83 protein-coding genes and 4 pseudogenes are annotated in these 89401 nt (G+C 64.8%); 41 read left to right on the top strand and 46 right to left on the bottom strand.

Annotated features, from left to right (window positions below; all coding sequences use genetic code 11):
• Positions 1-292: pseudogene (locus AC1D3B_RS28420) on the bottom strand (GNAT family N-acetyltransferase); the annotation flags it as partial.
• 83 nt (positions 293-375) lie between these two features.
• Positions 376-624 (bottom strand): DUF1272 domain-containing protein, encoded by a 249-nt coding sequence (locus tag AC1D3B_RS28415; RefSeq protein ID WP_478194012.1) that lies wholly within the window; start codon positions 622-624, stop codon positions 376-378.
• Positions 625-819: 195 nt separating this feature from the next.
• On the opposite strand from AC1D3B_RS28415, the gene AC1D3B_RS28410 reads away from it, so the two are divergent.
• Positions 820-1329 carry a hypothetical protein gene (locus tag AC1D3B_RS28410; RefSeq protein ID WP_478194011.1) on the top strand — a complete coding sequence of 170 codons (510 nt, stop codon included), beginning with the start codon at positions 820-822 and terminating at the stop codon, positions 1327-1329.
• A 300-nt stretch (positions 1330-1629) separates the two neighbouring features.
• Here AC1D3B_RS28410 and AC1D3B_RS28405 read toward each other — a convergent pair whose 3' ends face one another.
• Both AC1D3B_RS28405 and AC1D3B_RS28400 read right to left on the bottom strand, forming a co-directional pair.
• The gene (locus AC1D3B_RS28405) at positions 1630-1785 is read right to left on the bottom strand and encodes a hypothetical protein (RefSeq protein WP_478194010.1); all 156 of its coding nucleotides are present in this window, start codon (positions 1783-1785) and stop codon (positions 1630-1632) included.
• A gap of 3 nt (positions 1786-1788) precedes the next feature.
• Positions 1789-2055 carry a DUF1488 family protein gene (locus AC1D3B_RS28400; protein ID WP_478194009.1) on the bottom strand — a complete coding sequence of 89 codons (267 nt, stop codon included), beginning with the start codon at positions 2053-2055 and terminating at the stop codon, positions 1789-1791.
• A 243-nt stretch (positions 2056-2298) separates the two neighbouring features.
• Between AC1D3B_RS28400 and AC1D3B_RS28395 the strand changes: the two genes are divergently transcribed.
• A complete protein-coding gene (locus tag AC1D3B_RS28395; protein WP_478194008.1) occupies positions 2299-2556 on the top strand; it encodes a hypothetical protein in 258 nt (85 codons plus the stop codon).
• 50 nt (positions 2557-2606) lie between these two features.
• On the opposite strand, the gene AC1D3B_RS28390 is transcribed toward AC1D3B_RS28395, so the two are convergent.
• Positions 2607-2852: a hypothetical protein gene (locus AC1D3B_RS28390; protein WP_478194007.1), complete on the bottom strand. Its 246-nt coding sequence runs from the start codon at positions 2850-2852 to the stop codon at positions 2607-2609.
• Between the two features lie 386 nt (positions 2853-3238).
• Here AC1D3B_RS28390 and AC1D3B_RS28385 point away from each other — a divergent pair, with 386 nt between their 5' ends.
• Positions 3239-3847: a DUF1214 domain-containing protein gene (locus AC1D3B_RS28385; RefSeq protein ID WP_478194006.1), complete on the top strand. Its 609-nt coding sequence runs from the start codon at positions 3239-3241 to the stop codon at positions 3845-3847.
• 184 nt (positions 3848-4031) lie between these two features.
• On the opposite strand, the gene AC1D3B_RS28380 is transcribed toward AC1D3B_RS28385, so the two are convergent.
• The 3 genes from AC1D3B_RS28380 to AC1D3B_RS28370 are packed head-to-tail and all read right to left on the bottom strand — an operon-like array spanning position 4032 to position 6792.
• The gene (locus AC1D3B_RS28380) at positions 4032-4562 is read right to left on the bottom strand and encodes a hypothetical protein (protein WP_478194005.1); all 531 of its coding nucleotides are present in this window, start codon (positions 4560-4562) and stop codon (positions 4032-4034) included.
• 43 nt (positions 4563-4605) lie between these two features.
• Positions 4606-5298, bottom strand: coding sequence for a c-type cytochrome (locus AC1D3B_RS28375; RefSeq protein ID WP_478194004.1), 693 nt, complete (start codon positions 5296-5298; stop codon positions 4606-4608).
• A 15-nt stretch (positions 5299-5313) separates the two neighbouring features.
• Positions 5314-6792, bottom strand: coding sequence for a flavin monoamine oxidase family protein (locus AC1D3B_RS28370; protein WP_478194003.1), 1479 nt, complete (start codon positions 6790-6792; stop codon positions 5314-5316).
• A gap of 136 nt (positions 6793-6928) precedes the next feature.
• Here AC1D3B_RS28370 and AC1D3B_RS28365 point away from each other — a divergent pair, with 136 nt between their 5' ends.
• A complete protein-coding gene (locus AC1D3B_RS28365; RefSeq protein ID WP_478194002.1) occupies positions 6929-7981 on the top strand; it encodes a HupE/UreJ family protein in 1053 nt (350 codons plus the stop codon).
• A gap of 12 nt (positions 7982-7993) precedes the next feature.
• Here the strand turns inward: AC1D3B_RS28365 and AC1D3B_RS28360 are convergent, their stop codons facing one another.
• The 13 genes from AC1D3B_RS28360 to AC1D3B_RS28300 all read right to left on the bottom strand — a co-directional run bounded on the left by AC1D3B_RS28360 (position 7994) and on the right by AC1D3B_RS28300 (position 18774).
• On the bottom strand, positions 7994-8623 hold the full coding sequence (locus AC1D3B_RS28360) for a hypothetical protein (RefSeq protein ID WP_478194001.1): 630 nt from the start codon (positions 8621-8623) through the stop codon (positions 7994-7996).
• A complete protein-coding gene (locus AC1D3B_RS28355) occupies positions 8620-10101 on the bottom strand; it encodes a GldG family protein (protein WP_478194000.1) in 1482 nt (493 codons plus the stop codon). Before AC1D3B_RS28355 ends, AC1D3B_RS28360 begins: the two co-directional genes overlap by 4 nt.
• 1 nt (position 10102) lies before the next feature.
• Positions 10103-10810, bottom strand: a complete 708-nt coding sequence (locus AC1D3B_RS28350) for an ABC transporter permease subunit (RefSeq protein ID WP_478193999.1) — start codon at positions 10808-10810, stop codon at positions 10103-10105.
• Positions 10807-11763, bottom strand: coding sequence for an ABC transporter ATP-binding protein (locus tag AC1D3B_RS28345; RefSeq protein ID WP_478193998.1), 957 nt, complete (start codon positions 11761-11763; stop codon positions 10807-10809). Before AC1D3B_RS28345 ends, AC1D3B_RS28350 begins: the two co-directional genes overlap by 4 nt.
• A gap of 23 nt (positions 11764-11786) precedes the next feature.
• Positions 11787-12272 (bottom strand): hypothetical protein, encoded by a 486-nt coding sequence (locus tag AC1D3B_RS28340; protein ID WP_478193997.1) that lies wholly within the window; start codon positions 12270-12272, stop codon positions 11787-11789.
• Between the two features lie 54 nt (positions 12273-12326).
• Entirely contained in the window at positions 12327-13205 is an 879-nt protein-coding gene (locus tag AC1D3B_RS28335; protein WP_478193996.1) for an N-acyl homoserine lactonase family protein, read from the bottom strand.
• A gap of 107 nt (positions 13206-13312) precedes the next feature.
• Positions 13313-14698: an arylsulfatase gene (locus AC1D3B_RS28330; protein WP_478194018.1), complete on the bottom strand. Its 1386-nt coding sequence runs from the start codon at positions 14696-14698 to the stop codon at positions 13313-13315.
• Positions 14699-14779: 81 nt separating this feature from the next.
• Positions 14780-16216: an amidohydrolase family protein gene (locus AC1D3B_RS28325; RefSeq protein ID WP_478193995.1), complete on the bottom strand. Its 1437-nt coding sequence runs from the start codon at positions 16214-16216 to the stop codon at positions 14780-14782.
• Positions 16213-16689: a hypothetical protein gene (locus AC1D3B_RS28320; protein ID WP_478193994.1), complete on the bottom strand. Its 477-nt coding sequence runs from the start codon at positions 16687-16689 to the stop codon at positions 16213-16215. Before AC1D3B_RS28320 ends, AC1D3B_RS28325 begins: the two co-directional genes overlap by 4 nt.
• Before the next feature lie 31 nt (positions 16690-16720).
• Positions 16721-16897, bottom strand: coding sequence for a hypothetical protein (locus tag AC1D3B_RS28315; RefSeq protein WP_478193993.1), 177 nt, complete (start codon positions 16895-16897; stop codon positions 16721-16723).
• 34 nt (positions 16898-16931) lie between these two features.
• On the bottom strand, positions 16932-17693 hold the full coding sequence (locus AC1D3B_RS28310) for a hypothetical protein (protein ID WP_478193992.1): 762 nt from the start codon (positions 17691-17693) through the stop codon (positions 16932-16934).
• A gap of 25 nt (positions 17694-17718) precedes the next feature.
• Positions 17719-18198 (bottom strand): 2,4'-dihydroxyacetophenone dioxygenase family protein, encoded by a 480-nt coding sequence (locus AC1D3B_RS28305; protein WP_478193991.1) that lies wholly within the window; start codon positions 18196-18198, stop codon positions 17719-17721.
• 99 nt (positions 18199-18297) lie between these two features.
• On the bottom strand, positions 18298-18774 hold the full coding sequence (locus AC1D3B_RS28300) for a 2,4'-dihydroxyacetophenone dioxygenase family protein (RefSeq protein ID WP_478193990.1): 477 nt from the start codon (positions 18772-18774) through the stop codon (positions 18298-18300).
• Positions 18775-18963: 189 nt separating this feature from the next.
• Between AC1D3B_RS28300 and AC1D3B_RS28295 the strand changes: the two genes are divergently transcribed.
• Positions 18964-21645: a helix-turn-helix transcriptional regulator gene (locus AC1D3B_RS28295; RefSeq protein WP_478193989.1), complete on the top strand. Its 2682-nt coding sequence runs from the start codon at positions 18964-18966 to the stop codon at positions 21643-21645.
• A gap of 32 nt (positions 21646-21677) precedes the next feature.
• Here the strand turns inward: AC1D3B_RS28295 and AC1D3B_RS28290 are convergent, their stop codons facing one another.
• The 6 genes from AC1D3B_RS28290 to AC1D3B_RS28265 are packed head-to-tail and all read right to left on the bottom strand — an operon-like array spanning position 21678 to position 30650.
• A complete protein-coding gene (locus tag AC1D3B_RS28290) occupies positions 21678-23315 on the bottom strand; it encodes a 3-(methylthio)propionyl-CoA ligase (protein WP_478193988.1) in 1638 nt (545 codons plus the stop codon).
• Positions 23316-23349: 34 nt separating this feature from the next.
• Entirely contained in the window at positions 23350-25812 is a 2463-nt protein-coding gene (locus tag AC1D3B_RS28285; protein WP_478193987.1) for an efflux RND transporter permease subunit, read from the bottom strand.
• Complete coding sequence (locus AC1D3B_RS28280) at positions 25813-26874, bottom strand: WD40/YVTN/BNR-like repeat-containing protein (protein ID WP_478193986.1); 1062 nt, start codon at positions 26872-26874, stop codon at positions 25813-25815.
• Between the two features lie 13 nt (positions 26875-26887).
• Positions 26888-28261: a DUF1329 domain-containing protein gene (locus AC1D3B_RS28275; protein WP_478193985.1), complete on the bottom strand. Its 1374-nt coding sequence runs from the start codon at positions 28259-28261 to the stop codon at positions 26888-26890.
• A 36-nt stretch (positions 28262-28297) separates the two neighbouring features.
• Positions 28298-30124: a DUF1302 domain-containing protein gene (locus AC1D3B_RS28270; protein ID WP_478193984.1), complete on the bottom strand. Its 1827-nt coding sequence runs from the start codon at positions 30122-30124 to the stop codon at positions 28298-28300.
• A 55-nt stretch (positions 30125-30179) separates the two neighbouring features.
• Positions 30180-30650 carry a 2,4'-dihydroxyacetophenone dioxygenase family protein gene (locus tag AC1D3B_RS28265; RefSeq protein ID WP_478194017.1) on the bottom strand — a complete coding sequence of 157 codons (471 nt, stop codon included), beginning with the start codon at positions 30648-30650 and terminating at the stop codon, positions 30180-30182.
• A gap of 249 nt (positions 30651-30899) precedes the next feature.
• Here AC1D3B_RS28265 and AC1D3B_RS28260 point away from each other — a divergent pair, with 249 nt between their 5' ends.
• Entirely contained in the window at positions 30900-31931 is a 1032-nt protein-coding gene (locus AC1D3B_RS28260) for a helix-turn-helix transcriptional regulator (RefSeq protein ID WP_478193983.1), read from the top strand.
• A 27-nt stretch (positions 31932-31958) separates the two neighbouring features.
• On the opposite strand, the gene AC1D3B_RS28255 is transcribed toward AC1D3B_RS28260, so the two are convergent.
• The gene (locus AC1D3B_RS28255) at positions 31959-32876 is read right to left on the bottom strand and encodes a LysR family transcriptional regulator (RefSeq protein ID WP_478193982.1); all 918 of its coding nucleotides are present in this window, start codon (positions 32874-32876) and stop codon (positions 31959-31961) included.
• A gap of 71 nt (positions 32877-32947) precedes the next feature.
• Here AC1D3B_RS28255 and AC1D3B_RS28250 point away from each other — a divergent pair, with 71 nt between their 5' ends.
• From AC1D3B_RS28250 to AC1D3B_RS28240, 3 genes are all read left to right on the top strand, one after another.
• Positions 32948-34366 (top strand): aminotransferase family protein, encoded by a 1419-nt coding sequence (locus AC1D3B_RS28250; protein ID WP_478193981.1) that lies wholly within the window; start codon positions 32948-32950, stop codon positions 34364-34366.
• Positions 34367-34467: 101 nt separating this feature from the next.
• The gene (locus AC1D3B_RS28245; protein WP_478193980.1) at positions 34468-35445 is read left to right on the top strand and encodes a Bug family tripartite tricarboxylate transporter substrate binding protein; all 978 of its coding nucleotides are present in this window, start codon (positions 34468-34470) and stop codon (positions 35443-35445) included.
• The gene (locus AC1D3B_RS28240; RefSeq protein ID WP_478193979.1) at positions 35442-37709 is read left to right on the top strand and encodes a N,N-dimethylformamidase beta subunit family domain-containing protein; all 2268 of its coding nucleotides are present in this window, start codon (positions 35442-35444) and stop codon (positions 37707-37709) included. The genes AC1D3B_RS28245 and AC1D3B_RS28240 overlap by 4 nt, the downstream gene beginning before the upstream one ends.
• 113 nt (positions 37710-37822) lie before the next feature.
• Here AC1D3B_RS28240 and AC1D3B_RS28235 read toward each other — a convergent pair whose 3' ends face one another.
• Entirely contained in the window at positions 37823-38707 is an 885-nt protein-coding gene (locus tag AC1D3B_RS28235; RefSeq protein ID WP_478193978.1) for a LysR substrate-binding domain-containing protein, read from the bottom strand.
• Positions 38708-38891: 184 nt separating this feature from the next.
• Here AC1D3B_RS28235 and AC1D3B_RS28230 point away from each other — a divergent pair, with 184 nt between their 5' ends.
• The 6 genes from AC1D3B_RS28230 to AC1D3B_RS28205 all read left to right on the top strand — a co-directional run bounded on the left by AC1D3B_RS28230 (position 38892) and on the right by AC1D3B_RS28205 (position 45935).
• Positions 38892-39641, top strand: a complete 750-nt coding sequence (locus tag AC1D3B_RS28230; RefSeq protein ID WP_478193977.1) for an SDR family NAD(P)-dependent oxidoreductase — start codon at positions 38892-38894, stop codon at positions 39639-39641.
• Between the two features lie 42 nt (positions 39642-39683).
• Positions 39684-40715, top strand: coding sequence for a TRAP transporter substrate-binding protein (locus AC1D3B_RS28225; RefSeq protein ID WP_478193976.1), 1032 nt, complete (start codon positions 39684-39686; stop codon positions 40713-40715).
• Between the two features lie 118 nt (positions 40716-40833).
• Entirely contained in the window at positions 40834-42714 is a 1881-nt protein-coding gene (locus AC1D3B_RS28220) for a TRAP transporter large permease (protein ID WP_478193975.1), read from the top strand.
• Between the two features lie 39 nt (positions 42715-42753).
• The gene (locus tag AC1D3B_RS28215) at positions 42754-43596 is read left to right on the top strand and encodes a transketolase (RefSeq protein ID WP_478193974.1); all 843 of its coding nucleotides are present in this window, start codon (positions 42754-42756) and stop codon (positions 43594-43596) included.
• Positions 43593-44591: a transketolase family protein gene (locus AC1D3B_RS28210; RefSeq protein WP_478193973.1), complete on the top strand. Its 999-nt coding sequence runs from the start codon at positions 43593-43595 to the stop codon at positions 44589-44591. The genes AC1D3B_RS28215 and AC1D3B_RS28210 overlap by 4 nt, the downstream gene beginning before the upstream one ends.
• Before the next feature lie 387 nt (positions 44592-44978).
• Positions 44979-45935 carry an AEC family transporter gene (locus AC1D3B_RS28205; RefSeq protein ID WP_478193972.1) on the top strand — a complete coding sequence of 319 codons (957 nt, stop codon included), beginning with the start codon at positions 44979-44981 and terminating at the stop codon, positions 45933-45935.
• A 124-nt stretch (positions 45936-46059) separates the two neighbouring features.
• On the opposite strand, the gene AC1D3B_RS28200 is transcribed toward AC1D3B_RS28205, so the two are convergent.
• Positions 46060-46329 (bottom strand): helix-turn-helix domain-containing protein, encoded by a 270-nt coding sequence (locus tag AC1D3B_RS28200; RefSeq protein ID WP_478193971.1) that lies wholly within the window; start codon positions 46327-46329, stop codon positions 46060-46062.
• A 28-nt stretch (positions 46330-46357) separates the two neighbouring features.
• On the opposite strand from AC1D3B_RS28200, the gene AC1D3B_RS28195 reads away from it, so the two are divergent.
• Together AC1D3B_RS28195 and AC1D3B_RS28190 are read left to right on the top strand one after the other, a co-directional pair.
• On the top strand, positions 46358-46630 hold the full coding sequence (locus AC1D3B_RS28195; protein WP_478193970.1) for a GIY-YIG nuclease family protein: 273 nt from the start codon (positions 46358-46360) through the stop codon (positions 46628-46630).
• A gap of 39 nt (positions 46631-46669) precedes the next feature.
• Complete coding sequence (locus AC1D3B_RS28190) at positions 46670-46936, top strand: phospholipase D-like domain-containing protein (protein WP_478194016.1); 267 nt, start codon at positions 46670-46672, stop codon at positions 46934-46936.
• Here the strand turns inward: AC1D3B_RS28190 and AC1D3B_RS28185 are convergent.
• Positions 46906-47529 carry a hypothetical protein gene (locus tag AC1D3B_RS28185; protein ID WP_478193969.1) on the bottom strand — a complete coding sequence of 208 codons (624 nt, stop codon included), beginning with the start codon at positions 47527-47529 and terminating at the stop codon, positions 46906-46908. The two genes, AC1D3B_RS28190 and AC1D3B_RS28185, sit on opposite strands and share 31 nt — an antisense overlap.
• Positions 47530-48022: 493 nt before the next feature.
• The gene (locus tag AC1D3B_RS28180; RefSeq protein WP_478194015.1) at positions 48023-48736 is read right to left on the bottom strand and encodes an autoinducer binding domain-containing protein; all 714 of its coding nucleotides are present in this window, start codon (positions 48734-48736) and stop codon (positions 48023-48025) included.
• 301 nt (positions 48737-49037) lie between these two features.
• Here AC1D3B_RS28180 and AC1D3B_RS28175 point away from each other — a divergent pair, with 301 nt between their 5' ends.
• Positions 49038-49430 (top strand): DUF4902 domain-containing protein, encoded by a 393-nt coding sequence (locus AC1D3B_RS28175; RefSeq protein WP_478193968.1) that lies wholly within the window; start codon positions 49038-49040, stop codon positions 49428-49430.
• 32 nt (positions 49431-49462) lie between these two features.
• The gene (locus AC1D3B_RS28170) at positions 49463-50098 is read left to right on the top strand and encodes an acyl-homoserine-lactone synthase (RefSeq protein ID WP_478193967.1); all 636 of its coding nucleotides are present in this window, start codon (positions 49463-49465) and stop codon (positions 50096-50098) included.
• 67 nt (positions 50099-50165) lie between these two features.
• Here AC1D3B_RS28170 and AC1D3B_RS28165 read toward each other — a convergent pair whose 3' ends face one another.
• Positions 50166-50537 carry an antibiotic biosynthesis monooxygenase family protein gene (locus tag AC1D3B_RS28165; protein ID WP_478193966.1) on the bottom strand — a complete coding sequence of 124 codons (372 nt, stop codon included), beginning with the start codon at positions 50535-50537 and terminating at the stop codon, positions 50166-50168.
• Positions 50538-50644: 107 nt separating this feature from the next.
• On the opposite strand from AC1D3B_RS28165, the gene AC1D3B_RS28160 reads away from it, so the two are divergent.
• The 3 genes from AC1D3B_RS28160 to AC1D3B_RS28150 all read left to right on the top strand — a co-directional run bounded on the left by AC1D3B_RS28160 (position 50645) and on the right by AC1D3B_RS28150 (position 53152).
• The gene (locus tag AC1D3B_RS28160; protein WP_478193965.1) at positions 50645-51046 is read left to right on the top strand and encodes a LysR substrate-binding domain-containing protein; all 402 of its coding nucleotides are present in this window, start codon (positions 50645-50647) and stop codon (positions 51044-51046) included.
• Positions 51047-51127: 81 nt separating this feature from the next.
• On the top strand, positions 51128-51472 hold the full coding sequence (locus AC1D3B_RS28155) for a hypothetical protein (RefSeq protein WP_478193964.1): 345 nt from the start codon (positions 51128-51130) through the stop codon (positions 51470-51472).
• Positions 51473-51658: 186 nt separating this feature from the next.
• On the top strand, positions 51659-53152 hold the full coding sequence (locus AC1D3B_RS28150) for a DUF1254 domain-containing protein (RefSeq protein WP_478193963.1): 1494 nt from the start codon (positions 51659-51661) through the stop codon (positions 53150-53152).
• A gap of 283 nt (positions 53153-53435) precedes the next feature.
• On the opposite strand, the gene AC1D3B_RS28145 is transcribed toward AC1D3B_RS28150, so the two are convergent.
• On the bottom strand, positions 53436-53780 hold the full coding sequence (locus tag AC1D3B_RS28145) for a hypothetical protein (protein ID WP_478193962.1): 345 nt from the start codon (positions 53778-53780) through the stop codon (positions 53436-53438).
• Between AC1D3B_RS28145 and AC1D3B_RS28140 the strand changes: the two genes are divergently transcribed.
• A complete protein-coding gene (locus AC1D3B_RS28140; RefSeq protein ID WP_478193961.1) occupies positions 53773-54051 on the top strand; it encodes an autotransporter domain-containing protein in 279 nt (92 codons plus the stop codon). The two genes, AC1D3B_RS28145 and AC1D3B_RS28140, sit on opposite strands and share 8 nt — an antisense overlap.
• A gap of 28 nt (positions 54052-54079) precedes the next feature.
• Here AC1D3B_RS28140 and AC1D3B_RS28135 read toward each other — a convergent pair.
• Both AC1D3B_RS28135 and AC1D3B_RS28130 read right to left on the bottom strand, forming a co-directional pair.
• Positions 54080-54399 (bottom strand): annotated as a pseudogene (locus AC1D3B_RS28135) (alpha/beta hydrolase); the annotation flags it as partial.
• Positions 54400-54603: 204 nt separating this feature from the next.
• Positions 54604-54987, bottom strand: coding sequence for a hypothetical protein (locus AC1D3B_RS28130; RefSeq protein WP_478193960.1), 384 nt, complete (start codon positions 54985-54987; stop codon positions 54604-54606).
• A 16-nt stretch (positions 54988-55003) separates the two neighbouring features.
• Between AC1D3B_RS28130 and AC1D3B_RS28125 the strand changes: the two are divergent.
• Positions 55004-55231: pseudogene (locus AC1D3B_RS28125) on the top strand (helix-turn-helix domain-containing protein); the annotation flags it as partial.
• A gap of 24 nt (positions 55232-55255) precedes the next feature.
• On the opposite strand, the gene AC1D3B_RS28120 reads toward AC1D3B_RS28125, so the two are convergent.
• Together AC1D3B_RS28120 and AC1D3B_RS28115 are read right to left on the bottom strand one after the other, a co-directional pair.
• Positions 55256-56263: a Dyp-type peroxidase gene (locus tag AC1D3B_RS28120; protein WP_478193959.1), complete on the bottom strand. Its 1008-nt coding sequence runs from the start codon at positions 56261-56263 to the stop codon at positions 55256-55258.
• The gene (locus AC1D3B_RS28115) at positions 56260-56424 is read right to left on the bottom strand and encodes a hypothetical protein (protein ID WP_478193958.1); all 165 of its coding nucleotides are present in this window, start codon (positions 56422-56424) and stop codon (positions 56260-56262) included. Before AC1D3B_RS28115 ends, AC1D3B_RS28120 begins: the two co-directional genes overlap by 4 nt.
• 249 nt (positions 56425-56673) lie before the next feature.
• Between AC1D3B_RS28115 and AC1D3B_RS28110 the strand changes: the two genes are divergently transcribed.
• On the top strand, positions 56674-62148 hold the full coding sequence (locus AC1D3B_RS28110) for a CHAT domain-containing protein (RefSeq protein ID WP_478193957.1): 5475 nt from the start codon (positions 56674-56676) through the stop codon (positions 62146-62148).
• Between the two features lie 283 nt (positions 62149-62431).
• On the opposite strand, the gene AC1D3B_RS28105 is transcribed toward AC1D3B_RS28110, so the two are convergent.
• Positions 62432-63034, bottom strand: coding sequence for a DNA-3-methyladenine glycosylase (locus AC1D3B_RS28105; RefSeq protein WP_478193956.1), 603 nt, complete (start codon positions 63032-63034; stop codon positions 62432-62434).
• Positions 63035-63268: 234 nt separating this feature from the next.
• On the opposite strand from AC1D3B_RS28105, the gene AC1D3B_RS28100 reads away from it, so the two are divergent.
• Together AC1D3B_RS28100 and AC1D3B_RS28095 are read left to right on the top strand one after the other, a co-directional pair.
• Positions 63269-63760: a (2Fe-2S)-binding protein gene (locus tag AC1D3B_RS28100; protein ID WP_478193955.1), complete on the top strand. Its 492-nt coding sequence runs from the start codon at positions 63269-63271 to the stop codon at positions 63758-63760.
• Between the two features lies 1 nt (position 63761).
• Positions 63762-65954, top strand: a complete 2193-nt coding sequence (locus AC1D3B_RS28095) for a xanthine dehydrogenase family protein molybdopterin-binding subunit (protein ID WP_478193954.1) — start codon at positions 63762-63764, stop codon at positions 65952-65954.
• A 44-nt stretch (positions 65955-65998) separates the two neighbouring features.
• Here the strand turns inward: AC1D3B_RS28095 and AC1D3B_RS28090 are convergent, their stop codons facing one another.
• Positions 65999-67336, bottom strand: coding sequence for a type II toxin-antitoxin system HipA family toxin (locus tag AC1D3B_RS28090; protein ID WP_478193953.1), 1338 nt, complete (start codon positions 67334-67336; stop codon positions 65999-66001).
• Between the two features lies 1 nt (position 67337).
• A complete protein-coding gene (locus AC1D3B_RS28085) occupies positions 67338-67619 on the bottom strand; it encodes a helix-turn-helix domain-containing protein (protein WP_478193952.1) in 282 nt (93 codons plus the stop codon).
• Between the two features lie 261 nt (positions 67620-67880).
• On the opposite strand from AC1D3B_RS28085, the gene AC1D3B_RS28080 reads away from it, so the two are divergent.
• From AC1D3B_RS28080 to AC1D3B_RS28040, 9 genes are all read left to right on the top strand, one after another.
• Positions 67881-69269 carry a Fic family protein gene (locus AC1D3B_RS28080; protein ID WP_478193951.1) on the top strand — a complete coding sequence of 463 codons (1389 nt, stop codon included), beginning with the start codon at positions 67881-67883 and terminating at the stop codon, positions 69267-69269.
• Positions 69270-69396: 127 nt separating this feature from the next.
• Positions 69397-70125 carry a DUF333 domain-containing protein gene (locus AC1D3B_RS28075; protein WP_478193950.1) on the top strand — a complete coding sequence of 243 codons (729 nt, stop codon included), beginning with the start codon at positions 69397-69399 and terminating at the stop codon, positions 70123-70125.
• A gap of 61 nt (positions 70126-70186) precedes the next feature.
• Positions 70187-72910, top strand: a complete 2724-nt coding sequence (locus AC1D3B_RS28070; RefSeq protein WP_478193949.1) for a TIR domain-containing protein — start codon at positions 70187-70189, stop codon at positions 72908-72910.
• A gap of 667 nt (positions 72911-73577) precedes the next feature.
• Complete coding sequence (locus AC1D3B_RS28065) at positions 73578-74186, top strand: c-type cytochrome (protein ID WP_478194014.1); 609 nt, start codon at positions 73578-73580, stop codon at positions 74184-74186.
• 5 nt (positions 74187-74191) lie between these two features.
• Positions 74192-75481 (top strand): cytochrome c, encoded by a 1290-nt coding sequence (locus tag AC1D3B_RS28060; RefSeq protein ID WP_478193948.1) that lies wholly within the window; start codon positions 74192-74194, stop codon positions 75479-75481.
• Between the two features lie 19 nt (positions 75482-75500).
• Complete coding sequence (locus AC1D3B_RS28055; protein WP_478193947.1) at positions 75501-75695, top strand: hypothetical protein; 195 nt, start codon at positions 75501-75503, stop codon at positions 75693-75695.
• A gap of 77 nt (positions 75696-75772) precedes the next feature.
• Positions 75773-76264 (top strand): cupredoxin domain-containing protein, encoded by a 492-nt coding sequence (locus AC1D3B_RS28050; RefSeq protein ID WP_478194013.1) that lies wholly within the window; start codon positions 75773-75775, stop codon positions 76262-76264.
• Entirely contained in the window at positions 76251-77870 is a 1620-nt protein-coding gene (locus tag AC1D3B_RS28045) for a cbb3-type cytochrome c oxidase subunit I (protein WP_478193946.1), read from the top strand. The genes AC1D3B_RS28050 and AC1D3B_RS28045 overlap by 14 nt, the downstream gene beginning before the upstream one ends.
• A gap of 248 nt (positions 77871-78118) precedes the next feature.
• The gene (locus AC1D3B_RS28040; RefSeq protein ID WP_478193945.1) at positions 78119-78685 is read left to right on the top strand and encodes a c-type cytochrome; all 567 of its coding nucleotides are present in this window, start codon (positions 78119-78121) and stop codon (positions 78683-78685) included.
• A gap of 37 nt (positions 78686-78722) precedes the next feature.
• Here AC1D3B_RS28040 and AC1D3B_RS28035 read toward each other — a convergent pair whose 3' ends face one another.
• The 4 genes from AC1D3B_RS28035 to AC1D3B_RS28020 form a co-directional block, all read right to left on the bottom strand.
• Entirely contained in the window at positions 78723-81494 is a 2772-nt protein-coding gene (locus tag AC1D3B_RS28035) for an Hsp70 family protein (RefSeq protein ID WP_478193944.1), read from the bottom strand.
• 19 nt (positions 81495-81513) lie between these two features.
• Entirely contained in the window at positions 81514-83385 is a 1872-nt protein-coding gene (locus tag AC1D3B_RS28030) for an Hsp70 family protein (protein WP_478193943.1), read from the bottom strand.
• On the bottom strand, positions 83382-83966 hold the full coding sequence (locus AC1D3B_RS28025) for a DUF2760 domain-containing protein (RefSeq protein ID WP_478193942.1): 585 nt from the start codon (positions 83964-83966) through the stop codon (positions 83382-83384). The genes AC1D3B_RS28030 and AC1D3B_RS28025 overlap by 4 nt, the downstream gene beginning before the upstream one ends.
• 214 nt (positions 83967-84180) lie before the next feature.
• On the bottom strand, positions 84181-84513 hold the full coding sequence (locus tag AC1D3B_RS28020) for a DUF1090 family protein (RefSeq protein WP_478193941.1): 333 nt from the start codon (positions 84511-84513) through the stop codon (positions 84181-84183).
• A gap of 341 nt (positions 84514-84854) precedes the next feature.
• Between AC1D3B_RS28020 and AC1D3B_RS28015 the strand changes: the two genes are divergently transcribed.
• Complete coding sequence (locus AC1D3B_RS28015; RefSeq protein ID WP_478193940.1) at positions 84855-85064, top strand: hypothetical protein; 210 nt, start codon at positions 84855-84857, stop codon at positions 85062-85064.
• On the opposite strand, the gene AC1D3B_RS28010 is transcribed toward AC1D3B_RS28015, so the two are convergent.
• Positions 85052-85642, bottom strand: a complete 591-nt coding sequence (locus AC1D3B_RS28010; RefSeq protein WP_478193939.1) for a YbhB/YbcL family Raf kinase inhibitor-like protein — start codon at positions 85640-85642, stop codon at positions 85052-85054. The genes AC1D3B_RS28015 and AC1D3B_RS28010 overlap by 13 nt on opposite strands.
• 102 nt (positions 85643-85744) lie before the next feature.
• On the opposite strand from AC1D3B_RS28010, the gene AC1D3B_RS28005 reads away from it, so the two are divergent.
• The 4 genes and pseudogenes from AC1D3B_RS28005 to AC1D3B_RS27990 all read left to right on the top strand — a co-directional run.
• Positions 85745-86974: an FAD-dependent oxidoreductase gene (locus AC1D3B_RS28005; RefSeq protein WP_478193938.1), complete on the top strand. Its 1230-nt coding sequence runs from the start codon at positions 85745-85747 to the stop codon at positions 86972-86974.
• Between the two features lie 53 nt (positions 86975-87027).
• Positions 87028-87573, top strand: coding sequence for a DUF4166 domain-containing protein (locus AC1D3B_RS28000; RefSeq protein WP_478193937.1), 546 nt, complete (start codon positions 87028-87030; stop codon positions 87571-87573).
• A gap of 209 nt (positions 87574-87782) precedes the next feature.
• On the top strand, positions 87783-88931 hold the full coding sequence (locus tag AC1D3B_RS27995; protein ID WP_478193936.1) for a DUF3616 domain-containing protein: 1149 nt from the start codon (positions 87783-87785) through the stop codon (positions 88929-88931).
• 44 nt (positions 88932-88975) lie between these two features.
• A pseudogene (locus tag AC1D3B_RS27990) lies at positions 88976-89401 on the top strand (tyrosine-type recombinase/integrase); the annotation flags it as partial.

Below are 89401 nucleotides of genomic sequence, written 5' to 3'. Positions count from 1 at the left end.
TCTTCGCCCATGCTCGGCGTACGGCTAGCTTGTGAACGAACGCCGAGGTGCCCGGCAGAACTTCGGGCCAAAAGAAGGTGTCCTCCAACTCGAACTTCATGACCCCAGCCAAGTGCTCGCCGTCACGGGCAACGTGGTAGAGCCCAGCGCTCGTGTCTTGAAGGACGCGTTCATGGCTAGTCTCGGCTGCCGACCACAGCGCTCTGCCACCGCTGACGAGCCACTGCGCCGCCTCTTGCAAAACGGAGGCAATCATTGGCGCATCGGAGGGGCGTGCTTCCTCGATTTTCATGGCTAGCGAGGACGGGTCGACGAGCGCTCGTACCGACGTTTCACCACAAGTCGGCCGGCGCGAACGAGCGCGCGAAGTGAAGGTCAAGGTGCTGCCGCGCAACCTTCGGGCTTGAACACGCGCGTGGTCGAACCCGGGTACTTCTCAAGCTTGACGGCGGGCCGGGATGGGCGCGGCAGCAATTCCCCGCCGCAGTTCGGGCACATGCCGGCGAGGCGCCGGTTTGAGCAGTCGCTGCAGAAGGTGCACTCGAAGGAATAGATGCGAGCATCGGCTGAATCCGGAGGCAAGTCTCGGTCGCAGCACTCACATCCGGGTCGCATTTGGAGCATGGCGAAGCCTCAAAAAACTTTGTCGATAGAGCTTAAACGAAGGCGGCTTGAGCGGTGACGGCGACCGTCGGCTCCTGGCCGACTGTAGCCTTGTCGGCTACCCGGCGCTTCGGGCCCGATGCGGCCATGCGGCATGCTCAGAACCGCCCTTCGCTGTGTAGCAGAATGGCCCATCCCACCGATTTGGGGACCCACATGGCAGGCAAGAAGAGAGACTTGGTGATTCACTATGACGAACAACTCGGCAAGGTCATCTTCTATTCAGCTGATGTAGAGAGCACTGCGGCGATTCGAGCGAAGGAGTTTGGCGGGGTATGTCCCGCGGTGGCGGTTCTCCGTGAAGGGTCTGCCGAAGAGGCTGAGATGAAGCTTGGTCGCTTGGTCTTCTCCTTTATCGACCTCTACAGCGTCGAGAAAATCGGCATTAGGGACTACGAAGCCGAGGCAGCCGAACTGCATGCGGCGGATATCGCGGAGTGTGAGAAGCAAGCGCAGTTCGGCGACTCAGATGCGCAGCACCAGCTTTTCATGGACCTTCACAGCAGAGCGATCAAGAACGGTTCGTTGGCGGACCTGACTCGCGCCGAAACACTGCTTCGCGCTTCTGCATCGCAGGGCCATCCTGGAGCGATTTTGAGTCTCGAAAGCTGGCCAGTCCTGAAAGCTGCCGCCGAGCGACGAATAGCTAGGCGTACAGCCGACTGAAGCGGGTACTCGAGCACGCACGCGCCAACGGTTGATCCCTATTTCCGATTTTTGGGACGCGAAAAAGCGCGCGACGGATCCCGTGCTCCCGTGTCCGCTTTTCGATAGGCGTGGGTGCTTGCGAGCTGGGAGAACCTTTCGCCCAAGAGATGTTTCAAGCGGACGCCGTGCGCCGGCACCTTGAAGGATGTCAGCGTGATCTCGAGGGCCGCTTCGTTGAAAAGCCGTGCCCTACCCTTGGTCGTCAGGCATTGCCGTCGTTGCGGCGTCGCCGTATCGTCCGCGCCGGGAGCGACGGTGTCAAACGGGGGACACGAGTCCCTGATCTTGAAGGATTTCCAGGCGCGCCTGCATCGTTGCGCTGGAGACCGAGCCGGCTTGGGCCAGCTCGGAGTCAAACTGCGGCGAGCGGTCACGAAGGAGGGAAAGAATGAGGGAGTTCTTGTCGAGCGTCATCGATTACGGCGCCGTCGGCAAGGCGCGCAAGTCCGCATCGCGAAGCATGACGGGCTCGACCGAGCCGCTGGCGACCCGGCGGCGCACCGCGGCATGGATTTCCTGAAGATGGTCGGCAAAGGTCGACAGGGGCGTGTCGTCACGCCCGGTCGGGTGATAGCGATAGTGGAGTGTCTCCTTGCCGACACTCGCACCGACGTGCTGCTCGCCTATCGGCACCCAGAAACGGACAGTGCCCGACGATTCATGAAATGTCGATTCATCGGTCAAGATCTAAGCTTTCGGGTGATGATGGAAATCATCGTTGCAGAGGACGGCTCGCGTTCGATCGAACGAGGCGCGTCACACAATTGAAGAACCGCTGGCGGCGCTGGCAGCAGAGATCAAGGTCGCTGCCATCGTAGTGCATTGGCCGTGTGATCAGGCGACGGGAAGCGAAATAAGGGCATTCAGGACAACGCGCGTTTGCGAATGCCGCACACTCTACGCTCCACATCGCCTGAAAGGCACCACATGTCCATGACCATTTCGCAGGCGATCGACCGTCTCAATCAGATTCCGAACGATCTCGATATTCGAGGTCGACTCGAGGCCTTCGAGTTGTGCGCGCCCAATCATAAAGGCCGACCCGGCGACATCAGCATGGTCAAGTCCGCGCTGTGGCAAGGGCAGCTGCGCATCGACGCCGACACCCTGAAAGTCATACAGGCCATCGCGGTCGAATCTGCAAAATCGCAGGAGGCGTTGACACTGGCAAGGGTCAGAGCTTGAGATCAACGCCTGCGCGCTCCGCGTTCCGCCCCTCTCGGCCGGAGGTTTTGCTACGAGATGTGGAAGCGGCCGATAGCGTCGCGCTGCGCATTCACGATCGCGGCAAAAGCATCGTCGATACTGCAGTCGCCCGTGTTGACGACCAGGGAGTCGGACCAGTTCTTTCCGGCGTGGTCGGACTTCGCCAGCTTGTACTGAACGCTCACCTTGAGGCCCGTGCAGCCGGAGGTCCTGCGAGCCTTGTCCGTGATCCATTCGCTCAATTCTTCGAGTGTGACCGGCTGAGTTTTTGCCATTGTGTCCTTGTGTGCAGGTGCATTGTTCTACACGGAAATTCTCGAAACACAATGATGTAAAGTGTTTTCGACCTCACCAGGGCCACCGCTTGGAGGGCAGTGCCCACCCATCAAAGCGGTGGAAGGCTGGCTTTGCAGCGTTTGCTTCCGCCGCCACCCGCCGAACCAACGCTGTGATTCCGATACCTGTCATTCCGGTGCCATGGAGATTTCAGCATCGACGACCGGTTCCGAAATGGGGTGCAGACGTAGGCCGTTCCGTCGCTTGAGGGCCTGGCCCGTCTCGGGGACCAAGCACATCGAGTGGCAACCATCAAACCAGCCGCATTGGGACTCTGGCCCCGAAAGCGTCGCATGGCTGCTCCGAAGGAACGTGCCCGAGGAATATGGCGGCGCAGGCCGGGACATCCTCGCCACGATGGCTTTGCCTTGGTGAGCCGGCGAAACGGGGCCTTGCCCGAGCGGTCGCGTCAGGCGAGCAGATCGTCGATGCGGCGTGGGCTTCGACGGGAGAGACGACGAACGGTTGGAAGTACACCTTTGCTGGCGGACGCGCCGGACATGACCTCGCCCTTCGGGCGGCGCTCGCCAAGTACGAACTCGGCGCGCAACTGTCGGACCAAGTCATCTATCCCAACTGCGCCGTCGATGCGCACGGTGACAAACTGGATGGAGCGACCCGGTATGTCTTGAGTTACGGCATGGGCGAGCAACCTCCGGTATCGGTCTTCTGGAACCTGGCGATGTACGGTGCCGACATGCTTTTCGTCGAGAACGATTTCGGGCGCTGCAGCATCGGCAGCACCACCGACGGGCTCAAGCCGGGCGCCGACGGTTCATTGAGCATCGTTATTCAGAGCACGAAGCCCGACGACACATCCAACTGGCTTCCCGCCCCAACGGGCCCTTTCAACGTGACCATGCGCCTCTACGGGCCCAGGACGTCGGTGCTGGATGGGTCCTATCGTCTTCCGCCTATCACCAAGCAAGCCTGATCATCTCGAAGCGCCCGAATCTTGTGGCGTTGAACGACTGCTTTGGGAGCGAGAAACTCGCTGCTGCCAGGGGCGGCTTCGCCAGAAGATCCGATTCGCGACATGAGGAAGCAGCCGTTCACCCGCGATGTCTCCCTGCGCCCGTTGCCATCCACACGCCGAATTCACGCGACGTCGGCGACCCTCAAAGATTCCCACAGAACACCTCTCGGTTCATGTCTGCGGGACTCGTCCGGACCACCAGGGCATGGGGCGAACTGGTCAGCTGAGTCAACGTTGCAGGCGCTGTATTGGTCAAGCGGAAAGGTCCGCTGCCCGACGACAGCGACGTAGGGTTGTTTGCATCGGTCACGAGGACGATCTTGTCGAGCCTGTACTTGGGACTTGGCGCAAGGGCCCCACATCGACCCTCGAACACAGCCATGTATAGCTGCAACGGTGATGTCGTCGCGACGCTGAGCCCCGACACTTCGATGGTCACTACGGTGGCATCAGAGTCCGGGCGCAGGAACGCCTTGCCGATCTGACCTGCGTTCATTCCCGTTGCCGAGAGCTGTACTGTCTTCGTGCTCGCCTCGGCGGCACGATTGCTCGTCGTACACCCCCCTATCAGATGAAGGGCGGCGATTGCCGCGACGAGGAGGATGGATCTGGGGTTTCGGCGCTGCATATGGTTGTCCTTCTGCGCGTGATGCGCTTTGATGTTTCGCTTCATCTACCACTCGCTGGGTCTTCATTCGTTCGAAAGAATCTGCTGGCTATTGAACGGCAGGCACACCGACCGTGGCAAGGTATTGCGCCAAGCTCTCGACATCGTCAGCCGGTAGCGTGCCGGCGATGCTGGCCATCACCCCTTGAGCGTCGCGGCGCGCGCCGCTCTTGAAATCGAGCAATTGCTTGGCAAGATAGGTGCTCCCCTGCCCGGCAAGGCGTGGATTCGTTCCCTGTCCCTGGAATTCAGCGCCATGACAAGCGGCGCAGGCGGCTGACTTGGCCAGCAACTCGCCCTTCCTGACCCGCGCGGCATCGACGACAAAGCGTGCATGGCCCTTCGGGGGCTGGGACGAGAAGAAGTCTGCGAGACCATTGATCTCCTCGGCGGTCAGATCGATCGCGAGCGGCGACATGACGGGATTCGCTCGTGCGCCGCTCGCGAAGGCGCTGAGTTGCTGAACCAGATAGTCCTTCGGCTGACCCGCGAGTCGCGCGTAGCCCGGTGAAGAAGGATTCCCGTTGACGCCGTGGCACGGCAGGCATGCATCGGAACGCCGAGGCCATTCGCCGCCTGCGGCGGTGCTCGCCTTGCTGGTCGCCTCTACGGATTCCGCAAAGCGGTAGTAGCCCAGCAACATGGGACCGAAGGCGATGCCCGCCAGCACCATGATGCCAAGGAGGCCCAGTGCGCCCCACTTGAGCGCACGACGTGCGCGCACATTCTTGAAAGGAGTCATTCTGTGCAACCCTGATCAGACTTCTCGCAAGGCTTGGAGCGCTCGCAGCGCTGCGGTATGGCCCGAGCGCACCGCACCGTCCATGTAGCCGGCCCAGATGTCGGAGGTTTCTGTTCCCGACCAGATCAACTTGCCGACGGGCGGACGAAGCGCCTCACCGTGGCGGGACCAGAACCCCGGCGGGATCGGAGAGACGCAGCTGATGGTCCACTGCTCGTGACCCCAGTCGAGATCGTGAAACTGCTGTGGCTTCAACGCCTCCTTGCCGAGGGCCTGGGCAAAGATCCCCGAGAGAATCGGCTCAGCCAGCTTCGGATCGTCCGGCAGCATCGACTGAACGACAAAGGCATTGATGACGCCCATGGATGCATCGGGCGGCGAGTTGTCGTAGGCCCATATCAGTGGCCCGTTGACCTGCAGGATGCCACCACTGAGCCCCTTGTCGCGCCAGAACGGCTTGGCGTAGACGTGCGCGGTCTTGCGTCCCGGGGCATGCGACGGCCAGCGTCGCTGCAATTCGGCACGTGGCGCGGGCAATGGCGGGTCGAACTTGACCTGGTTGCAGAGTGTGGGCGACAAGGCAAGGACCACGCGCCGCGCGCGCACGATGCCCTTGTCGGTCTTCAGGCTGACGATGTCCTGATTCCAGTTGCGGATCTGGCGGACCGGCGACGAGAGCCTCACCTTGTCCCCGAGCGCCTGCGCCATCTTGTCGCTCAAGACCTGCGATCCACCCACGAAGCGGGTCTCCTGAGCGCTGTCCTTGATCGAATCGAGCTGCTCGTACTTGCTATTGGCCGAATTGATCATCGACAGGAAATGCAGCAGGCCCATCTTGGCCGGCAGCGTGCCGCCGGACAGCAGGGACGTCATGTCCCAGCCGATCTGGTCTTCAGGCTTGAGCTGCTGCTTGGCCAGAAAGTCGCCGAGCGTCATCGCGTCCAGCTCAGCGCGCCGCGTCGATTTCCAAGGGGAACCCGACGGAACCGAGCGCGCCATTTCGTTCAACTGGGCGGCGATCCTGGGATCGGTGCCGAACGTGCCATGAAGATCCATGGCAACACGGCCGTTCCCTGCCAAAAGAACCGTTTCTCCCTCGTAGTACGTCGTGAACGTGTCGACCGCCAGTTCGCGCGCCAGGTCCGCGACTGCCGTCTGGCCGGGTCCGATCCACTGCCCCCCGGCTTCGGATATGTAGCCATTGCCGAGGTCGTGATTGAAGGTCCTGCCTCCCACACGATCGCGCGCTTCGAGAACCAGGAATGACTCACAACCGGCGCGCCGCAGATCGCGAGCGGCCGTGAGTCCGGCAAGCCCTGCGCCGACGATGACTACATCGATGACATCATCACGTTGCGATGCCTGCGCGGAAGTCACGCTGGGCACAGCGCTCATCACGACACCGCCGGCGGCCGTGCCCAGGAAGTGGCGCCGAGTCAGCACTCCTTCCTTCGCCGTCGCTTCGTCTGCCACTGGCGTCCGACTCTTTTCCATCTTCGTCTCCAACCACGTTCGTTCTCTGCAGCGCGAAACCCGCTGTGCATCGGCTGCGAAGGATAGGTCTGGCAGGAATCCGCGCCCCCCCACTGATGGGGGGGCTGAGCTTCCAGTCCAAAACTAGCATCGGGCGATGCATCGATTTCTTCGCTTCGCGGCCGCCCTCGCAACCACCCTGGCGGTGTCGAGCGCGCCGGCCCATACAGTGGACAAGGGACTGGCCGCGATCAGTGTCGAGGGGCAGTTGATCCACTATCGCCTGCAACTCTCGGTCTCGGCCATCGCCTCGCAAGGCGCCGTCGAGATAGTTCCGCAAGCCTCCGGCACACGCTTGGACTATTCCGCGCTCCTGTGGGCGGTTCCGGAAAAGATCACTATCAGTAGCAACGGCAAGGCGTGCGCGCCGGGTGACTCTTCATTGACGCCGCCGCCACAAGAGGGGGCGCTCGTCACGCTGGAGCTGCGCTTCACTTGCGCGGAGTCTCCTCGGACACTGGAGGTCCAGGACAACCTCCCCGACGTGCTGGGCACGCAATATCACACCATCGCGAACGTGCAGTGGCATGGCGGCAGCCAGCCCTTCGTCTTCATGACGCAGGCCCGCGACCTGCGCATCGAGGTGGCGGAAGCGAACTCGCCTCGGAGCGCAGGCAGCTTCTTCGTGCTTGGCATCGAGCACATCCTCACAGGCTACGACCATCTGCTTTTTCTGCTCGCGCTGATCTTGCGGGGCGGCAACCTGTGGTCGCTCCTCAAGATCGTCACTGCCTTCACCGTCGCGCACAGCATCACGCTTGCGTTGGCCGCGCTCGACATCGTGACGTTGCCGGAAGTCCTTGTCGAGGCCACGATCGCACTGTCGATCGCCTATGTGGCTGCGGAGAACCTGTTCATGCGAAAGGCCGTCTCGCATCGGTGGGCCGTGAGCTTCGTGTTCGGGCTTGTTCACGGCTTCGGCTTTTCCAATGTCTTGCGCGAAGTCGGGCTGCCGAGCGAGGGTCTCGTCTGGTCACTTCTCAGCTTCAATCTGGGCGTCGAAGCGGGACAGGCGATGGCCGTGCTGTTAGCCCTGCCGATCCTGCTGACGATGAGAAAACGCGAGTCGGAGCCACGCGCCGTCATGGCAACTTCTGTCGTTATCCTCACGGTCGGAATCGCGCTCTTTGTCGATCGCGCAGTGTCCTGAGCCGAAATCGCGCTACCTCCCGGCGCTCGCCACAGCCGCGATCAGGTCCAGCAGATTGCTGACCTGGTAGTTCGCGATCGTTGCGACCATCCGGCTTCCGACCGGAAGCACATAGCGGCTGTAGCCGTCCGGCGCCACATCGCCGATCGCATACTGCACCCAGGGCTGCAAGCCCCCCGATGCATACACCAGCACGAGGATCGAAGGGACAGTGACTCCGTAGTCGCGCACCTGCGTGTTCTGCAGTGGAATGACGCCGATCGCTGCTTCGATCGGGAAGGTCCGCTCAATTCGGGCGCGGCCGAACCCGGCCAGCGCCTTCTCGATCGTCTGGGCCGTTGTCGGATCCGCTCGATGATGGTGCACACCTTCCACCCCATGCGGCCGATGGTAGATCCATGCGCCCGCCGAATCGCGCTCGAAGCGATGGAGCACGCCTTGATGCACGATTTCGATGGCGCCGATCTGATCGATCGGAGCAGGCAGCAGCCAGCGAATTCCTTCGCTCACATGCGCATCGTCGTGATCGCTCGGCCGCGATCCGGCGTCTCCGGCGGTCTGGACGACCACGATCACCGCGATCATCACGGCCAGAAGCCCCCAGATCACAAGCAGGCGCGAACGGGTGCGGCCTGGATTCATCTGCGCCTCCACCACATGGCCATGCCAATCAATGCGAGCAGCGCCGGAACAAGGAAGACCGAAAGGAAGACCGTCGCGCGCATCTGCCGGTTCGTGAGGTTGACGCGCGGCACGTCGTAGGTTCGCGGCTCGAGCCCGATCAGGTTTTCCTGCGCGGCCAGGTAGTTCACGGCGTTAAGGAACAAGCTGCCGTTGCCCATGATGCTGAAGAACGAGTTGGTGGCGAAGTCCGAGTCGCCGACCACGACGATGCGGGACTGCTTCTGCACCGCGGCTTGCGGCCCGGATCCGATCGCATCAGCGCTTTCGGACGCCGGCTCGCCGCGAAGATCACGCAACAACAGCTCCGCAGGCGCAACGAGCTCGGGCCGCCGAAGCGCGGCCACCATGAGCGTGAGCGGACCTGATTGCCCGTCGCCGTCCTTGACTTCTATCCGCTCGGAGTTGACGCTGCCGTAGCTCGACTTGGAGGAGTTGGCCAGGGGCCTGACAGACGTTCCCGCAACGGGCGCGGGCGTTGACGACAACGAACGCACGCCCGGAAAGAAGGTCAACGCAAGCCGATCTGTGATGGCGTGCCGGTTGTAATCGGTGACAGCGGGAGCCGAGACGTCCGTCCAGAAGTGGCTTGCTTCGTCGATCACGAGGTCGTCGTCCAGCACAATGCCGAAGCTCCGGACCACCGGCTCCAGCCCCGTGCGGATGAAGGGGTCGAGCATGAACATGGCGTTGCCACCATCGGTCAGGTACCGTTGGATAGCAGCGATCTCCATCGGGAGCAGCGGCTGCTTGGGGCCGGCGACCACCAGCACCGCGCACCGGTCGAGCGAACTTCCGCCCTTCAGGAGAGCGACCTTGTCGACGGTGTAGTTCAGCGTCTCGAGCCCGTGGCGGGCCTTGGCGATGCCGTGGCGCTCGTGCACATCGACCCTCGCGCCCAGTCCGTGCACGTGGCCCGCCGTGCCTTCCATGTGATCGTGCGACTCGAGGCTGTACGGGTCAGGCTCTCCGTGGCCATCGAGGAAGCACACGCGTTGCTGGACACCTTGGGAGATTCGCAGGATGCCGTTGGCAATCTCAGTCTCGCCCGGACCGTTGACACGCAGCGTGCGGCCTTCGCTTTCCAGGATGGCGGTGCCAGCGAACTCGACGCCACGCATCCTGGCCTGCGCCGGATTGAGCATGGGGTCGAAGAGTTCGAGCGTGATCTTGTCCGAGCGCGCCGCGATCATCCGGTAGAGGTCGACGGTCTCTCGCATCATCGGGTCGTTGAAGAAGGTGATGCGCACCGGTTTGTCCAAACGCTCCAGCATCCGCGTCGTCGGCTCGGACAGGGAGTAACGCCCTTGCGAGGTCATGTCCACGCGGAACGGCAACTGCACCGACAGGTAGGCCGCCGCGACCAGTATCCCAACCACCCCCAATGCATGGAGTGCGATCGCACCGCGTCGCATGCCGAATCTGGAGGACGCCTTCATGTCAGCGCCTCCAGTCGAGATAAGCGGTGTTGAGCGTCAACGCGACGCCAGCCGCGACGAGATAGAAAACCACCGCCTCGCTACGGACCAGCCCACTGACGAATTCATTGAAATGCTGTGCAAAGGACAGATAGCCGAGCAGGTCCCGCAGCAACGCCGTGCCCTGGAAGTTCTGCAAATGCCCGACAAACCACAGCCCGAGCAGCAGACTGGCGGTGACCAGCGCTGCGACGATCTGGTTCTGCGTCAACGCCGACAGAAACTGTCCCAGGGCGAGGCAGGCCGTCCCAAGCAGGAAGAAGCCCAGGTAGCCCGCCAGGATCGTCCCGCTCTCCGGATTGCCGTGCAGGTACAGCGGAACCAGATTGATGCTGGTGCCGAGCACCATCAGCGCGAAGATCGTCATGACACCAAGGAACTTGCCCAGCACGATCTGCCACGCGCGAAGCGGCAGGGTCATGAGCAGTTCCATGGTCCGTGCGCTGTATTCGCCAGCAAACAGACGCATCGTGAGGATCGGAACCAGCGTGATCAGAAGGATGCCCATGTTCTGCAGCGTCGAGTCCATCGTGCCGATCCCGGTGAGGAAGATGTTGTAGAGAAAGAAGTAGCCGGTTCCCAGGAGAAACACAGCGACGACGAAGTACGCGATCGGCGATCGAAAGTACTGCATCAGTTCCTTGACGTAGATGGCGACAAGTCCGTTCATGCCGCGTCCCTTGCCCGGCCGTCTTGCGTGACATAGCGAAGGAACACGTTCTCCAGCGTGGGTTCGCATCGCTCTAGCCGGCGCAGGTTCCAGCGCGCGGCGACGGTCCGCGCGATGCGCGCCTCGACGCCTTCGCTGGCATCGATCTGGCATTGGACCCTCAGCAGCCCTTCCTCTGCGTGCATCGGCCGGATGACGACCGCCGTCACACCGGTAAGCGAAAACAGGGCCTCACGCAGGTCCGACTCGGGAGCGATCGCGTCGAGCGTCACACTGCCCGTCTGCTCGGATGCCTCCTGCAGCCCTCGCGGGGTGTCGACCGCCAGCAAACGCCCGCCGTTGATGATGGCGACCCGCTGGCAGATCATGGTGACTTCCGGAAGGATGTGGGTGCTGAGCAGCACGGCATGGTCCCGCCCGAAGGCACGGATGACTTCGCGGGTCTCGTGGATCTGCGCGGGATCGAGTCCGGCGGTGGGCTCGTCGAGCAGCAGGACTTCGGGATTGCCCAGCAGGGCCTGCGCGAGCCCCAGCCGCTGCCGGTAGCCCTTGGAGAGCTTGTAGATCTCCTTGCGCACTACGGCCTCGAGGTGACACGCCGCGATGACCCGATCCAGTTGCGCAGCGGTCTCGACGCGTGGCACGCCGCGGGCTTTCGCAACGAACCGCAGGTAGCTCGACACGTCCAGCACGTCGTAGAGGGGCGGATTCTCAGGCAGGTAGCCGATCCGGCGCGCCGCTTCCACGTTCTGCGTCGCCATGTCGAAGCCTGCGACGGTGACGCGCCCGCTCGAAGGCGTCGTGAAGCCCGCGATCATTCGCATCGTCGTCGTCTTTCCTGCGCCATTGGGGCCCAGGAAGCCGACGATCTCGCCCTTTCGGACGTCGAAGGAGAGGTCATGGACGACAGTGCGCGGTCCGTAGCGCTTGGAGACCGCTTCGAGATGAACCATGGGCCTCGATGCCTTGTCGACGTTCAAACGGGTTTCGGCAATGGATACACCAGTTGCCTCACCACGCTGTCGATCGCGTGCTCATGCTCGCCGGCTGCTTCCATGACGAAGAAGCGTTCGATGGACTCCTCGTGCGCGACCATGGAGTCCGCCAGATCGCGGTACTCCGGCGGCGCCGTGCTGGCGATCTCGCGATACTCGCGCACGAAGTTCGACATGGCCGCTGCCAGCATGGGCACGGCTTGTTCCCACGTCAGGCCGTCGATGGCCTTTCCGAGTTCGTCTCCCTGGTCTCGGTATGTCTGCATCTCCACCAGGCTGATGCCCAGGCTCAGGACTGCCGGCCGCAGGCGTGCCTTGGTCTCGGTCTCGAGCTGGAGGATCGAACCCAGCACGTATTGCTGCCGCGGCGTGTCGTACTTTTCGAGCAAGCGCGTGAGCGCGACCTCGCCGGCCGTCTCGCGTTGATAGAGATCAGCCAGACCGACCTTGAATTGTTCAATGGACATGAAGAGACTCCTTGTTTGGGCTGGCTGACCGACCTTCGGTCCCGCCCCGGTGAGTTACTTGAGCCAGCCGCCGCCCTTGGCCTTGTATTGCACGTCGTCGTGACTCATCAGCAGATCGGCGTCTTCCAGGTCGCGAATGAACTTCAGGCGATCCACCGACTTCATGAAGTCGTTGGAGCTGTAGTTCATGTTGCCGAGGTATCCCTCCAGGTTTTCCGCTCGCCAGATCGCGTCTTGCGCCATCACGATCGTCTTGCCGCTGGGCAGTTTGACTTTCATCGACTGGTGGCCCAGGGTGTGCCCGGGGGTGCTCAGGATCATCACGCTGCCGTCACCGAAGAGGTCGTAGTCGCCCTCCAGCTCGAGGTAGTTGAACTCGCGCGCACCCGCCAGGTCGCCCATGACGAATGCCGCCACCGAACCGGTACCGTCGCGGCCCTGGAACTTCTCCGGCCACCAGCCCTGGTAGAGCTCCTTCTTCTGCATCACGTGGATGGCGTTGGGGAACATCTTGATGTTGCCGACGTGATCGCCATGCGTGTGAGAGGTCACGACGACTTTGACCTTGTCCACCGAGTAGCCGAGCTTCTGCAGCTGCATGTCGATGAGGTCAGCGCGCGTCTGTGTGGGCCTCAACAACTCGCAATAGATCGCCGGCCAGTACTTCTTGCAGTTGTCCATGCCGTCTGCGACCGCCACGTTGGGTCCGGTGTCGAACACGACCAGGCCCTTGGGGTGATCGATGATGAACATGCTGACGGGAATCTTGACGTCGCGCTGCTTTTCCTTGGGCAGGCCCGGGATCAGCGCCACGATCGGGAAGGGGCCGAAATAGCCGCTGGTGGTCCAGTACACGCCCTTGACTTGCGCCGAGACCACGGACGCACACAGGCCGCCCAGGAGGGCCAGCGCGGCTACGAAAGATTTCTTCACGAGTTCTCTCCTGCGTTTGTTGATATGACTTGACGAGATCGGCGGGTGCCAACGCCCGTGCGACATGCTGTCGCCCTCGACCGAGGTGAACCGGGCAAGCGATGGGGCTATGGCGAAGGCAGATACGGGTCCGGTGTGCCGGGTCGTACAGGAGGCTCCTGCTTCATCGACTTCATGTGTTCGGCCAGGACCTGCGCGGCCGGATAGCGCACCCAGAAGTTCTCCAGCACGCGCGGGTCGGCGGCGTGCTCCTCCTTCGGGTCGGTCAGGAGGTTGTAGAAAAGCGGTACGCCGTAGCTGCGGACGGGCTCGCCGTAGCCGGTGCCGACCTCCTTGCTCATCATCTTCCAGTTGCGCCATTTGACGCCGTAGATCTCGTTGCCGACATAGACAACAAAGCCTTCGCGCCTGGACTTCTCGGCCTTGCCGAGCAGAAAGTCTCCCTGGTCGACGCCGTCGATGATCCGATCCTGCGGCACCTGCGCGCCGGTCCACCGGGCCAGCGTGGGGAACACATCCATCTCGTGAACGATCTCGTTGCTGACTGCGCCCGCCGGCACCTTGCCCGGCCAACGGACAATGAAGGGAACGCGCAAGGAACCTTCGAGGCCCGTGAAGTAAGTGCCGCGCCAAGGGCCACTCGAGCCGATGTTGGGCAGGAACATTTCCGGTCCGTTGTCCGAAGTGAAGATGAAGATGGTGTTGTCGCGCTCACCCAGTTGGTCGACGGCATCCAGCAGGCGGCCGACGTAGGCGTCGGTCTGCGCCAGCACGTCGGCGAAGTCGCCGTTGCCGGTCTTGCCCTTGAATTCGGGACTGGGCCGCGTCGGATAGTGCGGTTGGGTCAGCGGCAGATAGAGGAAGAAGGGCTTGCCGGCCTTGCTCTGGCGACGCATGAAGTCGATGCCGCGCCGGGTCAGCTCGCCATCGACCAGCGCGCGCTGCTCCAGGTCGTAGACCTTGACCGGCTTCGGCGCGGCGCCCTTTTGCCCTTCCATCAGGTATTCCGGCCTGGCATAGGGATGCACCGTCTTGCCGTCGACGAGCGGGTTGTCGCTCCAGTAGCTTTCGTCGGATGAGTTCGGAATTCCGTACCATTCGTCAAAGCCCTGGTCGGTGGGGAAGCGACCATCGGTGTGGCCGAGATGCCATTTTCCGTAGGCCGCAGTGGCGTAGCCCCGGGTCGACAGGGCTTCGGCAATGGTGACTTCCCACTGCGTCAATCCGTACAGCGGTGTGTCGATCGGCACCGAGCCATTGCCGGTGCGCACCGCGTAGCGACCCGTCATCAGCGCCGCGCGGCTGGGCGAGCATTGCGCCTCGACATTGAAGTTGGTCAGGCGCATGCCCTGCTGCGCCAGCGCATCGATGCGCGGCGTTGGCGCACCACGGGTGATGCCGCCGCCGTAGACGCCAGGCTCGCCATAGCCCAGGTTGTCCATCAGCACCAGCACGATGTTCGGTGGGCGCGTGGCAGCCCGCGCCGACGACATCGCGCATAGCAGGGCGAGCATGAGCAGACCCAAGGATTTGAGCAGTTTCATTGGCATCCTCCAGCGACAAACGCGATGCGCTTACGGAGTCTTTTCGCCTGCCACCGTGATGGCGTGTCCCTGCTTGAAGCGCATGGTGATCGCCCCCGGCGCCTGGAGGCCGGCGCCAGCTTCCGTGAGAGACGTCAGGGGATTGCTTGCATAGACCAGGAAGCTCGCCTCGTAGCCATCGCGCAGCAACCCGATCTTCCGCTTCGGGAAGATGTACTGGGGCGTCGTCTGCGTCACCATCTGAAGCACTTCGGACGGGCTGTAGACGCCCAGACTGGCAACGTACGCCACCTCGTCGAGCAGCATCTTGCCCTTGTTCGGCCCATCGAGAACCGGTACGTCATCCGTCCCGATCAACACCGGCACGTTGTACTTCCGCAGCATCTTCAGGTTCGGCAGGATGACTTCCTTTTCGACCAGGCTGACCTCGTCCGGGTTCGTCTGCCGCAGATTGCCGAGCCGACCGAGCGTGGTGGTCACCGGGATCTGGTGTTCGCCCGCGAAGCGCGCGTCGTCTTCGGCGATCACGTAGCGATAGTTCTGATTGGTAGCGAATTTGCGCGCCGGTTGCCCGGTCTTGGGATCAGTGACGAAGCTGAACTCGCCGACCGGCATGTGGGCGATTGCGTCCAACCCCGCCATGAGCGCGTTATGAAAGTCGGGTCCGTTCTGGATGTGAGCCGTGGTGCGCAAGCCTGCGGCATGGGCGCGGCGCACGATCTCGGCCGCCAGCTTCGGATTGATGCCCCGCATGCCGAGGTAAGCCGGGTTGTCGGCTCGCTTGTCGTATTCCTCGCTCGCAACGAAATCGAGCTTCACGATCGCGGGCTTGCTCGCCAGGAAGATCGGCCAGTCGCGTTTGATGTCGGCCTGGTTCCGGACCAGGAAGTAGGCGGCATTTTCCAGGTGATCCGCATGCATGCCGATGCCGCCTCGCTTGGCGAGCGTGGTGTAGAGAACCGGGGCATGGCCGCCGACGGCCGTCCAGCGTTGCTGGGCGCTGATGAAATCGACGCCGTTCGGTCGGTTCACCAGAGGATCCAGCCGGGGGGCGAACTCGGGAATGCCTCCGAGATCGAGCGCATAGAACTGACCGGAACGGAGGGTGGCAGCGACGACCTCGGAGAAGTAGGCCGGCGTCCCGGGGCCCGCGAGCCAATGGAGATGCGCATCGGCAAATGGCGGGATGACGAATTTGCCGCCGAGGTCGATCGTCTCGTCGACCTTCGCGGGCTCCTTTTCGCGGAAGACCCCACCCTGCGTGTACATCGTGGCGGCGACGAACTCCGTGCCGTTGAACCACTGGCCATTGATCAGTTTGAGGTTCGGCGGACGTGCAGCGGCGGAGCGCGGCGCCGGCTGCGCGTTGGCGGCCGGGGCCGCAGGCTGCGCCCATGATCCGCCCAGCGTGGTCGACAGCGCGAGCAGGCCGATCGCGCCAAGCAGGTTGCGACGAAGCTGTTTCATCGGGCCGCTCCCGCCGTGGGCCGATCGCTGCTGCGCAAGCTCACGTAGGTGCAGACCAGGCAGATGAGCCACAGAACACCCTTGATCACGATCGAGGCGGTGTCTTGGTACGGCTGATCCGGACGCATGGTGTAGCCGCGCAACGCCGCTTCCAGATGGGCAAAGAAGGGTACGAAGAGTCCGCCCAGAGAGTAGGCCCAGGCCGCCGACATCAACTTCGGAGCCAGGCTATGTCGGCGATGCCAGAACAGCGCGGCCGCGATCAGCACGGCCCCGCCCAGGTAGTCCTCGAACATCGTGGTCGCGTTGATCGCGAAGTAGCCCGGCCCGCGCTTGATCGTCTCTCCAATGATGAAGACGAGTCCGACGATATAGGACAGGTGGTAGATGACGTTCATCGCCGTGCCATTGGCCTTCGAGGTGTCGCGAAGGCCAATTGGACCCTCGGCGTGGCTGTTGCTTTGCACGTTCATTTCATTTCTCCTGGGTTGACCCGGAACCTGCTCAGGGCAGGAGGGCCCGCGCGCGAATGGGCGCATCGGGGTAACTGGGCACACTGCCCATCCCGGCAGCCAGCACGACGCCGCGTTCCGGTGGGGGAACCATGACCGACGAAGCGGCCACGGTCAATACAAAGGCTGCGACGGCGATCTCGGGCCAGAAAGCTCGAAGGTGCTTCATGGATGACTCCTTGGACGCGAGGCGCCGATCTGTCTCAGCGCTGCTTGGCAGGCTCGGCCTGCGACAGTGGGTTCGGCAGAACGATCGCATCGGCCGCACCGGCGTCCTTGCGCAGTACCGCCCAACCCGTCATGAAGGCCCATGCCAGGATGGTGAGCAAGGCGAAAAGCCCTGCCGCCTCCGCGCCTACGGCGGCGCCCGGCACCACGCTGTCCACGCCTGGAATCGTGAGCACCCAGTAGAGCAGCCCGAGGAAGCCGCCGGCGATCAGCAGGGTACCGAAGCCGAACTTCGCGGCCCGCAGCGACGACCCGCACAGCAGCGCGTAGATGCCGAAGGGCAGCATCTCGAACCACCACAAGCCATTCTGCGCAACGTTGACGATGGTGATCCAGGCAGCGCCCGCGCCGGGTAAGCCGGCTGCATTGGCCGCCGACAAGGCGGGCAGGCCCGCCATCTGCAGCAGTGCGCCCAGGATGCCGAGGACCGCGAAGACCAGCAGGCATGGCCAGGCGAGCGCTGCGCGTGCACGGTGCTCGGCGGGCAGGCAGGTCGCGAGATAGCCGCCCAGCATCGCCGGCAACAGATAGAAGCCGAGCGTGTCGGCAATCATGCTGGCTGTGAACAGCGCCTGCGCCGAGGGAGGCAAGGCGAGTGCATAGGACGGATCGAGCAGCGCCGCCGTGTTCCCGTTGGTCACCGACAGGAAGGTGGCGATGTTGAAGAGCCCGAGCGGTGCCGCCAGAAGGCCAGCCCAGCCGGCCATGCGGCGACCGCTCATTGCCTGGTTGTTCATTTCGTGACTCCTGCCTTGAGCGTGATCAGGCGTGCGCCTTGGGGAACTCCGAGAGCTCGGGCACCGGAATGTCGTTCGCGTTGCAGTGCGCGTTCAGGCGCTCCAGCATCGAGCGCCAGTCTTCGATCGCGGCGACGTTGCCGGCTTCGTCGAGAAACTCCAGCGAGCCATCAAGCAGCACGAACAGGAGCGCGTCGTCGCCGGCTTCGCCCTGGAAACTGTGGCGCGAACCGGCGGTCTCATACACGAAGTCGCCGGCACGCGCGACCCAGTCATGCTCCATGTAGCGCCAGCCACCCTGGATCGTGTAGAGCACGACGCGGCCGCGGTGATTGTGCGCACCGAGGAAGGTGCCGGCGGGCACGCGCATCAGCAGGGCCATCTCGCCGCGCGACTGGTCGACGTGCAGGAGCTTGATGCCGACGTCCGCGTTGTAGGGGGTGAAGGGCAGCCAGGGCGTGTCGCCGCCTTGCAGGTACTTGGGATCGAAGCCGATGGAACTCATGGGGGGTCTCCTGATGTTGTTACGCTCGAACTTGAGCAGTGGGTCGACTTTAGGTTTTGGGCATTTTTTCGACCCCCCCACCACGGGGGGGCGGCAGGGTCAGCCTGCGAAACTGGTGATGTCCTTGGGCGTGAGGCCCTGGGCCTTGCAAAATGCGATGTAGCGGTTGACCGCGGTCTTCCAGTTCTCGATGGCAAACGTATTGCCCCGGTCGTCGAGGTAGTGCGTCTCCCCGACGATCACGTTGAGGACGATCACGTCGCCCTCCTGCTCGGCAATCGCCAGCGGGGTGTGGCGCGAGGACGCCGGCTCGAACACCACGCTGCGAGGGCCAGCGATCCAGTCGGTTTCCAGATGCCGCCACTTGCCCTGCACCGTGTAGACGATGGTGGTCCCGGTGTTGTGGTGCATCGGCAGCGATACACCTGGCGGCAGCCTGAACAGGGCAATGATCTCGCCGCGAATCGGGTCCGCCCTGAAGTACTTGATCATCACGAGGTCGCTGTAGGGCGCGAAAGGCATCCACGGGTACGCGTCGTCGTCCATGAAGCCGGTGTCCACGCGTTCAAAATTCATGCTTGCCTTTCGGAAGAGCCAGTGGTCCATGGGAAAACCCGAAGGTATGCGCGCTCGCGCTGCGTCACCCCCCCCAGCACGGGGGGCCAAGCGGCCCCGAAGGGCGGCGCCGAACGAGACATTTCGCGGTACGCTCAGCGCGCAACAGCATTCGCAGGAGGCCTCGGCACCGCGGCCGCCTCGTCAACGATGGACCAAGACCGCATCGTCCTGAAGACAACGCCCCCACGCGCCCATCGCATGGTGATCGCGCGCCCCCGGCTGGCCCAGGTATGGGACGACGTGCGGGAACGCGCGTTCATCGAAGTCTGTGCGCCGGGCGGATTCGGCAAGTCCACGTTGCTCATCCAGTGGCGCCTGCTCTGGCTGGAGCGCGGCGCGCTCGTGACCTGGGCGACGCTCGATGCGCAGGACGGCCCGATCCGCTTTGCTCGCGTGCTCGCTCACGCGATGCGCACCGCCAGCGGGCGTTCGAGCTTCGATCGCATCGCGCTCGAATATGGGGACGACCCACAGCGCGCACTCGATGCGCTGACCGCGGTGCTGGCGGAGATTGCCAGCCTCGCGGCGCCTACCGTCATCGTCCTCGACGACGGCGAGAACCTGCCGCAAGAGACGGCGCGCAACGCGCTCGCCTATCTGCTCATGAACGCGCCCGCCAACCTGACGGTCGTTGTCGGCACCCGCGTGCCGCTTGTGCTGCCCACCGTCGAGCTGAGTGCCCGCGGCGAGTGCGCGCGGGTTACCGTCGACGACCTGCGCCTGGACCTCGACGATGCCATCGCCCTGCTGCGCAAGCGCTTCGGCAAGCGCCTTGAGCTCGACGACTGCGTCAGGCTGCATGAGATGACCGAGGGCTGGCCGATCGGCCTGCAGCTGGCCGCCGCGGCGATCGAGCGCTCGCCGCACTATCACACTGCCGTGCTGGCGCTGTCCGCCCGCAGCGGCGACCTGGAGCGTTACTTCATCGAATCGCTGCTCGACCACCTTCCCGAATCCGTCGCGGCATTCCTGACGCGCATCGCGATCCTCGACCCCCTGTCGCGTGAACTCTGTGAAGCGACGACGGGCAGCCCGATGGCGGCGGCATGGCTGGAACAGATGATGGCGGACACGCCGATCTTCACCGTGACCGAGTCGCAGGGGTGGATGCGGCTTCACGCGCTCGCGCGCGACTTCCTGCTGGGCCGCTTCGAGCGGCTTCCCGAGGCGGAGAAGGCGCAACTGCATCTGCATGCCGCCCAGTGGCTGGCGCAGCGCAGGTTTTTCCCGGACGCGGCCCGACATGCGTTGGCGGCCGGCGACGATCGGCTCGCGCAGGCCTGTGCCAGTCAGGGCCTGTGGTCGGTGGCCACCAGCGGAAATCTGGCGGAGGCGTTGCAATGGATCCCGCGCCTGGCGCCTGAGACGCTGGCGGGCGACCTCCGGCTTCGACTGACCGGCGCCTGGGTCATGGCGCTCGGCAATCGCCCTGCCGAAGCGCGCCGGATCGCGGACGAGGTTCTGCGCGATGCATCGACCGAGCCCGCCTTGACCTTCATGGCTGCGCTGGTCGCTTCCTGTGCCGAGGCCTGTGCGGACCGGATCGGCCTGATCCCGGCCATCATGGCGCCCTGGCCAGCGCTGCCCGACTACGTGGTCGACCCGGTTCACCGGCAGGCCTACTTCAACACCTGCGCGGTGCTGGCGGTGGCCAATGGCGAGCTGGCGCAGGTGCATGGCATAGACACCAGCCCTGCCCCCGACGCCGCCGACAACCGCACGCTGGCGCTGGTCTTCTCGATTTCCCGGCTCTACGTGACGGTGGCCCTGCTGCGGGAGGGCGACCCGATCCGCGTGGAAGAACTCCTGCAGGGCCCGCTCGCGCATGCGGAGCGGACGCAGGGCCGCCGTAGCACCGTCGCATGCCTGCACGCGGTCGGCATGGCCGCCGCGCTGCTGGAACGCAACGAGGTTGCGCGCGCCGAAGCCCTGCTCGCCCATCGGGTGGACGTGATGGAGCGCTTCGTATTTCCCGATGCGATCCTGCTCGCCTATGAGACCCTGGCGCGGCTCGTGGCCGCGCAGGGCGACGAGCGCCGTGCGCTGGGGGTGCTCGACAGCATGGCATCGCACGGCCACGACCGGGCCATGCCCCGGCTGGTGCTCGCCGCCCTGTCCATGCGGGTCCACCTGCATGCGCGGAAGGGGCACGTCGAGTCGGCCGCCGCGCTGATGCCGGCCCTCGAGGCGCTGGCGCCGACCTTCGAGGAACCCGAGTACCTGCCCTTTCTGCGGGAGTACCGGCTGCGCTGCGCGATCGCGCGGGCGCTGCTCGCTATCGCGCGATTCGACGGTGCCAGCGCGCAGGCGGAACTGTCGGGCGCGGCCGAGCTGGCGCGCGCTGCAAACTTCGTGCGAGAGGCAATCACCGTTCAGACCTTGCGCGCGGTCGCGGCCGACCAGGCCGGCTCGGACAGGGCGCTGCCCCTGCTCGCGGAAGCGCTGAGCATTGCTTCGATGCGTGGCTGCCTGCGGTTCGTGGAGGAAGCCCATCCGGCCGCCCTCGCCCTTCGCGGCAAGCTCGAATCTGCCAGTGCGCGGCAGCCGCCGGCTGCCGAATCGACCTCATTGCCGCGGGTGCGCGCGCTATCCAGCAAGCCGGTGGCGAGCCCGGGTGGATTGCTGACCCCCAAGGAAACCGAGGTGCTGCGCCTGGTCGCGGCCGGCCACTCCAACAAGCACATCGCGAAGGCCATGGACGTCGGCGACGAGACCGTCAAGTGGCACCTGAAGAATCTCTTTGCGAAGCTATCGGCCGGCTCGCGACGGCATGCCGTCGACCGGGCGCGGATGATGGGGCTGGTGGTCGACGAAGATGCTGTCGAGTAAGGGACCTGTCCGCTTGGAGACCTTTTCGCTCTCTAGACGGTGGGCAATGTGTGCTCCCTGAACATCTCGCGCAAGCGGTTCTTGAGCACCTTTCCGGTGGCGCCCAGCGGAATGGCATCGACGAAGACCACGTCGTCCGGGGTCCACCACTTGGCGATCTTTCCTTCGTAGAAGGCCAGCAATTCCTCGCGCGTCAGTGCCTGGTCCGGCTTCTTGACCACGACAAGGAGCGGACGCTCGTCCCACTTGGGGTGGGCCACCGCGATGCAGGCCGCCATGGCGACGCGCGGGTGCGCCATCGCGACGTTCTCCAGGTCGATCGAGCCGATCCACTCGCCGCCGGACTTGATCACGTCCTTGCTGCGGTCGGTGATCTGCATGCAGCCTTCGGCATCAATGGTTGCGACGTCGCCGGTGGGAAACCATCCTTTACCGTCTGCGTGCACCAGTGGATCGCTCTCCCCGCGGAAGTACTGAGCGACCACCCAGGGCCCGCGCACCAGCAGGTCGCCACTGCACTTCGCGTCCCAGGGCAGTTCGTGCCCGTCCTCGCCGACGATCTTCATGTCGACACCGAAGATTGCCTGGCCCTGCTTGGCCTGCACCGCATACCGCTGATCGTCCGGCAAGGCCAGATGCCGCGTCTTGAGGCTGCATACGGTGCCGAGCGGACTGAGTTCGGTCATGCCCCATGCGTGCAGCACTTCCACGCCGTAGCGCTCCTGGAAGCTGCGGATCATGGCGGGAGGACAGGCCGATCCGCCGATGATCGTACGGCGCATGGTTCTGAAACCGAGGTCATTGGCTTCGACGTGCGCCAGCAGCCCTTGCCACACCGTCGGCACACCGGCGGAAACGGTGACACCCTCGCTCTCAAACAACTCGTGCAGCGATTTGCCGTCCAGACCCGGGCCCGGGAACACGAGCTTGGCGCCGACCATGCAGGCCGCATACGGCAGTCCCCAGGCGTTGACGTGGAACATCGGCACCACAGGCAGGATCACGTCGCTCGCCGAACAGTTCAGCGCGTCGGGCAAGGCCGCCGCGAAGGTGTGCAGCACTGTCGAGCGGTGGCTGTAGAGCACGCCCTTGGGGTTGCCTGTGGTGCCGGAGGTGTAGCACAGCGATGACGCCGTGTTCTCGTCGAACTCAGGCCAGGCAAAGCGTTCGCTAGCGTCCGCCATGAGGTCTTCGAAGCACAGTAGGCCGGGGATGCTGGTCGCCTTCGGCATGTGGGCCCGGTCAGTCATCGCGACGAACCGGCGGATGGTCTTCACGCGCGGCGCGATGGCCTCCACCAGCGGCAAGAAGGTGAGGTCGAAGAACAGCACCTGGTCTTCGGCATGGTCGGCGATCCACACCATTTGGTCGGCGTGCAGTCGTGGATTCAGCGTATGCAGCACTGCGCCGGAGCCGGAGACCGCATAGTAGAGCTCCATGTGCCGGTAGCCGTTCCAGGCGAGGGTGGCTACGCGATCTGAGCGTGTCACGCCCAGCGAGGCGAGCGCATTGGCCATGCGGCGCGAGCGCGCGGCCATGTCACGGAAGGTGTAGCGGTGGATGTCGCCCTCGACGCGGCGCGAGACGATTTCCTGCTCGCCGTGGTGCCGCTCGGCATGCGTGAGCAGCGAGGAGATCAGCAGCGACTGCTGCATCATGAGTCCGTTCATGGTCGTTCCTTTGTCCTTGTTTCTGTACTGCTTGTCAGGCTGGCACGGCAGCGGCCGGCAGGTGTTCGGCGATGGCCTTGAAATGCCTGTCGTTCAGCAGGAAGTGCGACAGCGCCGGGATGAGCACGAGGGCGCCGACCATGTTCCAGACGAACATGAAGGTCAGCAGGATGCCCATGTCGGCCTGGAACTTGATGGGCGAGAAGGCCCAGGTGATGACGCCTGCGGCGAGCGTGACGCCGACGAGCGCGACGACCCGGCCGGTGAAGGTGACCGCCTCGGCGTAGGCCCTGGCCAGCGTGAGCCCGCGCCTCTGGCCTGCGAGTTGCACCGAGAGCAGGTACAGCGCGTAGTCCACCCCGATGCCCACCCCCAGCGCGATCACCGGCAGCGTCGCCACCTTCACCCCGATGCCCAGCCACACCATCAGCGCTTCGCACAGGATGGAAGTCACCACCAGCGGGATCACCGCCACCAGCACCGCGCGCCATGAGCGAAACGTCAGGAAGCACAGCGCGATCACCGCCGCGTAGACATAGAGCAGCATCGTGCGGTTCGCCTGATGCACCACGATGTTGGTCGCGGCCTCGATGCCGGCCGACCCTGCCGCCGGAAGGATCTGCACCTTGGCGGGGTCGGTCGGGTGCGCCTTCACGAAGTCCTCGACCACGCCCAGCACCTTCTGCAGCGTCTCGGCCTTGTGGTCCGAGAGATAGGCCACCAGCGGCATCACCGAGCATTCGACGTTGAAGAGCTCCGGGTTGTTCACGGTGGCCTGCTGCGCACCGTAGTTCAGGATCTCCTGGTTGCGGCTGATGGTGAGCCACTTCGGGTTGCCCTCGAAGGAGCCGGCCGTGATCTGGCGCACCACGTCCTGCAGGCCCACGGTGGCCCGCACCTCGGGCAACTGCTGCAGCTCCCAGGCGAGCGCGTCGACGTGGGCGAGCGTGTCGTACTTCAGGCACCCTTCCTTCGGGGTCTTGACGATCACGGCGAAGAGGTCACTGGAGAGCGAGTAGTTCTTCGCGACGAAGGCGTTGTCGCGGTTGTAGCGCGAGTCGGGGCGCAGTTCAGGCGCGCCGGGGTCGAGGTCGCCCACCTGCAGCTTCAGGCTCACGGCGAAGCCCACTGCGGCGAGCACCGCAGAGACCAGCACGGCGGCGAGCGCCCAGCTGCGCTTGGCGGCGAAGTTGTCCAGCAACGTCCAGAGCCGTCCGCCACGGCCAGCCGCCTGCTCCTGCTCGATGCGCAGACTCCGCGCCGCTGCCTCGGGGCTCACGCCCACGTACGACAGCAGCACCGGCAGCAACAGGAGATTGGTGAAGATCAGCACCGCCACGCCGATGCTCGCGGTCATCGCGAGCTCGCGGATCACGGGGATCGGGATCAGCGCCAGCACCGCGAAGCCGACCGCATCGGCCATCAGGGCCGTGACGCCGGCCAGGAAGAGCCGCCGGAAGGTGTAGCGCGCAGCGACCAGTCGGTGCGTGCCGCGGCCGATGTCCTGCATGATGCCGTTCATCTTCTGCGCGCCGTGGCTCACGCCGATCGCAAAGACGAGGAAGGGAACCAGCATCGAGTACGGGTCCAGCTCCAGCCCGACCAGCTTGACGAGTCCGACCTGCCAGAGCACCGCGACCAGCGAGCACGCGACCACCATCGCCGTGCTGCGCACGCAGCGCGTGTAGCCGTACAGTAGCACGCCCGCAATCAGCGTGGCCGCGCCGAAGTACATCATCACCTGCAGGAGGCCGTCCAGCAGGTCGCCGATGATCTTGGCGAAGCCGATCACGTGCACCTTCACGCCCCAGGGCTTGCCGTCGGGGGCGAGGCCGTGCTCGTACTTGTCGCGGATCTGCGTCTCGATCTCGTGCGAGAGCCGCCAGTAGTCCAGGCGCCCGTCCTTGCCGTTGTCCAGCAGCGGGGCGACGATGGCGCTGGACTTGAAGTCGTTGGCCACCAGGCTGCCGACCAGGCCCGCGCGTGCGACGTTGGTGCGTAGCTTGACGACGCTGGCCGGTTTGCCGTCGAAGTTGTCGGGCATCACGGGGCCGCCCTGGAAGCCCTCCTCGGTGACCTCGGTCCAGCGCGTGGCCGGCGTCCACAGCGATTTGACCCAGGCGCGGTCCACGCCCTGCGTGAGGAACAGGTCGTCGTTGATGTGCTTCAGGGCATCAAGGTAGCGGGCGTCGAAGATGTCGCCCTGCTCGTTCTCGACCACCACGCGCAGCGTATTGCCCATGCCGCGCAGTTCGCTGCGGTTCTGCAGGTAGTTCTGGATGTAGGGATGACCCACCGGGATCATCTTGTCGAAGCTGGCGTTGAGCGACACGCGCGTGGCGAAGAAGCCGAGCACCAGCGTGGCGACCAGACATGCGAGCGCGACCGCGAGGCGGTGGTTGAAGACCGCACGTTCGAGCCAGCTGCCCGAATTGCGCGGGAACTGGGCAAGGTCGCGCACGACCGGCATCTGGCCCAGACCGGAAGAGATGGCCATTTACTTGTCCTTGGTCAGATCGATCGTGGCCAGCCCGCGGGGACCGCCCACGACGAGCGAGGCCTCGCCGGCGAATGCGACCGCCGCCAGCGGTGCCTGCGAACGAAGATTAGAGAGCGTGAAACTGTTGGAAGCGTCGCTGTGCCGGGCAATGGCGCCGGCTTGATCGACCAGCACCATCGTGCCGTCAGCCGCGAAAGCGTTGGCCACGATGCTGGCGGACAGCCCGGTAACGACCGGCGTCCAGGTCGCACCAGCGTCTTCGCTCAGGAATGCGTTGCCGCGCATGCCGTATGCCAGGACGCCGGCGCGCGTGGGCGCGATGCCAAAGAAGCTACCCTTGTAAGGGGAAGGCAGTGCCTGGAAGCGCTTCGCGTCGCGATCGAGCTTGAGCAGCAATCCGCCCTCGCCCGCAATGTAATGGGCGCCCTGAGCGACGCAGATCGAGTAGAGATTGAGCAGCCCGGCGTTATCCGCGCGATCGAACCAGGACTCCCAATTCCTGCCGCCGTCGGTGGTGCGCATGATCAGGCCGTAGGCGCCCACCACGAAGCCCTCCTCCGCGCTGGTGAAGCACAGGTCCAGGAAGGGCTTGTCGGGTCCGGCATCGGCGTTTCGCTGAGCCTCCTCCAGCAGCTTGCGGTCGGTATCGCTCGCATCGGGCGCTGCGACGCGACGCTTCATGTGATCGAGCACGAGCGCATTCGCGCGTTTGCCGTCGAGCAGACACTCCCAGCTTCGGCCGCCGTCACGCGTGCCGAGCACCACGCCGTCATGCCCCGTGGCGTAGCCGACTTTCGCATCGACGAAGTGCACCGCAGTGAGATCGGAGCTCACGGGCACCGCCGCTTGCGTCCAGCTCTGGCCACCATCGGTCGAAGCCACAATGTGGCCGCGCTGACCGACTGCCACCAGCACGTCTCCGGCACGCGCGATCCCGGTGACGAGGCGCCGAGGAGCCAGCGGGCTCATCCGCGCAGGTCGTTCGAGAACCTCGCTGGCCCGGATGGCAGCGCTGCCGGCCCCGGCCAGCGCAGCCAGCAGCACACTTCTGCGTTGCATGACAGCATCCCGCTCAGCGCACGCCAGAGCCAGCCAGCGCATCGGCAGACCAGGCGTTGGCAGACAGCGGATCCATGTATTTCACGCCGACGTTGTAGGCGCCCAGCAAGCCGATCATGTTGTAGCTGCCGCTGGTGAAGTCGTGGAAGGACTGGCCCATGGCCGAGGGCGCGGGCAGTTCGTACGACGGGTTCGTATAGACAAAGCCGGCGCGATAGAGCTGGCCACGTGCGTCGTACATATCCGATGCAACGGCGACCCAGCTGTCTTCGTCCACGTAGAAGGTGCGCTTGGCGTAGATGTGGCGCTTGTCTGCCTTCAGCGTTGCCTCCACCACCCACACGCGATGTGGCTCCCACCGCACGTAGTCCGGGTTCAGGTGGTTGGGCGTCGTCACCGCATAAGGATCCTTGGCGTAAACCAGCTTGAAGCTGTTGTAGGGCACCAGCATCTCCTGCTTGCCTACGAGCTTGAAGTCGTAGCGGTCCATCGCACCATTGAAGACCCAGGCGTCGTCGTAAGTCGATGCGCCGGCTGCGCCCGGATTGGGCGTGTCGTAGGCGATGTCCGGTGCGAGCTTCACCCGACGCTGGCCGGGCAGGTACTGCCAGGCGCGCCGGCCGTTCTTCATCGGGTTGATGTAGTCCTGAACGAGCAGCGCTTCACCCGCACGGCGTGCCGGCGCGGTGTAGGCGATCTTGGTGCGGAAGTAGACATCGCTGTCGGCCGACTGCCCAGTGCGCTTGGGGTCGTAGTACGGGTAGTCCATGTAGATCTGGCCCGTGGTGGCCAGCACTGCCTTGCCCGACGAGTCGACGTTGATCGAGTCGTACTGTGTGTAGTAGCTCTGCCCGGTATAGCGCAGCAGGTGGTTCCACATCACTTCGTTACCGGTCTTGGGGATCGGGAAGGGAATGCCGGCGTAGGTGCCTTCCAGGCCCAAGCCGTCATCGGTGGTCTTCACCGTCGTCGCGTTCTTCACCGTGTTCTCGACCACGTACTTGGGGTAGGCGATCGAGCGGTGCGAGGGGTACACGTCCACGCGCATCGTCGGGTACTTCTTGAGCAACTCCTTCGTGCCCGCCGTCAGCTTGCCTTCGTACTGCGCCATGTTCTGCGCGGTGATGGAATAGAGCGGCTTCTCGGCCGGATACGGATCGGGGCGGATGCCCGAGCCCTTCTCGTAGCTCGCCGGCGGCGTGGTGAGGCCGCCGGTGTACTCGGGGATGCTCTTGTCGGCATTCCCGGCGCGCTCGGCGCCCGTGGGTGTGAGGGTCGTGCCGAGCTTCTTGGCTTCATCGGCGCCGACGGCGGCCAGGGTGGCCTGGGCAGCGAGCGCGATCAGCGCGCCAGCCCAAAGCTTGCGGGTCGTGGAGCGAGTGGTCATTGGAGTGTCTCCTTTGGTGGTGTGAGGGAATCCGACTCAGAAAGTCGTCTTGAAGGTAAGCAGCACGTGGCCGCGGTCGGACAGCACGGCACTGGTGCTCTGCGCCACGTTCATCGCACCGGTAGGTGTGGTGCTGTAGTCGCCATAGAAGCCGACGTAGCGCAACGAGAAGTTGTACTTGGACCGCACATCGGCGGCGACGCCGATGGAGTAGGAACCGTTGTTCTTGTTGCCGCCGGACAGCACTGCGGAATTGCCCGACAGGCCTCCTGCCCAGCTGAGCGGCATCGACAGGTCCACGCCCGGGAACACCTGGTACCAGGTCGGCGTGAAGTTCAGGCCGAGACCCACGAAATCCTTGCTGACCGCGTCGATGTTGGCCGGATTGGATCGATAGGCGGCACTGCCCTTGAAGGCGCCGGGGTTCTGCGAGACGTTCAGCCAGCGGCTCCAGACGAGTTCGGCGCTCCAATTCGCGGTATCGAACAATGGCGTCTTCGAAACGACGCCAAGGAAGTTGATCACGCTGTGCATGGTGTCGCCGCGCGCACCGGGCGCGTCGTTGCCAAGCTGACCGATGGCGATCTGTCCGGCCGCCGGATTGACCAGCGCCGCGGGCAGCACCTGCACCGGCACGCTCTGCAGCGGCATGTTGCGCCGGTAGCTGAGTTCGGCACCGACGCTGATGCCCGCGACGTTCTTTGCCAGACTGAGACCGTAGATGTCGATGTCACGGCCATAGTAGGCCTGGTATTGGCCCAGATAGCCGGCCTGGATCTGCTGCAGCGTGGCCGCGGCCGGATTGATGTAGCAAGTGGTCGGGCCGATCGCGCGCAGGCCGGCTCGCGCGCAGGCGGCAGCGGGGACGCCGGTAGCGACCGCGGGCAGCAACGCGAGCTGCGGCTGGATGTCGGCGGTACGGCGGGCGTACAGGCCCGCCGTACCGTCAAGCCACTCAGGGCTCCAGCGTGCCGCGAGGCCGAAGTCCCCGGTCTTGTTCGGGTCGCTGCCGGGCGTCTGAACCACGCGTTGGCCGGGGCCGAGAACGAGAGAATCGCCCCCGTGCAAGATGGCATCGTTCACCGTGAGATAGCTCCCCGATTCGGGATAACGCACGCTCTCCCAGTCGAAGAAGGTCTGCGCCGAGAAGGACAGCTCGGGCGTGGGCTGCGCCTGCAAGGTGATGGAGTTGCGCGGGCGATAGATCTCCTTGGCCTCGATGCCAGGCGTGGCGTATGCCTTCCACAGGTCCAGGGAGTACTGGCCATAGGAGATGCCGTTGACAGCGCCGCCGCCCAGCAGGCTCTCGCCCCAATACACGGTGTGCTTGCCCAGACGCACGCTCACGTCGGTCTCGCCGAACGTGGTGCTGCCGAACACGAAGGCGTCGAGCAGTTCCCCGGATGGGCCCTTCGCGTAGCGCGAGGTGTAATCCGAGAGCACACCCGCCGTCGGCACGCCGTAGACCAGCGTGTTGGCGGTGGCGTTGTTGCGGTTGTCCAGGCTGGTGTACGCGTTGTCGTACCAGGCGGCGCCGCTCACGCGGAAGCCGTACTTCTTGTCGACCACCAGGTCGAGTTCGCTCAGCAGGTCCAGCCGGTTCGCGATCAGCGAGTTCTTGCTGAAGTTGCGATCACCGTCATCGAAGTTCGGGTTGGCCAGGATCGCGGGATTCTGGCCCTGGATGCGCTGGCCCAGGTTGTAGCGAACGGTGTTGTCCCAGCGCAGGACGACGTCCGGATTGCCGGTGTCGATCTCCATCGCCTGGGATGACGACGCAAAGACCAGAAATGCAAGTGCGGCACTCGCCAACGCGCTGAGGCGGTGGGTCGGGACCAGCGGGCGGGTATCAGGATGGGGCACGGAGTTACTCCTCGGGTTCTTGTTGTGAATGCGGTATGAGAGTCGGCTGTCGATCTCAGTGAAAGGCCGTGAGGTCCTTGGGCGTGACGCGAGCGGACTCGCAATAGGCCAGGTAGCGCGCGACGCCGGTCTTCCAGTTCTCGATGGCGATCACTTGGTCCTTGTCGTCCAGGAAGAGCAGGTCGCCAGTCACGATGTTGAGCACCACCACGTCACCGTGGCCCTTCAGGGCCTGGGGGGTGTGGCTCTGGGCTGCGGTCTCGTAGACGATGCTGCCCGGTCCGGCGACCCAGTCGTGTTCCTTGTATTTCCAGCGGCCCTCGATCGTGTAGACGATCGTCGTGCCCGAGTGATGGTGCTTGGGCAGTTCTGCGCCAGCCCGCATCCTCATCAGCACGATCATTTCGCCGCGGATCGGGTCGAGCTTGAAATACTTGAGCAGGACGTTGTCCGCATAGGGCGCGAAAGGCACCCAGGGCATCGATTCGTCATCGATCACGCTGGTGAGGATCTGTTCATAGAGCATGTTTGCGCGGGCGTTGAAGTTCATGGAAGGTGGCGTAGCATTGAGGGGAAGCCTTGCCGCGTTGCCGGATGCAATGATCGGGAAGCCGCCGGATTCGCGCGCTATCAATTCCTGACAGGTGCATCTCAATTTCTGACACATGAGTGATTACCCTGAGTCATTGATGCATCCCCGGGGCGTGTCGGGGGGGCCACTCCCCGGCCAGGCGGTCGTCGTCAACCACGAAGCGGGATCGATGAGGAGGTCCGCATGACCAACGCTGCGCTCGCAATTCCGGCGCGATACTTCATGCTGCTCGTCAATGAACTGGCGGCCGAAGGCGTGGACACTGGCGAACTGCTGCGGCTTGCGCATATCGACGCGGGCTACTTCGAACAGCAGGATGCGCGGCTGCTGCCCGCGCAGATCAACGCCCTTGTCGAGTCGATGCGTCGTCTGACCGGACGCACGGATCTGGCCTTCGAGCTTGGCCTGCTGATCAAGCTCAACTCACACGACATGCTGGGCTACGGGATGATCAGTTGCCGCAACCTCGAGCACGTCGTGCAGCTTGCCAGCCGCTACTACCACCTGATGAATGAGTTGTTCACGATGACCTATCGGCGCCGGGGCCAGCACGGAGAGGTGGTGTTCAGTCCCGTCATTGCGCTGCCGCTGGAGACCTTGCGCTTCATGCTCGAGATGCTCGCCGTGTCGTTTCACAATCAAGTGCATCAACTGCTAGGGGCGAATCTCGGAGGCTATGACTTTCGCCTGTCCATGCCTGCACCGCCCCACGACCGTCGCTACTTCGGCCTTGCGCCCGCACGCTTCGAGTTCAATGAATCGGCTGTGCCAGGCGTCACCATCCTGATGGACGGCCAGATGCTCGACAAGCCCCTGACCATGTGGGCACCCCGGGTTGTGCGTCAGGTCGAGGAACGCTGCGGTCCACGAATCCGACCACCTGGCCCCGGCGAGCAATGGGGCGATTTCGTCATGATGATGCTGCGCGAATCCCCGGAACAGCAACTCACGCTGGATGCGCTCGCACGTCGGCTGAACGTCTCTCCGCGCACGATAGACCGCTGCCTGAAGCGCGAGAACCTGCAGTTTCGCGACCTGGCCCAGAAGATCCGGATCGAGACCGCCTGCCGCATGCTCATGAGCAACAAGGCGACGGTCAACGAAGTGGCACAGCGCGTCGGCTTCACCAGCGCTGGCAATTTCAGTCGATCGTTCCGACGCTTCACCGGCCTCACGCCGAGCGCCTATCGAGACGAGGCTCTGGCGAGGCAATAGCGTGGCACGCATGGAGCCCGGTTCGCATTAGCCGGACGACTGAAACCCACGCATGTCCTTGATTCTTCGCCGCAAGGCATCGATGAATGCCGTGACCCGCGCCGGCCGATGCAACCCCGGCGGCAACGCCACGTAGATCCCCACCGATTCGAGCCACAGGCGCGGCAGCACGCGCTTCAGCCGGCCTGAGTCCAGATCGGCCTGGCACATCCAGGGCGCTGCGGCGCCGATGCCATCACCGTTGAGGATCGCGCGGTAGCTCGAAAGCAGGCTGTCGGTGCGCAAGGGCGTGTCGATCGACACTGTCTGCGAACGCCCGGACTTGTCGAGCAACCGGACCGTGTCCACGAAGTACGGCACCAGCCCGACGCAAGGCAGTCCCGGCAAGGTGGCGGGCGTCACTTTCTCGATACGCCGCAGCAGGGCCGGACTGGCAACCAGGATCCTCTCCATTTTGCCCAGCGATCGGCTTACCAGCCCCGGGTCTCGCACTTCGCCTACGCACACCCAGCATTCCGCGCCTGTCGCAACGAGATCCACGACGCGGTCGGTCAAGGTCAGCTCCACGCGCAGGTGCGGCCAGGCCGCGCGCAGATCCGTCACCGCATCCGTCAGGAAACCCGTTCCATAGCCCGAGGGACCGATCACCCGCAGGGTACCCTCCGGCCGGCTTCGGCCTCCGGAGATGCGCTCGGACAGGCTGGCCCATCCATCGGACAGCGCGCGCGCCTCGGCCATCAGGAGGCGCCCTTCGTCGGTCAGCGAGAAGCTCGCGGTGGTTCTCAGCGCCAGCTTGCAGCCCAGCAGGCGCTCGAGTTCCAGCAGGCGCCGGCTGGCGGTCGGTTGGGTGATGCCGAGCACGCGAGCCGCCTTGCTCAATGAGCCGGTCTCGGCAATGCGCAGGAAGGTGGCGAGCAGATCGAGTCGGTCGTGGACGAGCTTCATGCGTGTAGCGTATAGGACTTCATCCTTCCATGCTCCTTCTGTCGCGGCCACGATCTCCGTATCGTTGCGCCATGAATCCTCTCGCTGACAGTCCTTCCACGACGTCCACCTCACCGCGCCTGCTCGGCGACACGCCGCAAGGCGGCTCGGTGCTCGCCTTCTACAGCCCCAAGGGTGCGCCTCGGCCGCCGCGCGTGGGTCGCGGCGAAGGCGTCTACCTCTGGGACGCCGACGGCCGACGCTATCTGGACGCGACGGCCGGTGCCGTGGTGGCCAACATCGGCCATGGAAACCCCCATGTGCTTGCGGCCATGCAGGAACAGGCCGCGCGGGTGAGCTTCGCCTATCCGCGCTTCTTCGAGAGCGAACACAACATCGCGCTGGCCGATCGCGTCTGTGCGCTGGCCGGCGAGGGCTTCGACCGCGCCTTCTTCGTCTCGGGCGGCTCCGAGGCCAACGAGTCGGCAATCAAGCTCGCGCGCCACTACGCAGTCGTGAGCGGGCAAGCGAGTCGCTGGAAGGTAATCTCGCGCAACCCCAGCTACCACGGCTCCACGCTCGGCGCGCTCGCGGTCACCGGCGACGAGCACACGCAATCGATCTACGGTCCCATGGTCAGGCCGATGCCCAAGGTGCCCGCTCCGCTGTCGTACCGGCTGCCCGAGGGCCACACGCAGGAGAGCCACGCGATGGCCTGCGCCGAGGAGCTGGCGCGGACCATCGAGCGCGAAGGCCCGGAGACGGTGCTCGCTTTCATCATCGAGCCGATCGGCGGGCTGTCCACCGGCGCGGTAGTGTCGTCGTCGGCCTACTTCGAACGTGTGCGACAGATCTGCGATCGCCACGGCGTGCTGCTGATCTACGACGAGATCATGAGCGGTGCAGGCCGCACCGGCGAATTCCTCGCCGCGCACCACTGGCGCGCCGCGCGGCCCGACTTGGTGACGCTGGCAAAGGGATTGGCCGCGGGCTACACGCCGCTGGGCTGCCTGCTGGCGCCCGACCGCATCGTCGACGCAGTGGCCAGTCACGGCGGCTTCGTGCACGGACACACCTATTTCACCAACCCGCTGTCCTGCGCCGTCGCCAACGCGGTGATGGACGAGGTCGAACGCCTCGACCTGGTGGCACGCGCCCGAGAGCGTGGCGTGGGCCTGCGCCGGCGGCTGGAAGCGCTGGCCGAGCGCTCGCCGCTGGTGGGCGACGTCCGCGGCCTCGGGCTGCTCAGTGCGATAGAGCTTGTGGCCGACAAGGCCACGCGCCGCGCCCTGCCGCCCGAGTTCAATGCGCCGACCAAGCTCACCGCGCACGGGCTGCGCCATGGCATCGCCTTGTACAACCGCCGGGCCAACCTGGGCGCCTTCGGCGACTTCCAGATGATCACGCCGCCGCTGACCATCAGCGAGCCCGAGCTCGACGAACTGGTCGAGCGACTCGAGCGGGCCTTGGGCGACCTCGCTGACGAGGTGGTTCGCTGCAAGCTTGCCTGAGCTTCGCGTGCGGCTCGCGTTCCTTTGTTCGCCGCCCTTTGTTCGCCGCCCTTCTTCCGCCTCTTTTCACGCCCCATCGAATATTCCCGAAGGATGACATCATGACGCTGCCCTCACTGCTTCGCTTCACACTTGCCTGCACGAGCCTCGCCTTCGCCTGCGCGGCCTCTGCGCAGGTGCCCACGGGCAAGGGGCCGTTGCGGCTGATCGTCGGCTATCCGGCGGGCGGCTCGGCCGATGTCCAGGCCCGCACGCTGGCCGACAAGCTCTCGTCTGAACTGGGCGCGCCGGTCGTGGTGGAGAACCGCACCGGCGCGGGCGGCCAGATCGCCGCCGACTACGTGCGCGCCGCGCCGGCGGACGGCCTGACTGTGCTGCTCGCCAACATGCACATGATGGTGATGCTGCCGCTCACCTCGAAATCGGTGCACTACGACCCGGTGAAGGATTTCCAGGCCGTCGGCCGCATCGCCACCTTCTACGAGGGCATCGCGGTGCCGGCGGCGCTGCCGGTGCGTGACGTGCGCGAATGGCTCGCGCTCGCCGGCAGCGACAAGTCGAAGGCTAGCTACGGCGTGCCGGCGGCCGGAAGCGTGGCGCAGTTCATGGGCTATCGACTCGGCAGCGACGCCAAGGTCGAGCTGACGTCGGTTCCCTACCGTGGCGCGGCGCCATTGGTCCAGGACCTGCTGGGCAATCAGGTGGCCGCCGGCATCACCCCGATCGCGGATCTCGTCCAGTACCAGCAAGCCGGCAAGCTCAAGGTTCTTGCGGTCAATGGCGTCAGGCGCACCGCGCTGCTGCCGGACGTGCCCACGCTCAAGGAGTTGGGCCAGCCCCATTTCGACAACCTCGAGTGGACCGGCCTGTTCGTGCCGGCTGCCACGCCGCGCGCCACCGTCACGCAACTGCATGCCGCGCTCGGCAAGGCACTCGCTCTGCCCGAAGTGCAGCAACGGCTGGCCAAGCTCAGCAGCGATGCGAACCCCAGCACGCCGGAAGAACTATCGACCCTGATCTCCGACGACCTCAAGCGCTGGGGACCGGTGGTCAAGGCCTCGGGCTTCAGCACGGAATGACCCGACCGATCCCGCCGCACCGCCCGCTGGCCGTGCCGGGCGTGCATGGCTACACCAGCACGAAGACCGTGCACGCCGGCGAGCCCATCGACTTCCACATCAGCAGCGACCGACCCTACCGCCTCTCGGTGTGTCGCCTGGGCCATGACGCGGACAGCCGGCGCGACGACGTCGTGGTTGCAGACCTCGGCATCTCGGCCGCGCAAGTGCAGCCCATCCACCCCGGCTCCTACGTGCATATCGAGAAGGGCCTGCCCGCGGCGCTGCCGCTGCCCGGGCTGACGCTGGAGTGCTGGGTCATGCCGTGGCGTTGCACCGGTGCGCGACAGGCGCTGATCACGCAATACGATGCACCGGCGCACTGCGGCTTCGGGCTTTTCATCGAAGCCGACGGCGCCCTGGCGCTGTACCTGGGCAACGGCGGCGCACAACGCGATGCAGCCCTTCAGGTTGGCGACCGACTGGCCGCGAGGCGTTGGCAGCACGTGGCCGCGACTTGGGATGGCCAGTCGGCGGCCTTGTGGGTCAATGGCGCGTGCGCCGGCCGGTGGCCCTTGGCCGGCCCGGTGCGCCCCGGCCCCGCGCCGCTGCGCCTGGGCGCGGTCGGCGAACCGCACGGGGCCGATGCACTGGCCGATGTGGATCTGGCGCTGCCGGTGGTCTACGAGCGCGCCTTGTCGGGCGAGGAGATCGCTGCGCGCGCAGCGCTGCGTGCGCTCCGACTGCCGGCCGATCCGGCCGTGCGCGCCTGCTGGCCGCTGCGCGAGGGGCGTGGCGACCGCGTGGCCGACACCAGCGGCCACCAGCGCGCGGGCCGCATCGTCAACCACGGGACCTGGATGATCCGCGGCCCGGCCTTCGACGAGGATGTCGCAGAGGCGCACGACCCTTTCGCTGCACACGGCCAGCGCCAGGGGCTACGCCTGGCCAGCGACGATCTCCACGACTGCCGCTGGGCGGTCATTCACAGCTTGACGTTGCCGGCCGATGCACGCCCCGGTCTGCATGTCGCGCGGCTGCGCTTCGACTGGGAAGGACACGAGGCGGTCTACGACATCACGTTCCTGGTCAAGCGCCCCGCCAATGCGCGCCGCGCCCCATTGCTGGTCCTTTGCGCGATGAGCAGCTGGCTGGCGTATGCCGCCACGCCATTCGCGCGCAACCAGGTGGAGGATCCCGTGTGGCCGCGTCGCTCTACCGGACTGCCCAATAGCCATCCGCAGGCGCCCGCGTTTTGCAGCTACACCTACCACCATGCCGGCCAGCCCACCTACTTCACCGGGCTGCGCATGCCGTGGCCCAACGCCAGTCCGGCGGCGCTCTACGACCCGGCAGGCAGCGGCTTCGCGCAATGGACCCGGCTGGAGCGCCGTCTGCACGCCTGGCTCGAGCGCGAAGGCTACGAGTTCGATCTGCTGGCCGACCTCGACATACATGCCAATCCAGACCTGCTCGCGGCCTATCGCACAGTCGTGGTCAACGGCCACAGCGAGTACTGGTCCACGCCCGTGGTGGATGCCTTCGACGCCCTGCTGCGACGCGGCGGACAGGCCCTGGTGCTATCGGGCAACACCATGTACCTGCGGGTCAGTTTCGACGAAGACATGGGCGTGATGGAGCAGCGCAAGAACGACGAGCGCGGCGACGACCCAGCCGACGCCGAACTGCGGCCGCCAGCCGGTCCCTACGGCGAGGAGTTTCACAGCCAGGACTGGGCGCGCGGCGGGCAACTGCGCGCGGTGGGCCGCTCTGCCGCGAGCATCATCGGCCTGGAAACCGCGGGATGGGGTTTCGCCGATGCGAGGGATTTCGGCGTCTATCACGTGATCGATCCCGCCCATCCGATGTTCAACCACCCGCACCGCCTTGGACTCGAACGCGGGCAGACCTTCGGCCACGCGCCCGGTGGCGGATTGCCACGGGCCATCGGCCACGAATGGGACCTGAGTACCGCTACGCTGCTGCGCATGACACACCACATTCCGGCCGGCGCCAGGTTGCCCGAGCCGCCGCCCGGCCTGAAGGTGATCGCACAAGGTATTCGTCGCGTGCCCGGCGCAATGGACACCTATCTTGATTGGTACTCGCGCGTCACAAACTCTCTCGAAGGCCTGTCGGCGGAAATGATCTACTGGGAACGGCCCCAGGGCGGTAGCGTGTTCCACGCCGGAGCCGTCGGTGCCGCATGGGTCGTTGGTCGCGATCCCGTCTTCGACGGCCTGTTGCGCAACGTGCTGCATCGCTTCGGATGCGATCCACGGTAGAACCGCGCCCTTCGAAACCCTTCGAGGCATGCAGATGCAACCCCAGCCCCTCCCCGAGGGCCACGGCGAACTCCTGTGGTCCCCCTCTCCAGAGCGAGTGCGCGCGAGTGCGATCAGCTTCTTGCCGCTTCGCCGTGAATCCATTCCAGAAACGCCTTGACTGAGGGTCGCTTGGCGTGCCGTGGTGGATACACGGCGAAGTGCGCCTTGACCTTGACGGCTTGATCGAGGCCGAACACAGGCTTGAGCTTGCGCTCGGCAATATGCCTGGCGGCAATCGTCGTGCTTTCAAGCGCGACGCCGAGGCCCTGGGTGGCGGCATCGAGCGTCATCTGGGCGCGATCGAAACGCACGGCGAACCAGTCCGGCGCCCGCTTGTCGCTGAACTGCCCGAACCAGTCCGACCACTGCACCACGCTGACGTTGCTCTGGATCAACTTCACCGCGGAGAGTTGATCGACGCGCCTCAGACCGTGCTGCTTGATGAATGCAGGACTGGCGAGCGGCACGATGCGTTCCTCGAACAGGGGTTCGACCACGAGGTCGGGCCAGTTCGGTATGCCGTAGCGGATGTCGATATCGGACTGACCGAGTGCGAAATCGCTGGGCGTATGCGCGGCGGACAGGTTGAGCGAGATGTCCGGGAAGGCCTGCGCGAAGCCGCGCAACCGCGACATCAACCAGAGGCTTGCGATGCTGGGCGCCGAGTGCACGTACAGGCTGTTGCTCACGCCCTGGCGCAGGTCGTCTGTCGCCGATGCGATGGCCAACAGCGCGCCGCCGACTTTCGAGAGGTACATGTCGCCCGCAGCGCTCAACCGCACGCCGTGCGCGCTGCGCTCGAAGAGCCTCACACCGAGATGCGCTTCTAGACGCGAGACCTGATGACTGATTGCCGAGGCAGTGAGATTGAGCTCAGACGCTGCAAGCGCGAAGCTTCGTCGACGCGCTACCGCCTCGAAGGCCTGCAGGTTGGTTACGGCGGGCAGTGTGGACATAGGGTCAACCCGGTCGTTAGATGATGGAACGTCATCTTAGGCTGAAAACACATCGCTTGTCGTCATGCTCGCACCGGACGACCATTGGCCCCAATGCAGCAAGAGCACTTCGCTGCAGGCGGTCACGGACAACGAATTGCATGTCCGGGCCGCGGCCGATTCACACCACTCTGGAGACAAAGCGATGCTTCTCAAAGACAAAGTTGTCGTTATCACCGGCGGCGCCGGCCTCAATGGTCTCGGGTTCGCCACGGCGCGCCTGATGGCTGCCCACGGTGCACGTGTCGCCGTGCTCGACCTGGAGCACGCCGACCCGGCGGCAGCGGCCGCGCAACTGGGTCCGGATCACCTCGGCATCGTGGCCGATGTCACCGACAAGGCTTCATGCAATACCGCTGCCGCAGCGGTGCTCAAGGCTTTCGGCCGCATCGATGCGCTGGTCAACAACGCGGGCATCACGCAGCCGGTGAAAACACTCGACATCAGTGGTTCGGACTACGACCGCGTACTCGACGTGAGCCTGCGCGGCACCTTGTACATGTCGCAGGCCGTTCTGCCGGCCATGCAGAGACAAGAGAGCGGATCGATCGTCTGCATCTCGTCGGTTTCCGCGCAGCGCGGCGGCGGCATTCTGGGCGGCCCGCACTACTCGGCGGCGAAGGCCGGTGTGCTTGGCCTGGCGCGCGCGATGGCACGGGAGTTCGGTCCGGTCGGCATCCGCATCAACAGCATCACGCCCGGCCTGATCGGCACCGACATCATCAAAGGCAAGCTCACCGAAGAAAAGAAGGCCGAGATTGCCGAGACCATCCCGCTCGCGCGCCTGGGCCGCGCCGAAGACATCGCCGGCGCCTGCGTATTCCTCTCCAGCGACCTGTCGCTGTACTGCACGGGCATCACGCTCGACGTCAACGGCGGCATGTTGATTCATTGAGTCATCAGCGACCGCGTTCACTTTTACAACCAGGAGACAGACATGACCGACCCCAAGCTCACCCCCACCAGGCTCAACCGCCGGCAACTGCTGGCCGCGGGGGCAGCGCTACCGCTGTTCTCGATCGTCACGCGCCGCGCGGACGCAGCCGAGTTCGAACTCAAGTACGCCACTGGGCAAGACCCGACGCACCCGGTCAACGTGCGGGCCAAGGAAGCGCTCGACCGCATCCGGGAAGCCACGTCCGGGCAAGTCAACATCAAGCTGTTTCCGGCCAACCAGTTGGGCAGCGACACCGACCTGTTGACGCAGGTGCGCAATGGCTCGGTCGAGTTCTTCAACCTCTCGTCGCTGATCCTGTCGACCTTCGTGCCAGTCTCGGGCATCACGAGCGTCGGCTTTGCCTTCAAGAACTACGACGACGTCTGGAAGGCGATGGATGGCGATCTCGGCAACCACATTCGCGCCGAGATCGCGAAGACGCCCATCTTTACCGTGTCCAAGATCTGGGACAACGGCTTCCGTCAAATCACTTCTTCGGGCAAAGAGATCAAGACCGCCGCCGACCTGAAGGGCTTCAAGGTGCGCGTGCCTGCAGCGCCGCCGCTGACCTCCCTCTTCAAGGCACTGGAGGCCGCCCCGTCGCCTATCAACTTCAACGAGGTCTACACCGCATTGCAGACGAAGGTGGTGGAAGGCCAGGAGAACCCGCTCGCCATCATCGCGACGGCGCGCCTCTATGAGGTTCAGAAGAGCTGCAGCCTGACCGGCCACGTCTGGGACGGTTACTGGATTCTGGGCAACAAGCGCGCATTCGACAAGCTGCCGGCGGACGTGCAACAGGTCATCAAGCGGGAGCTCGACAAGTCCGCGACCGATCAACGGGTCGACGTTGCCAAGCTCAACACCAGCCTGATGACGGATCTCAAGGCCAAGGGCATCACCTTCGTCGACGTGCAGCAGGAAGACTTCCGCAAGAAGCTGGCGAGCACGGGCTTCTACGGCGAGTGGAAGTCCAAGTACGGCACGGCGCCGTGGGAACTCCTCGAGAAGGTCTCCGGCAAGCTCGGTTGACGGGTCGCCGCCTCGCCCCGGCGATGTCCGGAGCCCGGTAGCTCATTCATTCATTTTTGATCGGTGAGCCGCGCCTTGTTGCGCAGGCCCGCGGCCACCGTTCGCCCGAAGGAAAGCCATGAACATTACAAGTGAAGAGCTTGAAGCGGCGAGCGCCGTGGGCCGGCGCGAGCCGATCGCCTGGCTGGAGACTCTGAACAGGGTGCTTGGCACGCTGATCGAAATCCCGGCCGCACTGCTGGTGCTCGCCGAGGTCGTCGTCCTGCTGGCGGGGGTGACGAGCCGCTACGTCCTTCACGAGCCGCTCGTATGGTCCGACGAACTGGCATCGATCCTGTTCCTGTGGCTGGCGATGCTGGGGTCGATCGTTGCCTTCCAGCGCGGCGAACACATGCGCATGACGGCGATCGTCGGCAAGCTCGAACCCCGAAAACGCGCCTTCCTGGACCTGATCGCCATCGCTGCAGCGATTGCCTTCCTCGCATTCGTGGTTCATCCTGCCTACGAGTTTGCGCAAGACGAGGTCTATGTCACGACGCCGGCAATGGGCATCGTGAACTCCTGGCGGGCTTCAGCGCTGCCGATCGGCCTCGGGCTGATGTTGCTGGTCGGCGTCATTCAGATGTTCCGCATCGCCAGGCTGAAGGACGCCTTCCTCGCATTGGCCCTGGTCGCCCTCGTCATCGGAGGGATGGCGCTGGCAGGGCCGCTGTTCACGAAGCTCGGCAACTGGAATCTGCTGCTCTTCTTCGTGGTCGGCGTTGGCACCCTCGTGCTGCTTGGCGTGCCGATCGCGTTCTCGTTCGGACTGGCGACCTTCGGCTACATCGCGCTGACCACCACGACGCCTACGGTCGTCGTCGTCGGCCGCATGGACGAAGGCATGAGTCACCTGATCCTGCTTGCCGTTCCTCTGTTCGTGCTGCTGGGTCTGCTTATCGAAATGACCGGCATTGCCCGCGCCATGGTCAACTTCCTGGCCAACCTGCTGGGACACGTGCGCGGTGGTCTCTCCTACGTCCTGATCGGGGCGATGTACCTGGTCTCGGGAATCTCGGGCTCCAAGGCTGCCGACATGGCGGCCGTCGCACCGGCCCTGTTCCCGGAGATGCGCAAGCGGGGCGCAAAGCCCGGCGATCTCGTGGCCTTGCTTTCCGCAACTGGGGCGCAGACCGAGACGATTCCGCCGTCATTGGTGTTGATCACGATCGGGTCCGCGACGGGCGTCTCGATTGCAGCCTTGTTCACCGGTGGTCTGCTGCCCGGGGTCGTCGTGGGGGCAACGCTGGCCGCGCTCGTGTGGTGGCGCTATCGTGGCGAAGACCTGAAGGGCGTGCGAAAGGCTTCCGGTCGCGACATAGGCAAGTCGTTCCTGATCTCGATCCCGGCGCTTGCGCTTCCGGTCGTGATCCGCGCAGCGGTGGTTGAAGGCGTCGCCACGGCGACCGAGGTGTCGACCATCGGCATCGTCTACGCGGTGCTTGCCGGCCTTCTCGTCTACCGCCAGTTCGATTGGAAGCGCGTCTATCCGATGCTGGTCAGCACGGCATCGCTCTCCGGCTCGATCCTGTTCATCATCGGTGCCGCCACCGGCATGGCCTGGGCACTGACCCAGTCCGGCTTCTCGACCGCACTGGCTGACGCAATGAAGGCGCTGCCAGGCGGCGCGATCACCTTCATGGCGGTGTCGGTGGTGGCCTTCATCATCCTCGGGTCGGTGCTCGAAGGCATCCCTGCCATCGTGCTGCTGGGACCACTGCTGTTTCCCATTGCCCGCCAGGTCGGAATCCACGAAGTGCACTACGCGATGGTCGTGACCCTTGCGATGGGCATCGGCCTCTTCGCGCCGCCCTTCGGCGTCGGCTACTACGCGGCGTGCGCCATCAGCCGGATCCATCCGAACGAGGGCATGAGGCCGATCGTGGGCTACATGGTCGCCCTGTTCCTCGGAACGGTTCTCGTGGCGGCAATCCCCTGGATATCCGTCGGCTTCCTCTGACCTTTTCACTTTTAACTCAACGCTAGCAAGGAGATTCTCATGTCTGACGTATCGTCGCTTCAACAAAGCGCCTACCGCATTCGCCGCTACGCACTGCAGATGGGCGAAGTTCAGGGTCAGGGCTACATCGGCCAGGCGCTCGGCTGGGCCGACGTCCTGGCGGTCGCCTACAAGCACGCCATGACCTACAAGCCCGAGGACCCGGAGTGGGAAGGCCGTGACCGCTTCCTGCTCTCGCACGGCCACTACGCGATCGCTGCCTATGCCGCGCTGATCGAAGCCGGGATCATTCCGGAAGAAGAGCTGGAAACCTACGGCAGCGACGACAGCCGCCTGCCGATGTCGGGGATGGTCACCTATACGCCCGGCATGGAAATGTCCGGCGGTTCGCTCGGCCAGGGTCTTCCCATCGCGGTCGGCATGGCGCTCGGTCTGCGCCTGAAGAACAACCCGGCCTTCGTCTACAACTCGATGTCCGACGGCGAGCTGGACGAAGGCTCGACCTGGGAGGCTGCAATGGGTGCCGCCCACCACCGCCTTACGAACCTGATCTGCCTGGTCGACATCAACAACCAGCAGGCCGATGGTCCGTCCGGAAAGATCATGGGCTTCGAGCCCCTCGCCGACAAATGGGCGGCGTTCGGCTGGCACGTGCAGCGTGTCGACGGCAATGACATGCCCGCGGTCCTGGCAGCCTTCGATACGGCCCGCGCGCTCAAGGAAGAGAAGCCACGCGTCATCCTCTTCGATACCTTGATGGGCAAGGGCGTGCCCTTTCTCGAAAGCCGCGACAAGAACCACTTCATCCGCGTCGAGCCACCGGAATGGCAGGAAGCCATCGCCCATACCGACCGCACACAAACCGAAGGAGCTGCATCATGAGTGCCACCATTGAAAAGAAGCCGCGTCTGAAGACCTCGGCGATGATTGCTTCCATCGCTGGCGAGGGCCAGCGCGTCAAGGCGGCGCCCTTCGGCAAAGCCATGGTCGATCTGGGCCGCAATCGCCCCGAGGTCGTCGGCATGACGGCCGACCTTGCCAAGTACACCGACCTTCACCTGTTCGCGAACGAGTATCCCGAACGCTTCTTTCAGATGGGCATGGCCGAGCAGTTGCTGATGGCGGCCGCCGGCGGCATGGCCAAGGAAGGATTCATTCCCTTCGCGACGACCTATGCCGTCTTCGGCACGCGCCGGGCCTTCGACTTCGTGCACCAGGTGATTGCCGAGGAGAACCTCAACGTCAAGATCTGCTGCGCGCTGCCGGGCCTCACCACCGGCTATGGGCCAAGCCACCAGGCGACGGAGGACCTGGCGTTGATGCGTGGCATTCCCGGCCTGACGATCATCGATCCGTGCGACGCGCTCGATGTCGAACAGGCCGTGCCCCAGATGGCCGATCACCAGGGCCCCGTCTACATGCGGCTGCCGCGCGGCAACGTGCCGATGGTGCTGGACGAGTACGACTACAAATTCGAACTCGGCAGGGCCAAGCTGATTCGCGACGGCAAGAGCGTGCTGGTGATCTCCAGCGGCTTCATGACGATGCGCTCGCTGGAGGTTGCACAACAACTGCAGGCCGACGGCATCGATGTCGCGGTGCTGCACGTTCCGACCATCAAGCCGCTCGACGAGGCGACGATCCTGGCCGAGGTCCGGCGGATGGGAAGGCTCGTCGTGGTGGCGGAGAACCACTCGGTGATCGGCGGCCTGGGCGAGGCGGTGGCGACGCTCCTGATGCGCTCGGGCGTCACGACGACGTTCCGCCAGATCGGCTTGCCGGATGCGTTCCTGGACGCGGGCGCGCTGCCGACACTGCACGACCGCTACGGTATCTCCACCCAGATGATGGGCCAGCAAATCAAAAGCTGGGTCTAGGGCCTGGACACGCGCCACCGCGGCTTCAAACACCTACTGGATCCAGACATCATGAGTACCAAGACAAAAGTGGGGTTCATCGGTCTCGGCGCCGTGGGCCGCGGCGCCGTCAGCAGCTCCAGACGTTTGGCACCCGCGTGCACTACCTCGGCCCGGCGGGCTCCGGTGCGCAGATGAAGGTGCTCAACCAGCTGTTGTGTGGCTCCGCCGTCACGACACACTGCGAATTGACCGCGAGGACCCCATAGCAAAACCAGCGCACGAGCCTGCGGATTCGTTGACCCCCTCGGCCCGGCACGGATCTGCCGGGGCCCTTGGCACGCTCAGTGCTTTTAAAGAATCTTTGCGCGTCGAAATCCGTCACGACGGACAGGCGACGCTGACTCGATGCTGCAAACACTGGCCATCACAGGCCCCATCTACCTCGTCATTGCGCTCGGCTTTCTGGCTGGGCGCGCCGGCACCTTCAGCAAGATGGACATGCGCGTGCTCGGCACGTACGTTGTCAAGTTTGCGCTCCCCGCGCTGGTGTTCACGGCGCTGTCCCAACGCCCGGTCAGTGAGGTCATGAACGGCCGCTATGTGCTCGGCTATGCCGTCGGTTCGCTCGCCGTGATGATGGCCGCCTTTGGTTGGGCGTGGCGCTGGCAGGGCAAGAGCTTTACGCTGAGTGCGCTGTGCGGGCTCGGTTGCTCAAGTTCGAACAGCGGCTTTATCGGCTACCCCATCGCCATACTGGCCGCCGGACCCTCTTCTGCCGCGGTCGGTCTGGCAATGTGCATGCTGGTCGAGAACTTGCTGATGATTCCGCTCACGCTGGTGATGGCGGACGGCGGACGCGTGGGCTCAGGCAAGTGGCATCGCATCCTCGTGCAGTCGCTCGTCCAACTCTCCCGGAACCCGGTCATCCTGGCGATCGCCGGTGGCCTGGCTGTTTCGCTGATCGGAATCCCGATCACTGGCGTGCTGGCTCGCACGATCAACATGCTGGCCATGTCCTCGGCGGCCGTGTCCCTCTTCGTGATCGGAGGCACACTGATCGGATTGAAAACCAAGGGCATGCGGCGGGACGTGACCACCATCGCCTTGGGCAAGCTCTTGCTGCATCCCCTGGCGGTGGGACTGATGATGTGGCTGGTGCCGCCGAACGACCCAACGTTGCGGGCCGCGGCCGTGGTCTTTGCTGCCACACCGATGCTCAGCATCTATCCCATCCTGGCCCAGAAGTACGGATTTGAGGAAATGTGTGCGGCAGCCCTGTTGCTGGCAACCGTTTTGTCGTTTCTGACAATCAGCGTCGCGTTGTGGTTGCTGGGTCCGGTTCTCGGATGGGCAGCGCAATGAAATGGAATTTCGAGGCTTCAGCTCACCTTTTTCTTCGAGACCACGCGTGCAGATCTATCGCATGAAGTCTGCGCGCCAGGTGGACTCGGCGCTGCGCATGAAGAGCACGGCCAGCTGGCGCAACTCAGGTTGCGATCTGAGCGCCAGCTCGAAGCTGCAACGTTGTGCCGATGCCGTAGAGCGCAAGCATGCCAAGGACGTGCCCGATTGCAACGCCCGGTTCACCTGACTCAATTCTGGCGATCGTCTGGACGTGAACTCCGAGTCGAGCGGCCGCAGTGGCTTGGCCGTCACCGGCATTGGTCCGGGCCAGCTTGGCGGCCGCGCCCATCTCTTTTATTGCCAGAAGGGCGTTGCTATCGATGTCTGCAGAAATGCGCTTGCCTTGGGCCATCCGCCGATTGTCGCTTCACAATCGACCCGTGCTTCGAATCCCCGGTGACCCCACCCCCTACTGGCTCTACCTCCTTGAATGCGAGGGCGGCGTGTACTACGCCGGGATCGCGCTCGACGTGGAACAGCGGTTCTTTCAGCATGTCTTCGGGCAGGGCGCTAAGTTCACGCGCGCGCGGCCCCCGCTGCGGGTGCTTGCAGCTCGTGAATATCCCAGCAAAGGAGATGCATTGCGGGCGGAGCTTCGTCTCAAGGCACTGCCGCGCGCGCGGAAGCTTGCCTTCTTCGAGGCCAAGGCGTAGTCATCCCGAGGGCCAGTAGGGCCAGCACCAACGCAAGCGATCGACTCGCCGGGCCGCATCCACAGCAAGGGAATCATCGTGGACGGGAAAACAGTGCTGGTGAGCAGCACCAACTGGTCGGGCGACGGCGTCCTGCGCAACCGCGATGCGGGTCTGATCATCCACAACGAGGAAGTCGCGCAGTATTACCTCCAGGTCTTTCTCGACGACTGGGATCCGCGCGCATGGGCGTGCCGGTGCGATTCGCCAATGCTCAGTGAAGAAGCTTCCCAGAGTCACAGCGCGCCGCATAGCGCAAAGGCATAGGCGGCGTCCTGCGCAGCAACAAAGCCCGGCTGTGCGGGAAGCCTGAGGTCCGAGGTGGACGCAGGCGTCGGCACGGGGGACGGATCGTTCGAGAACCGCCTGAAAACGCCTTCTCGCCTCGAGGTGGCTGAAACCGCCCTGGATGAGGGTTTGACGGTGATTTCCTTGATGCGCTTTTTGTCGTGACGAACGATGGCTTGTCGATCGCCGTCGACGATGCAAAGGGTGCCCCGCTCCGTCTCCAGGACGTCGCGAAACTGATCCCACACCATGGGGACGGATGGCTTGATGCCAGCAAGTTCGCACCCGGTCCGACGCGCGAAGGCGGCAAGCTCTTCGGGCAGCTCGATCGGAACACAGGAAACGAGTTGGCCGTTGTCGTCCGAGGGCGTTGAGAAGTAGAAGGCCGCTTGCGCTGCGTCCTGGCCGAAGAGTTGCTCGAAACGCGCGCGGGCGTAGGCATCACGCAGGCCTCGATCGATGAGCGCTGGCGACCACGGAAGGACGAAGTACTGCACTTCACTCGCTCCGATGATCCACGTGAGCGCTCGACCTGGGGGGCCCTGCCCGATCCAGGCGGCCAGTGCGGCCATCGCGGGCTCCCGCTCTCCAGCGTCGAAGCCAAAGTGCGCCTTTCGGGTGATCAGCGGTCTGAGCCACAGGCGCCTCACTTCGCACGCGATCAATGTCCCTGGCGCAAGGTGGACGCGAATTTCGGCGCTTCCAAAGAGTGGCGTCATGGGCGACCTGTGCTCTGTTCAAGCGTTGCCTCTTGCCGCGCCCCAAGCGCTTCGCGAGTCTTCACGCAAGTCCTTGTCCGGGCATACAGCTCGCGACCGACGCCGCCGGAAGATGGCGGTTGCTGGCGCATGAGATGGCGAGACACAGCCGCAGCACCTGACCGCTTGGGGCGTAACGCGACAAGATTCATGACCTCGATTGGAGGCGAGCGCGCGTCCCGGGATAACTAGCAATATTGGTAGGTTGGGAGAGAAAACCGCATCGCGCCAGACCGCTCTGTGAGAAAGTAGCGCTGCCGGCCCAGCCTCAGGGTCGGATGGCTGGACTGGGAGAGTGCCGGCGCGATCAGTTCAGCAGGCCTGCCATGAGGGCCTGTACGACGGCGGCCGTCTTGTTGGCCGCCTTCATTTTTTGAACCGCGTTCTTGATATGAAAGTTGACCGTCGGGATGGAGATGGAGAGGATGTCGCCAATCTCCGCGGCCGTCTTGCCGTCGGCACTCCATTTGAGCACCTCGATTTCGCGCGGCGTGAGCGCGACCTCGGGCTGCACTGCGTACTTGGGCTTCAGCAATCGCGAGAGCGACAGATGGGCCGCCTGGACGAGCCACCGCATCTCGTTCTCCTTCGTCTCGAGTTCGCCCACGCTCAGTGCCTCGCCCGATCGGGACAGCGTCAGCATTCCTCCGACTCCAAAGCCGTCCAGGCTCGACTGGGCCCAGCCGACCCGCAATCCCTGCTCTTTGGCCTCGGCCCACAGTTGCGGGGTCGACGCAAACACAGCATCGGTCCACAGCAGCGGCCGCTGACTGAGGCTGCCGTGCCTGACGCTCGGGTCGATGGCGAGGTAGCCGGCCTTCTGGTACCTCTCCTGCCACATTTTGGGGTAGTTGTTGAGCGTGATGACTTTCGGGTTGGATACGGGCACCGCAAGCCGAAGGCCGTACGCGCAGTGCTCGAATCCCAGTTCGCGGGCCGCAGCCAGCAACGCCTCGAAGACGACGTCTTCGCTGTGGGCCCGGTCGAGGGCCGTCAGCAGATTTTCATTGAACGCACGCATGGGGCTGGGCACGGGTGGAAGCTTGACATGAAGTCCCTCGGTCGCACGGAAATTGAGCGCGGGGCGAGTGGCAGCCATGCGAGCTGCCATGCCTCATCGGCCAGCCGCCAATCTAGCCGAAACAGACAGAGACCGGTGTTGCGTGCGCGGTGGGAGGGCCCGAAAGCAGAGCCGTTCGTGCGATTCGCCGCAATTCGGTGCTCGGCGTTCGGACGCCCTTACCTGATGGCCCGACCGGCCGTGCAAGCTCATTCCAGGCGCCGGGCGTGGACTCGACCGGTGCAACCCAGGAGCCAATTAAATGAACCTATCCTTACCTGATGGTCTGCTTCGAATCCCGCGCGCAGATCTCGACCGCCTGCACCTGACCCATCTGGTGTCCGGTCTCGACGACGACACGAGCGGCGAGGCGCCCTCATGTGGAGCGAGCATTGCGATATCAGGCTATACGGAGTGGATCTGCCCGCAGCAGCCTCGTCTGAGCCTCGGATGGGATTGGCATCTCGAAGACGCCGCATCGCCCCTCCTCCGGGTCCGCCGACTCGGCCTGCCACGCACCAACGTCCTGTTGCTCGGCCGCGATCGTTGCGCGTTGCCGTGGAACGAGAGCCTGCAGGTTCTGGCCAGCTTCATCGACGGCTTCGACTGGAACACGCCGGCCTTTCGGGCGGTGTGCGAGCGCTACGCCGCCTGACCTCTCAAAAATGATAGTTTCGCCAGCGCGTCATGGAGGCTGAAATCGTCCCGATTTACAACCGGGAACAATCTATGGCAATGGAAATTTTGGCTGGAAAGCCGGGCGCGATGGCGCAACGCATGCTCGAAGACGTCGCACGCTACCGCCACAAGGTGTTCGTCGAGACACTTGGCTGGGATCTCGTGACCGAGGATGGCCAGGAACGAGACCAGTTCGACCGCGAGGACACGCTCTATCTGGCCGCTCGCGACGGCAATCAGAACATCGTGGGCACCGCGAGGCTGCTTCCAACGGATCGACCCTATCTGCTCGGGGACATTTTCCCCCAACTGCTCGGCGGCGAGCCTGTTCCGTGTGATCCCAGAATCTGGGAGCTTTCTCGATTTGCCGCGGTGGACTTCGCGGCCACACAGGGCAGCGCACTTCACCAGTTTTCTTCCCCGGTGGCGGTTGCGTTGCTGGAAGAGGCATTGACGATTGCGCGTCGCAACGGCGTGGAGCGCATCATCACCGTCTCGCCGCTCGGCGTCGAGCGGCTGTTGCGCCGCGAAGGTTTCCGCGCACATCGCGCTGGCCCACCCATGATCGTGGGTGGGCACCCGATCTTTGCATGCTGGATCGAGGTGAATGAGCCGGCACCGAGAGCTGAACTCGAATCCGACTAGACCGGCTCGCTTCCCGTGGATCTTGAAACCGCCGTGATCGAGAAACGCCGAAGCTGTGGTGACATTGTTAGTGGTGGCCCGATGGCTGAACCAGCGGCCTCCACTCAGGAGGCATCATGCCCATGGCGTTCCGATCAGTCACTTCATAGTGAAGCACGGTCGGCTCGCGGTCGAGAAGCTTGCCGCGATCGGCTGGATCGATAGTTGACTTCAGAATGTCATCGCCGATGTGCGCGCGAATGTGTGCGAACGAATTCCAGACCGATAGAAATGTGACCTGTGTGCTTCCGTCGCCAAGATCCCTGAACAACGCGACGGCGCGCTGACAGCCTGGGACGGCCCTGTACTCTTTGAGCTTGGTTCGCTCCAGATGCTCGCGGCATTCTTCGCGTAAAGCCGTAAGTATCCAGAACGTCCAAGCCCGAAGGATCATGCTCATTGAAGGTTTGCTGTCGACAACAGGAATGCCGTTGCCGGACGGCAGGACACTCGCCCTGACGCCGACAGGCGAATTATCTCGCGCTTCATGCTCGTTTATTTTGCTTTTTGGCTGCACCCCTCGCGGGGCTGGACCGGCCGCTCAAGCTCGCCGACCTGGCGCCCTACCCTGGCGCCATGCTGCAGCGCGGCTTCGGCGTGCGCCAGCACATCGAGGCAGCCGAGATCAGCGAGGGCGTGCGCCTGCAGACGACGCTCACCACCACCTCATTCAACGCCATCGGCCACTTCGTGGTGGCGGGACTGGGCTATGCGTTGAGTACCCGCATGTCGCTGCCGCCGCATGTGAACAGCAAACGCGTGGTGGCGCTGCCGATGAAGAACCCGCTGCTGTCGCAGGGGCGCGTGGAAGTGGTGTCGCGCCACGGGCGCCTGCTTTCGCCGGCCGCGACCACGCTGCTGCGCGAGATCGTGAGGGACATCGCGCGTCCGGCCGGGCTGAACGGCTGACGGACGCGCCGACCGGGCCGCCCGGCCGATGCTATTTCGCCTGCAGCAGCTTCTGCAGATTGGCCAAGTGCTTGTTGTGCAATGAATAACTGGCTCGGCGATTGGAGGAACTTCGGTAGCTACTGCCCGAAAGGGAAGGTGCGCGCAAATGCCTTTGTCGGTATTCTGGTCGCCAGCCTTTACCAGGAGCAATCTTTGAAGTGCAGATACTTACTGGCTGCGACGTCAGCTTTGGGGATGATGGCCCTGCTGCCGTTGCATGCCTCGGCGAGCGCGTGCGTCAAGGGCGTCTATCGCGCGGGCTGTTCCGGCCCGAACGGCGCGATCGTGGTCAAGAAGCCCCCGCCACCGAGGGTCACCTGCGTCAATGGCGTTTACCGCGCGGGCTGCGCCGGGCCCAGCGGCGCTGCAGTCGTCCGCAAGTAGCAAATGGAATCGGCGATGCGGCCTCAGCGAACCTGGACTTCTTCTTTTTGACGAAGTGCCGTCACAACCCACAAGCGTCTGCTCCTAAACCAGCCGTTAAAGATCATCAATTGGGTGGCGTCAGGAAGCATTGACCAGCACTGGCAATCCAAACGGCCAACCGATCTACAAAGGACTCGAAAAGTTATGAAACAGCTGCTGTTTGGCATGGTGATCGCCGCGGCCTTAGCCACGACGGCTTCCGCACAGCCCTACAAGATGACGACACCTATCGCGCCGGGCGTCGCCGTGCCGAACAAGATCGAATCCTCGATCGGGACGCTGAACCTCGACTACGGCTACCCGTCGGCCGAAACCGTCGACAAGATCTACGACAACCTGGACCGTTCGCGCGCCCTTCAGGCCTATCTGCTCGCGATCCCGATCGTCAATCAGGCCGGCATGCGCGAATCGCTGCGAAAGTTCGGCCCCGATAACCAGACCAACGTGATCTGGGAAGGCCTGATGGATTCGAAGACCGTCGCCCTGACCGGCAACGACAACACGATCTACAACTTCATGTGGGTCGACACGCGCAAGGGTCCGGTGGTGGCAGAGATTCCGCCCAAGGTGCTCGGGACGGTCGATGACTTCTGGTACAAGTGGGTGGGCGACATCGGCATCACCGGGGCCGACAAGGGCGAGGGCGGCAAGTACCTCCTGTTGCCGCCCGGATTCAAGGGCGACATACCAGCCGGGTATCACGTCTTGCGGCCGAGCACCTTCGGCAGCTACTTCGTCTTTCGCTCTTTCCTCGTAGATGGCTCCACCCAACCTGCGGTCGAATCGGCCAAGAAGAACCTGCGCCTCTATCCCCTGGCCGAAGCCGCCAACCCGCCGCAGATGAAGTTCGTCAATGCGTCCGGGCTTCCTGCGAACTTCGTCTCGCCGGGCGACTACTCGTTCTGGAACCTGTTGAACCAAGTCATCCAGGAAGAGCCGGCGGAGGGTTCTGATCCCACCACCTTGGGCCTATTCGCCTCGATCGGCATCGTCAAGGGCAAGCCCTTTGCGCCCGATGAGCGGATGAAGAAGATCCTCACCGACGCCGCCAACATCGGCGCGGTGACGGCACGCACGATCGCCTTCAAGATTCGCCCGAAGGATGCGTATTTCTATCCGGACAGTGCGTGGCGCCTGCCGTTCCTGGGCGGCTACAAGTTCGAGTCGGCGCCCGGTGTCAGCAACCTGGACGGTGCCGTCTTCTTCTACTACTTCGCCATCGCCGTGACGCCGGCGATGGAGGAAAAGATGGTGGGCCGTGGGTCGCAGTACCCCTGGTCGGTCCAGGATGCGAAGGGCAATCCGTTGGATGGCGGCAAGAACTACAAGCTGCGCCTGCCGCCCAACGTCCCGGTCAAGGATTTCTGGTCGGTCATCGTCTACGACAACCAGACCCGCTCGATGGTGCAAACCGACCAGAAGGCCCCGAGCGTCAGCAGCCAGAGCAAGGGCGTCAAGACCAATGCGGACGGCTCGGTGGATGTCTACTTCGGCCCCAAGGCCCCATCGGGAATGGAGAACAACTGGGTGCAGACGATTCCAGGCAAGGGCTGGTTCATGCTCCTGCGCCTCTACGGTCCGCTGGAACCGTGGTTCAACAAGACCTGGCGGCCGGGCGAGATCGAGCTGCAACCCTGATCGACTCCGGCACGACGCTGGTCTGAAACTCAATGGCGGCCCTGAACGGGCCGCCGTTTTGCTTTAAACAGAGAGCACTGGCGCATGTGTCGATTGCGGCTTGGTCAATTGATTTTGCTCGCGGGATGTCGCCAAGCCGGACGGACCTCTCGAAACACAAACCGGAGGAGGTGCGATCGTGGGAGAGGCCCAACTGAATCCAGGAGACCGTGTAGTAAGCAGTCGACAAGGCTCCGCTCACAACTGCCTCGGCCAGCGTCACCGAGCTGCGTACGTCTCGTCCTCAATTCAGGCGCGAACTTGTTGCGCGCGGGAAGTTGTCCCACTGGTCCATATCGATCAAAAAGCCCCCAGTGCCAGCAAGCGTCAGTTGACCGGCATTGAGGACATAACCGCTTGTATTGAAGGCCGTGTTCCCTACGCTGATCGGCGCGGTAAGGGTTAAGGTCCCGGCGCTCCCGCCGAAAACGGCATCGTTGGGCGGCGTCGTGTTGCTCCAGGCAATAGTGCCGCCGTTCCAGTTCGACGTGGTGGTATTCCAGTTGCCGGAACCGCCGTTAGCGCCGCCCGGCGCCCAGGTCAGGACCCCGGCGTGACTAGCGTTAAGTAACGGGAGGGCCGTGCTCACGAGCGCCGGACGGCTGCAGCCCTATGGGCGCCTGAACCTGTACCACGCCAGTTTCGGCGATGACGCGGCCACCTTCATCGGACCGGCGGGAGCGACCGTCATCGCGAGCGCAGGCGGCTACAGCGCCGCCGAAGTGGCTGCCGGCGCGACCCTGGCGCTGACACCGGCGACGAGCCTCTACGGGGAAATCGGTCACCTGTGGGACATCGGCGGCGATGCCAGCGTGAAGTCCTCCGTGCAGGCTTCGCTCGGCATCAAGGTGCGCTGGTAGGGCGGTGCCGGCGGCGTCCCTGCTGCGCTCACAAAGTCTTCGCGTAGAACGCCGTCAGCTTGCCCATCGCGGCATCCACATACTTCGGAACCCAGTAGCTTTCGATGTGCGTGGCGCCATCGATCCTGAACAGTTCCTTGTCCTTGATGCCGGAGGCTCTGACGAACGCATCCTCGCTCATGTACAGGCTGTCGGCCTGCTGCCGGCGATCATCAGCAGCGGCCTGTCGATCAGCTCGATCCGGTCGGTGGCATCCCAGCGCATCAGGTCCAGCAGGCTGCTGGTGGTGTACCTGAAGGTCGAGCCGGGATGCGAGTGCGTCTTCCAGTAGTACGCGTAGCCCTGTCGCGGCGGCACGGGTGAAACTGCCCTCACGGGTCACGTGGATGAAGGAGAGCAAGTCGCCGTAGCCGTCTCCGGGCATTTTTGAATCCAGCTCAAGTCTGAGCGTCGATTGCCCAGCATCAATCAAGTGTTGCGTCGTACATCGGAGATCGACATGTAGACGCATGCTGTCATTCGAGGTGTCGATGCTGAACAGCCAGCGCTACTTCAGCGAGCGGCTGCCAAACGATCGTGTTCGCAGAGAAGCCGCCCGGTACAGCCAAGCTCCTCCCGCGTTGTAGCGCTGCCGCAGCCCTGCGCGGCGATGGCGCCTGTGTGCGAAGCCCGAGGCTTGTCGAGCGCATCCGGATTGGCCTTCAACTGCACGGCCAGATCGCGCAACTCGGCAAGTCGATCCTCATTGGGCTCGGGATAAGTCAGGCGCCAATCTACGATCAGCTGCGAAACAGACGGGCTACGCAACGATTCGAGCCCGGTCAGCAACAGAGCCTGTTCGCCGGTACGCCGACCTTGGAGCTGCATGCTTCGATAGTCCTCCAGTCCCATCAGGCATATGCCCAGCAAGCCAAAACCAATGGCCATCTTCAGCATGGCTTTTTCCTCAAGATTGGCGATGGAGCCGCGAACATTGCGGCGCAGGCTGGAAGCGCAGGGCACCTCGTATCGGGAGATCCTTGCCGGCGTGCGCCAGGGCCTGGCCATCGAGTATCTGCGCAAGACGCGCATGACCACCGAGGACATCGCCAGCCGGCTCGGCTACAGCGATGCCGCAAACTTCCGGCACGCCTTCCTGCGCTGGACCGGCAAGACGCCGCACGAGTACCGCCGCGGCTGAAGCGCGCTGGGGGCGCGTCCTTCTTCAACGCGATGGCGTGCCAGATGCTTGAGCCGTCGCAAACTTTTTCTGCGCAGCCTGGGCAACCGCTTGCAACGTCGGACGCGCTGGCGCGAAGAATGTGGTGCCCGTGTGCGGCGTCGAGAAATCCAGCAGCCGATCGTACGCGCCCGGGGGATCGCCGATGTACATGCGTTGCAGCATTTTCTCGATGACCCAGAGGTATCGCGAATAGCCGATGAAATAGGTGCCGAATTCGCGCTGTCCGGGCCGGCCAAACGGCATGTTGTCGCGCAGGATGTCGTGTTCGTTGCCGTCGCCATCCACGATCGTGGCCAGCGACTTGTGAGACTTGCGTGGCGCGTCGTCGTCGTCGATTTCGATGTTGTCTATCTTCGTGCGACCGATGATCTCCTCCTGGAGAGGCGTCGGGGTCTGCGCCCACGCGCTCAGATCATGCAGATACTTCTGGACGACGACATAGCTGCCTCCCGCGAACTCCGCGTCCTCATTGCCGACCAGTGCCGAGGCCGGTAGATCGAGGCCGGTGGGGTTGGCGGTGCCGTCAACAAAGCCCAGAAGGTCGCGTGCATCAAAATAGCGAAAGCCCGACACTTCATCGACGACGCTCACGCTGGCACCGAGAGTGTCGAGCAAGATGCGCTCGAATTCGAAGCACACATCGGGACGTTCGGATCGGATATGAAAAAGAAGATCGCCCGGCGTCGCGGGGGCTGCGTGAACCGCGCCCTGGATCGGTGAAAACGGCTTCAGCTCCTGCGGGCGCTTGTCGACATGGAGACGATCCCAGAGATCACGGCCGATGCCGACGATGCATGACAGCTTGGCAGAAAGATCACGAAACCCGACAGTCTTGACGAGATCGTCAAGACTGTCGAGCGCCGAGCAAATGTTGACGAGAGCGGCCTGCTCGTTGGCGACGGTGACCACAAGAAAGACGGCGGCTCGCGACAAGGGCGCGTCGACACTTTGCGCGTCGATCGGCACTCTGTCCCAGCTTTTTTCCGTCATTCGAGATGCCCTCCATTGATGTGCGCAGGCCATCGGGCACTTCCACGCATCCGTGTCGAAGTCTCCTCGAAGGCGGTCTCGGGGTTGGCGTGGATGTCGCGGCGCCAGTCGATCATGTTCTGGCGGATGTCGTCGAAAAAAATCTCGGATTGGCGGTACATGGTGTCTTCTCGCAATCGTGGGTCAATGGAAGAACTCGACGATGAGGGTAGCACCGACGATGCGCCGCCTTCGCGAAGTCGAGCAATGTCGCCGTCGCATCCTGCTCGGCCTTTCGGCGTAGCCCGAATTAGGGATGCATCGCACGATTCGATATGGGATAAATCCTCCGGCAATGCCAGCCGTGCGCCGAGGGCGCCGTGGCCCGCGTTGGACGTTCCACATTTGAAATAGGAACATGAGGAGTAGCCATGGCGAGTCGCGGCCCGGACATCACTTTCGTCGTTGCCGGCCAGGCCGATGCAGCCGCGCCTTCAACTCAGGAAAAGGTCAAGGCGTCAGTCCGGGTAGGCGCCACGCGCGATGGCGGCAAGGCGCAGCGAACGACCGTGCGGCCGGGCGAGGATGTCGTCGAGCTGACGATCGCGAACGGGCCGACCCTCGTGCTGAGCCCCGAGGCCGCACGAGACCTGCTGCGCGCCCAGAATCCCGGCATCACCCGCAGCGCGATCGGCGCGGGCGCGGGCGACGAGGTGACGGTGTCCAGCCAACTCGGGTGGCCAGGCTTGGAAGCGGCGAGCACGCGAGGCGCCACGCGCGGCTGGCTGGGCGAGGCGCTGCTGAGCGGGTTCAGGGTGCTGAGCCCGGGCAAGGATCCTGCCGTCTCGCTCGCGAGCGCGGCGATCACGAAGAAGCTGGACGGCGCGGTCGACCCCGGCGTCTACCAACTGGCGGGCGACGCGCTGCCGAAGCGCCTGAAGGACAGCGGCCTGAAGCAACAAGCCGTCGCCGCGGCCGACGACGGCGGCCCCTTGCTGATCCTCGTGCACGGCACGTTCGTGGACACGATCAGCAGTTTCGGCAAGCTCTGGGAACTGAACCCGCAAGTCGTACGCGATCTGTTCGGGTTCTATCGTGATCGGGTGTATGCGCTGGACCATCCGACGATGGGCCAGAGCCCGATCGCCAATGCCTTGACGCTCGCCAGCGCCCTGCCGCCCGGTGCCCGACTTCATCTTCTCACGCATTCGCGCGGCGGGCTGGTCGCCGAAGTGCTGGCGCGCGCATGCGGCGGAAAGCCCAGCGAGGACGAACGCTCGCTCTTCGCCGACCCGCGCTACGCGCAGCACCTGAAGGATCTCGACCTGCTGATCAAGACCGTGCAAGGCAAAGGCCTGAAGGTCGAGCGCGTGGTCCGCGCAGCCTGCCCGGCACGCGGAACGCTGCTGGCATCGAATCGACTGGATGCCTACCTCTCCGTCTTCAAGTGGGCGCTGGAGCTCGGTGGCGTGCCGGTCGCTCCGGAGCTGCTCGGTTTCCTGAACGAGGTCGCGCGCCGCCGTGCCGACCCGACCGAACTGCCCGGCCTCGAGGCCATGACGCCCGCGAGCCCGGTCGTCGCATGGCTCAATGCTGGCAGCGAGCCTCTTCCCGGTGAGTTGCGCGTGATTGCAGGAGACATCGAGGGCGACTCGATCCGCTCCTGGGTCAAGACCCTGCTGTCCGACGCCTTCTATTGGACCGACAACGACCTCATCGTCCAGACGCGCTCGATGTACGGTGGCGGTCAGCGTCGCGTCACCACCAACGGCGCTGGCGCGACCTTCCTCCTCGACCGCGGTGGGAAGGTCTCGCACTTCAACTATTTTTCCAACGACCGTACCGTGGCCGCCATCGCCAGTGCGCTGTTGCGCGACCAGCCGGCCGAGTTCGAGGCCATCGGTCCCCTGTCGTGGGCTGGCCAGGATGCCGGCGGCGTTCGTGGCGAGAGGGCCGTGGCCCGTTCGCGCGGAGCCGAGGGCGGCGCCGCAGCAGCCGATCGGCCAGCCGTCTTCGTGCTACCCGGTATCCTGGGATCCAATCTGAAGCTGGATGGCAAGCGCATCTGGCTGGGCTTCCGTTTCCTGAACGGGCTCAAGCGCCTGGCCTGGGACCCGGCCACCGCTGCCAGGGTGGAACCCGACGGGCCCATCGACGGCGTCTACGAGGACCTGATCGATCGTCTGGCCGACACGCATGAGGTGATTCCGTTCGCGTTCGACTGGCGCAGACCTATCGAAGACGAGGCCCACCGCTTGGCGGACGCGGTGGATCAGGCACTGATCGCACGCGCCTCGAGCCGCCAGCCGGTGCGTCTGGTCGCCCACTCGATGGGCGGGCTGGTCGCGCGCACGATGCAGCTCGAACGACCCGATACGTGGCAGCGCCTGATGGCACGTGACGGCGCCCGCCTTCTGATGCTGGGCACGCCCAACGCCGGCTCCTGGGCGCCCATGCAGACGTTGTCCGGTGACGACACTTTCGGAAACTCGCTGGTCGCCTTCGGCTCGCTGTTCGACAACGGCGGCGCGCGCAAGATGATGGCTGCCATGCCGGGCTTCATCCAGCTGCAGGCCGCGCTGCTCGACACGGCGCTCGGGCTCGACAAGGCCTCCAGTTGGCAAAAGCTGGCCGACGATGACATGGCGCACCTGTCGGACCACGCGATCTGGCACGACATGGGGCCCCAGCAGACAGTCTACGAGTGGGGTGCCCCGCCTCAGGCCGTGCTCGACCAGGCGGTGAACTTGCGCAAGCGGCTGGACGCACAGGCCGCCGCGCTTGGCGCCGATGCGCAGAAGATGCTGCTCGTCGTGGGTCATGCCGACTTCACCCCCGCCGGCATCAGCTTCGGCCCCGAAGGTCTGACCTACGTGGACAGTATCGACGGCGGTGATGGACGCGTGGTGCTGTCGAGCGCCTTGCTGCCGGGGGTACGGACCTGGAAGCTGGATGCCGTGCATGGCAAGCTGCCGGAAGTGGCGAGTGCTTTCCCGGCCTACGTTGAACTGCTGACGACCGGCGAAACACGTCTGCTCGAAACGCTCGCCCCGCCGACCCGGGGTTCGACGCAGGCGGCTGCCATGCCGGCCGCCGCATCGCTCGTGCGTAGCCGGCCGTCACGCGGACTGCAATCCTCGCGTCCGCCTTCCAGCCCCTCGGACATGCTCGGCCTTGCGCGTGAGGACGGAGGGGAAGCGCAACGCGCGCTCCGCCCCGGCAATTCGTTGCAGGTGTCGGTCTACAACGGCGACCTGAAGTTCGTACGCGAACCACTGCTGCTCGGCCACTACCGGTCCATCAAGCTGACGGGCACCGAGGCCGTGGTCGACAGGCTGGTGAACAAGTCCATGAGTCGGTCGCTCGATGCCGGACTCTATCCCGACTCGCCCGGATCGCACCAGATCTTCGGCAACGGCCGCGACGACCCCGACAATGTGTTCGACATGGCGAGGCCGAAGGCGGCCATCGTCGCCGGGCTGGGCGAGGAAGGAAAGCTGCGCGCTGTCGAGCTGGTTCGCACCGTGCGCCAGGCCGTGCTGGCCTATGCGCAACGCGTTGCGGAGCAGGATCCGGAAGCCACGCAGTTCGAAATGGCCGTGACGCTGATTGGCAGCGGCGGCACCGGCATCACGGCAGGCACTGCCGCCCAGCAGATCGCTCAGGGTGCGCTCGAGGCCAATCTGCGCTTGCAGGGCAGCCGCTGGCCTTCGTTGAGACACCTGAGATTCGTGGAGCTGTACCTTGAACGTGCAGCGGATGCCTGGCGCGCGCTGCAGCTCCAGGAGGCCGCCGCACCGAATCGCCTCAAGTTGATGGGCATGGTGCAGTTCGGGCCCGGCGCGCTGAAGCGCTCGCTCGAGTCGAGCTATCGCGGTGCTGCCTATGACTTCATCAGTGCACTGACAGTTCAGGCGAAGGACGAGCTCCCCAGCATCGCCTACACACTGGACACCAAGCGCGCGCGCACCGAAGTGCGCGCGCAGCACGCGCAGAGCACGCTGCTGCGCGAGCTGGTCGAAAAAGCCTCGAACGACGCCAACCAGGACCCCCAGATCGGCCGCACACTCTTCAACCTGCTGATTCCGGTCGAGATGGAGCCCTTCCTTTCCGGCACCGGCGAGATGGTGATCGAGGTCGATCCAGGCAGTGCGGTGATCCCCTGGGAACTGCTCGACACCAACCCCGACGCGCAATCCGGCGACAAGCGGCCCTGGTCGATCCGCTGCAAGCTGCTGCGCAAACTTCGCCTCGAGGATTTCCGCGGCGCGGTGACCGATGCGAGCGTCGAGGACAGCGTCCTTGTCATCGGCGAGCCGAAGGTGGATCCGACGCTCTACCCGCGCCTGCCCGGTGCCCGGGCGGAAGCCATTGCCGTGGCGGCCCGGCTGGCCGACGCGGGAACGGGCCTCGGCGCCGAGCGGGTTCGTGCGCTGCTCAGTGGGCAGGATGACGCCCAGACCATCATCAACGCTCTCTTCGAGCGGCCCTACCGCATGGTCCACGTGGCGGGCCATGGCTCCCGGGACGGCGGCGTCGTGTTGTCCGGCACGGACACCTATCTCGGCGCCAACGAAGTGCGCTCGATGCGAACCGTGCCTGAACTGGTGTTCCTCAACTGCTGCCACCTGGCCGGACGCGATGCGGCTACCGCGCTCAAGCCCTACGACAGGGCCGAATTTGCGGCGAACATCGCCGAAGAGCTGATCCAGGTTGGCGTACGCTGTGTCATTGCCGCGGGCTGGGCCGTCGAGGATGGACCCGCCGAAAAATTCGCCACCACCTTCTATGCATCACTCTTGGGAGGCGCCCGCTTTATCGAGGCCGTTTCGACGGCGCGCACCGCCGCTTGGCGCGAGAATCCGCGCGGCAATACCTGGGCGGCGTACCAATGCTATGGCGACCCGGAATGGGCTTGGCGCCGTCAGGCCGCAGATGGCCAGAAGCCGGCCTCGTCGGTCGGCGATCCTTTCGCTTCCGTGGCTTCGCCGGTGTCGCTCCAGTTGGCGCTGGAGAACCTGGCGATTGGCAGCGAGTACGACACTGCAAGACCCCAGCCGCAACTCGACAAGGTGCGGTATCTCGAATCGCGGTTTGCGTCCATGTGGGGCGGCATGGGGGCGATCGCGGAAGCCTTCGGTCTGGCCTACGCCAGCGTGGGCGAAGTCGGCAAAGCCATTGAGTGGTATCGCATTGCCGTGGATGCTCCCGATGGCAGCGCGTCGTTCAAGGTCGCCGAGCAACTTGGAAACTTGCTGGTTCGGCGCGCCGAAGGCGCCAGCGACCCGGATCTTGCCGCGGCCGATTTCGCAGAAGGCATCGAGCGGCTCGAAAAAGTCGTCGCGCTGAAGTCGACGGCCGAGCGCCAGAGTCTGCTCGGCTCCGCGCAGAAGCGGGTTTCGATGGCCGCATGGCGAGCGAAGCGGACTTCGGACGCCAGCAAGGCACTGGCAGCGGCGATCGTTCACTACGGCGAAGCCGAAGCGATCAGCCTCAAGAGCGGCGCGGACAATCTGTTCTATCCGGCGATGAATTGCATCGCCTGCGAGCTGCGCCGTGCCTTCCTGGAAAAGGCCTCTCTGTCGCTCAATCGGGAACGGGTGAACGAGGTACGCAAATCCCTGCAGAAGGCCGCAACGCAGGCGCCTGACTTCTGGAGCGTCGTCGGCCTGACCGAACTGAGCCTGATCGAGGCGCTGGCAGCCGGTAAGCTGGCCGCGAATGCGACAAGCCTGATCGGCAAGTTCGGCGAGCACAAGGCCAGGGTGCCTTCGACGAGCAAATGGGACTCGGTCTACAAGGAAACGCTGTTCGTACTCGAGCCTTATCTGGCCGGAGCTGCCCCCAACGAGAGGCGAGCCGCTGAGGAAGTGCTGAACGCGTTGAAGGCGATGGCGAAGCCGTGAACGTCTAGACCAGCGCTTCTCCGCGTCCCTGCATCTGCTCTCAATCGCCGAAATTCGGCGCCCTCTTCTCGACGAAGGCCCGTACGGCTTCGTGATGATCCGGCGACATGTGCGCAATGGCCTGGTAGGCCGCGGATGTCCGAGGAGTGCGAGGCCTGGGCCGCGCGCGGCTGCACTTTTTTTGCCTGCCCTAGCGAATCCGGCGTCTTGTTCGAAGCGTTTTCCGCCTTGAGGCGTGATGTCGACTTGCGCTGGGGAAGCCCTCGTCGGTGAGCGATGCTTGTCATTGCCTGAACGGTCTGCTCAGGAATCGCGAACCCTTTTCACCGAAGCGCCAGGGCAAGTCGATGGCCCGCGAAATGCCGATGCGAGGTCCTTCGACCAGCACGGGTTCGGACTGATCGCCCGGCGGCGCGAGCAGGCGAAACGGCGGTGCGTCCAGCCGCATGCCATTGAAGCTTGCGTCGATGCCGAGCGCCTGTCCGACCCGCCCCGGACCTGCACACAGAAGTCGCGGATTCTCGAGCCCCCGGCGTTGACGCATCTGTTCGAGACCGTGCGTGGGTTCCAGCGCGCGAATCAGGACTCCGGCGCCATGGTCGAGTGGGCGGCAGACGAAGTTCAGGCACCAGTGGATCCCGTACGAGCGATAGACATAGGCGCGACCTGGTGGGCCGAACAACGACGCATTGCGAGGCGTGCGACCCGCAAAGCTGTGCGAGGCCGGCTCATCGCGGTCGTAGGCTTCCGTTTCGACAATCCGCCCTCCGATGCCATCGACCAGCACGGTGACGCCGATCAGGCGCCTTGCCACGACTTCGGAGGCGGCTTCGAAGTCGATGACTGCGTCGATCGCGCCATCGGCGCCTTCTGTCGTCTGCGTCAAGTGGTGGTCACCGTCTCTGAAAATCGTTCATTGTGCGGCGAGCCGAGGTACGGGAAGCCCGCAAGCAAATCCTTGTGGGGTCTGCTCGCGATCAATCTCCTTGTCAACGTCGGGGATGCATCCAGACGGGCAAACTCCTGATCCCGACGAGCGAGCCGTCGCCGACACCTTTGGCCAATGGACATGATGCGCCCGCTCTGGTGAGATTCCATCCCCCCGACCAGGAGAAGCGTGATGATCACTCTCAACGTCAACGGAAAAAACCGCGCAATCGATGTTCCCGACGACATGCCACTGCTGTGGACCTTGCGCGACGTGCTGGGCATGACCGGCACCAAGTTCGGATGCGGGATGGGACTGTGCGGCGCATGCACGATCCACATCGATGGACAGCCGGCACGCTCCTGCCTCACGCCCGTGTCCGCGGCAGTTTCCAAGAAGATCACCACGATCGAAGCGATCGGCGCCACGCCTGCAGGCAAGAAGATCCAGGCCGCCTGGCTGGCCTCGGACGTCCCTCAGTGCGGCTACTGCCAATCGGGCCAAATCATGTCGGCCTGCGCGCTGCTCGCTGCCAACCCAAAGCCGAACGACGCGGACATCGACGCTGCGATGGCCGGGAACATCTGCCGCTGCGGCACCTACCCACGCATTCGGGCAGCGATCCATCAGGCGGCCGGCGCCAAGACCGCCTTGTCATACCCCCGCAACCTGACGGAGGTGTGAGATGAAGCCCGAGCCGATCGAGACCCCCGTCACCGCGCCGGCCTCGCGCCGGGACTTTCTCACCGTCGCAGCGGCCGGCACGTTCGGCATGCTCGGCGGAGGGCTGCTGCTGGGCTTCGGCCTGCCCGCACGCGGCGAGATTCGCGACAGCCTCACCACCAACGCGGCGTTCGCGCCGAATGCCTTCCTGCGCATCGATCGCGCCGGCAAGGTCACGTTCGTGATGCCCGTCATCGAGATGGGGCAAGGCACCTACACCTCGATCCCGATGCTGATCGCGGAGGAGCTCGAGGTCAATGTCGACAAGGTCGCGATCGAGCATTCGCCGCCCGACGACAAGATCTACGTGAACCCGCTGATCGGCATCCAGATGACAGGGGGCTCGACCTCGATTCGTGGCACGTACGTGCCCCTGCGGCAAGCGGGCGCGACGGCCCGGGTCATGCTCGTGACCGCCGCCGCCCGACGCTGGAACGTCGACCCGTCGACGTGCCACGCGGAGAACGGCCAGGTCGTGCATGGCCCCACCGGGCGTCGACTCGGCTACGGCGCGCTCGTGGATGCCGCGGCGAAGCTGCCGGTGCCCGAGAACGTAGCGATCAAGGAGCCACGTGACTTCAAGCTGATCGGGACGCCGCACCGGCGCCTGGACACCGCCGGCAAGGTCGACGGCAGCGCGAAGTTCGGCATCGACAGCCGGCCGCCCGGCATGAAGTTCGCCGTCGTGAGCGCTTCGCCGACCTTCGGCGGCAAGCTCGTCTCGCTCGATGAGGCGAAGGCGAAGGCGGTCCCCGGCGTGACCCAGGTCGTGCGGCTCGACGATGCGGTCGCGATCGTGGCCCGTCATACGTGGGCTGCCAAGCAGGGCCTCGCGGCCGCCGACCCGCAGTGGGACGCAGGCCCGAACGCGACGCTGTCCACGGCCGACATCGTGGCCCAGCTTGCCGCGGCGACGGGGAAGCCTGGCGCGGTCGCGCGTCACGACGGCGATGCCACCGCGGCCATCGGGCGCGCCGCACGACGCTTCGACGCCGTCTACGAGCAACCCTTTCTTGCGCACGCGGCGATGGAGCCGATGAACTGCACGGTGCAGGTGACCAGGCAGGGCTGTGACATCTGGGTCGGCACCCAGGTCCCGGGGCTCACGCAGGCCGCCGCGATGAAGGTGACCGGTCTGCAGCGCGAACAGGTCCGCGTCCACAACCATCTGCTCGGTGGTGGCTTCGGCCGCCGCCTGGAGTTCGACGGCACGGTGCGGGCGGTGCAGATCGCGCAGCACGTCGAGGGCCCCGTGCAGGTGATCTGGACCCGCGAGGAAGACATCCAGCACGACATGTACCGCCCGTACTACTACGACCGCCTGAGCGCGGGCGTGGACGCGGACGGCAAGGCGCTGGCGTGGACCCATCGCATTGCCGGCTCGTCCATCGTCGCGCGCTACTCCCCTGAATGGATCAAGGACGGCATCGATCCCGATGCGGTCGATGGCTCGGCCAACCAGCCTTATGGGATCGGCGACATTCACGTCGACTGGGTCGCGCTCGAGCCGCCCGGCATACCGACGGCGTTCTGGCGTGGCGTGGGCGTGACGCGCGGGACCTTCGCGGTCGAGAGCTTCGTGGACGAGCTGGCAGCCAGCGCCAAGCAGGATCCCCTGGCCTATCGCGTGGCCATGCTCGACAAGAACCCGCGTGCGAAGAACGTCCTGCAGCTTGCCGCGGAGCAATCAGGTTGGGGACAGGCGCTTCCGGCAGGTCAGGGCCGTGGCATCGCGCTGTGCATCGGCTTCGGCAGCTTCATCGCGCAGGTCGTCCAGGTCAGCATCGACAAGGACGGTACCGTCAAGCCCATGCGTGCGTGGTGCGTCGTCGATTGCGGCATCGTGGTGAATCCCGACACGGTACGCGCCCAGATGGAAAGCGGCATCGTGTTCGGCCTGTCGGCTGCGATGTATGGCGAGATCACCCTCAAGAACGGCCGCGTCGAACAGACCAACTTCGGCGACTACCGCGTTCTGCGCATCAACGAGATACCGCAAGTCGACGTGCATGTCGTCAAGAACCTGGAGGCGCCCGGTGGCATCGGCGAGCCCGGTACCTCCTGCGTGATGCCGGCCTTGACCAACGCGATCTTCGCGGCCAGCGGCAAGCGCATCCGCAAGCTGCCAGTCGGCGAACAGCTTCGCGCAGCGTAGGGCATTGCGCACGACCGCGTGCAGTTGGGCGCGCCGATTGCCTCTCAGGCGGGAGGCATGCCCTCGAGCGTGGCCACGGCGGCCTGCAGGCCTCCCAGAACGCTCTCCGCCACCCGCTGCGAGAAATCCTTCGGCAACTGGTCGTGCACGTCCCTGATCGCGCCTGGCGTTCTCGCAATCACATGCCGGATGACGTCCTCGGCGTCATGACCATAACCTACCTTCTGCGCGGTGCTGTTGAAGTGGCGTCGCTGAATAGTGGCCATGGGGTAGTGCTTGTTCTTGCCGAGAAGCGCCATTGCCATCTTCATGTTGTGGGGCGCCCATTGGTTGGGCCCGCTGCCGAGAATGGGGTAGGCCGACATCACGTCGTAGAGCTTGGTCAGCCGGAAGGAGCCGCCGGCCAGCAGGTGGATGCTGAAGTTCTTCGCGTGGCCGTCGGGCGCGCGAAGAAGCCAGAAGAGAACCTGCGAGGCCATCAAGGTGCGCATGTCTTCGCCTGCGGCCGAGGATTGCTGGAGGATGGAGAAGAGCTTGCTCAATCCAGGGCCGCCCTCGTTCTCGTACTTCACCAAAGGCGAGGTGCCGGTAGCTTGGCAGAAGTCCTCTTGGGGGAGTCTCCAGATGCGTTCACCGGCAACGCGCCGGTCAAATCGCTCGACGACCAGGACCCGTTGCTTCCCGAAGGTTGCGATGGTCGCGTCCGCCGTGGGCAGGCCATAGGCCCGGAGGAGCTTCAGGCACAGCCACTCGTTGTCCACGGAGGTGGAGAAGTCGGCCCGGTGCCCGCCAATCAGGCCCAGCGGCAGCTTGAAGATGTGTGTGGTTGGGGTGGTGCCGCGGGGCTTGTGCCAGGCGTCGTTCCACCACAGGTAGGCGTCCTTCTCTTGCGCTCCGGCCAACGAGATACGGAAGTCGTCGTCGGGGTCTGCCGCGCCTGCGAACTTGTCGGGGTTGACGACACTCAGGAGGTGTCGCTCGACGGACTCGTCGTCGACGGGCACGGCCTGCACCTGGTCGACAGATGTGGGGGCTTCGGACTCATCGAGCAGTTGCACGGCGCCAACGCAGTCGCGGCCGATGGCGCGCAGCAGGTCGAACGCGTCCACCGAGCCGGTCTTGAAACGAGCCGCCACGCGTTTCCTGATGTCGTTGCTGTCGGGCAGCAGGTTGTCGAAGTAGTGCTCGACTGCGGGCCCCTTGATGGGCTCGTTGTGCGGGTTGAACGGCAGGGACAGGGACAGTGGGCGGCCGACGTCCGAACGCACCCACGCGTCGTCGTAGCACAGCTCCATGTCGCCGCGTGCGGGGATCGTCCAGCGGCCTACGCGCTCGCCGTTGGACCAGAGGCCGAGCGACTGGCTGTGTGATCGACGCCCCATGTCACCACTCGGTCGGTCGGGGCGCGACCGGTGCGGCGCCGCGCGCGCCGATCTTCAGCTCGAGGCCCAGGGTCGAGCACCAGGCCAGGAGTTGCTTGAAACTCAGCTCGTCGGGATGGAGCTCGAGGTACGAGACCCGGTTCTGGCTGAGATTCAGCTTCGCGCCGATGGCAGCCTGGTTCAGCTTCAGCCGCTTTCGCGAGCTGCGCAACAGTTGCCCCAGTTGAGTGTCGGATACCAGCGGTTGGGCGGGAAGTGCTTCGGTGGAGTTAGCCGTTTTCATGCTAAATGGAATCTAGCTGGGAAACGGATAAAGGTCAAATAGCTGCAAAAAGGCTAATGTGCTGGCTGGGATGCCCCGGTGGAAGCGCTCACGCTTTTCGAGTTCGACTGAATTCTCCAGGATTGCTGCACCCCCCAGATCGGCTTGGAATCGGCTCGTTGATATCGGCCCGATCCATTCAGTATCGGCTCCAATTTCGAGCCGATAACCGGCGAATTGGCTCAGCTTGGGTAGAATCAGCTCACAATATCGAGCCGATTCATGCCTTACAACGACCGACTGACATTCGATGCCTTGCTGGGAGCCATGGCCGCTCTCGCGGCTGCAGGGCATGAACGCGTTTCTTCCGCCCAGGTGGTTGAAGCCACAGGTTCGAGCCTGCCCGCCGTCAAGCGGATGCTGTCAAAGCTGGTGGCGGACAAACGAATCGATGTCACCGGCAAGGCTCGTGCGACCAGGTATCGCCTACCGGCAACGGGAGCTCTGCTTGCAGCACTTGGAAAGACTGCAGCTCCCCCGCATGCCAAAGAAGCCCCGCGCCTCGTTGCTCCGACTTGGCGCACGGCGAGCGTGGAACTCAGGCAGAGATTGACCTTGCCGCTGGCGGCCCGTTCGCCGGTGACCTACCGCCGCGAATTCGTCGATGAATACAAGCCCAACGAGACCTTCCTGCTGCCACGCGAGCTCGCCGAAGAGCTGGTTGCGCTCGGCCACCACCCGGGGCAACTGCCGGCGGCCACGTATGCCCGCAAGGTCCTGGAGCAACTGCTGATCGACCTGTCATGGGCGTCTTCTCATCTGGAGGGCAACCGCTACACCCTGTTGGACACCGAAGAGCTCTTCAAGAGCGGAGCGGCTGCCACGGACAGTGACGCAGTCATGCTGCTCAATCACAAGGCTGCCATCGAGTTCCTCGTCGATGCCGTCCCGACCCAGGGACTGAGCGCCGGACTCGTTCGCAATCTGCACGCGGTGCTGATGCAAGACCTGCTGGCGGATGTCGCTTCGCTCGGGGTGATTCGCGAAAAAGTGGTCAACATCAGCGGCACCACCTACGTTCCCGCCCAGGCTCCGGCGATGTTGACGGAGATGTTCGAGCGCATCCTCTCGATGGCCCAGCTCATCAAGAACCCTGTCGAGGCGGCCTTCTTCCTCTGGGTCAATCTGGCGTATCTGCAGCCCTTCGAAGATGGGAACAAAAGAGTGAGTCGGCTTGCGGCGAATGTCCCGCTGATGCTCTACAACCAGGCACCCCTGTCGTTCCTGGATGTCGAGCGAGAAGACTACGCGCTGGCCATGATGGGCGTATATGAGCGCTGCGACGTCTCAATGGCAGTGGACCTCTTCGATTGGACCTACCGACGCTCGCATGCCAAGTACAAGGTGGTGCAGGAGTCCTTGGGCGCGCCGGACCCATTCCGCGTGAGATACCGCGAGGCGCTCAACGAAGCGGTGGGCTTGGTGGTCAGGAGCCGTAAGCCAGTGGTGGAAGCGCTTGCCGGATTGGGGCTGCCCGACGCGGATGCTTCGAAGTTCCAGGGCCTGCTTGCGCATGAATTGAAAGCACTTGCGGCTTTCAACTGTGCGCGTTACCGACTTGGCATCAAGGAAACTCAGGCCTGGATTGACGAAGGGCGCCCGGGCACATAGTCGCAAGGCTCTGACGCTGAACCCGCGCGCCGCGGGCCACTCGTCTGCTGCGGCTCGTTTAGGGATGCGCCGTGTTACCTTTGCGAGGCGTCGTGCGCAGGCATGACCTCGCTCTCAGGAGTCGCCCGTGACCGGTTCATCTTTTTCGCTCCTGGCCTGCCGCCCGATCGCGGTCGCGGCCTTCGTTGCCCTGACTGGCGCCGCCGCTGTGCCGGCACCCGCGGCGCAACTTGCCAATCCCGCTTCGCAGAACTGCGTGGCAAAGGGCGGCAAGGTGTCGATGGAGAAGGATCCTCGCGGCGGGCAATTCGGCGTGTGCATGTTCGACGACAACCTGCAGTGCGAGGAGTGGGCAATGATGCGCGGCGAATGCCGTACCGGCGGCATCAAGGTCACCGGATACCTGACGCCTGCCGCACGCTATTGCGCGATCACGGGAGGCGCATACAGCGTCACGGCCGCAACCGACACGCCGGTCGAGCGCGGCAACTGCACGTTCCCCAACGGTAAGACGTGCACGGCCGCGGCGTACTACGACGGTTCATGCACTCGGCGCGCGGCCGCGACGGGGGTCGCCGCTGACGGCGAAGCCCACGCTGTGCCGCGGCGCATTCAGGCCAGGTTCTCGTGCGCCGACGGCAAGGCGATCGACGCCACCTTCATCAACGCCAGCGGCAGCAGCGTGCAGCTCGTCCTCTCCGACGGCCGCAGGATGGCGTTGCCGCAGGCCCTGTCGGCGGACGGCGGCCGCTACGCGAACAATGCCGAGACGGTCGTTTTCTGGAACAAGGGCAGAACCGCGTTCATGCAGGAGAACGGAAAGATGACCTACGCCAACTGCTCGACGAAGACCTGAGCCGCGCGGCCCGCGGGCGGTCAAGACTCTTGAACTCTTGAAGCAAGGAGCCGAAGCGCAATTGCTGCAATATCTCCTGCGCCTGATTCGCTCACCTTCACGCGTGATCGATCGACTGTTTGGATACGACGTCTTCGTCGCCCATCGCCGCGCCGACGCCGCGGCCTACGCTGCGCTCCTGGTCAAGCGACTGGATGAAGAGAAGCTGTCGACATTCATCGACACGAGAGAGTACGGGCCTGGCGACGAGTTGTCGGCTTCGACGTTGCGTCACATCCGCAAGGCCACGATGCTCGTGGTCCTCGGTTCGCCCCTCATCCTGCAGTCCCGCGATCCGGACTGGGTGCTCGCAGAGGTCGATGCCTACTTCGCTGCCAATCGTGGCGAGGCGTTGCGTGTGCTGCCCATCAGCTTTGGTGGCGCGCTCGCCGGGATGGGCGATCAATCCGCAATCGTTGCGCGGCTGCGCGATGTCATACGGCTCGAGCAGCCGCTCGCTGCGCTTCAGGACTCGCCCTCCAGCGAAGTCATCGAGGCTATCACCCGCCAGTTCCGCAATCGACGACGCGACATGGTGCGCCTGCGGGTGTTCCAGGGTATCGCCGCCGTCTTGTTTGCGCTCCTGGCGGCGTCGCTGGCCGCTGCCTGGCTGGCCAATCGGGCGCTGAACGATGCGCGGCAAAACCTCGCGGCCAACTACATGACTGCGGCAAGGGCTCGGTTGGCATCAGGCTTTCGCGACGAAGCGGCGGCGCTTGCTGCCGAGTCCATGCGCCATGCCGACAAGGCCGAGGCTCGGCGACTGATTACCGAGAACCCCCCGCTCGACCTGTCACACGTATCGGGCGCCGCTGAGGTCAGCGCATTCGCCATCGACGTGGATTTTCCTCGCCATCGTCTGGCCGCTGCGGGCTTCGAAGGGCGCCTTTCGCTGATCGGGACGGAAGCTGGACGTGAATCCCGAAGCGATGTCAGGCTTGGCAAGGTGGACCTGTGGGCGGTCCGATTCACGCCCGACGGCGAGCGTTTGATCGTGGGCGACGATCGCGGGACCATGCATGTCCGGGCCGTGGGTGATCTGGAGCGTCCCGCTTGCGATGCGCTCCCCGTCTTCAGCGACCGCATCTCCAGATTGGAGTTCTTGCCGGTAGACCGTGGTTTGCTGACGGTTGCCGGCAAGGCGGCCTATGTGGTCGGCTTCAAGGACGGCTGCCCTTCGGGTGCGCCACGTGAGATCTATCGTTCGGCCAATGACATCGTCGAGGCCGCATACGATTCGAATCGCGAGCGCATCGTCATTGCGGAAGTCGACGGCCTTGTTTCGGTGACGCTGGCCAATGGAGAGCCTGGACCGCCCCAGCGCTTTGCATTGCCTGTTAGACCCGGGCAGAGTGACCGGGCGCAACCCACCCACTTCGCGCTGCATCCGCAGACGGGCAAGCTGTGCGTGCTGACGCTGGGCGGCGACGAACTCCTCTTCCTCGATCAGAATTTCGGCGTGGTGGCTCCATTGGGTCAAAGACCGTTTGGCGACGAAGATCCGTTGCGCGTCACGCAATTCGGCTTCGACCAGACCGGTGAGCGATTGGTCATCCTGGATGGAGATGGGCAACTGCTGATCTGGTCCGTCGCAGAGGGACGAGCCCTTCGACGCGTGCGCATCCACGCTCAATCGAATGCGTCTGCACTTCTGCCCGACGACACTCTCCTGTCGCTGGGCAGCGAGCGGCTTCACGCGGGCGATTGGCAGCAAGTCCTGCGTGTGGTCCAACTGGACTCTCCCTTGAACGCACCCGTGCGGCTGATGGGTTCGGATGCAACTGCCGAGCCTCGCGTGCGCTCCCTGGAGACGTCGCCAGCGGGCGACCATGTGCTTGCAGCCGCATCCGGCGGCCACGTCCTGAGCTTCGATCTCGCCAGTCGCAAGGTCTCAGACCTCGGCAGACTCGGCGCCTCGGTCGAATGGGTTGCGCGGGCCGCCGACGGAAAGCGGATTGCCTTCTTCGGCAATGGTGCCAACGTCGGCATCTGGGAATCGGATCGGCTGTTGCGCGAGGCATCGTTCCGCGAACAGGTTCCAACCGGCCTGCGCTCGGCGACCTGGCTGGATGATGGGACTGCGCTTGTTGTAGGCGGTGGCTGGACGTCACCCTTGTTGCTACCGGCGGATCGTCGCGAGAGGGTGCGCGCCGGTCCCGTCGCGGCGAGCAACGACATCCGTCGCATGATCGCCGGCCCGAATGGCAAGGTGCTGATCAGCGAGTCCTTCAGCACGTGGATCTGGGATACCGCTAGGGACACGACGCTCAAGGTCGACCTGGTCGGCAGGGCGGACCTCGCGTTGACGGATGTGGCTCGAAGGGGCCGCAATGAAGTGGCGGCCCTGACGCGAAATGGGCTCTTCCTCTGGCGGTGGCGATCGGATGGGACGTTGGAACGGTCAGCTGAGGTACGCATCGGCGGCGACCAGATGGTGGTCAATGCGGACGGTCGCCGGATCGCGATATTCAATCGCGGCGAATTGGCGGTGTACGACCTGCCATCAGGAGAGTTGCGGGCGATGCTGCCTTTCGTCGGTGGCGACGTATACACGGCCGCGTTCTCCGAGGATGCGGCCGTGCTGCTGGGCGGTTCCCGCTCTGCCCCGTTGGTGCTGTGGTCGCTTTTCGCGCTCGACGCGCCGCGCTTGCGGGTCGCCGATTCCACACAGCGAGCGAGCGGCCGAGTGGGTGCGGACTTTGCGCTCGAACTGCCTGTTCCCATGACACAGCGGCCGATGAAATGAACGAAGCTCGGGCCTTCGACCGGCAGTTGGCGCACGGACGGCCCGCCGCTGCGCTCGCTTGACATCGGCCTTTGGCAAACTGAAGATGGTCTCCCCCTCAACGAGCGGAGCACCTTATGGATCGCTGTCTATCGCTTCTTGGTTGCGGCGCCGTCGTCCTGGCCACCACTGTGCCTTGGACGGCACAGGCCCAATCCACGATCCCGCCCATGCAGGCACAAGGCGACGTGAAGTATGTCTGCGGCGGAATCGGCTCGGGGCAGTCAACTGCATTTCGCGGAGCGATGAGAGACCACCCACTTTCGCTGATGTTCGTGAACAGGCGCGGCGAATTCCTTGCCGCGGTCGCAGTCACGGTAAAGAACGATGCAGGCACCAGCGTCCTTTCGATTCCCTCCTCGGGTGGACCGATCTGCCTTGTCGACCTGGCGCCTGGCCGCTACTCGGTGACGGCAGAGCCCCAGGGGAAAGTGGCTCAGACCCGCATGGTCGGGGTTGGAAGGGGCAATAGCTCCCTTGAATTCAGGTTCTAGAGCCGCCCGTGGGACGCAAGTTCACCCTGGAATGCGCATCGCTGCTCGCGGCTTCGCTGTCTTTCCTCACCTTCGCCGGTGCCGCCCGTGCGCAGCAGGATCCTGCCATCCCAGCCTTCAAGTCCGTCGATTCGATGGAAGCGCGTGTGCAGGGCTGTGTGACTTGCCATGGTCAGAGTGGACAAGGCACAAGCAACCAGTACTTTCCACGCATCGCGGGCAAGCCCGCGGCCTATCTCTACAACCAGCTGGTCGCCTTTCGTGACGGCAAGCGGGTGTATCCGCCGATGAACTACCTGGTGGCCTATCTGCCGGACGCTTATCTGCGGGAGATCGCCGAACACTTCGCGAAGGAGCGGCCTGCCTTCGAACCGAAGCAACCGACAACCGCCTCGGAGGCGGTGATCGCGCGCGGCGCGACGATCGCGATGTCGGGCGATGCGAGCAAGCAGGTACCCCCCTGCATCACCTGTCACGGCCCGGGGCTCACCGGCATGGAGCCGGGCATCCCGGGTCTCGTCGGATTGCGTCCCTCGTACATCGTTGCGCAGCTCACACGCTGGCGCACGGGCAACCGGCAGGCCGCGCAGCCCGATTGCATGAAGCGCATCGCAGACCGCCTGTCGGAAGCGGATGTGTACGCGGTGGCCACCTGGCTTTCGTCCCAGGATCCGCCGCGCGACACGTCGCCCGCGTCGTCCAACCTCCAGCGCATGCCCTTGTCCTGCGGCAGCCAGATGTAGACCTCATGTCCAGAGGAATACGCAACCTCCTTCTCGCCGTGCTGGCGATCGCGGCGATTCTCGTTGCCGGCTTCCTCTATTTCATGCCCGGGTATTTGCCGACACAGCCGGGCAAGGTCGAAGCGAGCCCAACGACGCAGACGATCACCAAGGGCGAGTATCTGGCGCGCGCCGGCGATTGCATCGCATGCCATACCGCACCGGGTGGCCAGCAGTTCGCGGGCGGCCGCGCAATGGCCACGCCCTTCGGCAGCCTCTACGTACCCAATGTCACGCCGGACGATGAAACCGGCATCGGCCTTTGGACTTCGGACGACTTCTATCGAATGATGCACCAGGGCGTCGCGCGCAATGGCGCCCTGATGTATCCGGTGATGCCCTTCGCCTCCTACACCAAGGTGACGCGCGAGGACTCGGACGCCATCTACGCCTACATGATGTCCGTACCGCCGGTGAGCCAGAAGAACCGGCCCCATGAGTTGAATTTCCCGTTCAATCAGCGCGACCTGCTGATCGGCTGGCGCACGCTCTACTTCAAGCAGGGCGAATACGAGCCGGACAAGAGCAAGAGCGTGCAATGGAATCGCGGCGCCTACCTGGTGGAAGGTCTCGGCCATTGCGCGATGTGCCATACGGCCATCAACAAGCTCGGCGGCTCGAAGACCTCACAGGAATTCGAAGGCGGGATGATCCCCAACCAGAACTGGTATGCGCCCTCGCTCACGTCGAACCGCGAGGCAGGCCTCGGCAACTGGAGCCTGAAGGAAATCAGCGATCTCCTGCAGGCCGGAATTTCGGACCGAGCCACCGTCTACGGGCCGATGGCGGAGGTGGTCTACAACAGCCTGCAGTACCTTTCCGACGCGGATGTCGAAGCGATGGCGGTCTATTTGAAGGAGCTGCCGCAGCGCGACGCCGAACCGCCGCCGCCGAGCAGCGCGCGCCTGGTGAGCCCGAGCGTGATGGAACTGGGCCGCAAGATCTACGCGACGCAGTGCTTCATGTGCCACGGCGAGGAAGGCAAGGGCCACCCGCCACAGTTTCCGCCGCTCGCCAACAACCAGTCGATCACGATGAGCTCACCGGTGAACTCGATCCGCATGGTGCTGAACGGCGGCTACGCACCCGGCACGAAGCGCAACCCGAAACCGCACGGCATGCCGCCGTTCTCGCACATCCTCAACGACGACGAGGTGGCGGCGGTGGTGACCTATATCCGCGTCGCTTGGGAGAACAGCGGGACGCCGGTGACGGCCGCCAACGTCAGCGAGTTGCGTACGCTCGTCCCCGAATAGCATCAAGGAAGACCCGCGCATGGCAACCCACGACGATCTTCCGACCGCGACCGATGGCACCGACCTGGCACGAGATGAGGCGCGTGTCGACGACATCGTCGCGCGAGGACCGGCGGGGACTTTCGCGGTCGTCGGGGTCGCCACCTTCATCGTGGTCGCCATCGTCTTCCTCTTCTACTTTCTGGTCTACCTGCCGCGAGGAGCCATCCAGTGACGTCGGTGAACGCCGGCACGGCGCACGCATCAGAGGCCATTGCCGCCGGCGCGGAAAGGCGCTGGGCGATCATCGTCATGCTCATCATCGCCCTGCTTCTCGCGACGATGGTCTTCACCGGATTGCACTGGGCGTCGATGCCGCCGTCCCGCGTGGAGACCGTCGATCCGCGCACGCTGCACGTGTCGGGTGAGTTCGTCGAAGACAACCTGGGCACGACGGTCGATGCGAACGGGAAGGTCATCGTGCGGCTCATCGCGCAGCAGTATTCCTTCGAGCCGCAATGCCTGGTGGTTCCCGCGGGCGTGCCCGTCACCTTCCGCGCGACCAGCGCCGATGCCATCCATGGCTTTGTCGTCGACAAGACCAACGCCAACGTGATGCTGGTTCCGGGATTCGTCGCAACCTTCACCGCGACCTTCGAAAAGCCCGGGGAGCGCCTGATGCCGTGCCATGAATACTGCGGCACGGGCCACGAGGCCATGTGGGGCCGCGTGCAGGTGCTGGCGGCCGACGAGTTCCTCGCCAAGGCCAGGAGCGGAGAGAGGATGAGCTGTGTTTCGCGCTAGAAAACTCGTTCTTGCCCACTTCTGGATCGCCTTCATCGCGTTCGGCGCGGCCATTATCCTGGGGGAATGGCAGATGTTCGTGCGCAGCCCGCTCAGTGCATGGGTGGGTGATCCGGAGCACTACTACCGGTCGGTGACCGCGCACGGCACGGTGATGGGCTATGTGCTGCCGACGCTGGTGGCCATGGGCTTCGGCTACGCCATCAGCGAATTGGCGCTGAAGCAGCCGCTCATCGGCTTGCGCTGGGCGTGGGCCGGCTTCTGGCTGGTGGTGGTCGGGACCGTGATGGCGGCAACGCCGGTCGCCCTGGGCCTTGCCTCGGTGCTCTACACCTTCTACCCGCCGATGATCGGCAGCCCCTTCTACTACCTCGGCATCGTGCTGGTGGTCGTCGGCTCGTGGTTCTGGGTTGCGCTCATGGCGATCAACCTGCGGGCATGGAAGAAGAAGAACGCCGGCACGACCGTGCCGCTGGCGATGTTCGGCAACGTGGCCGGAGCCTACCTGTGGGCATGGACCTCGGTGGGGGCGGCGGTCGAGATCCTCCTCCTGATACTGCCCGCCGCACTGGGCCTGACGGAGACCATCAACGCCGGCCTGGCACGCGTGTTCTTCTCGTGGACGCTGCATGCCATCGTGTACTTCTGGCTGATGCCGGCCTACATCGCGTTCTATACGATCGTGCCGCGTGCCATTGGCGGGCGGCTCTACAGCGACACGATGGGGCGCGTCGCGTTCGTGCTGTTCCTCGTGTTCTCGATGCCGATCGGCATCCACCACCTCTTCGCCGACCCGCAGGTCGGGGCGGGGTTCAAGTTCGTGCATGCGGCGTTCACGGCGATGGTGGCGGTGCCCACCTTCCTGACGGTGTTCACCATCGTCGCGTCGGTCGAGATCGCGGCGCGCCTGCGAGGCGGCAAGGGGATCTTCGGATGGGTGAAGGCCCTGCCATGGGACAACCCGATGATGCTGGCCGTCACCTTCTCGTTCATCATGCTGGGCTTCGGCGGTGCGGGCGGGCTCATCAACATGAGCTTCCAGCTCAACGAGGCGATCCACAACACGCAGTGGGTCACGGGGCACTTCCACCTGATCTTCGCGGGCGCCATCGTCATCATGTACTTCGTGGTGGCGTATGACCTGTGGCCGCAGCTTACCGGCTGCAGGACGCTGCCCGCCGGCCTCGTGAAGACACAGCTCTGGCTGTGGTTCGTCGGGATGATGGTCATGACCATGCCGTGGCATTGGGTCGGCCTGCTCGGGCAGCCACGACGCATGGCGTACTTCGACTTTTCCAACCCTGCGCTCAGCAACCAGGGTTGGACGCTCGTGGCGGGCACGCTCGGCGGCTTGATGCTGGTGCTGTCCGCCCTGGTCTTCATCTACATCCTGGCGCGCGCCGGCAAGAGCGAAGCGGCAGCTGCGCCGTACAGCTTCAGCACGCCGGTCCATATGCCTGCAAGCACGCCGGTGGCATTGAACGGCTTTGCACTCTGGGTGTCGTTGATGATCGCACTGACGGTCGTGAACTACGGATTCCCGATCGTGCAGCTGGCGTCGCTGAAGAATGCCTCGGTTCCCGTCGTTCCGATCGGAGGCCGGTGATGCAGGAACCCGGCGTGTTCGCGTGGAGCAACCGATGGTTTCGCTGGAGCGTGCTCGGCCTCGTCGCGTTCACCGCGGTGGCGCTGCTCGTGGGCTTTGTGTGGCTGCCGTCGAGGCACGGCGACTTTACCGCCAGGAGCGTCTGGGACAGCATCTGCCGGGCGGCGGGCGTGCCCAGCGAATGGACGGCCGCGAAGGAGTGGCCGAAGCCGGCCACCGGCACCACCAGCTTCATCCTGACCAACGCCATGGGCCGCTCCGGCGCAGGCGATGCGACCGGGCGCGGCGCCACCATCGCCATCCAGCAATGCAGCATGTGCCATGGCGCGCAGGGCATGAGCGATGGTGGTTCGCCCAACCTGGCCGGACAGTATCCGGAGGTCATCATCAAGCAGTTGCATGACTACAAGCTTGGCAACCGGACCAGCGCATTCATGCAATCCATCGCCAACAAGCTGTCGGAGCGGGACATCCAGGACGTTGCCGCGTACTACGACTCGCTGCCCAAGGCGCGCGCGGCACCGGTGCATGCCGATGAACCGGGTGCACCGGCGCTGGTCCGCGTGGGTGACCCGCTGCGAAACATCGTGCCCTGCGTGGCGTGCCATGGCGGCATCGACCACAAGCTGGGCGCGCCCTGGCTCGAAGGGATGCCGAAGGAGTACCTGTTGAAGGAGTTGAAGGCCTTTGCGTCGGGCACTCGCCGCAACGACAGCTTCGGCCAGATGCGCAACATGGTGCGCCCCCTGACCGCACAGGAGCTCGATAGCGTCGCGGAGTTCTACGCGCGGCGCGAGGCGACGCACCCACGCTGACTGCGCAACGCTGCGGCCCAGAGCACCGCGTCGCAACTCAGCGGATCAGTTTCAAACCCGGTGGCAAAGCCTCGCCGAACACGCCGCGTTCGCCGGCTTCGTCGAGCGCAACGACGTCGCGCGCGCGAGCGATCCATGCCGCCGGAGCCCGATGGGCCTCGAGCCGCGAGATGACTTGTTCGCGCGCTTCAAGCGGCAGGTCACGCGCGCGATCACCGCTCAGGCGAGCGAGGTTTGCGGCGGCGGCAGCAGCCCCTTCGACGCGCTTCCAGTCCAGTGCGAGCAGTGCGTCGAGCCAGGCGGCGGCGGCGTCGATCGGTACGACGCCGTGTGCGCTGCCGTAGAGGGGCGCGCGCGCACCGATGCGACCGACGGCCCACAGCGTCCATGTGTCGCGTGCCTGCGGACCGCCTGCGGCGCCCGGTCGCCGCAGGTGCTCGACCAGCCAGTCGCCGATCTCGACCTTGTGTTCGACCGGGATGCGTTCGAGCGAAGCGCCCATGCGCACCATGTCGTCCCAGCCCCCCTTGACGAGCCGTGGCGGTCGTTCAATGCCTGCTTCTCCGCCCCGCAGGTTGATCGCGAAATCGTCCAGGAGCCGCAGCTGGGCTGCTTCGTCCAGCCCGCCGGCGACGCGCCGCCATAGCGTCCACCATTCTGCGCTGACCTGACGCTCGTGGCCGTGCTGCACCCCCAACTCGAAGAGCGGCCACAGCTGCTCGATGCGCCAGGCGTCGAGCGCGTCTCCGAAGCCCGGTCGCAGGCACCAGCCGGCCAGGCTCAACCACAGGCGCTCGTGGTCGGCCGAGCGGTGGCGTCCACGCGCGCGCTGCCACAGCGCGTCGAACAGCGGGCGCAGCAACGCGGTCGACCACCGTTCGCGACTGCCGAGCAGGGCTTCGAGCTGCGTGCGCAACTGCTTGACCGCCTTGGGCCCGACCTGGCGATCGCGCGCGCCGAAGACACGCTCGATGCACTCGACCGCCTCGCCAAAGCGCGGCGGCAGTCCAGCCCCTGCGGATACCGGCGCAGCCGAATCGACACGCAACTGGAATTCGAGCTTCCAGCGTTGCGCCGGATCATTGGCGGAGATGCAGTGCACTTCGAGCGTACCGACCTCGGTCAGCATGGCCGCCAGCTGCACCGGGATGTTGCGTCGCGCGGTGCCGCCACCGGCCCGCACCACGGTGGCCACCGGCGGCAGCGGCTGCACATCGCGTTCGTCAAGATCGACCAGTTCACCGGCCAGCGGCGTGAGCTGGCCGGCGCTACCGCCCGTGGTCGACACGAGGTGGAAGCGTACCGGTTCGCCGATGCGCAACTCGAAGCTGCGGCCTTCGAGGCGAATCTCGCGGCCTTCCTCGCTGCCGCGCGGAAGCACGCAGACGCCTCGCCCCTCGCTGTCGTCGAGCGGCAGAAAGTAGCTGCGTGCCGAACCGCCGCTGATCTTCGGCGCCAGGCCGCGCCGCGCCAGCGCGTAGGCGACCGCGCCCCGCGCAACCGCGACGTCCGGATCGGCGTTGTGCAGTGCATGCAGCGGCGCGCCGCGCCACGCGCCGAGCGTCGCGTGCAGGCGCGCCGCGATCGCTTCGGAGCGAAACACGCCGCCGTTGAGCAGTAGCGCGTCGGGCCAGCCGGCGGTCGCGTGCTGGTGCAAGAAGCCGGCAATGTGGCGCGTCACGGCCGGGTCGCTCGCGTAGGGCAGTCCGAACGCGACCAGGCCGCTGCCACGCTCGCGCCGCGGCAGTTCGCCGGCGGTCACCTGCGGGAAAAAGCCATCGACCACGATGCGCTCGACTTCGTCGCGGCCCAGTGCCACCGAACGCGCGCCGCCGATCAGGCGCGAACCCGCGCCTAGCAGCGTCACCTGCGCGCTGGCCGGTGCATCGGCAGCAAGCAGCCGCTCCTTGGCGGAACGGCAGCGTTCAACCAGTTGCGACAGCTGGCCTGCCGACAGGCGCGCCGCAGCGTCGTCCGCCGCTGCGTCCAGCCTGGATTCGGCCAGATGCGCGAGCGCCAGGTCCATGTTGTCGCCGCCGAGCATCAGGTGGCGACCGACCGCGATGCGTTCGAGTCGCGGTTCGGCACCATCGCTGTCGACGCGCACCAGGCTCAGGTCGGTGGTGCCGCCGCCGACATCGCAGACCAGCACCAGCCGCGTGTTCGCCAACGCCTTCCCAAGCGCATCGCGGTGGCGGAACAGCCAGTCGTACAGCGCAGCCTGGGGTTCTTCGAGCAAGCGCAACTGCGGCAGTCCGGCGTCGCGTGCGGCTTCGACAGTCAGTGCGCGTGCCGCATCGTCGAACGAAGCCGGCACTGTCAGCACGAGTTCCTGATGTTCGAGCGGGGCCTGCGGATAGCGGTGGTTCCAGGCTGCGCGGAGGTGCGCGAGGTAGCTCGCGCTCGCAGCCACCGGAGACACCTTCGGTACATCGGCCGCTGCACCCCATGGCAGGATGGCCGCCAGCCGGTCGACCGCGGCGTGCGACAGCCAGCTCTTCGCGCTGGCCACGAGCCGCCCTGGCACCTGGGCGCCGAGCTGGCGCGCCAGGCTGCCGATCACAGCGGTGTCGCCATCGCCGGCCGGTGGCCATGGCAGCACCAGATCACCCGGGGGCAACTCGCCCGGTGCCGGGTGATAGCGCATCGACGGCAGCAGCGGCCGAGCCGCCACTTCACCGGGCGCGACCAGCTGTTCGACGTCGAACAGGCGGATGGCGTCTTCTGCGATCCGGCCATTCGCCGCCGCATAGGCGACGACGGTATGCGTGGTGCCGAGGTCGATGCCGACCGTATAGGTCGCGGTCATGCTGGTGCCAGATGCCTGCTCAAACCCCCGGGTCGTCCTGCGGGCGTTCGCCGCGCACGTCGAATTCGATCTTCCACCGCTCGCTGCCGCTGCGCGGAACGGCTTCGAGTTCGAGCGTGCCGGCCTCGGTGACGCGGGCGTGCAGGCGCACCGGCACCACTTCGCCGGGGCTGCGCCCCTCCGGTGGAAGCGTGGCTGAAATCGATGTGAGTTCCTGCAGCTCGTCGGGGGCCCAGGCGTCGAGCAGCGTGCCCACGCCGTCCTGACGCCGCACCGATGAAGCGAAGAAACGGAAATGCACGGGTTCGCCGATCACCAGCCCGAGTTCGAGCGCGGGCAGTTCGGCTTCGGTGCCTTCTTCCATGCCGAACGGCGCCACGCACAGGGCCTGCACCGGCGGCTCGATGCCGGGCACCGCGGGCATCGACGACTCGACACCGACGTAGTACGCAAACGCGGTGCCGCCGCGGATGCGGACGCCGTGGCCCTGCCGCACATAGCCGTAGTAGGCGGCGCCGCGGGCGACCGCGAGGTCGAGGTCGGCGCCGCTCAGCAGCCGCGCCGGCGAGCCGCCTTCTGCGGCGAGCCACCTGTTGATCGTCGCCAGCGTGCGATCGGCCAGCAGCGGCGACTTGAAGACGCCGCCGTTGAACAACACCGCTGTCGGGTGCAGGAAGCTGGCGCCCTCTGCGTCGTGGCTGGCGCGATCGCCAAGGAAACCTTCCAGCTCGGCGACGGCCCCGACCTGCCGGCCGAGGAACGCCGCCAGGTGGCGGGTGACGGCCGCGTCCTGCGCATAGGGCAAGCCCAGCTGCGACAGGCCCGCACGCACGCGAGCGACGGGTCGTGCGGAGGCTTCGACCTGCGGAAAGAAACCATCGACGATGGTCGCACCGACTTCGTCGCGCGTCAGCTCGGTGCGGATCGAGCCGCCGATCAGCTTGCTGCCGCGGCTGGGCACGACGATGGGTTGCGCAGGTGCTGCGGCATCTCCGAGCAGCTTTTCCTTCGCGCTGCGGCAGGCATAGGTCAGCGCGCGCAGTTGCCATGCGTCCAGCGTGGTGCCCGCCGCAGCCAGCTTGCGGGCGACGACATGCGCGAGCGTCAAGTCCATGTTGTCGCCACCAAGCAGGATATGGTCGCCCACCGCGACGCGGTGCAGTTCGAGATTGCCGTCGCGCTCGAGCACGGCGATCAGCGAGAAGTCGCTGGTGCCGCCACCGACATCGACCACCAGGATGATGTCGCCCGGCTTGACCTGCTTGCGCCACGCGCCGCTGGCCTCGATCCAGCTGTACAGCGCCGCTTGCGGCTCTTCGAGCAGCGTCAGTGAACTGCAGCCGGCGGCCTTGGCGGCTTCGACCGTCAGCTCGCGCGCGGCCGGGTCGAACGACGCCGGGATCGTCACGGTCACGTCCTGCTCGGAGAACGGCGCTTCGGGGTGCGCATGGTCCCAGGCGTTGCGCAAGTGTTCGAGGTAGCGGATCGAGGCGTCGAGCGGCGACAGCCGCGCCACCTCGGGCGGCGCATCGTGCGGCAGGATCGAGGCACGCCGATCGACGCCGGGGTGGCAAAGCCAGCTCTTCGCGCTCGAGACCAGTCGGATCGGCGTCGTCGCGCCGCGACTGCGCGCCAGTTCGCCGACGGCATGATGGCCCTCCGTCGACCAGGGCAGCGCCAGGTCGCCCGCCGCCATTTCGTCTTCATGGGCCACGTACAGGAACGAAGGCAGCAGCGCCAGCGATTCGACCGCACCGGGGGCCGTCAACTGCGGAACCGGCAGCAAGCCGTGGACGGTAGCTTCGCCGTCGCTGGCTGCGATGTCGATGTACGTGAGTGCGCTGTGCGTGGTGCCGAGGTCGATGCCGATCGCGAAGCGCGGGTTGCTCATAGTTCGACCTCCGCCGGCGCCACCACATGCGTATCGTGGCGCTCGGCCAGTTTGGGCAGCCGCACTTCCGTGACGCGCCAGCCCCGGTGTCTCAGGCTGCCGGTGAATGGCGGCTGACCCACCAGGTTGCCCGTCAGGCGCACCGCGGCGGCGTCAAACCCCGCCTGCAGCGTGACGCGGCCGCCTTCGGCCTCGTCACGCACCGGCACGATGCTGAAGTGCTCGCGCAGCACCTTGGCGCAGCCTTCGTGCACAAGGCGTGCGGCGGCGCCGATCTCGGCATCGGCGTAGCTGCCAAGATTCTCGCCAACAAAGTCGATGAGCCGCGCATCGCGTTGCAGCAGGGCGAGCAGTTGCAGCGCGGCCTCGGGACTTGCCTCTTTCAGCACCGGCGGTACAGGCACCGGTGCGGCCGATGCCGCAACCGATGGCGGTGCAGCGCCATTGCGCAGCGCGGCGTACCGCGCAGCCAGATCGGCATCTGCCAATACGCCGAACAAGGCGCCGAACGCGAGCGGAATGCGGCGCAGCAGCGAGGGCTTCGCTTTGTCGTCTGAAGAGGGGGCTCGCGGGTGATTCATTGGTTGCTCCAGGTCGGCCAACCGCGCGGACGCAGCCGCGCGCGCCGGTTATCAAGGCCCGGACTTGCTGGCGGCAGGGCCGGGCACCGGTGTCGCCATGGACACGTGCTGCTGTGCAGCATTGTAGAGGGGTGCACCGGCGGTGATCGCAGCGTTGCTGTCGGGGACGGTGCTGCGATGGCCTTGTAGATCATGGACGAACCATTGCGCGGCGCTACGGGGCCTCGTGCCTCAGTCTGCGCAGTTGTTCCTCTGAATGGTCGAGTTCCTTCCGCAGTTCTCGGATTTCCTTTTCCAGCCTCTCGATGTTCGCTGCACGTCGCTGCTCGGGGGCAAGCGTTTCACAACGAGCCTGCACCGCAGTCAATGCCTCAGCAAGTTGGCGTCGCCGCAGCATCTGGCCGTTGGCGCGCGCGAGGTCCATGTCCCGCTCGATGGCCGCCTGTTCGGCTTTGCACTCGGTGTTGTCCACCTGGCTTGCGGGTTGCGCAATGACGGGACCTGCCAGAGCTAGCGCGATGGCCAAATAACAGGGGTTCGCGCGCATACAAGTACCGGAGGGAAGGAGACGCCGAGCATGCCAGCAACTGCCGCACTTGACCGAAGGGCGCCCGAGTTGTCTGCTACCTCGAGCAGCCGTTCGCTCGCTGCTCCGGGTCGGCTGGGCCTGCAGGCCGACGCCGTCGTCACGGATACGTCTGGCGCGTGGCGACGGATGCGAGGGGCTCAACCTCCGCAGGGCCCGCGCCGGCACAGGGCCGCGGCCGCGGAGTGACAAAGGTCACATTGGCCCTGTGCACTGCGTACTCCGCAAAACAGGGGTGGACGCCTAAATTGGCGTCACTCAAATCGCGTACCCAGAGATCCACTCCACCGGAGCCAATGGCCATGAAACTCTCTTCGCGCTGTCTGTTTTGGTTGACGAGCGGTCTGTCGCTGATGGCTCTGGCCGTCGCGCTGCTGCATCCGAACCCGGCAGTCGCGGCTGACCGCGCCTGCCTGGGCAAGCCCGACATCCAGATCGCCCTGGTCGGCAAGGACATGCTCGGGGCGACACCGGCGCAGAAGGTGGGCGCCGAGCCCTGTCAAAGGCTGTAGAGTCCGACCACGCTCTGTCCGCCAAGCGCGTGACCCTTGAGCGCGGCAAGCAAGGCGTCACGCCCCAATCCAGCGGGCAGTGCGCCCGGCGGAAGGTCGGACGCCACCACCGTCAACGTGTAGTGATGCGGCAGGTCGCCGACGGGGGGACACATTCCGCGATAGGCCGCTGCGCCCGCGACGTTCGGCCCCATGGAAAAGTCCGCACCCGCCTGTGCGTCGCCCGACTTGAGCTGACCGCGCTCGGCCGCGATGTTGTAGGCCACCCAGTGCGATACACCGAGGCCCGTAGCACCGTCCGGGTCCCAAAGGAATACGGCGACCGACTTCGCCTTCGCGGGCAGGTTGGTCCAGGCCACCGGCAAGGAGACGTTCTTGCCACCGCAGTCGCCAAGACCCGCATGCTCAGCCGGAATGGGACCATTGTCGGAAAAGGCGCTCGAGGTGACCTTCATGGCCGTCGACGGCTTGCTCCCGGCGGCGGGTGAGATGGCGGAACAGCCCCCTATCAGGCTGATGAAGGCAACCGCCGAAACCGACAGGATGCCGGACCGATGGATGGAGCGAGGGCTGGACATTGCTTCTCCTTGGGAATCGCGGTCGCGAGAAATTCGCGTGCGAATGCTAGCGTCGAAGTGAGGTGGAGGCTGAGCTATGCTGATGCATCTCGTCTCCGTCGCATGCAGCAGCCGTCAACAACACTGAACATCGGAATTGCCGGTGCCGGACCCGCCGGTCTGGCGACCTCCATCGCGCTGGCGGCATTGGGCCATCGGGTCGAGGTTTTCGAGAAGCATTCAGCGCTCGAGCCGCTGGGCGCAGGGCTGCTCATCCAGCCGCAAGGCCTTCGCGCACTCGAAGAGCTCGGCGTGCGCCGCGAGTTCGACGCGGTCAGTGTTCCTATTGGGCGGCTGCTTGGAACCAGCCATCGAGGCTGGCGCGTGGTCGACATCCACTACGAGGCGTCGCCGGCTCGCGCGGTCGGTCGAGCAGCGCTCTCTCGCGTCCTCCATGGCGCCGCGCAAGCCGCTGGCGTTCATTTTTCCTTGGCTCGCCAAGTCGAATCTCTGACCGTGGTCAAGGAACGTGCGAGGGCGACGACCAAAGCCGAGTCCCGGGATTTCGACCTGTTCGCCATTGCCGATGGGGCCGCATCCGGATTGAGGGAAAGTGCAGGCCTTGCCGGTCCTTCGAGGACCTACCGATGGGGCGCACTTTGGGGCCAGTTCTGGGTGCCCTTTTGGAAGGAGTCTGAAGTGTTGCTGCAGCGATTCCGGGGAACCTCGGAAATGATGGGCCTCATGCCCACCGAGGTTTCGGGCAGCGCGATCCGGCTTTCGTTCTTCTGGAGCATTCGCGGCGACCGCTACGCGGACTGGCAGTCGGGTGACCTCGCTGCATGGAAGTCGCATGTGCTGTCGCTCTGGCCCGAATCCGAGCCCGTGGTGAGCCAGATTCGGCGGCACGACGACCTGGCGTTCGCGACGTATCGCCATACGTGGCCGCGCTCGATGGGTTCCGGCCCTCTGTGCGTCGTCGGCGATGCGGCGCATGCCATGAGCCCTCAGCTCGGACTGGGAACCACGCTGGCGATGGAGGACGCGCTCGCTCTGGCCCGAGCCGTGCAGCAACACGGTGCGGCGGGAGCAGCGCGCGCGTACGCGTCGCGACGGTTGCGGCGGTCCCAAGGCTTTCAGACCTTGAGCCGGCTGCTGACGCCATGCTTCCAGGCGCAAGGTGAAGGGATGTGGCGGGACGTGGCATTTGCAACCGGATTGCGAATTCCCGGCGTCCCCTGGCTGATGAAGCGCAGCCTGGCCGCGCCTGCGAGGTCCGATACCGTTGCATCGATCACGCACGCTTCCGCGCTTCCGGCCGGCGAGCCCAGCGGCCCGGCTCCCCTCGCGTGAGTCCGTCGTTGGGTCCGAGCGTTGGCTGAGTACCGGGTCGTCGAGCTTGTCGCATGAACGCCGCGTCGATGTACGAGCGGGCCATGGGTGAACGTTTCGACCATCTGCCTCTCGCGGTGCGGCGCTTTCACAGGTTGGTCGGCCTGCAAGAACTTCACGGCTGGGTTGACACCGAGGCGCCCTCGACACTGGCGGCAAGGCTCCTCGCGCTTTGCATCGGTACCCCGCGCCGGGCGATGAGCGGACCCATCCGTTTCGAGCTTCATGCCGCGCCGGAGGCCGAGACCTGGACCCGTCATTTCCCGAGCCAGACAATGACCTCGCGCATGCGCCTCGATGCGCCTCGGGTCGTCGAGCGACTGGGCGCTGCGCGCTTGACCTTCAACCTGTGCGCGGCAGATGGTCGGCTCGAGATGCGTCTGACGGGATTGCGCTTCCTGGGCGTGCCGTGCCCGCGCTGGCTGCTCCCGACGATCATTGCAGAGGAGACCGGACAACATGACCAGCTTCACTTTCGAGTCCGGGCGTCGCTGCCGGTCATCGGCACCGTGACAAGCTATCGCGGCCACCTGACCATCGTCGAGAAGGAAGCGTCGTGAGGGCGCTTCAACGGCTCCGCCTGCGGCGGCGGATGCGAGAAAGCCGCGGCGCGACCGATCCTCTGACACTCTGTGTGCTCCTTCAGTCCGAAAGCTACGCCGTGGGGTAGTCCCAGACATCGGGCGGCAGCTTGTCCTTGAGCGGCGACGAATGAACTGTAGGTGGCCCCCCGGGAGAGAAAAAGCCGCGCTTCCACAATCCGGTTTTCATGCTTTCGGAACAGTCACTGCGCTCGCGCTTTGGCCATCCTTCCCACCATGCCATTCGCCAGGGCAACGCCCGGAACGACCTCCGGTGGTTACCTTGGTCATGTTCAGATCGGACACCGTGTGAGTCCATTGCGCTGCAGCCGACAATCGGGCGCGCGATCGGCCGACGCGCGGAGGGCGGGGTTGCTCTGGTCCCGAATCGGTTGACGCGTCATCATGGCGACATGGCCTACCCGGAACCTCCCGCTTTCCTGCCCTTGAATGGCCTCTACGAGCCGTCCGCGATCGTGCAGTTGCCGGACGGCCGATTTCTCGCGGTCGAGGACGAAAAGAGTCATCCGTTCGGCCTTTTCCGGGTCGGCGCGGACGGCAGCGTGGAGGCGAGCGAACTGACGCCCGGTTTCCTTCAGGCCTTCAGCGACTTCTGGAACCTGGAGGACCTCGAAGGCGTTGCACTCGATCCGGAGGGATTCGCCTATGCCATCACTTCGCATTCGCGGGACGACGAAGGCAGAGAGAAGAAATCCCGCGACCGGCTGGTGCGTTTTCGCATCAAGGGCGACCAGCCCGTGGATCGGAAGGTGTGCGAAGGCCTGAAGCGTGCGATGACGGCGCAGCATCCTGAACTCGCATCAGCGGCAGGCGTCCGGGACGTCAAGGGCGGCGGTGGGCTCAACATCGAAGCCCTGGCGGTCAGTGTGGATCCATTGCGCTTGCTGGTCGGCTTTCGCAGCCCGTTGCGCGACGGCCGCGCGCTCATCGCGATCGTCGAGAATCCCGCGGGCATCTTCGACGCGGATGAAGCGCCCCGTCTGGCGCCCGATCTTGTCGAACTTGATCTGGGCGGTTGCGGGATTCGGGCTCTCTCCTATATCCCCGTCCTGCGCGAGTTCATCGTCATCAGCGGGCCGGTGGCCCGCGATCCGGAGCCGTTCGATCTGTGGCGTTGGAACGGGCATCCCGGGAGCGCGGCGCGCCGTGTCAAGGTTCCCGGCTTGCGGACCCTCTCGCACGCTGAAGGGGTAAGTCCGGCAATCGTCGGCGGGGAGCACAAGGTCATCGTCGTCTTTGACGACGGGAATCGCAAGGAAAGGCGGCCTGCGCATTTCCTCCTGCTTGGCCTCGATCAATTGCAAGCTGCGGACTAGAGCGGATCAACGGCTGCGTTGTTTCCTTGTTTGGATCGATCGAGGTGTATCGCGAGATGTGGCGCGGCTTCATGGGCTGGTGCCTGGCCCAGTCGCCCGCCGTGACGCTGGAGTCGCTCGACGCGCAGGACCTCCAGGCGTTTCAGGCTGCCCGCTTCGGCATGAAGAGCCCGGACCTTTCACTCAGCCCGCGGCAYGCCCTTCGGCTGTTGCGCCTGATCGACCGCGTGCTGCGCCATCACGCAGCGCAGTCCGACGATCCCCCGAATACGGCCGCTTCGGATTGGCTCGCCGAGAACCCGCACGTGCGCTACGCCGAGGCAGCCAGCGCTGATCCGTTGCCGGAACATCTCTCGGTGGCCGAGGCGAAGCACCTGATCGCATTCCTGTCCAACGCGCGCCCTCGCCCCGGGGTCAGTGGCGCACGGCGAGATGCCCATGCGGCGTTCACGTGGCAGGAGCTTCGCAAT

The sequence above is a fragment of the Variovorax sp. P5_A3 genome, assembly GCF_056400665.1.
The sequence above is the reverse complement of the archived record's forward strand: the minus strand, read 5'-3'. Positions and strand labels throughout refer to the sequence as shown.

Coding starts and splice junctions, on each gene's coding strand:
- AC1D3B_RS27995 (WP_478193936.1), top strand. CDS start 87,783: ATGCTTTCGGAACAGTCACTGCGCTCGCGCTTTGGCCATCCTTCCCAC.
- AC1D3B_RS28085 (WP_478193952.1), bottom strand. CDS start 67,619: ATGAAAACGGCTAACTCCACCGAAGCACTTCCCGCCCAACCGCTGGTA.
- AC1D3B_RS28010 (WP_478193939.1), bottom strand. CDS start 85,642: ATGTCCAGCCCTCGCTCCATCCATCGGTCCGGCATCCTGTCGGTTTCG.
- AC1D3B_RS28220 (WP_478193975.1), top strand. CDS start 40,834: ATGAACATTACAAGTGAAGAGCTTGAAGCGGCGAGCGCCGTGGGCCGG.
- AC1D3B_RS28210 (WP_478193973.1), top strand. CDS start 43,593: ATGAGTGCCACCATTGAAAAGAAGCCGCGTCTGAAGACCTCGGCGATG.
- AC1D3B_RS28180 (WP_478194015.1), bottom strand. CDS start 48,736: ATGCGTGCGTTCAATGAAAATCTGCTGACGGCCCTCGACCGGGCCCAC.
- AC1D3B_RS28385 (WP_478194006.1), top strand. CDS start 3,239: ATGGCGGCGCAGGCCGGGACATCCTCGCCACGATGGCTTTGCCTTGGT.
- AC1D3B_RS28035 (WP_478193944.1), bottom strand. CDS start 81,494: ATGACCGCGACCTATACGGTCGGCATCGACCTCGGCACCACGCATACC.
- AC1D3B_RS28030 (WP_478193943.1), bottom strand. CDS start 83,385: ATGAGCAACCCGCGCTTCGCGATCGGCATCGACCTCGGCACCACGCAC.
- AC1D3B_RS28410 (WP_478194011.1), top strand. CDS start 820: ATGGCAGGCAAGAAGAGAGACTTGGTGATTCACTATGACGAACAACTC.
- AC1D3B_RS28110 (WP_478193957.1), top strand. CDS start 56,674: ATGGCGAGTCGCGGCCCGGACATCACTTTCGTCGTTGCCGGCCAGGCC.
- AC1D3B_RS28130 (WP_478193960.1), bottom strand. CDS start 54,987: ATGCTGAAGATGGCCATTGGTTTTGGCTTGCTGGGCATATGCCTGATG.
- AC1D3B_RS28330 (WP_478194018.1), bottom strand. CDS start 14,698: ATGTCGTCGGCGCGGGCTGCCACGCGCCCACCGAACATCGTGCTGGTG.
- AC1D3B_RS28200 (WP_478193971.1), bottom strand. CDS start 46,329: ATGGCCCAAGGCAAGCGCATTTCTGCAGACATCGATAGCAACGCCCTT.
- AC1D3B_RS28000 (WP_478193937.1), top strand. CDS start 87,028: ATGAACGCCGCGTCGATGTACGAGCGGGCCATGGGTGAACGTTTCGAC.
- AC1D3B_RS28415 (WP_478194012.1), bottom strand. CDS start 624: ATGCTCCAAATGCGACCCGGATGTGAGTGCTGCGACCGAGACTTGCCT.
- AC1D3B_RS28350 (WP_478193999.1), bottom strand. CDS start 10,810: ATGAACGGACTTGTCGCCATCTACGTCAAGGAACTGATGCAGTACTTT.
- AC1D3B_RS28060 (WP_478193948.1), top strand. CDS start 74,192: ATGTCCAGAGGAATACGCAACCTCCTTCTCGCCGTGCTGGCGATCGCG.
- AC1D3B_RS28390 (WP_478194007.1), bottom strand. CDS start 2,852: ATGGCAAAAACTCAGCCGGTCACACTCGAAGAATTGAGCGAATGGATC.
- AC1D3B_RS28315 (WP_478193993.1), bottom strand. CDS start 16,897: ATGAAGCACCTTCGAGCTTTCTGGCCCGAGATCGCCGTCGCAGCCTTT.
- AC1D3B_RS28050 (WP_478194013.1), top strand. CDS start 75,773: ATGCTCATCATCGCCCTGCTTCTCGCGACGATGGTCTTCACCGGATTG.
- AC1D3B_RS28025 (WP_478193942.1), bottom strand. CDS start 83,966: ATGAATCACCCGCGAGCCCCCTCTTCAGACGACAAAGCGAAGCCCTCG.
- AC1D3B_RS28380 (WP_478194005.1), bottom strand. CDS start 4,562: ATGAAGCGAAACATCAAAGCGCATCACGCGCAGAAGGACAACCATATG.
- AC1D3B_RS28310 (WP_478193992.1), bottom strand. CDS start 17,693: ATGAACAACCAGGCAATGAGCGGTCGCCGCATGGCCGGCTGGGCTGGC.
- AC1D3B_RS28285 (WP_478193987.1), bottom strand. CDS start 25,812: ATGGCCATCTCTTCCGGTCTGGGCCAGATGCCGGTCGTGCGCGACCTT.
- AC1D3B_RS28095 (WP_478193954.1), top strand. CDS start 63,762: ATGAAGCCCGAGCCGATCGAGACCCCCGTCACCGCGCCGGCCTCGCGC.
- AC1D3B_RS28005 (WP_478193938.1), top strand. CDS start 85,745: ATGCAGCAGCCGTCAACAACACTGAACATCGGAATTGCCGGTGCCGGA.
- AC1D3B_RS28370 (WP_478194003.1), bottom strand. CDS start 6,792: ATGGAAAAGAGTCGGACGCCAGTGGCAGACGAAGCGACGGCGAAGGAA.
- AC1D3B_RS28175 (WP_478193968.1), top strand. CDS start 49,038: ATGAACCTATCCTTACCTGATGGTCTGCTTCGAATCCCGCGCGCAGAT.
- AC1D3B_RS28115 (WP_478193958.1), bottom strand. CDS start 56,424: ATGTACCGCCAATCCGAGATTTTTTTCGACGACATCCGCCAGAACATG.
- AC1D3B_RS28080 (WP_478193951.1), top strand. CDS start 67,881: ATGCCTTACAACGACCGACTGACATTCGATGCCTTGCTGGGAGCCATG.
- AC1D3B_RS28225 (WP_478193976.1), top strand. CDS start 39,684: ATGACCGACCCCAAGCTCACCCCCACCAGGCTCAACCGCCGGCAACTG.
- AC1D3B_RS28245 (WP_478193980.1), top strand. CDS start 34,468: ATGACGCTGCCCTCACTGCTTCGCTTCACACTTGCCTGCACGAGCCTC.
- AC1D3B_RS28365 (WP_478194002.1), top strand. CDS start 6,929: ATGCATCGATTTCTTCGCTTCGCGGCCGCCCTCGCAACCACCCTGGCG.
- AC1D3B_RS28055 (WP_478193947.1), top strand. CDS start 75,501: ATGGCAACCCACGACGATCTTCCGACCGCGACCGATGGCACCGACCTG.
- AC1D3B_RS28235 (WP_478193978.1), bottom strand. CDS start 38,707: ATGTCCACACTGCCCGCCGTAACCAACCTGCAGGCCTTCGAGGCGGTA.
- AC1D3B_RS28155 (WP_478193964.1), top strand. CDS start 51,128: ATGAATAACTGGCTCGGCGATTGGAGGAACTTCGGTAGCTACTGCCCG.
- AC1D3B_RS28325 (WP_478193995.1), bottom strand. CDS start 16,216: ATGAAACAGCTTCGTCGCAACCTGCTTGGCGCGATCGGCCTGCTCGCG.
- AC1D3B_RS28185 (WP_478193969.1), bottom strand. CDS start 47,529: ATGGCCGCACTGGCCGCCTGGATCGGGCAGGGCCCCCCAGGTCGAGCG.
- AC1D3B_RS28340 (WP_478193997.1), bottom strand. CDS start 12,272: ATGTCCATTGAACAATTCAAGGTCGGTCTGGCTGATCTCTATCAACGC.
- AC1D3B_RS28320 (WP_478193994.1), bottom strand. CDS start 16,689: ATGAACGTGCAAAGCAACAGCCACGCCGAGGGTCCAATTGGCCTTCGC.
- AC1D3B_RS28015 (WP_478193940.1), top strand. CDS start 84,855: ATGAAACTCTCTTCGCGCTGTCTGTTTTGGTTGACGAGCGGTCTGTCG.
- AC1D3B_RS28170 (WP_478193967.1), top strand. CDS start 49,463: ATGGAGGCTGAAATCGTCCCGATTTACAACCGGGAACAATCTATGGCA.
- AC1D3B_RS28265 (WP_478194017.1), bottom strand. CDS start 30,650: ATGCTCTATGAACAGATCCTCACCAGCGTGATCGATGACGAATCGATG.
- AC1D3B_RS28215 (WP_478193974.1), top strand. CDS start 42,754: ATGTCTGACGTATCGTCGCTTCAACAAAGCGCCTACCGCATTCGCCGC.
- AC1D3B_RS28375 (WP_478194004.1), bottom strand. CDS start 5,298: ATGACTCCTTTCAAGAATGTGCGCGCACGTCGTGCGCTCAAGTGGGGC.
- AC1D3B_RS28240 (WP_478193979.1), top strand. CDS start 35,442: ATGACCCGACCGATCCCGCCGCACCGCCCGCTGGCCGTGCCGGGCGTG.
- AC1D3B_RS28355 (WP_478194000.1), bottom strand. CDS start 10,101: ATGAAGGCGTCCTCCAGATTCGGCATGCGACGCGGTGCGATCGCACTC.
- AC1D3B_RS28255 (WP_478193982.1), bottom strand. CDS start 32,876: ATGAAGCTCGTCCACGACCGACTCGATCTGCTCGCCACCTTCCTGCGC.
- AC1D3B_RS28360 (WP_478194001.1), bottom strand. CDS start 8,623: ATGAATCCAGGCCGCACCCGTTCGCGCCTGCTTGTGATCTGGGGGCTT.
- AC1D3B_RS28100 (WP_478193955.1), top strand. CDS start 63,269: ATGATCACTCTCAACGTCAACGGAAAAAACCGCGCAATCGATGTTCCC.
- AC1D3B_RS28405 (WP_478194010.1), bottom strand. CDS start 1,785: ATGACGCTCGACAAGAACTCCCTCATTCTTTCCCTCCTTCGTGACCGC.
- AC1D3B_RS28120 (WP_478193959.1), bottom strand. CDS start 56,263: ATGACGGAAAAAAGCTGGGACAGAGTGCCGATCGACGCGCAAAGTGTC.
- AC1D3B_RS28300 (WP_478193990.1), bottom strand. CDS start 18,774: ATGAATTTTGAACGCGTGGACACCGGCTTCATGGACGACGACGCGTAC.
- AC1D3B_RS28090 (WP_478193953.1), bottom strand. CDS start 67,336: ATGGGGCGTCGATCACACAGCCAGTCGCTCGGCCTCTGGTCCAACGGC.
- AC1D3B_RS28280 (WP_478193986.1), bottom strand. CDS start 26,874: ATGCAACGCAGAAGTGTGCTGCTGGCTGCGCTGGCCGGGGCCGGCAGC.
- AC1D3B_RS28230 (WP_478193977.1), top strand. CDS start 38,892: ATGCTTCTCAAAGACAAAGTTGTCGTTATCACCGGCGGCGCCGGCCTC.
- AC1D3B_RS28290 (WP_478193988.1), bottom strand. CDS start 23,315: ATGAACGGACTCATGATGCAGCAGTCGCTGCTGATCTCCTCGCTGCTC.
- AC1D3B_RS28040 (WP_478193945.1), top strand. CDS start 78,119: ATGGGCCGCTCCGGCGCAGGCGATGCGACCGGGCGCGGCGCCACCATC.
- AC1D3B_RS28020 (WP_478193941.1), bottom strand. CDS start 84,513: ATGCGCGCGAACCCCTGTTATTTGGCCATCGCGCTAGCTCTGGCAGGT.
- AC1D3B_RS28395 (WP_478194008.1), top strand. CDS start 2,299: ATGTCCATGACCATTTCGCAGGCGATCGACCGTCTCAATCAGATTCCG.
- AC1D3B_RS28345 (WP_478193998.1), bottom strand. CDS start 11,763: ATGGTTCATCTCGAAGCGGTCTCCAAGCGCTACGGACCGCGCACTGTC.
- AC1D3B_RS28065 (WP_478194014.1), top strand. CDS start 73,578: ATGGAAGCGCGTGTGCAGGGCTGTGTGACTTGCCATGGTCAGAGTGGA.
- AC1D3B_RS28150 (WP_478193963.1), top strand. CDS start 51,659: ATGAAACAGCTGCTGTTTGGCATGGTGATCGCCGCGGCCTTAGCCACG.
- AC1D3B_RS28295 (WP_478193989.1), top strand. CDS start 18,964: ATGGACCAAGACCGCATCGTCCTGAAGACAACGCCCCCACGCGCCCAT.
- AC1D3B_RS28275 (WP_478193985.1), bottom strand. CDS start 28,261: ATGACCACTCGCTCCACGACCCGCAAGCTTTGGGCTGGCGCGCTGATC.
- AC1D3B_RS28165 (WP_478193966.1), bottom strand. CDS start 50,537: ATGAGCATGATCCTTCGGGCTTGGACGTTCTGGATACTTACGGCTTTA.
- AC1D3B_RS28205 (WP_478193972.1), top strand. CDS start 44,979: ATGCTGCAAACACTGGCCATCACAGGCCCCATCTACCTCGTCATTGCG.
- AC1D3B_RS28260 (WP_478193983.1), top strand. CDS start 30,900: ATGACCAACGCTGCGCTCGCAATTCCGGCGCGATACTTCATGCTGCTC.
- AC1D3B_RS28250 (WP_478193981.1), top strand. CDS start 32,948: ATGAATCCTCTCGCTGACAGTCCTTCCACGACGTCCACCTCACCGCGC.
- AC1D3B_RS28305 (WP_478193991.1), bottom strand. CDS start 18,198: ATGAGTTCCATCGGCTTCGATCCCAAGTACCTGCAAGGCGGCGACACG.